At 58.2% G+C, this 115343-nt stretch carries 105 protein-coding genes, 3 tRNA genes and 1 other RNA gene (1 of these 109 running past the window's edge); 70 read left to right on the forward strand and 39 right to left on the reverse strand.

Annotated elements, in window-relative coordinates; genetic code table 11:
- The first annotated feature begins 341 nt into the window (after positions 1-341).
- The 5 genes from DI396_RS03925 to DI396_RS16385 all read left to right on the forward strand — a co-directional run bounded on the left by DI396_RS03925 (position 342) and on the right by DI396_RS16385 (position 5695).
- Positions 342-887, forward strand: coding sequence for a MarR family winged helix-turn-helix transcriptional regulator (locus tag DI396_RS03925; protein ID WP_235851738.1), 546 nt, complete (start codon positions 342-344; stop codon positions 885-887).
- 15 nt (positions 888-902) lie between these two features.
- The gene (locus DI396_RS03930) at positions 903-1535 is read left to right on the forward strand and encodes a glutathione S-transferase family protein (protein ID WP_110794903.1); all 633 of its coding nucleotides are present in this window, start codon (positions 903-905) and stop codon (positions 1533-1535) included.
- Positions 1536-1554: 19 nt separating this feature from the next.
- Complete coding sequence (locus tag DI396_RS03935; RefSeq protein ID WP_110794904.1) at positions 1555-2013, forward strand: (2Fe-2S)-binding protein; 459 nt, start codon at positions 1555-1557, stop codon at positions 2011-2013.
- A gap of 1 nt (position 2014) precedes the next feature.
- Entirely contained in the window at positions 2015-4189 is a 2175-nt protein-coding gene (locus DI396_RS03940) for a xanthine dehydrogenase family protein molybdopterin-binding subunit (RefSeq protein ID WP_110794905.1), read from the forward strand.
- Between the two features lie 1269 nt (positions 4190-5458).
- Entirely contained in the window at positions 5459-5695 is a 237-nt protein-coding gene (locus DI396_RS16385; protein WP_162617144.1) for a hypothetical protein, read from the forward strand.
- A 67-nt stretch (positions 5696-5762) separates the two neighbouring features.
- On the opposite strand, the gene DI396_RS03950 is transcribed toward DI396_RS16385, so the two are convergent.
- Both DI396_RS03950 and DI396_RS03955 read right to left on the reverse strand, forming a co-directional pair.
- On the reverse strand, positions 5763-6515 hold the full coding sequence (locus tag DI396_RS03950) for a hypothetical protein (RefSeq protein ID WP_110794907.1): 753 nt from the start codon (positions 6513-6515) through the stop codon (positions 5763-5765).
- On the reverse strand, positions 6515-6853 hold the full coding sequence (locus DI396_RS03955) for a hypothetical protein (RefSeq protein ID WP_110794908.1): 339 nt from the start codon (positions 6851-6853) through the stop codon (positions 6515-6517). The genes DI396_RS03950 and DI396_RS03955 overlap by 1 nt, the downstream gene beginning before the upstream one ends.
- Positions 6854-7169: 316 nt before the next feature.
- On the opposite strand from DI396_RS03955, the gene DI396_RS03960 reads away from it, so the two are divergent.
- Complete coding sequence (locus DI396_RS03960; protein WP_162617145.1) at positions 7170-8273, forward strand: MobA/MobL family protein; 1104 nt, start codon at positions 7170-7172, stop codon at positions 8271-8273.
- A gap of 4 nt (positions 8274-8277) precedes the next feature.
- Here DI396_RS03960 and DI396_RS03965 read toward each other — a convergent pair whose 3' ends face one another.
- Together DI396_RS03965 and DI396_RS03970 are read right to left on the reverse strand one after the other, a co-directional pair.
- Positions 8278-9897: a DNA primase family protein gene (locus tag DI396_RS03965; RefSeq protein WP_110794910.1), complete on the reverse strand. Its 1620-nt coding sequence runs from the start codon at positions 9895-9897 to the stop codon at positions 8278-8280.
- Between the two features lie 52 nt (positions 9898-9949).
- Positions 9950-10252 carry a hypothetical protein gene (locus tag DI396_RS03970; protein ID WP_162617146.1) on the reverse strand — a complete coding sequence of 101 codons (303 nt, stop codon included), beginning with the start codon at positions 10250-10252 and terminating at the stop codon, positions 9950-9952.
- 726 nt (positions 10253-10978) lie between these two features.
- Here DI396_RS03970 and DI396_RS03975 point away from each other — a divergent pair.
- The 7 genes from DI396_RS03975 (at position 10979) to DI396_RS04005 (ending at position 20529) form a co-directional block, all read left to right on the forward strand.
- Positions 10979-11869, forward strand: a complete 891-nt coding sequence (locus tag DI396_RS03975; protein WP_110794912.1) for an ArdC family protein — start codon at positions 10979-10981, stop codon at positions 11867-11869.
- Between the two features lie 88 nt (positions 11870-11957).
- A complete protein-coding gene (locus DI396_RS03980; RefSeq protein ID WP_110794913.1) occupies positions 11958-12269 on the forward strand; it encodes a hypothetical protein in 312 nt (103 codons plus the stop codon).
- Between the two features lie 516 nt (positions 12270-12785).
- Entirely contained in the window at positions 12786-14807 is a 2022-nt protein-coding gene (locus DI396_RS03985) for a type I restriction-modification system subunit M (protein WP_110794914.1), read from the forward strand.
- Positions 14808-14955: 148 nt separating this feature from the next.
- Positions 14956-15882, forward strand: coding sequence for an Abi family protein (locus DI396_RS03990; RefSeq protein ID WP_110794915.1), 927 nt, complete (start codon positions 14956-14958; stop codon positions 15880-15882).
- Positions 15879-17162, forward strand: a complete 1284-nt coding sequence (locus DI396_RS03995; protein ID WP_162617147.1) for a restriction endonuclease subunit S — start codon at positions 15879-15881, stop codon at positions 17160-17162. The genes DI396_RS03990 and DI396_RS03995 overlap by 4 nt, the downstream gene beginning before the upstream one ends.
- Positions 17159-17569: a hypothetical protein gene (locus DI396_RS04000; protein ID WP_110794917.1), complete on the forward strand. Its 411-nt coding sequence runs from the start codon at positions 17159-17161 to the stop codon at positions 17567-17569. Before DI396_RS03995 ends, DI396_RS04000 begins: the two co-directional genes overlap by 4 nt.
- Positions 17566-20529, forward strand: a complete 2964-nt coding sequence (locus tag DI396_RS04005; protein ID WP_110794918.1) for a type I restriction endonuclease subunit R — start codon at positions 17566-17568, stop codon at positions 20527-20529. Before DI396_RS04000 ends, DI396_RS04005 begins: the two co-directional genes overlap by 4 nt.
- A 175-nt stretch (positions 20530-20704) precedes the next feature.
- On the opposite strand, the gene DI396_RS04010 is transcribed toward DI396_RS04005, so the two are convergent.
- Both DI396_RS04010 and DI396_RS04015 read right to left on the reverse strand, forming a co-directional pair.
- Complete coding sequence (locus DI396_RS04010; RefSeq protein ID WP_162617148.1) at positions 20705-22432, reverse strand: DNA-methyltransferase; 1728 nt, start codon at positions 22430-22432, stop codon at positions 20705-20707.
- A gap of 386 nt (positions 22433-22818) precedes the next feature.
- Positions 22819-24942 carry a site-specific integrase gene (locus DI396_RS04015; RefSeq protein ID WP_110794920.1) on the reverse strand — a complete coding sequence of 708 codons (2124 nt, stop codon included), beginning with the start codon at positions 24940-24942 and terminating at the stop codon, positions 22819-22821.
- 332 nt (positions 24943-25274) lie between these two features.
- Here DI396_RS04015 and DI396_RS04025 point away from each other — a divergent pair, with 332 nt between their 5' ends.
- From DI396_RS04025 to DI396_RS04080, 12 genes are all read left to right on the forward strand, one after another.
- Positions 25275-26525 (forward strand): tyrosine-type recombinase/integrase, encoded by a 1251-nt coding sequence (locus DI396_RS04025; RefSeq protein ID WP_110794921.1) that lies wholly within the window; start codon positions 25275-25277, stop codon positions 26523-26525.
- A 301-nt stretch (positions 26526-26826) separates the two neighbouring features.
- Positions 26827-27006: a helix-turn-helix transcriptional regulator gene (locus DI396_RS04030; protein WP_204362791.1), complete on the forward strand. Its 180-nt coding sequence runs from the start codon at positions 26827-26829 to the stop codon at positions 27004-27006.
- A gap of 5 nt (positions 27007-27011) precedes the next feature.
- Positions 27012-27503 carry a hypothetical protein gene (locus DI396_RS16390; protein WP_162617149.1) on the forward strand — a complete coding sequence of 164 codons (492 nt, stop codon included), beginning with the start codon at positions 27012-27014 and terminating at the stop codon, positions 27501-27503.
- A complete protein-coding gene (locus DI396_RS04035; protein WP_162617150.1) occupies positions 27487-28698 on the forward strand; it encodes an AAA family ATPase in 1212 nt (403 codons plus the stop codon). The genes DI396_RS16390 and DI396_RS04035 overlap by 17 nt, the downstream gene beginning before the upstream one ends.
- 109 nt (positions 28699-28807) lie before the next feature.
- On the forward strand, positions 28808-29038 hold the full coding sequence (locus tag DI396_RS04040; RefSeq protein ID WP_110794923.1) for a hypothetical protein: 231 nt from the start codon (positions 28808-28810) through the stop codon (positions 29036-29038).
- Positions 29039-29469: 431 nt separating this feature from the next.
- Positions 29470-31002: a terminase large subunit domain-containing protein gene (locus DI396_RS04050; RefSeq protein ID WP_110794925.1), complete on the forward strand. Its 1533-nt coding sequence runs from the start codon at positions 29470-29472 to the stop codon at positions 31000-31002.
- Positions 31003-31052: 50 nt separating this feature from the next.
- Positions 31053-31295 (forward strand): HNH endonuclease, encoded by a 243-nt coding sequence (locus DI396_RS04055; RefSeq protein ID WP_235851739.1) that lies wholly within the window; start codon positions 31053-31055, stop codon positions 31293-31295.
- Between the two features lie 35 nt (positions 31296-31330).
- Entirely contained in the window at positions 31331-32569 is a 1239-nt protein-coding gene (locus DI396_RS04060) for a phage major capsid protein (RefSeq protein WP_110794927.1), read from the forward strand.
- 10 nt (positions 32570-32579) lie between these two features.
- Positions 32580-33188, forward strand: a complete 609-nt coding sequence (locus DI396_RS04065; RefSeq protein WP_110794928.1) for an HK97 family phage prohead protease — start codon at positions 32580-32582, stop codon at positions 33186-33188.
- On the forward strand, positions 33179-33709 hold the full coding sequence (locus DI396_RS04070; protein ID WP_110794929.1) for a hypothetical protein: 531 nt from the start codon (positions 33179-33181) through the stop codon (positions 33707-33709). Before DI396_RS04065 ends, DI396_RS04070 begins: the two co-directional genes overlap by 10 nt.
- Positions 33696-34748 (forward strand): phage portal protein, encoded by a 1053-nt coding sequence (locus DI396_RS04075; RefSeq protein ID WP_110794930.1) that lies wholly within the window; start codon positions 33696-33698, stop codon positions 34746-34748. The genes DI396_RS04070 and DI396_RS04075 overlap by 14 nt, the downstream gene beginning before the upstream one ends.
- Complete coding sequence (locus DI396_RS04080; protein WP_110794931.1) at positions 34741-35097, forward strand: hypothetical protein; 357 nt, start codon at positions 34741-34743, stop codon at positions 35095-35097. The genes DI396_RS04075 and DI396_RS04080 overlap by 8 nt, the downstream gene beginning before the upstream one ends.
- A 133-nt stretch (positions 35098-35230) precedes the next feature.
- Here the strand turns inward: DI396_RS04080 and DI396_RS04085 are convergent, their stop codons facing one another.
- From DI396_RS04085 to DI396_RS04095, 3 genes are all read right to left on the reverse strand, one after another.
- Positions 35231-35581 carry a hypothetical protein gene (locus tag DI396_RS04085; protein ID WP_162617151.1) on the reverse strand — a complete coding sequence of 117 codons (351 nt, stop codon included), beginning with the start codon at positions 35579-35581 and terminating at the stop codon, positions 35231-35233.
- A 107-nt stretch (positions 35582-35688) separates the two neighbouring features.
- Positions 35689-35763 (reverse strand) — tRNA-Asn (locus DI396_RS04090).
- Between the two features lie 81 nt (positions 35764-35844).
- Entirely contained in the window at positions 35845-36765 is a 921-nt protein-coding gene (locus DI396_RS04095) for an MBL fold metallo-hydrolase (RefSeq protein ID WP_110795351.1), read from the reverse strand.
- Between the two features lie 106 nt (positions 36766-36871).
- Between DI396_RS04095 and DI396_RS04100 the strand changes: the two genes are divergently transcribed.
- Positions 36872-38164, forward strand: a complete 1293-nt coding sequence (locus DI396_RS04100; RefSeq protein ID WP_110794933.1) for an ATP-binding protein — start codon at positions 36872-36874, stop codon at positions 38162-38164.
- Positions 38165-38320: 156 nt separating this feature from the next.
- Here the strand turns inward: DI396_RS04100 and DI396_RS04105 are convergent.
- Positions 38321-38397, reverse strand: a tRNA-Ile gene (locus DI396_RS04105).
- A 127-nt stretch (positions 38398-38524) separates the two neighbouring features.
- Here DI396_RS04105 and purM point away from each other — a divergent pair.
- The 3 genes from purM to rnd all read left to right on the forward strand — a co-directional run bounded on the left by purM (position 38525) and on the right by rnd (position 41478).
- Positions 38525-39592, forward strand: coding sequence for a phosphoribosylformylglycinamidine cyclo-ligase (gene purM, locus DI396_RS04110; RefSeq protein ID WP_110794934.1), 1068 nt, complete (start codon positions 38525-38527; stop codon positions 39590-39592).
- On the forward strand, positions 39589-40182 hold the full coding sequence (gene purN, locus DI396_RS04115; RefSeq protein ID WP_110794935.1) for a phosphoribosylglycinamide formyltransferase: 594 nt from the start codon (positions 39589-39591) through the stop codon (positions 40180-40182). The genes purM and purN overlap by 4 nt, the downstream gene beginning before the upstream one ends.
- A gap of 135 nt (positions 40183-40317) precedes the next feature.
- A complete protein-coding gene (gene rnd, locus DI396_RS04120) occupies positions 40318-41478 on the forward strand; it encodes a ribonuclease D (protein ID WP_110795352.1) in 1161 nt (386 codons plus the stop codon).
- A gap of 102 nt (positions 41479-41580) precedes the next feature.
- Here rnd and DI396_RS04125 read toward each other — a convergent pair whose 3' ends face one another.
- Complete coding sequence (locus DI396_RS04125; RefSeq protein WP_162617152.1) at positions 41581-42096, reverse strand: hypothetical protein; 516 nt, start codon at positions 42094-42096, stop codon at positions 41581-41583.
- Positions 42097-42357: 261 nt separating this feature from the next.
- Here DI396_RS04125 and DI396_RS04130 point away from each other — a divergent pair, with 261 nt between their 5' ends.
- Positions 42358-42768 (forward strand): SufE family protein, encoded by a 411-nt coding sequence (locus tag DI396_RS04130; protein WP_110794937.1) that lies wholly within the window; start codon positions 42358-42360, stop codon positions 42766-42768.
- A 4-nt stretch (positions 42769-42772) separates the two neighbouring features.
- On the opposite strand, the gene DI396_RS04135 is transcribed toward DI396_RS04130, so the two are convergent.
- Positions 42773-43489 carry a DUF1638 domain-containing protein gene (locus tag DI396_RS04135; RefSeq protein WP_110794938.1) on the reverse strand — a complete coding sequence of 239 codons (717 nt, stop codon included), beginning with the start codon at positions 43487-43489 and terminating at the stop codon, positions 42773-42775.
- Between the two features lie 95 nt (positions 43490-43584).
- Positions 43585-44286, reverse strand: a complete 702-nt coding sequence (locus tag DI396_RS04140; protein WP_110794939.1) for a corrinoid protein — start codon at positions 44284-44286, stop codon at positions 43585-43587.
- Positions 44287-44494: 208 nt separating this feature from the next.
- Between DI396_RS04140 and DI396_RS04145 the strand changes: the two genes are divergently transcribed.
- Positions 44495-45667: a PA0069 family radical SAM protein gene (locus DI396_RS04145; protein WP_110795353.1), complete on the forward strand. Its 1173-nt coding sequence runs from the start codon at positions 44495-44497 to the stop codon at positions 45665-45667.
- Between the two features lie 31 nt (positions 45668-45698).
- On the opposite strand, the gene bmt is transcribed toward DI396_RS04145, so the two are convergent.
- From bmt to DI396_RS04160, 3 genes are all read right to left on the reverse strand, one after another.
- Positions 45699-46718: a betaine--homocysteine S-methyltransferase gene (gene bmt / locus DI396_RS04150; RefSeq protein ID WP_110794940.1), complete on the reverse strand. Its 1020-nt coding sequence runs from the start codon at positions 46716-46718 to the stop codon at positions 45699-45701.
- Positions 46719-46806: 88 nt separating this feature from the next.
- Positions 46807-48771, reverse strand: a complete 1965-nt coding sequence (locus DI396_RS04155; protein ID WP_162617153.1) for a phosphatidylglycerol lysyltransferase domain-containing protein — start codon at positions 48769-48771, stop codon at positions 46807-46809.
- A 247-nt stretch (positions 48772-49018) separates the two neighbouring features.
- Positions 49019-49333: a DUF1476 domain-containing protein gene (locus tag DI396_RS04160; protein WP_110794942.1), complete on the reverse strand. Its 315-nt coding sequence runs from the start codon at positions 49331-49333 to the stop codon at positions 49019-49021.
- Between the two features lie 161 nt (positions 49334-49494).
- Here DI396_RS04160 and purC point away from each other — a divergent pair, with 161 nt between their 5' ends.
- The 5 genes from purC to DI396_RS04185 all read left to right on the forward strand — a co-directional run bounded on the left by purC (position 49495) and on the right by DI396_RS04185 (position 54390).
- Positions 49495-50256, forward strand: a complete 762-nt coding sequence (gene purC, locus DI396_RS04165) for a phosphoribosylaminoimidazolesuccinocarboxamide synthase (protein WP_110794943.1) — start codon at positions 49495-49497, stop codon at positions 50254-50256.
- An 87-nt stretch (positions 50257-50343) separates the two neighbouring features.
- Positions 50344-50574 carry a phosphoribosylformylglycinamidine synthase subunit PurS gene (gene purS / locus DI396_RS04170; protein WP_110794944.1) on the forward strand — a complete coding sequence of 77 codons (231 nt, stop codon included), beginning with the start codon at positions 50344-50346 and terminating at the stop codon, positions 50572-50574.
- Positions 50574-51242, forward strand: a complete 669-nt coding sequence (gene purQ / locus DI396_RS04175; protein ID WP_110794945.1) for a phosphoribosylformylglycinamidine synthase subunit PurQ — start codon at positions 50574-50576, stop codon at positions 51240-51242. Before purS ends, purQ begins: the two co-directional genes overlap by 1 nt.
- 37 nt (positions 51243-51279) lie before the next feature.
- Positions 51280-53049: a sensor histidine kinase gene (locus tag DI396_RS04180; RefSeq protein ID WP_110794946.1), complete on the forward strand. Its 1770-nt coding sequence runs from the start codon at positions 51280-51282 to the stop codon at positions 53047-53049.
- Between the two features lie 6 nt (positions 53050-53055).
- A complete protein-coding gene (locus tag DI396_RS04185; protein WP_110794947.1) occupies positions 53056-54390 on the forward strand; it encodes a sigma-54-dependent transcriptional regulator in 1335 nt (444 codons plus the stop codon).
- 77 nt (positions 54391-54467) lie between these two features.
- Here DI396_RS04185 and DI396_RS04190 read toward each other — a convergent pair whose 3' ends face one another.
- Positions 54468-55679 (reverse strand): glycerophosphodiester phosphodiesterase family protein, encoded by a 1212-nt coding sequence (locus DI396_RS04190; protein WP_110795354.1) that lies wholly within the window; start codon positions 55677-55679, stop codon positions 54468-54470.
- A gap of 568 nt (positions 55680-56247) precedes the next feature.
- Between DI396_RS04190 and DI396_RS04195 the strand changes: the two genes are divergently transcribed.
- Positions 56248-59148, forward strand: coding sequence for an Rne/Rng family ribonuclease (locus DI396_RS04195; RefSeq protein ID WP_110794948.1), 2901 nt, complete (start codon positions 56248-56250; stop codon positions 59146-59148).
- A 137-nt stretch (positions 59149-59285) separates the two neighbouring features.
- On the opposite strand, the gene DI396_RS04200 is transcribed toward DI396_RS04195, so the two are convergent.
- A complete protein-coding gene (locus DI396_RS04200) occupies positions 59286-59516 on the reverse strand; it encodes a sulfurtransferase TusA family protein (RefSeq protein ID WP_110794949.1) in 231 nt (76 codons plus the stop codon).
- 92 nt (positions 59517-59608) lie between these two features.
- Here DI396_RS04200 and DI396_RS04205 point away from each other — a divergent pair, with 92 nt between their 5' ends.
- The 3 genes from DI396_RS04205 to DI396_RS04215 are packed head-to-tail and all read left to right on the forward strand — an operon-like array spanning position 59609 to position 63080.
- Positions 59609-60361 (forward strand): cytochrome c biogenesis CcdA family protein, encoded by a 753-nt coding sequence (locus tag DI396_RS04205; RefSeq protein WP_110794950.1) that lies wholly within the window; start codon positions 59609-59611, stop codon positions 60359-60361.
- A gap of 53 nt (positions 60362-60414) precedes the next feature.
- Positions 60415-61701 (forward strand): hypothetical protein, encoded by a 1287-nt coding sequence (locus tag DI396_RS04210; RefSeq protein ID WP_110794951.1) that lies wholly within the window; start codon positions 60415-60417, stop codon positions 61699-61701.
- Positions 61698-63080, forward strand: coding sequence for a cytochrome P450 (locus DI396_RS04215; RefSeq protein WP_110794952.1), 1383 nt, complete (start codon positions 61698-61700; stop codon positions 63078-63080). The genes DI396_RS04210 and DI396_RS04215 overlap by 4 nt, the downstream gene beginning before the upstream one ends.
- Here the strand turns inward: DI396_RS04215 and DI396_RS04220 are convergent.
- From DI396_RS04220 to ssrA, 6 genes are all read right to left on the reverse strand, one after another.
- Positions 63064-63294, reverse strand: coding sequence for a ribbon-helix-helix domain-containing protein (locus DI396_RS04220; protein ID WP_110794953.1), 231 nt, complete (start codon positions 63292-63294; stop codon positions 63064-63066). The genes DI396_RS04215 and DI396_RS04220 overlap by 17 nt on opposite strands.
- The gene (locus DI396_RS04225) at positions 63291-63485 is read right to left on the reverse strand and encodes a DUF4169 family protein (protein WP_110794954.1); all 195 of its coding nucleotides are present in this window, start codon (positions 63483-63485) and stop codon (positions 63291-63293) included. The genes DI396_RS04220 and DI396_RS04225 overlap by 4 nt, the downstream gene beginning before the upstream one ends.
- A 126-nt stretch (positions 63486-63611) precedes the next feature.
- Positions 63612-65006, reverse strand: a complete 1395-nt coding sequence (gene fumC / locus DI396_RS04230; RefSeq protein ID WP_110794955.1) for a class II fumarate hydratase — start codon at positions 65004-65006, stop codon at positions 63612-63614.
- Positions 65007-65060: 54 nt separating this feature from the next.
- On the reverse strand, positions 65061-65618 hold the full coding sequence (locus DI396_RS04235) for a class I SAM-dependent methyltransferase (protein ID WP_110795355.1): 558 nt from the start codon (positions 65616-65618) through the stop codon (positions 65061-65063).
- A 237-nt stretch (positions 65619-65855) separates the two neighbouring features.
- On the reverse strand, positions 65856-66338 hold the full coding sequence (locus tag DI396_RS04240; RefSeq protein ID WP_110794956.1) for an SspB family protein: 483 nt from the start codon (positions 66336-66338) through the stop codon (positions 65856-65858).
- Positions 66339-66603: 265 nt separating this feature from the next.
- Positions 66604-66952, reverse strand: a transfer-messenger RNA (tmRNA) gene (gene ssrA / locus DI396_RS04245).
- 195 nt (positions 66953-67147) lie between these two features.
- Between ssrA and DI396_RS04250 the strand changes: the two genes are divergently transcribed.
- The 13 genes from DI396_RS04250 (at position 67148) to preA (ending at position 81996) form a co-directional block, all read left to right on the forward strand.
- Complete coding sequence (locus tag DI396_RS04250) at positions 67148-67654, forward strand: DinB family protein (protein WP_110794957.1); 507 nt, start codon at positions 67148-67150, stop codon at positions 67652-67654.
- A gap of 60 nt (positions 67655-67714) precedes the next feature.
- Positions 67715-68713 carry an acryloyl-CoA reductase gene (gene acuI / locus DI396_RS04255; RefSeq protein ID WP_110794958.1) on the forward strand — a complete coding sequence of 333 codons (999 nt, stop codon included), beginning with the start codon at positions 67715-67717 and terminating at the stop codon, positions 68711-68713.
- 194 nt (positions 68714-68907) lie between these two features.
- Positions 68908-70326: a cryptochrome/photolyase family protein gene (locus DI396_RS04260; protein ID WP_110794959.1), complete on the forward strand. Its 1419-nt coding sequence runs from the start codon at positions 68908-68910 to the stop codon at positions 70324-70326.
- Between the two features lie 114 nt (positions 70327-70440).
- On the forward strand, positions 70441-71655 hold the full coding sequence (locus DI396_RS04265; RefSeq protein ID WP_110794960.1) for an SAM-dependent methyltransferase: 1215 nt from the start codon (positions 70441-70443) through the stop codon (positions 71653-71655).
- Complete coding sequence (locus DI396_RS04270; RefSeq protein WP_110794961.1) at positions 71652-72116, forward strand: TrgA family protein; 465 nt, start codon at positions 71652-71654, stop codon at positions 72114-72116. The genes DI396_RS04265 and DI396_RS04270 overlap by 4 nt, the downstream gene beginning before the upstream one ends.
- 144 nt (positions 72117-72260) lie before the next feature.
- Positions 72261-73436: an NUDIX domain-containing protein gene (locus DI396_RS04275; protein WP_235851740.1), complete on the forward strand. Its 1176-nt coding sequence runs from the start codon at positions 72261-72263 to the stop codon at positions 73434-73436.
- A 114-nt stretch (positions 73437-73550) separates the two neighbouring features.
- Positions 73551-74582, forward strand: a complete 1032-nt coding sequence (locus DI396_RS04280) for a cysteine synthase A (RefSeq protein ID WP_110794963.1) — start codon at positions 73551-73553, stop codon at positions 74580-74582.
- Entirely contained in the window at positions 74579-77125 is a 2547-nt protein-coding gene (locus DI396_RS04285) for a DUF3772 domain-containing protein (protein WP_110794964.1), read from the forward strand. The genes DI396_RS04280 and DI396_RS04285 overlap by 4 nt, the downstream gene beginning before the upstream one ends.
- Positions 77122-77853: an alanyl-tRNA editing protein gene (locus DI396_RS04290; protein WP_110794965.1), complete on the forward strand. Its 732-nt coding sequence runs from the start codon at positions 77122-77124 to the stop codon at positions 77851-77853. The genes DI396_RS04285 and DI396_RS04290 overlap by 4 nt, the downstream gene beginning before the upstream one ends.
- Positions 77854-77979: 126 nt before the next feature.
- Positions 77980-78069, forward strand: a tRNA-Ser gene (locus tag DI396_RS04295).
- 203 nt (positions 78070-78272) lie between these two features.
- A complete protein-coding gene (locus DI396_RS04300) occupies positions 78273-79076 on the forward strand; it encodes a crotonase/enoyl-CoA hydratase family protein (RefSeq protein WP_110794966.1) in 804 nt (267 codons plus the stop codon).
- Between the two features lie 250 nt (positions 79077-79326).
- The gene (locus DI396_RS04305) at positions 79327-80691 is read left to right on the forward strand and encodes an NAD(P)-dependent oxidoreductase (RefSeq protein WP_235851741.1); all 1365 of its coding nucleotides are present in this window, start codon (positions 79327-79329) and stop codon (positions 80689-80691) included.
- A 3-nt stretch (positions 80692-80694) separates the two neighbouring features.
- A complete protein-coding gene (gene preA / locus DI396_RS04310; RefSeq protein WP_110794968.1) occupies positions 80695-81996 on the forward strand; it encodes an NAD-dependent dihydropyrimidine dehydrogenase subunit PreA in 1302 nt (433 codons plus the stop codon).
- Between the two features lie 70 nt (positions 81997-82066).
- Here preA and DI396_RS04315 read toward each other — a convergent pair whose 3' ends face one another.
- A complete protein-coding gene (locus DI396_RS04315; protein ID WP_204362792.1) occupies positions 82067-82312 on the reverse strand; it encodes a peptidase in 246 nt (81 codons plus the stop codon).
- Positions 82313-82542: 230 nt separating this feature from the next.
- Positions 82543-83157, reverse strand: a complete 615-nt coding sequence (locus tag DI396_RS04320) for a TetR family transcriptional regulator C-terminal domain-containing protein (protein WP_110794969.1) — start codon at positions 83155-83157, stop codon at positions 82543-82545.
- A gap of 281 nt (positions 83158-83438) precedes the next feature.
- Here DI396_RS04320 and DI396_RS04325 point away from each other — a divergent pair, with 281 nt between their 5' ends.
- Genes DI396_RS04325 through DI396_RS04350 form a run of 6 tightly spaced genes read left to right on the forward strand, consistent with a single transcriptional unit; the run spans position 83439 to position 89247 of the window.
- Positions 83439-84689, forward strand: coding sequence for a Zn-dependent hydrolase (locus tag DI396_RS04325; protein WP_110794970.1), 1251 nt, complete (start codon positions 83439-83441; stop codon positions 84687-84689).
- A gap of 58 nt (positions 84690-84747) precedes the next feature.
- The gene (gene hydA / locus DI396_RS04330) at positions 84748-86208 is read left to right on the forward strand and encodes a dihydropyrimidinase (protein ID WP_110794971.1); all 1461 of its coding nucleotides are present in this window, start codon (positions 84748-84750) and stop codon (positions 86206-86208) included.
- 35 nt (positions 86209-86243) lie between these two features.
- Positions 86244-86711 (forward strand): hypothetical protein, encoded by a 468-nt coding sequence (locus DI396_RS04335; protein WP_162617154.1) that lies wholly within the window; start codon positions 86244-86246, stop codon positions 86709-86711.
- Positions 86698-87489: an ABC transporter ATP-binding protein gene (locus tag DI396_RS04340; protein WP_110794973.1), complete on the forward strand. Its 792-nt coding sequence runs from the start codon at positions 86698-86700 to the stop codon at positions 87487-87489. The genes DI396_RS04335 and DI396_RS04340 overlap by 14 nt, the downstream gene beginning before the upstream one ends.
- Positions 87476-88402: an ABC transporter permease gene (locus DI396_RS04345; RefSeq protein ID WP_407936295.1), complete on the forward strand. Its 927-nt coding sequence runs from the start codon at positions 87476-87478 to the stop codon at positions 88400-88402. Before DI396_RS04340 ends, DI396_RS04345 begins: the two co-directional genes overlap by 14 nt.
- Positions 88399-89247: an ABC transporter permease gene (locus tag DI396_RS04350; protein ID WP_110794974.1), complete on the forward strand. Its 849-nt coding sequence runs from the start codon at positions 88399-88401 to the stop codon at positions 89245-89247. Before DI396_RS04345 ends, DI396_RS04350 begins: the two co-directional genes overlap by 4 nt.
- Positions 89248-89317: 70 nt before the next feature.
- On the opposite strand, the gene DI396_RS04355 is transcribed toward DI396_RS04350, so the two are convergent.
- The gene (locus tag DI396_RS04355; RefSeq protein ID WP_110794975.1) at positions 89318-89941 is read right to left on the reverse strand and encodes a VPLPA-CTERM sorting domain-containing protein; all 624 of its coding nucleotides are present in this window, start codon (positions 89939-89941) and stop codon (positions 89318-89320) included.
- Positions 89942-90134: 193 nt separating this feature from the next.
- Between DI396_RS04355 and DI396_RS04360 the strand changes: the two genes are divergently transcribed.
- Entirely contained in the window at positions 90135-91133 is a 999-nt protein-coding gene (locus DI396_RS04360) for an ABC transporter substrate-binding protein (protein ID WP_110794976.1), read from the forward strand.
- Positions 91134-91301: 168 nt separating this feature from the next.
- Here DI396_RS04360 and DI396_RS04365 read toward each other — a convergent pair whose 3' ends face one another.
- Together DI396_RS04365 and DI396_RS04370 are read right to left on the reverse strand one after the other, a co-directional pair.
- A complete protein-coding gene (locus DI396_RS04365; protein WP_110794977.1) occupies positions 91302-94157 on the reverse strand; it encodes a PAS domain-containing hybrid sensor histidine kinase/response regulator in 2856 nt (951 codons plus the stop codon).
- A 97-nt stretch (positions 94158-94254) separates the two neighbouring features.
- Complete coding sequence (locus DI396_RS04370; RefSeq protein ID WP_162617155.1) at positions 94255-94800, reverse strand: putative pterin-binding protein; 546 nt, start codon at positions 94798-94800, stop codon at positions 94255-94257.
- A gap of 287 nt (positions 94801-95087) precedes the next feature.
- On the opposite strand from DI396_RS04370, the gene DI396_RS04375 reads away from it, so the two are divergent.
- The 4 genes from DI396_RS04375 (at position 95088) to DI396_RS04390 (ending at position 100958) form a co-directional block, all read left to right on the forward strand.
- Positions 95088-95693, forward strand: a complete 606-nt coding sequence (locus DI396_RS04375) for a response regulator (RefSeq protein WP_110794979.1) — start codon at positions 95088-95090, stop codon at positions 95691-95693.
- Between the two features lie 296 nt (positions 95694-95989).
- Entirely contained in the window at positions 95990-99271 is a 3282-nt protein-coding gene (locus DI396_RS04380) for a methyl-accepting chemotaxis protein (RefSeq protein WP_110794980.1), read from the forward strand.
- Positions 99271-100341 carry a protein-glutamate methylesterase/protein-glutamine glutaminase gene (locus DI396_RS04385; RefSeq protein WP_235851742.1) on the forward strand — a complete coding sequence of 357 codons (1071 nt, stop codon included), beginning with the start codon at positions 99271-99273 and terminating at the stop codon, positions 100339-100341. Before DI396_RS04380 ends, DI396_RS04385 begins: the two co-directional genes overlap by 1 nt.
- An 86-nt stretch (positions 100342-100427) precedes the next feature.
- A complete protein-coding gene (locus DI396_RS04390; RefSeq protein ID WP_235851743.1) occupies positions 100428-100958 on the forward strand; it encodes a chemotaxis protein CheD in 531 nt (176 codons plus the stop codon).
- Positions 100959-101168: 210 nt separating this feature from the next.
- Here DI396_RS04390 and DI396_RS04395 read toward each other — a convergent pair whose 3' ends face one another.
- From DI396_RS04395 to DI396_RS04440, 10 genes are all read right to left on the reverse strand, one after another.
- The gene (locus DI396_RS04395) at positions 101169-101639 is read right to left on the reverse strand and encodes a hypothetical protein (RefSeq protein WP_110794981.1); all 471 of its coding nucleotides are present in this window, start codon (positions 101637-101639) and stop codon (positions 101169-101171) included.
- Entirely contained in the window at positions 101639-102025 is a 387-nt protein-coding gene (locus DI396_RS04400; protein WP_110794982.1) for a response regulator, read from the reverse strand. Before DI396_RS04400 ends, DI396_RS04395 begins: the two co-directional genes overlap by 1 nt.
- A gap of 26 nt (positions 102026-102051) precedes the next feature.
- On the reverse strand, positions 102052-102915 hold the full coding sequence (locus tag DI396_RS04405; protein ID WP_235851744.1) for a CheR family methyltransferase: 864 nt from the start codon (positions 102913-102915) through the stop codon (positions 102052-102054).
- A complete protein-coding gene (locus DI396_RS04410) occupies positions 102912-103370 on the reverse strand; it encodes a chemotaxis protein CheW (protein ID WP_110794984.1) in 459 nt (152 codons plus the stop codon). The genes DI396_RS04405 and DI396_RS04410 overlap by 4 nt, the downstream gene beginning before the upstream one ends.
- Positions 103371-103384: 14 nt before the next feature.
- Complete coding sequence (locus DI396_RS04415) at positions 103385-105619, reverse strand: chemotaxis protein CheA (RefSeq protein ID WP_110794985.1); 2235 nt, start codon at positions 105617-105619, stop codon at positions 103385-103387.
- Between the two features lie 10 nt (positions 105620-105629).
- Entirely contained in the window at positions 105630-105995 is a 366-nt protein-coding gene (locus tag DI396_RS04420; protein ID WP_110794986.1) for a response regulator, read from the reverse strand.
- Positions 105992-106267 (reverse strand): STAS domain-containing protein, encoded by a 276-nt coding sequence (locus DI396_RS04425; protein WP_110794987.1) that lies wholly within the window; start codon positions 106265-106267, stop codon positions 105992-105994. The genes DI396_RS04420 and DI396_RS04425 overlap by 4 nt, the downstream gene beginning before the upstream one ends.
- A 245-nt stretch (positions 106268-106512) precedes the next feature.
- On the reverse strand, positions 106513-107562 hold the full coding sequence (locus DI396_RS04430) for a methyltetrahydrofolate cobalamin methyltransferase (RefSeq protein WP_110794988.1): 1050 nt from the start codon (positions 107560-107562) through the stop codon (positions 106513-106515).
- Positions 107563-107611: 49 nt separating this feature from the next.
- A complete protein-coding gene (locus DI396_RS04435; RefSeq protein WP_110795360.1) occupies positions 107612-108553 on the reverse strand; it encodes a methylenetetrahydrofolate reductase in 942 nt (313 codons plus the stop codon).
- A gap of 26 nt (positions 108554-108579) precedes the next feature.
- The gene (locus tag DI396_RS04440) at positions 108580-108882 is read right to left on the reverse strand and encodes a virulence factor (RefSeq protein WP_110794989.1); all 303 of its coding nucleotides are present in this window, start codon (positions 108880-108882) and stop codon (positions 108580-108582) included.
- Positions 108883-109147: 265 nt separating this feature from the next.
- Between DI396_RS04440 and DI396_RS04445 the strand changes: the two genes are divergently transcribed.
- From DI396_RS04445 to DI396_RS04470, 6 genes are all read left to right on the forward strand, one after another.
- A complete protein-coding gene (locus tag DI396_RS04445) occupies positions 109148-110260 on the forward strand; it encodes a Ppx/GppA phosphatase family protein (RefSeq protein WP_110794990.1) in 1113 nt (370 codons plus the stop codon).
- Positions 110261-110262: 2 nt separating this feature from the next.
- Positions 110263-111114: an RlmE family RNA methyltransferase gene (locus DI396_RS04450; protein WP_110794991.1), complete on the forward strand. Its 852-nt coding sequence runs from the start codon at positions 110263-110265 to the stop codon at positions 111112-111114.
- A gap of 579 nt (positions 111115-111693) precedes the next feature.
- Positions 111694-113124 (forward strand): circularly permuted type 2 ATP-grasp protein, encoded by a 1431-nt coding sequence (locus DI396_RS04455; RefSeq protein ID WP_110794992.1) that lies wholly within the window; start codon positions 111694-111696, stop codon positions 113122-113124.
- Between the two features lie 18 nt (positions 113125-113142).
- Positions 113143-114084, forward strand: a complete 942-nt coding sequence (locus DI396_RS04460; RefSeq protein ID WP_110794993.1) for an alpha-E domain-containing protein — start codon at positions 113143-113145, stop codon at positions 114082-114084.
- 8 nt (positions 114085-114092) lie between these two features.
- Positions 114093-114902: a transglutaminase family protein gene (locus DI396_RS04465; protein WP_110794994.1), complete on the forward strand. Its 810-nt coding sequence runs from the start codon at positions 114093-114095 to the stop codon at positions 114900-114902.
- Positions 114903-114951: 49 nt separating this feature from the next.
- Positions 114952-115343, forward strand: partial view of a proteasome-type protease gene (locus DI396_RS04470; RefSeq protein ID WP_110794995.1) — the 5' portion only. Its footprint extends 340 nt past the window's final position; 392 of the gene's 732 nt are visible here — the first part of the coding sequence; it begins with the start codon at positions 114952-114954; its stop codon lies off the right edge, out of view.

Consider the following 115343-nt stretch of genomic DNA (forward strand, 5'->3'; position numbering starts at 1 on the left):
GCCGTCTTGTCTCCACGAAGCGCCTCAAGCGCTACCGTGGCCTTAAAATTATCTGAAAAACTGCGTCTCTTGGTCATTTGTGTATCCTGTCTTCAAGGTTGGATACATCTTAGCACGCTGTCCTGTTTTGCCGGACCACTTCAGTCAGATGTCGCGGACGGAGCCGTTATTCGCGCAGCGTTTTTAAATGGCAGCTTATGGATGAAGGCCTTCGAAAGATCCGCTTGTCTTTCGCAACTGCTGTCTTGGGACAGCACGCATCCACCGGACAAATGCCGCTATGTCAGGCACCAGAATCCAAATCATTTACTTAGTATCATAATTATTAGGTTGCCCGATAAATGAAGCGCCCTATCTGCTCTCCCATGATGACAAGACAAACGGAAAACCGCGAATCTGACGTGCTCGCTTTGGACAGCCAGTTGTGCTTTCCACTTTACGCTGCATCAAACTTGCTCGGGCGCGTGTACCGCCCCCTTCTTGATCCTTTGGGACTAACCTATTCGCAGTATTTGGTTATGTTGGTCCTGTGGAAAGAAGGACCCATTCATGTGGGGCACCTTGCGCAACGGCTGTTTATCGACAGCGCTACGATGACGCCGATTTTGAAGCGCATGCAAGAACACGGCTTGCTGACGCGACATCGCGACCCGTCAGACCAACGGTGCGTCACTGTAAAACTCACCGCTCACGGTGCCGCGCTGAAAGACCGCGCAAAACACATTCCGCAAGTCTTGTCAGACCAGATGGGAGACAATCTGGGCCCTGACGAGATGGCAGGTTTGCGCAGCGCTGTGCGCGATCTGGTGACACTGCTGGCTGACAACCTCAAAACGCCTTTGAGCGCTGCAGCACCAATCACACAAGCCACTGAAGAACTTAAATAAATCAACGAGGATACTATGACAGATACAACACTATTCGGCTTCGACGGTTCAACATACGTGCGCACTGTGCGCTGCGTACTGGCGCGTAAGGGTGTGGCTTACGATCAAGTTTCCGTCAACGTATTGGAGGGCGAGCCGCAACAGCCCGAGCATCTTGAGCGTCACCCGTTCGGTAAGGTTCCCGTGCTTGATATCGACGGGATGCGCCTGCGTGAAACCGATGCGATTGTGCGTTACCTCGAATCGCGCAACCCCAAAGCCCCGATGTTTCCTGCTGACGCAAAAGTGCGCGCGAAGGCCGACGAGAATGCGGCATTGATCAACAACTATGGCTACGGCGCAATCATCGGCTTTGTGGCCTATCATCTGTTTCCCGACTTGGTCGGCGGCAAGAATGAAGAGATGCGGCAATCCAGCATTGATCAGGCCAAAAAGCTGGTCAACCTTGTGATGGAAAACAAGGGCGACGCGCAGTTTCTTGCCGGGGATACGCCCGGGTTCGCCGATTATCTACTGGGGCCGCTTGTGGCCTATGCGACCATGACCGAGGATGGTGCCATAATCTTGTCACTCGACGGCGTGCAAAACTGGTGGGACAAATTGAGCGCGGATGCCGTTTTTGCATCCACCGCTCCCAACCTAGGCTGAAGAAAAGGAGAATTGAGCGATGATCAAACTGACTTTGAACGGTGAGCCGCGCGAGATTGAAGCAAGTGGCGATACCCCCTTGTTATGGGCCCTGCGCGACGAGCTGGGCCTGACCGGCACCAAATTCGGCTGTGGCGTGGCGTCATGCGGCGCATGTACCGTGAACGTAGATGGTGCGCCTGTGCGCTCTTGCCAGACCTACGTGGGCGATATTGACGGTGCCACTGTGACGACAATCGAGGGCGCACAAGATGCGACCACCGAGGCCATCCGTGAGGCGTGGGTCGAACTGGAAGTGCCTCAGTGCGGCTACTGCCAATCCGGTCAAATCCTGTCGGCGGCGGCTTTGTTGCGGGACACGCCCAAACCAACCGACGAAGACATCGACGCGGCCATGGACGGTAACCTTTGCCGCTGTGCCACCTACGCGCGCATTCGCAAAGCGATCCATCGCGCATCCGAAATTGTGGAGGGTTAACATGCTAAATAGACTAATCTCACAGGGCGTCCCTGCGAAAGGGACGACGCGCCGGGGCTTTCTCAAAATGACAGCAGGCGCTGCGGGTGGCCTTATTCTGGGCGGTGCGATTCAGCCGACCACAGCGGCAGCACAAGCTGGTACCGACGGTCTTGCCACCCCTTTTGTCCATATTCGTCCTGACAACACTGTTGTCGTGATCGTCAAACACCTGGACAAGGGCCAAGGGACCGCCACCGGTCTGGCCACGCTGATTGCAGATGAACTTGATGCCGATGCGGCGCAGGTCACAACGGAATTCGCGCCGGCCAACACCGGTCTTTATGCCAACACGCTCATGGGTGTGCAGGGCACAGGCGGGTCAACTGCGATGGCCAACTCATGGCAGCAGTACCGTGAGGCGGGGGCGACGGCACGGGCCATGCTGGTTTCAGCGGCCGCCCAAGCATGGGGTGTTGATCCGCAGAGTGTCAGCGTCTCCGGCGGCATGATCACCGATGGATCAAACACGGCCAGCCTGGGCGATATGGCTGAGGCCGCAGCAGGGCAAAGCATTCCCGATAGTGTATCCCTCAAGACGCCGGATCAATGGGTCTATATCGGCAAGTCTTTCCCGCGGGTGGACTTGGTGCGCAAGACCCAAGGTGCGACCAACATGTACGGCATGGACGTGGCGATGGACGGGCTGATGTACGCCGTCAGCCTGCGCAGCCCGCGCTTTGGTGGCGAGTTGGCCGGGCTGGATGACGCTGAGGCGCGGGCCATGCCCGGCGTGATCGACGTAATCCGCCTGCCGGATCGGGCCACAGTGATTGCCGAGTCCACTTGGCAGGCAATTCAGGCCCGCGACGCGCTGGCAGCCGAATGGGATTTTTCGAACGCTGAAAATCGGGGCACGGAAGAGTTGCGTGCAGAATACACCGCGCTGCTTGATGAGGACGGCACTGTTTTCGAAGACGCCGCAGCATCACAGGCCGAAGAGGCGAAAGTGATCGAAGCCGATTATTTCTTCCCTTACCTCGCGCACACTCCGATGGAGCCGATCGACGTGACCGTTCTGTTCGACGGCACCGAGGCGACGTTCTGGACCGGATCGCAGATCCAGACTTTAGATCAGAACATCAGCGCTCAGGTCCTTGGTATTGACCCTGAATCGGTGAAAGTCGAGACCCTTTGGGGTGGTGGGTCTTTCGGGCGCCGGGCGATCTATGACAGCCACTATGTGGCTGAGGCGGCGATGATTGCGCAAGCGTGGCTGCAAACGCATGGAGAAGCCCGCCCGATCAAATTGGTCTGGACCCGCGAAGACGACGTGCGCGGCGGGTATTATCGCCCGATGCACATGCACCGTGTGCGCGCCGGTCTCGATGCCGAAGGCAACATCACCTCTTGGGATCAGCGCGTCGTGGGTCAGGGCATCGCCATCGGAACCGCGTTCGAACAGTTTATGGTGAACAACGGCGTCGATGCGTCCTCGGTCGAGGGTCTTGGCGAGCACTCGGCATATACCATTCCGGGCTGGTCGGTCGATGTTCATCATCCGCGCATCGGTGTTCCTGTGCTCTGGTGGCGCTCGGTCGGAAATACGCACACCGCTTATGTCGTCGAGACGATTATGGATGAATTGGCCGAGGCGGCGGATGCCGACCCCGTGGAGTTCCGCCTGCGCTACCTTACTGATCCGCGCGCCCGCGGCGTGCTGGAACTGGCCGTTGAAAAGGCCGGGGCCGTGCAAGATGGCCTGACACGGGGCATCGCGGTGCACAAAAGCTTCGGCTCTTATGTCGCCGAAATTGCGGATGTTCGCATGCGCGAGGATGGCACAGTCAAGGTTGAGCGTGTGACCTGTGGTGTCGATTGCGGCGTGCCGATCAACCCCTCGAACATCGAGGCGCAGATTGAAGGCGGCCTCGGCTACGGTCTTTCGGCGATCCTACGTGAAGAGATCACGATGACCGACGGGGAGGTGAACCAGTCGAATTTCTACGACTATACGCCTCTTCGGATCGCCGACATGCCGCAGGTAGATGTCCACATCGTCCCCTCAACCGAGGCCCCGACTGGCATAGGCGAGCCTGGCACACCACCAATTGGTCCCGCTGTAGCAAATGCTGTCCGCCGGGCCACCGGTAAAGCAGTGCGCGAGTTGCCGTTTTCAAGTTACGGGCTCGCGTAACCCACAAATTTCATTGGCGCGCGCTACCCTCTGGCGTGCGCCAATGCGGTTTGATCGCAAGTTTTCGAAAACACGATCGTCACTGCAGATTCGAAGTGATGCTGCGTCAGCGAAATCCTAAACTCCAATGTTGGTTTCGTCCGCTCACTGTGAATTCGACCTCTGATCCTTGCAGCACTCTGCACGAATGGCTGGTTTTCACGCTGCGCGGCAGCACTGAATTTTGCGCTGACGCAGCATTTTTCACGCTGCGAGCGCACGCAGCAAAAAAACCGAACTCACAGAATGGGCTCTCACCTGCCGTTCGCCGCGACCATCGTCAAGGTCCGGTTGGGGCCGTTTTTCCAAATGTCCTACCAGTCGCTGCTGGGGCTGGAAGGCGTATATGTAGGGCAAGGCTTAGTAGGTTCTTCGGGAATTTCGGTGTTTGCCACAATCAGCAGACCAACATAGCTACGCATCCCGGCGAAAAATCTCTGGCAAAATTCAGCGGTTTTTGCTTCCTCTGGTACGGGCATCTGGTAGAGTGGAGCCAAGTACCTCTGGCAAGGCTTTGGCTAACGCATTGGTGTCGTTCATTCAGATGGAAATCGGAGGCGTTCCCTTCGTCTCCTTCGTTTTTTAGACCCGCAAGGCTCAGCACAGCGTAGCGATTTCTAGGTATCACCATCAAACCTTAGAAGAGGGCATAATAGTCCTCTGCGCGTTTTATGAGTTCATGATCGGGTAAATTGATCCTTCTATATACGCGGTGCAATCGAGCGACACATCTTTTAAGTCAGGAAGAAATTTTAACCACCTTGGACTAAGCCAGAGGAATATTGTGATCGACAACGCGGTTGCAAATCACCTTATCGGTCGGACAGGCAATCAGGCTTGAAGCCTACTATATGCCTATTAATGCCAAACACCCCTGATCCATCTTTTGCAAGGGGCCTCGTAAATCTTTGATTTACTTAAGGATTTTGGCTCCGGCGGTAGGGGCCGCAGAAATTCCGAAAAAATCCAACAAAATCAAGGGCTGACCCTCTGCGAAACAGCCCTCGGACCTGCATTGTGCGCATCGTACCGACACAGTCAAGTGCGCAATCTTGGGGATGTTTTCCAGCATTGTGGTGATGCAACTGCCAAGAACAAGTTGATCGCGCCGCCCAGACACCCGGCGGCCCAAGATGAAGAGTGCCAATCGGGTTTGGCATCAAAAAAAATTCTTTGGTCTTCTGGAACTCAACCCACCTTGGGAGTCCACCGTAAAGAAAGGAAACAACGATGGATACCAATGATGCAATTCTTCGCCTTGCCAGTTTAGTGAGAGCTGATTGCGGGGCCAGTGATGCCGCGCGTTCAGTGATCAATTATGCTTGGAACAACCACCGACCCATTCGAGAATTTTTCCGTCTGGATGGGGCTAATCGCAAAGCCGCGCTGACGCTGATTGACAGGGATGAGTGGGTGGACCCTCAACTTCTCTGCGACCTAATACCAGAATTGAACGACTGGGTTTGATTTGAGCGGCAACTTTAACGCGGACTGCTGAGGCGTCACGGCAATTCATTCGGCGTAATGTTTTGCTTTATGTTCGCTCCAACCCGTCCATTTGTCTTCGAACCCGGCGCGAGGGTCTGCCCCTTGGCATCCCTCGCGCCGAAAATCCTGCCTTATGCATAAGTTCACGACCCGCGCCCTGATCGGGACTGTGCCCCTGCGCTGCAATAAAAATGCGGGCCGCGTGATGTGTCAGTGCACCGTAGAAGGCATTTACAGAGGCGTCCCTGGGGTCGGGCGCGTCGGGGCGTTCGTCGGTCCTCCACAAAACCCGGATTTCATCTTCCCATAGTTCTTTGATAGCGACCGAACGGCGCGCGGCCTGCCACCACCACGCGACCATTCTTTTGAGCGTCGGGCGGCGTTGATATTCGGTTTGATACCATTTCAGCAGATAGGCAGAGGCCCCGATGGCCTGATCGTCGGGGGCGTGTGGTGTGGCGATGATCTCGACAGCGCGCTGAACGGATTCGGGAAGTTCGGTCGCCGCTGGTCCCTTCTTGCGCGGGTCAAGTGAGGGCAAGGGTGCGCGGCTGGGAGAAGCCATGCGGATATTTTGTGCGGCAGGCGCATCAGGTCCAAGTGTTTTGGCCCGTTTAACTCGCTGGCCGTCAACTTCCGAAAGATGCGCATCGAAGTCTTCGGGCGACATCCAGAAGGGATCATCCACGGGCAAACCAAGCGCTCCGAGTTCACAGGCCGTTAACGAGCGCGACAGTTCGCTTGTGGCGTTGTGTGCGGGCGCGGAAATTGCGTCGTCGTCCCAAGGAAACTTTTCCATCACTGTGACCCTCCCGAATTGAGACTGGCACATTGTGCCTCCAATCGGGCGGTGGCCTCCTGAAACGGGGCGGCATAGCCCTTTTCCAAGCGTTCCGCGAGGAAACGCGCATCACGCAGGGCGATGCCTTTTTGATTGGCGAGGAATTGGAAGAAGCCCACGGCTTTATCTCGTGGTAATCCTTCCCGTTCAATGTTTCGCGCGGCAAGCAGGATGAGACCGCCAAGGATAACCTTCTTGCGGCTTTCTGCCTTGCGTTCCTGTTCCTTGAAGGCCCGTTCTTTTTCTTGTGCCAGTCGCATGGCCTTTTCGACTTGGGCTTGTGTGATCCGTGCCATCGAACCCTCCTGTGTTGGTGTTTTTCTGGACATAGGGAACAAGGCGAGGTGATCCCAAATCATGGCGCGCGAAATTGTCTGTGCGGTGCGCACAGGGGAAATTCAGACCAGAGGAAATGAGGCGCGCGAGACAAAACCTGAAAGGCGCAATTACGCAAACTCTGTTTGCAGCGTCGGGCCTGACCGCCACCGCCTGCGTCGGGCCTGCCCGAAATCGCCCTCTGTTTCCATGGCAAACATCATGCTTTTTCAGATTGCTACCGCTTGGACCTATCTCGGAATTGACCCTTCGGATTCTGAAATAGGGAGGCAGGTCGTGACAACTGCAACGAACCCGACCGCAAGCAAAGCGGTGCATTACAAGACCCAACCGATTGCGCGGCGCAAGGACCAGAGCGCGGTTTATTATGCGGCCTATATCACTGGCGAGACCCTGCACGATGTGCGGCGGGACAAGACCTTCTGGCGCAAGGATGATCAGGGCGATGTTCTGCATTGGGAGATCGTCGGCCCGGACGGTGAGCAGAATTGGACACTCTCGGAACTCTGGAACGGGGCCGAACACGCGGCCAAGAAAATCAACGAGCGGCCCGGACGCCAGACTGTGATCGCACTGCCCCATGAACTGTGCGAGGGCGGACACGAGGCGGCGCGGCGTGTTGCGCGGGGCCATTGCCTTTGGCTTCGCGATCAATACGGCATCGCAAGCACATGGGCACTGCACGCGCCAAGCCCCAAAGCACATGGCGAGAGCGCAAAGAACTGGCACATCCACATTGTCGAGACAGATCGGAGGATGACTGCCAGCGGTGATGGCCGCCCGGTCTTCGGCGCGAAGGTGCGGGAGCTGACCGATGGCAAGCAGGGCAAGGTTGAAATCGAGCGGCGGCGCAAAGACTGGGAAAAGCGCGTGAACGCGGAACTGCACCGGGTAGGAGCTGCGACACGCGTCAATCTTGGCCGGAAACCGCAGGGCGATGGCCCCGACTACATCCCCGGCGTTCATCGCGGCCCCAAGGTCAATGCGATGCTGCGCAAACATCAGGCGGCCACGCGCGTGGCCATGATCGCGGGCCGCGCCTTGCCGCCACCCCCGAAACGCGTGGCATCCTATCTCGCCTATGCCGCCGCCCGGAAGTCCGCGAATGCAGCGCATCGGGCTATGTGGCAGGCGACAGGGAAGGCCGTTTCGCAAATCGTCACGGCCTCTGTCCAGTTCGGCGAACCAACGGCCCCGCCCAACACGGTCAAAAACCGTGCGGAACCGGGCCAGTCCAAGGACACAGCAACGTCCAACGCGCCGCCCAGCGATGTGACGCAAGATGAGGAAAAGGCCCGCAAACGCGACGCAAAGGATTGGGAGCGCTTTTGGGAGCAGGAAGCCCGCAAAGCGCTCTCACGGCGTCAGCGACAGCGGTGATCCGTCACACGGCGCGCAAAAGGTCGGCGCGGTCCTGATTTTCGAGTTCGATCAGGTCGCGCGTGCCGTTCAAATAGGCCTTGCCAACCTCGTTCAGGCAGGCCCCACCACGATGGATGTGCTTCTTGGATAATTCTGGAACTTTGACAATGCCCATGCGATTCATTCGGAGGCCAAAGTCTGTGCGTGAGAACCTTTGGCCTTCATTGACCTCCGCAAAGCGTTGATAGGCTTGGAAAAGATTGCCTGCCCGTTCAACCTTATCGGGGTCGATATTGAGGCAAATGGAAACGAAGTCCGACAGGGGGTTAGAGTCGTTCTTTTTGGCGTCGCGGACGGCATAAAGATGCCTCGGCACATTCAGGCCCCCTTGGGCATAGGCCACCGCGCCTTCGATGCACCAGCGGAAAATGCCTTCCAGTTCACCCAGCAACCGGGTTTTCAATTTGGGGTCTTTGACCTTCCCACCTTCGGGGCATTCGTGCGCGTCGTGAAATTTGGCAAGGAAGGGGATGATGATCGTGCGCCGGTAAACCCCGTGGTCCTGACTTTGGATGAGCGGCATGTAATTCGTCGCGTACCAGAGCGTCGCCTTCGAGTAGAAATCGAAATATTCCTGCCGTAGGAAGCGCGCCTTGATCACGTCTTCCCCAGTGAGCCGTTTGAACTCGCGTTCATCCATCACATCGTTGCGGTCGAACTCGCCGCCGATGCCAAGGCGTTTGCCCGACAACGCGGCCACATCGCTGTTGATACCGGATTTGCGCGCGGCCTGCGTGATCAGCCCCTTGTCCACGCCGGTCTGATATTGCCCGAAGACGGCGGCGATTATCGCGAGGAACAGGCTTTTGCCATTGCTCCCGTTCATCTTGTCGTTCGTTTCATCACCTGTGAGGAAAAAGGCGACCTGTTCTTCCTGATGCGCGAACATCGAATACCCGACCGCGCGTTGGAGAAACCCGGCGAGCGTGTGATCACCGCAAGTGATATCGGCGATGAACGCGTCCCAAGCTGGGCACTGCGTGTTCGGGTCATAGTGGAGTGGCCCCATCCCGGTCAGCATATCCGCTGGCGAAAACTGTGCGAGCTGGCCGGTGGTCAGATCAAGCGTGCCGTTCTGTGCGTTCCACAGTTGAGGTTGCCGGTCGAACACATCGAGCGGCACCAGTACCGCTGGCTTCGTCAGTTCCAACAATCCATTGATCGCGGAGGCACGGCCCGAACGTGCGGCCCATTGCAGTCGGTACGGGACTTGCTTCTTTTTTTTGAGGCATTTGCATTCCTCTTTAATCGCGCGGGCAATCTCTCCGGCCATTCCCTTGGCACGTTCGTTTCCTGAATACCGGTCCCAGCAGTGACCATCGAAAACGACCCATCCAGCGCCTATCGCAAAGGCCGTTCGGGTGCCGTATTTGGCCAGAAAGCGATCAGAGTTGCCCAAATCTGTAAGGTCGAAACCCGCGCCTGCACGGGCCAGTATCGCGTTGGTCGAAGGGCGGACCTTGCGTGGGGTGTCGTGCTCAATGACCACGTCTTTTTGCTTTTTGAGCTTCTTGGTTTCAATTTTTTCGGCTTTTGCCAGCGCCTTCTTGACGCGTTCATATTGCTTGCTGTGATGCTCCATAATTGTTTCCTTTCAAATGGTAGGCTTGGCTCCGTAATGTTTCGGATTGGGTTTATTTGATGGGTTCGAGGATGATGGTCCCGTTGTCGTCAACCCACCTGATGATGGCTTTGCTCTCGACATGTGATCGGGCCAACGGCGGCAAGGGCGTGTCCACCGCGATCATGCGCTTGTCGTTGCCGGGGGCACGCAGAACACAGACCTCCTGGTCTATGAACCGCCGCCCAAGAGTGGCGCGGGTCAAGGCATTCCGCTCGCGATACGAAAGGCCCGGATTCCGAGCGCGCAACACGCGTGCAATGATCTCGGGCGTTGTTCCGATGTAGTCTGGTTTGGGGATGTGAATGTGTCTCATGGCGTACTCTTCTCCTGTTGCGATCAGGAGTTGGGTACAAACGCAGAACAAACCAAAATGTTTTTGCTGTGCCCGGTCAAAAAAATTTTGGCTGGAACTAATGCGACGGTTTCGAGACTTCTTATGAGACTACAAGGTGCTGATTTTATGTGGTTTTTATCAAAATCACTTTGATCGCGCGATAGTATTCTCGCTTTGCGCCCAAGCCCCCATGGATAGAAGGATCAAAACTGTTTTGGCCCCTGATTTCCGTACAGGGAATTGAAAAACAGGCGTCAACTCTCGCGCCGGAATCTATGATTCTACTTTTTTATTGTTTTACAGAGACTTAAAGCTTTCGACAGTTGAGGAAACACAAGCTGAAACCCTATTCAGTGCGTTTCTTTCTTTGATCACTTCCACAACCACCAAAAGTCAGGGTGAGGGCGCGGCCCTCCCCCTCGGGCAAGCATTGAAAAGCGATCTCCCCAACAACGGTCACGGCTGACGCCGCGCTGCGTTGCCGGGTGATACCCCTCCGCTTTTCAAAACTTGCCTCGCCCTCTCCCGCGTTCGCCACGTGGCAGATTTGCAGGAACAGGCGCCTGCGGCGTCAGTCCTGAAATCAGCACTGATTTTCGGAATAGGACCCGACCGATCACAGCCCATCAGCCGACGGTCAGAAATCTTCTTCCGGGAACTGAAAACGAACGCACATCGTCCGTGCTTTCAACAACGGAGACGATTATGACAAAGCAGAAATTCAACATTCAACAGGAAATCACTGATCAGATCATCGCGGCCATCGAATCCGGTTGCGCACCGTGGCGCAAGCCGTGGATCGGCGGCACAGGCGGTGCAGGTCTGCCCGAGCGGCACAATGGCGAGCCGTATCGCGGGATCAATGTGCTTGTGTTGTGGTCCATCGCGGCAAGCAAGGGCTACACATCCGCACGCTGGATGACCTTCAAGCAAGCCAAAGACCTTGGCGGGGCCGTGCGCAAAGGCGAGAAGTCATCGCAGGTGGTTTACTACACTACGACCGAGATTGAGGACGACGCCAACGAGGGCGAAACCAAGGTCATTCCTTTTGCCAAGTCCTACCGTGTGTTCAACGCCGATCAGATCGACGGCTTGCCCGAAGAGTTCTACAACAAGCCAGACCCGGCGCGGGATTTGGGCACCGAGCGCGACCCCGAGCTGGACGCCTTCTTTGCCGCTACGGGCGCGGACATCCGGCACAGCAACCAGCCGCGCGCGTTCTACAATATCGGCGGCGACTTCATCCACATGCCCGAGGCGAACACCTTCCACGACAGCAATGGGTACTATGCCACCTTGGCCCACGAGCTGACGCATTGGACCGGCGCGGACAAACGGCTGGACCGGTTCAAACGGCACAGCGACCGCAAGGCCTATGCCTTCGAAGAACTGGTGGCAGAAATCGGCAATTGTCTGATCTGTGCGACCCTTGGCCTGACCCCGGATTTTGACCAGAGCGGGGCGTATATCGAAGGCTGGATGAAAGCGATGAAGGAAGACAACCGCGCCATCTTCCGCGCAGCAAGCGAAGCACAAAAGGCCTTGGACTTTGTCCAGGGCCTAACCGAGGCAAGTCAAACGGTGGCCGCTGAATAAGCGGCCCCAAACCCATCATTTTGATTTTTTTCTTCCGTGATTTTTGGCCGAACCCAAGTTCGGTTTAGAGCAATTACGGAGTTAAATTATGTTCTTAAAAACCGATAATATCACCTATGACATTGTACGCTTTCGCCAGAACGGCAAGCAGTGGATTATCCGGCGCGGGCTGACCTTGGAGGAGGCGCAGGCCCATTGCCAAGACCCCAATACAAGGGGTGAAGGCTGGTTTGACGGATACCGCTCGGTCATCGAGAAATTTGAAATTGTGCGGTATCGGTTTGAAGGCAAAAACAAGGTTGTCCGGCGCGGGCTGACTTTGGAGGAGGCACAGGCGCACTGCAATGACCCCAAGACGCAGGGTGATGGTTGGTTTGATAGCTATCGCGTACAGCACTAATGACGCCGCTGATCGCATTGCACCAACGAAAACGCCCCTGACCGAAAGGCCGGGGGCGTTTTGTTTACAGAGCCAGCGTCGGGCGGGCGTGGCGTTCGTCTTGATCCTTCACGAGGGTAAGATTTTTCGAAGCCGCCTGTGCGGCGGCAAGGGTCGGCACCGTTCCCGCCCGACACTTTGAAGATTGGTTCAAACGCTCGCAGACCCAAGAATTTTTTTCAACTTTTTTCCTGCCGCAGCACGACGAGCTGCGCTCGGTAGTTGGAGCAACCTTTCGGGCGCGACCCACACCTATGATCGCGAGAGGCAGGTCACGACACTTCGACTTTCGGGCAGACACCCTTGGCGAGCCAATAGGGTCGGGAACGACTTCTTAAAAGTGGTACGCAGCGAAAAATGAGTTTTCGGTCAAAGCGCTGCCTTGGATAGAGGTAATATCTCATGCTAGCATCCTCCTCAAACGTTGGCGGTTAAAAACCGGCAGCAATTCAATAATTTTGGGGCAGCGCATTTTCCATGAGCACAGATATTAAGTCACTCGGGTCGTTTGTCTGGTCCATCGCGGAGCTGCTGCGCGGCGACTTCAAGCAGTCCGAATATGGCAAGGTCATTCTGCCCTTCGTCGTGTTGCGTCGTCTCGACTGCATCCTTGAAGAGAGCAAATCCGCCGTTCTCGACATGGCGGGCAACCTTCCCGACGACATGGACGACGAGGCACGTGACACCCTGCTGTCCGGCGTCGTGGGGCAGGATATCCGCATCTATAACCTGTCCCGCTTCACCTTTACCTCGCTTAAAGGGCAGGACGCCAAGGACATTCACAAGAACCTGATCGACTACATCACCAAGTTCTCGGGCAACGTCCGCGATATCTTCCTTGACAAGTTCCTGTTCACGGACCAGCTCAAACGCCTGAACGATGCCGGTCTGCTGTATCAGGTCTTTGACAAGTTCACCCAAGTCGACCTGCACCCCGATGCCATCTCAAACCTCGAAATGGGGTATCTGTTCGAAGACCTGATTCGCCGTTTCTCGGAAATCTCGAACGAGACGGCGGGCGAACACTATACCCCGCGCGAGGTTATCCGCCTGATCGTGTCGCTGCTGCTTATCAACGACAAGGACGCGCTGACCGGGTCGGGTGTCATCCGGCAAGTTTATGACCCCGCAGCAGGCACGGGCGGTATGCTGTCCATTGCCGAAATGGAGATGAAGGCGCTTAATGACCGCATCCGCGTCGAACTCTTCGGGCAGGAACTCAACCCCGAGTCCTTCGCAATCTGTAAGTCCGACATGCTGGTGACAGGGCACAACCCCGAGAACATCGCCTTTGGCAACACGCTGACCCAAGACGCTCACGCCACCAAACGCTTCCACTACATGCTGTCCAATCCTCCCTACGGCGTGGACTGGAAGAAATACGCCGACCCGATCAAGGACGAGGCGGCGGAACAGGGCATGTCCGGTCGCTTCGGTGCCGGTCTGCCTCGCATCTCGGACGGGCAGCTCCTGTTCCTCCAACATATGATCTCCAAGATGCGCAATGACGAACAAGGTTCGCGCATTGGCATCGTCATGAACGGCTCGCCGCTTTTCACCGGCGGGGCCGGGTCGGGCGAAAGCGAGATCCGTCGCTGGATGCTGGAAAACGACTGGGTCGAGGCGATTATCGCGCTGCCGACTGACCTTTTCTACAACACTGGCATTCAGACCTATGTCTGGCTCCTGACCAACCGCAAGGACACCGCGCGGCGCGACAAGGTGCAACTGATCGACGCCAGCGGGGAACGCTTCTGGAAATCCATGCGGAAATCCCTTGGGTCCAAACGCCGCGAAATCCCCGATACTGCCTGCGACGAGATTGCGCGCATCTACCACGATATGCTGAACGGCAATTCGGGCTGGGAGGATGTGTCGAAAATCTTCGCCACGACCGACTTCGGCTACCGCGAAATCCGAGTTGAACGCCCGCTGAAACTCGCCTTTGCCGTGACCCCCGAGGCGTTGGAGGCGCTGCGCGAGGGGAAACCGTTCCTCAAACTGGGTGCAGACGACCAGACCCGCGTTCTGGACGCCTTGCAGGAACACTTGCCCGGCGATGAGCGCTGGACCTGTCGTGAGGACTTCGACAAAGCGCTCTCTGCCGCCCTGCGCAGCAACGGCGTCAAGATCGGTGCGCCGGTCCGCAAGGCAATCCTGTCCGCCATGTCCGAACGCGACGAAGATGCCGATGTCTGCACCGACAAAAAGGGCAATCCCGAACCCGATACCGACCTGCGCGATCACGAACTGGTGCCCTTGGGCGAGGATTGGCGCGCCTATGTGCAGCGCGAGGTTCTGCCTTTTGTTCCTGACGCTTGGGTGGATGAAACCCACACCGACGCGACGGACGGCGGCGTGGGGCGCGTGGGCTATGAAATCAACTTCAACCGATACTTCTACAAATACGTGCCACCGCGCCCGCTCGAACAGATCGACGCTGAATTGAAAGCTCTCGAATCCGAGATCGCAGGTCTGTTGCAGGAGGTGGTCGAGTGATTTTTTGCCTGTTCCGCACTGTTTCTTCTTGTTTCTTTAAGGTCCTTGGCATACGTATTGGGGCAACAAGACCCGCCACGCCTCGGGCAGAGCTTCGGCTTTGTACTGCGCACCCCGGCGGGTTACTTGTTTTTGGGGTGTGCAAAATATGAAGTTTGCCAAACCCGCGATCTCGGTAGATGACCAGCTCGAACTCCTCAAGCAACGCGGCATGACCGTGCCGGACGAGGCGCGCGCGCGTCACTACCTCAATCATATCTCGTACTACCGGCTGCGCGCCTACTGGCTTCCGTTTGAGGGCAAAAAACAAGGCGATGCGCATTGCTTCAAGGATGGCACGTCATTTGACGATGTGCTGTCGCTCTACGTCTTCGACCGGCAGCTCCGCCTTTTGGTCATGGACGCGGTTGAGCGGGTGGAGGTGGCGATCCGCGCCTCTTGGGCGCATCACATGGCGATGTCGCACGGGCCGCACGGATATTTGGACCAGCAGCACTATTCAAAGGTGCGCCACCACGCGTCGATGGTGGACAGCCTGACCAAAGAGTTCGACCGCTCTCGCGACACCTTTGCAGACCATTACCGCACGAAGTACACCACCCCCACCTTGCCGCCTGTGTGGATGGCGGCAGAGCTTATGTCCTTTGGGCTGCTTTCCAAGTTCTATGGCGGGCTGAAATCCCGTGCGGAGCGTCAGGCCATCGCCAAGCCACTGGCACTGGACGAAAAGGTGCTGACCTCTTTCGCGCACCACATGAGCCATGTCCGCAACATCTGCGCCCACCACGGGCGGCTGTGGAATCGGCGGTTTACGATTCAGATGATCGTCCCGCGCTACCCTGCGCGGCTGGCCGTCGCGATGAAGGGCGCGGACCCCCGAAATATCCACAACACCTTGGTGACCTTAGACCAGATGCTGCGGATCATCGCACCGGGGACAACGTGGTGCGACCGGGTCCGCATTTTGATGGCAGATTGTGCTTTTGCCAACCCGCAAGCGATGGGGTTCCCCGAAGGATGGGACGAGCGCCCGATTTGGCGTGTTCACGGCAATCAAGGAGGCGGGGCCGCATGATACCTACATCCGATATCGTTCCCGGTGGCATTCCAAGTGGCTGGCGAAGTGTTCCGTTTTGGTCTCTCTTCCGACGTGAAAAGAAGACAGGATATGCCGAAGAAGAGCTGCTATCCGTCTATCGTGATCACGGGGTAATCCCGAAATCATCGCGCGATGACAACCACAACAAACCCTCCGAAGACCTTTCTGGATACCAGCTTGTGACAGAGGGGGCCTTGGTCACAAACAAGATGAAAGCGTGGCAGGGTTCAATCGCAATCTCGCGCTATCGGGGCATCGTCAGTCCGGCGTATTACGTCTACACGCCTCAGAGCGACGAGTGCGACCAATTCCTGCACTATCTGCTACGCAGCGACCCTTACATCGGTCTCTATGGACGCATTTCCAAAGGCGTCCGCGTCAATCAGTGGGACTTGGAGCATGAGGCATTGCGCAACATCCCTGTGTTGCTCCCCGACCTCGCGACCCAACGCCAGATTGCCGACTTTCTGGACCGTGAGACCGCAAGAATAGACCTGCTGATCGAGAAAAAGCAGCGCTTGGTGGCGCTGCTGGGGGAGAAGTGGGTGAGCGTTGTAGAGAATGCAATCTCGACGGGCGGCAAGCGGACGAAACTCGGACACCACATCGACATTCTGTCGGGTTATGCATTCCCGAGCAGCGACTTCTCAACAGACCCAGAAGACATGCCGCTTCTCCGAGGCGCAAACGTCTCACCCGGTTCTATGAGGTGGGACGACACCGTTTATTGGTCGCGTGATCGACTGGTCGAGGTGTCGCGTTTCTTGCTGGATGCAGGCGACGTTGTGCTTGGGATGGATCGCCCGTGGATCTCATCGGGCATTCGCATTGCAGAGCTGACGGAAGAAGATGCGCCAGCATTGCTTCTCCAACGTGTCTGCCGGATCGCTCCCAGGACAACGATGGACAAGCAGTTCATGAAACTGCTGCTCACCAGTCGCCAATTCCTCGCATATTTCGAACCGATTATGACTGGCGTCAGCGTGCCGCACATCAGTCCCGATCAAGTGAGTTCATTCCGCTTCGAATACATCGAAAGGGATGAGCAAGTTCGGCGAGCAACCGCAGCAGGCAGAGAACGCGAACGGATAATCCGAGTGCACCAAAGCACCGAAAAATCCATCGACCGCCTGAAAGAATACCGCTCCGCCCTGATCACCGCCGCTGTCACGGGTCAGGTCGACGTGACGACCTACGCCAAATCCGGCACCCCCGACCGCCGCCTCGACGCCATCCAAGAGGAGATGGACGCGTGACCAACACTAACGCCGAACTCAAATCCTTCATCCGTGCCCAACTCAGCGCCAACTGCGACCCCGTCCCGCCGAAGACCGCGACCAGTCAGCAGGTGCACCTTGAAGTCTGGACGACACGCGGACGCCGCCGCGCCATCGGTGCCGAACTCGGCCAAAAAGACCGCGTGAATCTGTGGGTCATTAGCATGTATGCCCCAACCTCGCCCCCTATCACCGTGGAGGTCGCGAAGAAGGTTTGGAAGGGGGCTGGGTGGCAGGACAAGGAGCCAGATCCAGTACGCAAGGGACGCGACGGCGCAAACAGTAATCTCAAGGGATACGACGAGTTCCGAACGAAACCGATCACGCGTCTGGGCATTCAGTCCATAGATGACGCGCGAAAGATATTTGAGCATTTATTCGCATGACCACTACTCACACCACCGCCGACATTCATCAAGAGAAGGTCTTTGAGGCGCATATCGTCGCCTGCCTGACCGCCGGTCAGGGGTACATCGAACGCAACTGCCCGTCCCATTATGACGTGGCCCATGCGCTCGACACCGAGTTGCTGTTTCGCTTTCTGAAAGACACGCAACCCGAGGCGTGGCAGGTGCTGGAAGACCATTACAGCGCGCAGGCCGAAGCGGAGGTTTTGAAACGTCTCGACAAAGCGCTGAAAGACAACCCCGCCCATGTTGTGCTGCGCGAGGGGCTGAAACTGGTGCCGAACATCCGGTTCGCGCTGTGCTTTTTCAAGCCTGCGTCGAACCTGAACCCGGATCTGACGCGGCTTTTTGATGCGAACATCCTGTCCGTGATGCGGCAGGTGACCTATTCGGCGAAGAACAAGAACGCCATCGATCTGGCGACCTTCGTCAACGGCATTCCGGTCGCGACGCTGGAAGTGAAAAACCTGCTGACGGGGCAGAACGTCAAACACGCCGAGAAACAGTATCGGCAGGACCGCTCCCCCGCTGGCGAACCTCTGCTAACCTTTAAACGCGGAGCTATCGTGCATTTCGCGGTGGATCAGGACAACGTGTCGATGACCACACGCCTTATGAACGGTAAGACGCGGTTTCTGCCGTTCAATCGCGGGCGCGACGGCGGTGCCGGAAACCCCGATGTGCCGGGCGAGAACCGGGTCGCCTATCTCTACAAAGACCTGCCCGACACCAAGGCAGTATTCTCGCGCGAGGTGTTGCTCGACCTGATCGGGCGGTTCATTCACCTTGAACGCTCGGGCGGCAAAGAGGTGCTGATCTTTCCCCGGTTCCAGCAGTTCGATGCCGTGCGCAAGGTATTGGCGGACGCGCGTGCCAAGGGCGCGGGGCAGAACTATCTGATCCAGCACAGCGCCGGGTCGGGCAAGTCGAACACCATCGCGTGGACCGCGCACCAGATCATCAACCTGCATGACACAGGCGACCAACCCCTGTTCGATACGGCGATCATTGTGACCGACCGTTTGGTGCTGGACCGACAGTTGCAGAACACCATCGGCGGGTTCGCCCAGACCGAGGGCGTGGTGAAGAAGATCGACGGCACGTCCCGCGATCTGAAAGACGCAATCCTGAAAGGCGCACGGATCATCATCACGACAATCCAGAAGTTCGGGACCGAGCATCTGGCGACGATCTCCGGGCAGGGTGGCAGGAACTTTGCTGTGGTCATTGACGAAGCGCATTCATCCCAGTCCGGCAAGGCGGCGCAAGCGATGAGCGACGCGCTGACCCGCGATGCGACCAGCTCCGACGATATCGAAGACATGGTTCTGGCCTTTCAGAAGGCGCGCGGACCGCAGAAAAACATCTCGTTTCTCGCCTTCACCGCGACGCCGCGCAATGTCACGCTGGAACGGTTCGGGCGCATCGGGTCAGACGGTAAACCGCACCCATTCCACCTTTATTCGATGCGTCAGGCCATCGAGGAAGAGTTCATTGTCGATGTTCTGAAAAATTACACGACCTATGGTGCGTACTACCAGCTCGAAAAGACCATCGAAGACGACCCAGCCTTCAAAGGGCGTAAAGCGCAGTCTCGTGTCGCGCGCTATGCCTCGCTGCATCCGACCGCCATTGATCAAAAAGTCGAGGTGATTGTCGAACACTTCCGCCGCCATGTTGCGGGCAAATTGAACGGTCTGGCGAAGGCGATGATCGTGACCCAAAGTCGCGAACATGCCCTGCGTTACTGGCAACAACTCAACCTTTACATCGAAGACAAGGGATATGCCGACCTTAAAGCGTTGGTCGCGTTCTCGGGCGATCTGACCGTCGATGGCAATGTCTGGACCGAGGCGACCGCGAACGGCTTCGCTGAAACCGAACTGCCGAAAAAGTTCGACACTGACGAATATCAGATCCTCGTCGTTGCCGAGAAATACCAGACCGGCTTTGACCAACCCAAACTTGTCGCGATGTATGTGGACAAGAAACTCGCCGGGTTGCAGGCGGTGCAAACCCTTGCCCGGCTGAACCGCAGTTACGGCAAGGACAAACCCACGTTCGTTCTCGACTTCCAGAACACAATGGAAGAGGTCAAAGAAGCGTTTGCGCCCTTCTTCGAGGCAACCGCGCTGGAAGAACGCACAGATCTGAACCAAATCTATGACCTAGAACAGCGCATCTCGTCCTCGACCTATATTCACAAAGACGAGGTCGAGCGGTTTGCCGATCAGTTCTTCAAGGGTGATCTGACGACGCAGGACCGCCTCAAATTGGAAGGCACTGTCCGTCTTGCAGTCGACCGGTTTGAGCTGGATGAAGACGAGGCACAACAAGAAGAGTTCCGCCAACTTCTGAAAAGTTTCCAGCGCTTCTACGCCTTCGTGGCGCAGGTCGTGTCACTCAACGATGCTTGGTTGGAGAAGCTCTACGCCTACACAGCTTGGTTGTCGCGCCTTCTGCCATCTCGGGATGTACCTGCCGATATCACAATCACCGACGACATGCTGACCTTGTCCGCGTTCAAGTTGCAAAAGGGCGAGGAAGGCAGTGCGTCGTTGAATGCGGGCGACACGCGCACGCTCGACCCGATCACCGAGTTCGGCGCAAACCCCTACACCGAGGAAGAAGAGAGGTCGCTGTCCGAAATCATCGACTCGTTCAATGAACGGCATGGCACCCAGTTCTCGCGTGAAGACTTCCTGCGCTTTGAGCGGGTGACGCGCGACATCATGGACGAAGACATGACCGAGATGGTCAAAAACAACCCGGCAGACGTTGTCTACAACGCGTTCTCGCAGGCGTTTTTCCAAGGTATGGTCAGGGCGTTCCAGCAAGACAACGAGATGCGCAACATCGTCATGACCGACAAGGACGCGCGTGATCAGGCGACACGGCATTTCTTCAAACGCGCGCAGCGGCAGGCGCGAGAGGCGTAACTTTCTCCACGCCGCCTTGGAGCGCCGTCAAATCGGTCATCTCGGCACGCCGTGGCGGCTGGACGCGTGTGATGTGAGCGACATCAAAAACTGGTTCCGCCCGTCTGATACGAGCCGAACCGGTACGATAAATGTCAGTGAAAAAGGCAAGGTTGAAATCAACTTCATCAACCAGCTACAAGGCCAGCTTGCGGGCGTCATTCGGGAGCCGACTTGGACCTTGCCGCGCCTCGCCAACTGGCTGGAAAGCGGCATCGTTCATCCCGATATCACCAAGCCAAGCGCGGTAGTATTCATATCCAAGGCCATAGAAGAATTGATGGCCTCTGGGATTGAGCTGGATGTGCTGGGCCGCAACAAGTATGATCTTCGCGGCGAGCGAGAAACAACGCAATACCGTGCCCTTTTTGCCGCCAACGCGGAGGACTTTCAGACCAGCGCGGACCTGTCCATCATCTTCGATGAGCAAAGCCACGCGCCGAACCGGCCCTATTCCGGCGCGACCAAGTTCAACAAGCATTACTTCTCGCTTATTGGCGCGTTTGACAGTGACGAAGAGCGGGACTGTGCCCTGCACATCGACCGGCACGAAAAGGTCCGATACTGGGTGCGCAACATTGACCGGAAGAGATCGTCCTTCTGGCTGCAAATGCCCCACGGGAAATTCTACCCCGACTTTATCGCAATGCTGACCGATGGCCGCATTCTTGTTGTGGAATACAAGGGGGAGCACCTCTACGAAGGGGAGGCGGTTAAACGGCAGATTGGTGCCGTTTGGCAGGACGCCAGCAATGGACACTGTCTTTTCTGTATGCCTACGGCCCGAGACTTTACCCTTATTGACCGAACCATTGAATGAATTGACAGCATTGCCCCAAAGCGTTGAGACGCTGGCCAGTAGTTTCTGAATTGCGCGCTTAACCCGGATTGGGCGGCGCAAGGGCACGAGCGCGCCCAAGTCCGTTGTCGCCTCAATCCAAGGCGTCGTGTGCGACGCTCGGTTGGCATAAGACTTTTCAGTAATGGATATTTTTCTACGCTTTGCTGCGTGCAGTGGGAATGAAGGCATCTGATTGTTTAGAGCGTATTCGACCCGTAACTTGGCAACCTCGAAATAGGATTTGTCGCGCTCGATTCCGATGAAGTTGAAACCAGCCCAAGCCGCCGCCATACCGGTTGCGCCTGTTCCCATAAATGCGTCCATCACGGTACCTCCCTCCGGAGTGACGAGCTTCAACAAATGGTACATTAGCTGCACGGGCTTGACGCAGGGGCCGTGGTTCTTACGGCTCGTTGTGCGGTAAAGCGAACGGCCACTTTCGTCTCGTTTGTTCACCCGCTTTGTTTGCAGGTGCTCGACGCCGAGATTTCTCTCCGTGGGGGTCGGCTTTTGGTAGTCAAAGGTTGACTTTGTCATCTTGACGCCAGGTACGGTGTTCTTGACCCGAAGCCCGGAATTACCGTGTTTTTTACGGTGGACCTTATACGTCTTTTCCAGCAGCGGCTTCATAAACAAGCCGATGGGTTCTTGTCCGGGCTTCACGCGGGTGTGGTGTAGGTCGTCAATCTTTTGGCACGCTGGTGTCCCATTGTTATACGTCCAAGCCATTCCAGATATCAGCGTGAAGCCGATATCTTCCAGCTCGCAGATTGTGCGGTGGAACCTGCGGTGGTCTCCGAAGACCACAAGATATCCACCGGGCTTCAAGACCCGGAACGACTCTTCCCATATCGGAAAAAGGTTGAGGTTTTTATCCCAGTCGTGGTCCAATACGTCATCGTATGGCGGATCGTACACTTGGGCGTCGACTGAGTTCGACTTGATTGTTTTGAGTGTTTCAAGGCAATCTTCATTGATCAGCGCGGACAGTGTTTTGGTGTTCGTATCGAAAAGGTCTTTCATAGTAGGCTCCATCAGTTGGTGTTGGTGGAGTGGACATGAACGGACGCTTCGTTTCGGCAATGGTTGATTGTCTTTTTAATTGGAAGAAACCTTCCATATGGCCTCAAGTAGTTGATATGTAATAAAAGAAAATAATTGACTTTCCATATTTGCACATAAGGACCGAAAGGGTGCTGCGTCAAGGCTTTGACGTAATTTTCAAAAAATGCGCCCAAACGGTGAGTAATTTACGGCGAAACTTTGATTTGGAGCGCGTGCGAATTAGCCATTACTGCGAGTTAGTGTTTGCCAATGCAAAGAACCTCTCGCGCCTTCGCGCACTCGGGTACTGCGTGCTTCCGCGCGCGGGAAAAAGGCACCCGCGCGCGTGAGGGCGGTTCCGCGTATCAGCCGTTCGCGCTGTTTACGACTCGCAAGTGTGGGGCAGCCCTGTGGTAGGTTTTCCCGAACGGGGAGCGAACTCCATAGTGATTGATGTCATTGAGGTCCACGTACTCTTTGAGAGCTTCGATGGTTTCGCCCAGCCGGTAATAGTTCTTGTGGGTCACATCGGTCTGTTCGTGCCCCATCAGGCCTTTGCGCACGTGATCGGGAACTTTTGCGCGCGCGAGCCTGACGTGAAACTCTGTGCGAAGCGCGTGGAAGTCCAAACCCGGCTTCTTGATGCCCCGGCTTTCGGTGTAGTAGCCGAACCTTTTCGACATGATCGCGCTCAATGTGCCTTTGGACTTTGAGCGTTCGATGTGGGGGAACAGGCGGCTCAGTCCCTGTTGACGGCGAAGGGCAACAAGCTCTGGCAGGCCAATGTCAATCAGTGCCCGATGCAGTGGAACGCTGCGAAAACCGTTGTCCGACTTTACTTCCTGCGAACCAATCTCGTTCTGGACCCGCACGGCCATGATCCCGGCGTCCGAGAAGAAGTCGTTCACCCGCAATTGCAAGATTTCTTCCAGCCGCAAGCCCGCGTACACCCCGATCAGCGGGCACCAGAAAAGTGGCTCGTCTTGTTCTGTCAGCGGGTTTTGGAAGATTTCCGAGCCGAGCAGGGCGTAAATGTCTTCGCCCCATCCAATCCGTTCCACACGCCGTTCGCTTCGCTTGCGCCGTTTGATCTCGGATGTGGTCAGCGTCCGTCCTTTGAACGGGTTGCCGTCAATCGCGCCACTTTCGTGCGCATAGGCGAGGATTGCGTGTAATGCTTGCTGATGGCGCTTCATCGTGGTCGCGGACAGCCGCACGACGCGGGCTGCGGCTGAGGCTTCTTCTATCTCGCCGGGCGGCTTGCCCTCGCGTCGCAGCTTTTCAATCAGCGCATTGATCCCAATTGTGTCGTGTTCATCGGCGTCTTCGATAAACTGGCGCGCGGTGCGCTTGTCCTTGGACGATTTTCCGAAGTTCTTGGGAAGTCTCTGAATCCAATCATTGAATTCGATGACTTCCTCTTTGCCTATATCGCATAGTGGCAGATCACCGACGATCTCAACAAACAATCGAACCGAAGACTGCCAGTTACGCAGCGAGGTCCGTTCGAAGTTTCGACCCGTCGCGGCATCGGCTGTTTCATCTTCGCGTGTGAGCGTGAAGCCTTGGCAGCGAAGGGCCAGGTACTTGTCGGCAAAGTCGGCAAACTTCTGGGTGCTGTTCTTCGGGCGCGCAAGCGTGGGCGACGGCTTGGCTTCCGGCGTTGGCACCATTCCTATTTTGTGCGCCGCATCCATTGCTTCTTTCAACGCAAGCGGAAAATCGGCGTTGGCATCGGAAGGATCAAGGCTCAACCGTTCGCAAGCGGCCAAATACTCCGACAATGTCGCGCGGAATACGTGCGTGTGCAGGCCGAAATCAGACACGACATAGTCAGCATAATAGTCGTCGTTGGTTCGTGCGCTTTCACCGATATGGGCAAGACGCGGGTATTCCGGCTCGTAGTCAGGGTGGAAAAGCTCACCACATTTTTCCCAGTAGTCCTCGTCGTGATCTTCCAAATAGGCAAGTGCATCGCGCTCCGCTTGGCACATTGCTTCCGCCGGTGGGTTTTCTTCGACCTGTGGGGTTGGCTGCGCGTCCGCAACGATCACCTTACCTTCAACACCGAGCGCCTTGCGCAAGTCCTGTTCCAAGATGCGATAGGCGCGCTGCTTGACCCCATCGGGAAAGCTGGACGCTGGCCCGTGGGCAATTTTCTCGATCAGAGAACGAAAATGTTTGGCCATAGTCATCGCTATGGCGTCCATCATGTCGGTATCAAATTCGTGTTCGTTCATAACTGCCTCGATCATCGCCCACGCGCGCTCAAAATCTGCAGAGATGAAAGCGCCGAGAATGCGGGCCTCTCTCTTGGAGCGGGTGCGCAAGCTCACAGCCATATGGCCCCGCGCTTGCAGGCTGGTCCCATTGTCGCAACAAGACACTGATATTTGGTTATTTTGTGATGATTGGATGACAATAACTGGATGACGGCGGCGATACCACCATACGGCTCCGCGTTTCGTCAGGTAAGCAATGCGTCCCATCTTTGGCTCCGACTCTTTGTGCGCAGTAAAAATCGCGCTTTGGGGCACAGAGGGGTGAGAATGACCTTGCTAAGAAAAAAGCCCAGCTAAGTCACTGACTTTGCTGGGCTTTTTGGGTATTGGCTCCGGCGGTAGGGATCGAACCTACGACCAATTGATTAACAGTCAAAATTCTACCCGTAACACGGCGCTACATACCGTAACCTAAATTCAAGAAAATTCCCAATAAAACAAGATGTTTGCGAGGACGTCGGCTTCATGTCATAACATGGGATAACAGCTTGATACGGGTCAAAGTGTTACCCCTGTGTTACCCCAAGGAGAAATTGACCATGGCAAAAGCCTTCACTGTAAAGTCAATCGAAGCCATGAAGCCGGGCGAAGCTAGGCGCGAAATTCCCGACCCTTCACTGTCGGGGCTTTACCTTGTCATCCAGCCTAGCGGCGCAAAGTCTTGGGCGTTGCGCTATCGCTTCGGTGGCAAGCCTTGCAAGCTAACGCTGGGAAAGCTTCGGCCAGCCGAAATGGCAGAAGGCACGGCAGGCTTTCTAGGGTTGGCCGAGGCTAGAAAAGCGGCAGGCGATGCGCTGGAAAAGCTTGAACTCGGACGTGATCCTGCGGCGCTAAAGAAGGCCGCGAAGGCCGAGCGGGCCGAGGCTCAACTGACTGAACGGGACAAGGTAAAGACGCTAGTCAAGACATATGACAAGCGGCACCTTTCAACGCTCAAGAGCGGCAAGACGGTGAAGCGCGAACTTGAACGGCACGTAGTTAGCGAGTGGGGCGATCGCGACATTCACGAAATAACCAAGCGGGATATTCTGGAGCTGCTGGAGGGTATTGCGGACACGGGGCGGGGTGTGACTGCAAATAGGGTGCGGGCCTACCTTAAAGCGTTTCTGGCGTGGTGTGTGAACCGTGACGTGATCGACCGTAACCCTGCGGACGGTGTAAAGCCCCCCGCGAAAGAGCGAGCGCGCGCCCGTGTGCTAAGTGACGACGAAATTCGCTGGTTCTGGCAGGCTTGTGACGCTGAAGGGCAACCGTGGGGGCATATGGCCAAGCTGCTGCTGCTAACGGGGCAGCGGCTTGGTGAGGTCGCCAAAATGACCGATGGCGAAATCAGGGGCGATCTGTGGCATCTGCGCGAAGATCGAACAAAGAACGGACGCGCCCATGACGTGCCATTGTCAAAGCCTGCGCTGGACGTGCTGGCGGACGTTAAGCGAATTGTGGACAGTGAAGGGAAGGTCAACTTTGTCTTCACCACGAACGGGCGGTCGCCCGTGCAGTCCTTTGACAAGCCGCGCAATCGGTTGGCGGTGGCGATGAAGGAAATTGCCGAGAAGGAAGCGGGCGGACCTGTCGAGATAGAGCCTTGGGGCTTCCATGATCTGCGGCGCACCTGCGCCACGGGTATGGCTGCGCTTGGGGTTCCTGTGCGCGTAACTGAGGCGGTGCTAAACCATGTCAGCGGAACGGGCGGCGGGATTGTCGGGGTTTACCAAAGGCACGACTACGCGACCGAAAAACGCGACGCCCTGAGTGCTTGGGGCGGTAGGGTTATGGGTGCCGCCGCATAAGAAATTCCCTCTCAACTGGGAAATCTTCCCTAATATTAAAGCCAATATAGCTCAGCTTGGAATTATTTCCTGTCTGTGTCGCAAGTGTAGGAAAGTGTCCTTTCAAAGCGCTGATTCGCGCAGAGATTCGGCCCAAAAGCGCGTTTTGGCCTTATTTTGTTGGTCTTTGCGTAGGGGGTTTACAGTGTGTTAAACATTGTGCTAGCGGCACAAGTTTGGCCGCGTGAACCGGTGCTCGAACACCATACATCCACACGGCCTCACTTAAGAACTGTGGCCATATTATCGAAAGGCCATTCCAATGGCAAGACAATATATGACTGCGCGAGAACTGCGCGAACTTGTTGGGGTTTCCCACATGACAATCAACCGTTGGCTGAAAGACGGCAAGCTAGGTATGCCTCAACCTGTGCGCATTCGTGGCCAGCGATATTTCCCAGTAACTGAAATTCAAACATGGCTTGAAGGGCAACGGGGTTAATCAACATGGACTTTTCTAACCACGGAACGCCTTCGGGCGAACAATTCTCTGCGGCCTTGTCGGCCTTTGTTAAGAACTTCGGGGTCGTCCCACCGAGCACGGCCTATCTTTGGCACGCTGCATATAGGCCGTTCTACAACGCTGTAATTGCGCGTCGATGCGTTCTCGGTCAGCACTGGGCGGCAGGGACAGCGGTCAATCTTGTTCGATCCACCGTTCAAGCCGATGGTGTTCTGATTATCGAGGGATATTCAAGCGCCAAACAGGCCCGCGATGATGTGCAAGAGAGGGTAAAGCAAATCCGAACTGACCCAATGTCGCGCCGAACGCGCGGGATGATGTGGCGCTACTGGCAGCGTGAGAAGCTGCTAATCGCGGATATTCTAGATACCAATCAAACCACTTGCCCCTATGCCGCCAAAATTCAGCAGGCACTGGTTTCAAATTACGTTCCTGACATTAAGGACTTGGGAGGCAACATTGACTGGACCAGCTAAGATAGAAGTTGACTTTGAACGCGGATATGACGCGTTCAACGATCTGCTGCGAATTGTGCAGGAGGGCAAGACCCTGCCCGCCCCCATTAAGGGGGCTGGTCCCACTCTTTACCGAGGAAAGGCCAAAGAACCCGTTAGGGCCTTCACCTTCACGGCGGTTGGTGATCTGGAATACAGACCCCCGGCATTTCTCATTGGGGACTTGATTGAGACTGACACGCTTGGGCTTGTGTTTGGCGATCCGGGTTGCGGCAAGTCGTTCCTTGCTGTCGCTTTGGGGTTATCGGTCGCTAGTGGAACCCCGTTCTTTGGGCGCGATGTTAAACAAGGGTCGGTGTTCTACATAGCTGGCGAAGGCCACAACGGGCTTACAAGGCGCTTCCATGCTTGGGGTAAACACCACGGCGTCGATCTGTCTGGCGTGCCTCTATACAAGTCTGAGAGGGCCGCGCAATTCCTTGACGCGGCATCTGCCAAAGCGGTGGCGGATGCTGTGGACGCAACGGCGGAACAGGTGGGCGAGCCTGCGCTAATCATTGTGGACACGTTGGCGCGGAACTTTGGGGCGGGTGACGAAAATAGCACCATGGACATGAACAATTTTGTTGTGGCTATGGATCAACTGAAAGCCCGCTATCCCAATAGCGTGCTGCTAATCGTGCATCACTCCGGCCACGCTGTAAAAGACAGGGCGCGGGGGGCAATGGCGTTAAAGGGTGCGCTCGACTTCGAGTTTCGCTTGGAAAAGTCGGACGCGACCGTGACCATGACCAACACCAAGATGAAGGACGCGGAACCGCCTGCGCCCATTCACATGGTATTGCAGGACGTGCCGTTGGTCGATGCATCATCTGCCGTTCTGGTCGAGGGTGACGCGCCTGCGGGTGGAGGTAAGAAGCTATCACCTGCAAAGCAACTCGCACTTGATACCTATCATATGGCGGCAATGAAGCATGGCACTCTTAGCGACGGGGCGTTCACTGGGCTGCATGTAAATGACTGGCGGGAAGCGTTTTACCAAAAGCACACTGGCGAAACGACCGAGGCCAAAAGAAAGGCTTTTGATAGGGCGCGCAAGTTTGCTGATTTGTTCGACGTGAACAACGATCTGTATTTGCTGCGTGGGAACGGTAGTGCAACCTTGTTGGACGCATTGATTGAGAAGGACACTCGGACGGACGCGGACGAAACCTAAAGCGTCCAGTGTCCGTAGAAGACATAAGAGGCGGACGGACAGGACAAATGCCTATAGGCATGTCCATCCGTCCGCTATGATCTGACCATTAAGAGAAGGATATAAAGCGATGGTTGTAAAACTGAATGGAATTGAGATTAACGGCGAAATTGCCGATACAAGCATAATTGGTGATGGCATGGTGCGGCATGGAAAAATGCTATTGATCCATGATGACACGACCGCCAAGGTTGGTGACAGTGTGCAGGATCGTGATGGTAACGAGTGGTGGATTGTCCACACCACTGGAACGGAGACGGAGAAACGGAATATCCACCTTCTAGACCCGAAAACAGACTAGGCCCACTTTGCCCCATGCCATGCCTAGGCGGTATATTCTGGGCATGGCATATCCCCACGCGAGACAACCTGACAATCTTGGCGACTTTGGCCAGCTTGCCCCGCTAACGCGGCTGCAACGGTCTAGGCGCAACCACTGGAATCGAAGCCAAGACGAATGGGAGCGGATGCAGGCGCGGCGTATTGCGCAGGACTTGGCGGCCTTCTCGGATCAACGCTATCGTGGTGTGCGGGTGCAGGTCTTTGCCGAGGTATTCCTAACTTTGGGCGCTTTGTGTGCAGCCAAGGCGGGTTTTAGTCGCGCTGACATTCAAGAGTTTGTCGAGGGCGAGCAAGTCAAGGCCAATGGTCCCAATAGGTTAGGCGTGGGGGAGCCTGACAACGCGGAGGGGGGTTCTTCTTTCCCATTTCCCAAAAAATCGGGGAAAAGGGATGGCTAGACCAACAAAACAAGGCGCTGCGGCAATTGAATTTCTGGAAAACCTTACGATACCAGAGGGAAAACAGGCCGGAAACCGCGTAAAACTCGCAAAATATCAAAAGGCATTCATTAACGGCGCTTTGAAAAAAGACGTCATGGTGGCGTGTCTGTCAATCGGGCGTGGCAATGGCAAAACTGCATTGTCTGCCGGTTTGGCCTTGGCCGATGTCATGGGCGTTTTGTCTGAGCAACCGAAACGCGAGGTTATCCTTGCCGCTCGAAACCGTGACCAAGCCCGCATTGCGTTTCAATTCATTGTCGGTTTTGTCGAGCGGTTGCCGGATGATCTGCAAGAGCAATTCACAATCCGGCGCGGCTCAAAACTGGAAGTCGAATTTAGCGGCAAAGGCGGTGGCATTGCCCGATGTATTGCCGCCGATGGCAAGTCGATCTTGGGCGGTGCGCCAACTTTGGCCATACTGGACGAACGGGCCGCTTGGGAAAAGGACAAGGGCGACAATCTGGAAAACGCCATTCTGTCGGGGCTTGGCAAGCGTGACGGTCGGGCGCTGATTATCTCGACAAGCGCACCGGACGATAGCAACACCTTTTCACGTTGGCTGGATGAACCGCCCCCTGGCACTTACGTCCAAGAACACCGCCCCGACTTTGGCTTGCCTGCTGATGATCTGGAAAGCCTCTTGGTGGCAAACCCCGGCGCGAAAGAGGGGATCGGCTCGACGCCTGAATGGCTGATCGCCCAAGCCAAGCGGGCCATATCGCGTGGCGGGTCTGCGCTTTCGTCTTTCCGCAACCTGAACCGAAACGAGCGTGTCAGCACCGAAGACCGCTCCGTGTTGGTGACGGTCGATGAATGGCTTGCCGCCGAGGTCGCCCCCGATGAACTGCCGGAACGGTCAGGGCCTTGCATTCTGGGCGTCGATCTTGGCGGGTCGCGGTCTATGTCGGCAGCGGCGCTATACTGGCCAGAAACGGGCCGTTTAGAGGCTGTGGGAACCTTCCCCTGCAATCCGTCCCTTGCGGATCGTGGGGCCTCTGATGGCGTCTCTGGGCGCTATGTCGAGATGCAGGAAAGGGGCGAACTCACCACAATGGGCGACACCACGGTTCCGGTCGGGCGTTGGCTTGCCGATGTGGTGAACATGACGGACGGCCAAGGCGTTGCTGCTGTCGTTGGCGACCGGTTCCGCCATGCCGAATTTGTCGAGGCCATGCGGGCGGCAGGCTTGGACCGTGTGCCGTTTATTTGGCGTGGGTTTGGCTGGCGTGACGGCAGCGAGGACATAGAAAGATTCAGGCGGGCGCTGTTTGAAGGTCAGGTCAAGACGGTGCCGTCCTTGCTGCTGCGCTCTGCCTTTGCGGATGCGATCACGCTTGTAGACCCTGCGGGCAATCACAAGCTGGCCAAGGCACGGTCCCTAGGCCGGATCGACGCGGCGGCGGCGTCTGTTATCGCGGTGGCGGAGGGGCAACGCATGGCGGCACGTCCAGCGGCAAAAGCACGGGTCGCGCAATGGGTCTAAGGTGGCAACGCCACGGCACGGCAATCTATCGGACACCACAATGGAAGGCCGTGCGAACCGAAGCCAAGCGGCGGGATGGCTGGAAGTGTGTGCAATGCGGTTCACGAACGCGGCTAGAGGTCGATCATATCAAAGGGCTGCGCGATGGCGGGGCGGCTTTCGATCTGGAAAACCTGCAAACGCTTTGCGGATCGTGTCACGCCAAGAAAACCCGAATTGAAATCGGCTTGGGCGAATTGGACCCAGAAAAGCAAAAGTGGGCGACTTTGCTGCGCATGGGTCTGACAAGGTAAAATTCCCTTATTCAATTGCAATTGAGGGAAACTAAATGCTTGAATCTGTAAAGCTGCAAAAGCGGCAATCAACTATCCGACAAACGCTGGCCGCACTGGCAGCGAAAGAAAGCCCCGACGAAAACGAAATTCGCTCGATGGGTGAACTTGATGCTGAATATACCACTAATGAGGTTCGCTATCGCGCCGCGCTTATTGCCGAAGACGATGAGCGGCGCGACGCCAAGAATGATCTTGAGACCCGCTCGGATCAGGAATGGTCCGACATGGTGGCAAAGTTTGAATTGCGCCAAGTCGCTTTGAATTTGGACGAAGGCCGCGCCCTTGACGGTGAGACCGCCGAAATCGTGCAAGAGATGCGCAGCACCGGCGGCTATCGCGGTGTGCCGGTTCCTTTTGAGGCGCTCGAACAACGCGCGGGCGAAACCGTATCGACGGGAACGCCTGACCCGATGAACACGCGCCCGATTATTGAGCGGCTTTTTCCGGCCTCTGTGGCGGCGCGTCTGGGCGTTCAATCCATTAACGTGACCCAAGGGTCCGAAGCGTGGCCGGTGGCAACCTCTGGCGCTGTCGCGGGCTGGGCTGCAACTGAGGGCGGCAGCATTGGCGATGCGTCGGCCTTTGCGACTGCCGAGGCGACCCTTTCGCCGGATCAAACCCTTGGCGCTCATATGCGGATCACACGCAAGGCCATGAAGCAATCGGGCGCGGGTCTTGAAGCCGCAATCCGGCGCGACATGGCGGCAGCTATTGGGGCCGAACTGGACCGCGCTGTCTTGAATGGCAGCGGGGCATCTGGGCAACCTCTGGGCATTGTCACGGGCGCTGCAACCTATGGCATCACGTCCACCGATATGTCGGCGGCGGCGGTAAGCTGGGCGGCGTTCCGGGCTGAGGTGGTGGCCTTCATGGAAGCCAATGCGATTAGCGCGGCAAGCGCGATCCGGCTGGGCCTGACCCCTGCGCTTTGGTCTGATCTAGACGACACATTGGTTTCCGGCACGGCGGTTTCGGAATGGGACCGGATGGTCAAACACATTCCGCAAAGCAACATTGCCACCACGAACACGCTGGGCGCTGGCACGGCTATTCTGACGGCTAATGTCGGCGGCATGGCTCCGGCCTTTGTGGGCCTATGGGGCGGGGTCGATGTGATTCGCGACGTCTATTCCGACGCGCAATCCGGTGGCCTGCGCCTGACGGGGCTTGTCACGGCGGACGTGACCGTGGCGCGTGGCCTGCAAACCCGTATCCTGACCAACTTCGGCTAATCAGGTGACAGTGTTTCACGCATATGAAACCGGCGGGCTGGAGGTGCGGAAACGCGCCTCTGGTGCGCTCGAACTGGCGGGGCGGTTTCCATATAACCGGCCTGCCACCTTGTCCGATGGTGGGCGCACTGGTCGCCCCCGCAAGGAAGTCATTGCCCCAAGGGCATTTAATTACAGGGTGAACCGTGAAGACGAAGACATTCATTTACTTGTGGGCCATTCATATGACCGCCCTTTGGCATCGCGTGGGGCTGGGACTTTAAGCCTTGCCGATAGCGATGAGGCGCTAACTTTTGTGGCGCAGATCACGCCTGAAATCGCGGCCACGACGCATGGCAAGGACGCATTGGCCATGATCGGCGCAGGCTTGGCGGTTGGCATTAGTCCAGGCTTTCGCATTCCGCCGGAACGGGCGGTCAAGAAGGCCGAGGAAGTGACGGAAGAAGACCCCGCCGAGGGCATGGCACTGATCCGCACAATCTTTGCCGCCTTGCTTTACGAATTGTCGATTGTGACCCGCCCCGCATATCCCGAAGCGCAGATCGAGGCGCGATCTTGGGAAGTGACGGGCGGCGGGGTTCACGTTCCAGCCAAAAGGAACCCCTACGCATGGCGATAACGCTAAAACAGGATGAGGCCATTCCTTCGGCTTATCCGACTGCCGAACAAGATGCGATCTGGCAACGGATCGAAAGCTATGTGGCGCACCGCTGGACCCCGCGCCAAGTCGTTTGGACGGTCGAGGGCGCGGGCGACTGGAAGCCGCTTCTAAGCCCTGCCGAGGTCTCTTTGGTCGAGGAATGGCGGGGCGACGCATGGCAGGCCGTGGACGCGCCTGTGGGGCCGTATGGGCTGCGCTTTGACCGCGATAGCACTTGGCGCGTGACGGCAACCGTAGGGGCAAACACAAGCGCCCCTGTGGCCGTTCTGGAAGCCGTGGAACGCCTTGCCGGGTATTCTGCCGAAATTGGCAAAGCGGATGAATCCCACGGGCAATTGGTTAGCAATTCCATGAACCTAGGCGGCGAACTTCAACTCACGCACCGCTATGAACGGAACTGGACGGGCCGCGCGTTGCAGCTATCCGGTGCCGCTGATCTGCTGCGCCCATATCGGGGGACAAACAATGTGGCCTTTTAAGCAAAAACAAGCACCTGTCGAGCAACGTTCAAGTGGTGGTGGATATACCCACGATCTAATGATGCACCGCGCGGCCTATGTCGCGGGGCGCACTGGCACGGGCGATCTGACCGCAACCGTTCAAACATGCGTGGCGCTATGGGAAAGCGGCCTGTCGATGGCCGATGTGGACGGCGCGTCAATTCTTGATCCGGTTTCGCTTGCCATGATCGGCAGGGCGTTGGCGTTGCGGGGTGAGGCGGTTTTCCTGATCCAAGAGGACGGGCTTGTCCCTGTTTCCGACTGGTCCCTGACAACGCGCAACGGCAAGCCCCGTGCCTATCAAGTCACCATTGCCGAGGCGGGCGGCGGGCGCACTGTCACGGCCTTAGCTGCTGAGGTGCTGCATTTCAGGATCGGCAGCGATGCGGCGTCGCCTTGGACCGGCACGTCCCCCTTGCGGCGGGCGTCCCTGACCGCTGGAATGCTGCATTCTGTGGAAACCGCTTTGGCCGAAGTCTATGAGAACGCGCCTATCGGGTCGCAGATTGTGCCATTCCCTGAAACCGCCGGAACCGACCTTAACGAATTGGGCGCGGGGTTCCGTAGCAAGCGGGGCCGCGTCTTGATGCGGGAAAGTGTCCAAGTCACGGCGGCAGGTGGTCCAGCACCGGCCCAAGACTGGAAACCCCATAGCACCACGCCTGACCTGAGCGGGGTTGCCCCTGCAACGTCCCTTGACGGGGCTAGGGCGGCGGTCTGTGGCGTCTATGGTGTGTTGCCTGCGCTGCTGGACAACGCCACCACGGGGCCGCTTGTGCGAGAGGCGCAACGCCACCTTGCGCAATGGGCCTTGCAACCTGTCGCGGTGCTGATCGGGCAAGAGGCAACGGCCAAGCTGGGCCAGTCTGTGACGCTGGACGTGATGCGACCGCTGCAAGCCTTTGACGCGGGCGGACGTGCGCGGGCCATGGCGGGAATTGTCGAGGCGCTGGCAATGGCAAAAGAAGCGGGCGTCGATCCGTCCGAGGCGGCAAGGCTGGTGAACTGGAATGGCTAATATCTATGACCGTTTCCAAGGCACCGCCAAGCGGCTCTTGGCTCAATATGCCACGGGCGACGTGGCGCGGCTGGTTATCACGTCTGTGCCTGCCGCCAATGAATGGGAATTGCCGACCGTCACCACGGAATCAATCGAGGTGGACGCCTTTGTCACCGGCGTTTCGGAAAAATATGCCGATGGCGAAAGGGTGATCTTGTCCGACCGTATGGCAATCGTTGCGGGGGACGTGCCAATAAGCGCGGCGGATAACGTCACGATTGACGGGCAAGGCGTCGAGGTGGTGCAAATCATTGCCGTGCCTGCCGCTGGCACCGCTGCAATCAAGAAACTGATTGTCAGGGGGTGACTTTGCGGCGGCGTTGTCGCTTGGGGTATAGTGTAAGGGCAAACGGTGGAATGGTTAGCCTGCCGATTGCTTCTTTCTTGGTTAGAAAGTCCGGACCCCGATGCGGCTTCCTTCCCCGCGTCGGGGCTTTCCTTTATTCATCCACTAGAAGGTGAGAAATTCTGCCGCGAATTTGCTCAAGTTCCTCTGGTGTATACTCATCAGGGCAATGGAAATAACCTTGAAGCATCCCCCATGCATCTCCTACTTGCCAAGGCATACCGATGTTCTCGGGGCCGTTGCCCATGTCCATGATGCGAGGAAAAGGAAACGGTTGATCGTCCGATACAGGGTTCCCTTTATAATTTAGTCTTGCAAGGTAGTGTGTGGCTAAATCGAAAGCCAATTTTCGTTCTTCGTCGCTTGCTCCATCGAGGCAACGGGACGCTTTTAGTGTTAATGCCATTGACCTATACGATCGATCTTCAGTCTTTGGTTTGGTCACGTCCATACTCCTCAAATTCGATATGCTACCGTTACCCTAAACGTTACCCCTGAGAAAATCCAAAGAAAAAGGGCCTAGCTGATTGCCAGCTAAGCCCTTGAATTCTTTGGCTCCGGCGGTAGGGATCGAACCTACGACCAATTGATTAACAGTCAACTGCTCTACCGCTGAGCTACGCCGGAACACGAGGGGTGATATAGCGACAGTGTTTTGTGCCGTCCAGTGGGTTTTTGCGTTTATTTGGAGTTTTTGCGATTTTCTCCCTACACGCGTCTGAACTGCGTTTCGGCAGTCAGCGGGCCGTTCGGGGCGGCCATTGATTTCCCCGTCAGATCAATGAGATGTGCAAGAACATTGCGGGCGGCGGCGCCCAAGAGGGCGGGCGGCGTATCGACATAGATCGCGCGGGCGAGTTCACTTGCGGTTGCCGGGCCGGCTTCCAGCGCGGTCAAAATCTCGGCTTCCCGGCCAAGACGGTGCGCCACCAGCCAATCGAGCCGTGCCTTCGGGTCGCTCACCGGCGCGCCATGCCCCGGGTAGTAAATCCGCGCCGGAACACCGGCCAGTGCAGCGCAGGACGCCATAAAATCGGTCAGGTCGCCATCGGGCGGCGAGACCATCGAACTGGCCCAACCCATGACGTGATCGCCGGTAAACACTGCATCGCCCCAAATGAAGGAGATGTGGTTGCAAAAATGTCCGGGAGTCGGCAGCACCCGCACCGCCCATTCGGCCGTTTCTATAACATCGCCTGCGGCGATACGGATGTCGGGCGCGAATTGCGCATCGATGCCTTCGCCGCCGCGAATCTCACCCACTGCGGCCAATTGCTCCATCATTGCGCTGCGCCCGGTGCTTGAATCGCCAAGCGCATAGACCGGCGCACCGGTCTCGCGGCTCAAAGCGCGCGACAATGGCGAATGGTCCACATGCGAATGCGTAATGAGGATGTGAGTAATCTTTTGCCCGGCGCCGATACTGTTCAAAATGGCGTCCAACTGCCGGGCCCCGACGTCACCATCGGGCCCGGGGTCGATCACGGCAACTTCGTCGGTGCCGAGCAAATAGGTATTGGTGCCGCGATAGGTCATCGGCGAGGGATTCGGCGCAACGATCCGGCGTAGCCCCGGCTCCAAGTGTTCCACCGTGGCCACGGGCGGGTCGAAAGTGTCGGGGGCAAGCATGGCATTTCCTTCGGTTGGGATCGTGTCAATCGGTGTCTTTGGCGCTTTGCGGCGGCCTGCGCGCCAAAGGGCTTTCGCTCGGTCGCGCGCAGGGGTAGGTTTAACCATGTCTTTTCTCTGGCTCAAACGCTATATGCCACGCAGCCTCTATGGGCGCGCACTTCTCATCTTGATCCTGCCGGTTTTGACTTTGCAACTGGTGGCTTCTGTCCTGTTTTTGCAGCGCCATTTCGAGGGGGTCACCCAAGAGATGACACGCAATATGGCCCGCGAGGTGGAATTGTTGCTCGGCGCGGCGCAAACTCCTTTGGAGCAATCAGCATTGGCGCAGGCGTTGGATATCAAAATCCGCCCCGCCGCAGTGGTGCCGGATGAGGATTCGCGCCGCTGGTATGATTTGTCCGGCCTCGTGGTGATCCGCGAGATGACGGCATTGTTGCCGCAGGTCCGCGCCGTGGAATTGCCCGATGATCATATCGTGCGCCTTTATATAGCGGGGGCGCAAGGCCCGGTGGAAATCCAATTTCCGCGCCATCGGGTTGCCCCCAAAAACCCCCACCAACTCTTTGTGAATATGGTGTTTTTTGGTGCGTTGATGACGTTGATTGCTTTTGTCTATCTGCGCAACCAATTGCGCCCCATCACCCGCATGGCGCAGGCCGCAGAGGCCTTCGGGCGCGGGCGGCATGTGGCCTATCGCCCCGCAGGGGCCAATGAGGTGCGCGCGGCGGGCCATGCGTTTTTGGACATGCGGGCGCGGATTGAGCGGCATTTGGAGCAACGCACATTGATGCTCTCGGGGGTGAGCCATGATTTGCGCACGCCGCTGACGCGGCTCAAGTTGGGTCTGTCGATGCTGGAAGACGAAGACGCCGCTGCGATGCAGCGCGATGTCGAGGATATGCAGCGGCTGCTCGATGAATTCCTGTCCTTTGCGCGTGGTGCCAGCGAGGGCGAGCCGGAGAAAACCGATCCCATTGCCTTGGTACGTGATATCATCGACGATGCGGTGCGTGCTGGACAGAAGGTGACATTGATCCGCGCCGAAGGGACGGGAACCTTGATGTTGCGGCCTATGGCCATCCGGCGGGCGGTGGAAAACCTGATCGCAAATGGCGTGCATTACGGCCAACACGTGGAGGTTTCGGTATCTTTGACCGACAAAAGCCTGCGTATTCGCGTCGAAGATGACGGGCCGGGCATACCTGAGGCGCAGCGTGAAGAAGCGCTCAAACCCTTTGCACGTTTGGAACCCGCCCGAAATCAGAACCGCAGCACCGGCGTCGGGCTTGGCCTGTCGATCGCCAATGATACCGCGCGGGCCCATGGCGGAATTTTGCGGCTCGGCAGCAGCGAACGGTTGGGTGGTCTGCGTGCCGACATCGTCATTGCGCGTTAAGCGCGAGGGCGCGCGATTGGTCGTGCCGATACAAGGAATATTCGAGGACAAGTAGTCGGGAGACGCAGCGGCGGGGGTTTTACGCGCCGTGAATTTATTAAAACCCGTGTCTTTATTGAAACCAAAGACGGAAACCAAAAAACGATCGGCGGCATTTGGTAGGCCCGGCAGGACTTGAACCCGCAACCAAAGCGTTATGAGCGCTCTGCTCTAACCAATTGAGCTACAGGCCCGCCGTGGGTGTGATTATGCGCGCGGGCGGCGCGGGTCAAGAGGCGGAGCGTGCGATTTGCGCGGCAGGCGTGGACAGCGGCGCGCCATTGCGCTATCGCGGGCGCGATATCGGCAAAGGGGGCTCTCATGAGCAGCGACAATAGCACATCGACGACGGGTAAGAACGGCATCACCTATGCGGACGCAGGTGTGGATATTGATGCGGGCAATGCTTTGGTGGACCGGATCAAACCGGCGGCCAAGCGGACCAATCGTTCGGGTGTGATGTCCGGTCTTGGCGGGTTTGGCGCGCTCTTTGATCTCAAAGGCGCCGGTTACAACGATCCGATCCTTGTCGGGGCGACGGATGGCGTCGGCACCAAGTTGCGCATCGCCATTGATACCGGCGAAGTCGACGGTGTTGGGATTGATCTGGTGGCCATGTGCGTCAATGATCTGGTGTGCCAAGGGGCCGAACCCTTGTTCTTCCTCGACTATTTCGCCACGGGAAAGCTTGAAACCGACACGGCTGCGCGGATCATCGAGGGTATTGCAGAGGGCTGCGTGCGCTCTGGATGCGCATTGATCGGCGGCGAGACCGCAGAAATGCCCGGCATGTATCCGGAGGGCGATTTCGATCTGGCCGGTTTTGCCGTCGGCGCGATGGAACGCGGTACCGATTTGCCCGCCGGTGTGACCAAGGGCGATGTGTTGCTGGGCCTTGCTTCGGACGGCATCCATTCCAACGGTTATAGCCTCGTGCGCAAATTGGTTGAGGTGTCCGGCCTTGGTTGGGGCGACGATTGTCCTTGGACCGAGGGCACGCTTGGCGCGGCCTTGCTCACGCCGACGCGGCTTTATGTGACGCAATCTCTGGCGGCGGTGCGGGCAGGGGGCGTGCATGCGCTGGCCCATATCACCGGCGGCGGTTTGACCGAAAACCTGCCACGGGTGTTGCCCGATGGATTGGGCGCGGATATCGACCTTGGCGCGTGGGACTTGCCGCCAGTGTTCAAATGGCTTGCCGCAACCGGCAACATGGCCGAAAGCGAATTGCTCAAGACGTTCAATTGCGGTGTTGGCATGATTTTGTCGGTCGCTGCAGATGAGGCCGATGCACTGACCGCCTTGCTGCAAAGCGAAGGCGAAACTGTTTACCGCCTTGGCACGGTCACCGAGGGCGCGGGTGTGCGTTACGCGGGATCGCTCTTGTGAGCAAACGGGTTGCGATCCTGATTTCGGGGGGCGGCTCGAATATGGTCAAGCTGGCGCAAAGCATGGCCGGCGATCATCCTGCGCGGCCGGTTCTGGTCGCCTCGAACGACCCGAAGGCCGGCGGATTGGACCGTGCCGCCGAAATGGGCATTTCCACTGCGGCGGTGGATCACCGCGCGTTCAAAGGCGACCGCCCCGCTTTTGAAGCGGCTTTGAGCGCGAAAATCGCGGCGGCCAATCCCGATATTATCTGCCTTGCCGGATTTATGCGCGTGTTGACCGAAGGGTTCGTGCGCCATTGGGAGGGGCGGATGATCAATATTCATCCGTCGCTTTTGCCGCTCTACAAAGGTCTGCACACCCATCAACGCGCCTTGGACGCGGGCGATCAGGAGGCCGGTTGCACCGTGCACGAGGTCACGGCCGCATTGGATGATGGGCCGATCTTGGGCCAGGCGCGGGTGCCGATCATCGCGGGCGACACGGCGGAAACATTGGCGGCGCGGGTTCTGGTGCAGGAACATGCGCTTTACCCCGCCGTTTTACGCCGATTTGCAGCAGGTGAACGCGCGCCGGTTTATTTACCATGACCGGTTTACTTGCCATGAATGGCGACGAAAATACCGATGCGGGCCGGGCCGCTTTCCAAACCCGATAAACTGCTTTATACCTTGGGATCAGGGCGTGGGCACACCTATAACAAGACGAGTAAAGATCGACCCCTGATGCGAACACTCACAACAACTGAAGAGCTGGCGGCATTTTGCGCCGAGGCGCGCGGCCATGATTACGTGACCGTTGATACCGAATTTCTGCGCGAGCGGACTTATTATTCCAAACTCTGCCTGATCCAATTGGCGATGCCGGGCACGGATGACAGCACCGGGGTTCTGGTTGACCCCTTGGCCGATGGCATCGCGTTGGATCCGTTATATGATCTGTTTCGCGACACATCTGTGGTCAAAGTGTTTCATGCAGCGCGGCAGGATCTCGAAATATTCTATGTCGATGCGGGGGTGATCCCCGAGCCGCTGTTTGACACGCAGGTCGCGGCGATGGTTTGCGGATTTGGCGAACAGGCAGGGTATGAGACCCTCGTGCGCAAAATCGCCAAGCAACCTCTTGATAAAACATCCCGTTTTACCGATTGGTCGCGCCGCCCCCTGACCGAGGCGCAGCAGAAATATGCGCTGGCTGATGTCACGCATTTGCGGGTGATTTACGAATTTCTGGCCGCCGAATTGGAACGCACAGGCCGCGAGAAATGGGTGCGTGAGGAGCTTAAGGTCCTGACCTCGCCAGAAACCTATGTGGTCCAACCTGAAGACGCATGGAAACGGGTGAAAACCCGCACGACCTCGGGAAAATTCCTCGCTATCGTGCGCGAATTGGCGCGATTCCGCGAAATCTATGCACAATCGCGCAATGTGCCGCGCAACCGTGTTTATAAAGATGACGCCTTGGTTGAACTGGCCTCGACCAAGCCCCAAAACGCCCAAGATTTGGGGCGCTCGCGGCTTTTGTTGCGCGAGGCGCGCCGTGGCGATATCGCAGACGGGATTTTGGCCGCCATTAAAGCGGGGATCGCCTGTCCGCCGGACCAGATGCCCAAGGTGAGCAACGACCGTGACAAATTACAGGTCAACCCCGCCTTGGCCGACCTGTTGCGGGTGTTGTTAAAGGCGAAAACCGAAAGCTCTGGCGTGGCGCCGAAACTGATTGCGCCGGCGGCGGATCTGGATGCGATTGCAGCCGGGCTACGCGATGTCTCTGCCTTGCAAGGTTGGCGGCTTGAGGTGTTTGGAAATGATGCGCTGCGGCTTTGCGAGGGGAAAATCGCGCTCTCGGCGAAGGGCAGCTCGGTGCGGATCGTCGATCTCGAGTGATCTGCGAAATACCGCGTGGGGAATTGTAATCATATCAAAAAAGGCGCCTCAACCGGGCGCCTTTTGTCTGTCTGGCCACGCATGCCTTGAGGCGGCAACCTGTTATGGCCGTGCGCTCAAGGCATTGCTGGTGCCGGCGACGCGGACGGTTTTCACACCGGCCAATTCCTGATCGGTGAGGAACATCGCGGCGCTGATCTTGCGGCTGCGGTCGGGGCCATAAGCGGCGCGGTCGGGATGCGCGGCTTTGAGCGTATAGGACAATGTGCCCGCCTCCGCCGGATCCTCGATCAGCCGCACATCAAAAGCGCGTTGGGTTTGTGCCACGGCCTCGACCCGCAGGATTTTGCCGCCGGGCGCATCTTCGAGCCGCAGGGTGGTGATCTTGTCCACCGAAGTGCCAAGATAGGCCCCTTCTTGTTTTTCCAGATTGAGCGCTTGGCGTTCGGGGATCAACGGGTTTTTTGCGCCGGCTTCGGTGGTGGGTGCCGCCGCAGTGGCTGCGCGGTTCTTGCCGAACCAATTGACCGGATTCATCCGTGATGTGCCGATGGACCCGCCGCCACAGCCCGCGAGCAGGAGCGATGAAATCGAAAGAGCGATAATAGATCTGCGCATGTCCCTGCCTCTTGGTCTTTTTATTTGAGTTACCCTATTGCAGCGCGCTTGAAAAGCCACAAGGCATTGCCGCCGGATCTCTAGGGGCGCAGCACCGCGCGAAAAACGGCGCGGACCGTGGTGCGGGGGCGCTCGACGCCGCGCCGTCTTCATGCGGCGCTCATCCCTCCGCGCGGGCCGCGAGGGGCTGGACCTTTTGCCGCGCGGCGCTTACCTGTGCTGCAACGCCCACGGGCAGGGAAACAGGTAAAGGGAACCGGTATGGCAAGCGCGGCATTCGAAGACATCGTGGCGGATTTCGAGTTTCTGGAAGATTGGGAAGACCGTTACCGGTATGTCATTGAAGCGGGCAAGGCGATGGAGCCTTTGGACGCCGCGCTTTGTGTTCCGGCCACCAAAGTCGACGGCTGTGCGTCGCAAGTCTGGCTACATCCGGTGATCGAGGACGGGGTGTTCCATTTCGACGGGGCCAGCGATGCGATGATTGTCTCGGGGCTGATCGCGGTGCTGCGCATGCTCTACAATGGGCTGACAGTGAAAGAGGTGACCGAGGTCAACGCCGCAGAGGAATTGGCGCGGCTTGGGCTGAACGACCATCTGTCGGCGCAACGGTCGAACGGTCTGCGTGCGATGATCGAACGTGTGCATCAGGTTGCCGCAGCTGCGGTTTGATCATCTATGAAGTCTGATCCGGCTTGGCGGCCGGCACGGCCTGATCCGCGACGCGGGCCAGATCCGTCGCCAATTCGCCATATCCGGTAAGGCGCCTCTCATAGGATAGTCCCATGCGCGCGGCGCACTCTTGGGCGCGGGTCTCCAGAGCCGGATCCTCGACCTGTGCCAGATAGACCAAGCGTTCGTAATGGCCGAAATACATCGGCAACAATTCCGGATGGCGGTCCAACCCCAAGGGCTTCCAAACGCAGGCCTCGAATTGCCGGACCAGAAAATCGGTAAGGTAAAAGGCGCGCATATCCGTGTCGCCGCGCGCTGCGGCGGCATCGACCCCCTCATAAAAGGCATAGCAATGCGGCCCGCGCATCATCTGCGCGCCGGTTTCGTCGCACAATCGCTGCAAATCGCCGCCGGTGCCGCAATCGGCATAAACCAGAAAAATCCGGTCAAACTCTGCGCCCCGGGTCTCGATCATGGCGCGCGCGGCCGGGGCGATTTTATCGGGGGTGTTGTGGAATTTCGCCGGCAAGCAAGCGATTTCAAGATGGGTCCAGCCGTTCAGCGCCCGCAGGTCGACGATCTCCCGTGCAAGGGCCCCACAGGCAATCAAAAGCACCCGCGCCGCCGCCGCAGGCACAAACGCACCGGTTTCGGTCAACCCCGCATCATCGGGCAGAACCGCTGCAGGCGATAGGTGATCGGGGGCAGGGCGGGGCATCGCATCCTCAAAAATCGATAATTTCGCGGCACTTAAACGCAAAAGGCCCGCAGTTTTGCGGGCCTTGCGGTTATGCGCGGGGCGCGCGCGACCGCTTAGGCCTGCGCTTGGTTATGTTTGCGCGCAATAAACTCTTTGGCCGTCTCCACCGCAACGGCGGCATCGCGGCAATAGGCATCGGCGCCAATGGCCTTGCCGAATTCCTCGTTCAAGGGCGCGCCGCCGACGAAGACGAAATAGTCGTCGCGGATCCCGTGTTCGACCATCGTGTCGATCACGATCTTCATATAGGGCATCGTGGTGGTCAAAAGCGCCGACATGCCGATGATATCGGCCCCTTCGGCTTTGGCGGTGTCGATGTAATTCTCAACCGGATTGTTGATGCCAAGATCGACAACCTCGAAACCGGCGCCTTCCATCATCATCGCCACAAGGTTCTTGCCGATATCGTGGATATCGCCTTTGACCGTGCCGATCACCAGCTTGCCCATGCGCGGCGCGCCGGTCTCGATCAGCAGCGGTTTGAGAATATTCATTCCGCCCTTCATGGCATTTGCGGCCAAAAGCACCTCTGGCACAAACAAGATCCCGTCGCGGAAATCATTGCCGACAATGGTCATGCCGCCGACAAGCGATTGGGTCAGGATGTCATAGGGGGTCCATTTGCGTTCCAGCAAAATGTTCACACCTTCTTCGATTTCTTCCTTCATGCCGTCGTAGAGATCGTCATACATCTGTTGGACAAGTTCGTCGTCGTCCAGATCAGCGAGGATAATGTCGTCTTGGTCGTCAGACATGCGGGTCGTTCCTTGGCTTGGCGCCTTTCGGCGCATGCGGGTCTTTGTGCCAGAATGTGCGGCGTGCGGCCCTGAAGCTGCACAGATAGCGACATAGGCGAAGGCTTGACCGACTTATAGAGGTAAAAACGCTGATGTGGTGTGAAAAATTCTCATGCAGATCTTGGGGGTTGTTGCATTTGTTCTTGTTATGTTCGATGATCCACCTATGCCCGTTCATGAGGATCCCTTTGGTTTGCCGCCGCTGCCTGCAGATGCCGCGCCCGACTGCGGTGCGCAGGTCGCCCCTGCGCCGGGGCGCGCAGCGCAAAGCAACCCTACGGGCCGCTATGAGCCTATGATACGCGCCGCCGCGCACGACGGATGGGACATCGAAGAGACTATGCCACCGCTGCGCACGCAGGTCAGCCATGAGCGCCCGCGCAGTGTGATCACCTATAACCGCTCGCCGGATTTGCCCTTTGATCGTTCGATCAACCCCTATCGCGGGTGTGAGCACGGATGCATTTATTGCTTCGCCCGGCCGACCCATGCCTATTTGGGCCTGTCGCCCGGATTGGATTTTGAAACCCAGCTGATCGCCCGCCCCGAGGCCCCGCAGGTTTTGGCGCGTGAGCTGTCGGCGAGATCCTATCGCTGCGCACCGATTGCCATCGGCACCAATACCGATCCGTATCAACCTATTGAGCAAACCGAAGGCGTAATGCGCGCCTGCCTTGAGGTTCTGCGCGCCGCGAAACACCCCGTGGCGATTGTCACCAAAGGCACGTTGATCGAACGCGATATCGATATTTTGTCGGATATGGCCCGTGAGGGCCTGTGCCGTGTGGGAATTTCGGTGACCACGCTTGACCGCCATATTGCCCGCAAGATGGAACCGCGCGTGCCGCCGCCGGCGCGGCGCTTGCAGGTGATCAAACGGCTCAGCGAAGCGGGCATTCCTGTGCGGATCATGACATCACCCGTCGTGCCCGGATTGACCGATCACGAGATCGAGGCACTTTTGGCGGCGGGTAAAGAGGCGGGGGCCGATGCCGCCAGCTGGATCATGCTGCGCCTGCCGCTTGAGGTTGCGCCGCTGTTCGAAGAATGGCTGTCAGCCGCATTTCCAGATCGCGCCGCCCGCGTGATGTCGCATGTGCGCGCCATGCATGGTGGCGACACCTATCGCAGCGATTGGCATAAACGCATGCGCGGCGAGGGGCCTTATGCGGATGTGATCGCCGGACGGTTCAAATTGGCGGCGCGAAAACTCGGGTTGGATGCGCCGCAACCGAAGTTGCGCTGTGATCTCTTTGTGCCGCCTGCGTCCGACGCGGCCAGAAAGAAGAAACCGCCCGCACAGGAGGCGCAGGCGGATCGGCAATTGTCATTGTTTTAGGGGCAGTGTTCCAGGCGCGGTTGCCGCGTGCTTATTTGCGGCGACGGCGGCCGCGCGTGCGCATGCTTTCGGGATCTTCGCCCTCGCCGGTGCCGTCATTGGCCGAAGAAAACCCGCCCATACCTTCGGCAATGGTTTCCAGGGTTGGACGCCCGCGTTTGGGGCGGGTGCTGAGGGCCTCGTGCATTGCGGCCAGATGCTCGGCCATGGTGCCGCAGCAGCCGCCAATGATTTTCGCGCCCGCATCGCGTGCCAAACAAGCATATTCGGCCATCAGCTCGGGCGTGCCATCATAGTGAATGTGCCCATCGACGTATTTCGGGATGCCCGCGTTGCCCTTGGCGATCACGGGGCGTTCGACACCTGCCGCCGTGAAGCCCAAAACCGTGCGCAACAGATCCGCCGCCCCGACGCCGCAATTCGCGCCAAAGGCCAACGGCGGGTTCGGCAGGGCTTCGACCATCTCGACCATTTGCGCCGAGGTGACACCCATCATCGTGCGCCCTGCGGTGTCGAAACTCATCGTGCCGCACCACGGCATATCTGCCAGACGAAAGGCTTCTGCTGCGGCTTTATATTCTTCGGGGGCCGAGATCGTCTCAAGCCACAACACATCCGCGCCGCCTTCCTTGAGGCCTTCGGCTTGCTCGTGGAAAATTTCCACGGCCAATTCATGCGTCATCGGGCCCATTGGCGCAAAAATATCGCCGGTTGGCCCGACCGAACCGGCCACGACCACGGGCCGTCCCGCTGCATCGGCGACATCACGGCCCAATTCGGCAGCGATTCGCGACAATTCACGGGCGCGTTTTTCCGCATTGTGCAACTTAAGACGGCTGGCATTGCCGCCAAAGGAGTTGGTCAAAAACAAATCCGATCCCGCATCCACCGCCAATTTATAGAGCGCGCGAATGCGGTCGGGATGCTCTTCATTCCACATTTCGGGTGCATCGCCGGAGGTCAGCCCCATATTGAACAGGTTCGTCCCCGTGGCGCCGTCGGTCAGGATCCATTCGCGGGTTTCGATCATTTTCGACAGGGCATTGGTCATCGGTTCACCTTTTGCGGCATGTTGGATTTCTCGCGCTTCCCCCTCGCATGTTTAGGCAGGCAAGACAAATTATTTTCCCGCATAAGGATTATGAAATCTGCGGGTCCTGGGCCTCTGTGGGAGGGAGCGGCCTCGTGGGTGTCAGGTGCACTTCGCGGGCCAAATCCGCCGCCGCCAATGCCATCGCAGGCCAAGAGGGCGCCGCCATGTAAAGTGGTTCTAGATGCGGTTTGAAGCACATCTTGAATTGCACCAATCCCAAGCCGCCGGTTTTCTGCGCCGCCCATCGGCGCAGCCGCGCGATGAGACCGGTGCGCCGGCTGCTGGCCTCTTCGGGGTTGGGCAAAGCGGGCAGCGCCGCGAGGGACAGGCGGGTGCGGGTTTCGGATGCCGCATCGGCAATGGCCGCATGGACCAACGCGTGCATCGTGCCGTCCGGCGCCTCGGCGCGCGCGCGCATCAGATCAAGGCAAATTTCATGGTCCGAGACGTGGAAGCTCACAAAACCGGTCAATAGACCGTTGTGATAGGCCAAATACACCCTTTGCCCGCGCAGATAATGCGCACAATATCGCCCCATCGACACGCCGCGCGCCGTCCCATGCGCAGCGGACCATGCGGCGTCGACCTCGGCCATATCGCACAAGGGTAAGTGATCGGCGCGCCGCACCGTGACGCCGGCCTTGTCCGCTTGTTTGAGCTTGCGGCGCAACTGCCGGTAGGCGCTGCCTTCGGTGCGAAACTGCTGCGGATTCACCACCGCTTCATTGGCCACATGCAAAAGCCTCATGCCGCTGCGGCGAAGCCCTGCCGCATCGCGCGCCGAGCATTTATAAACGCAGGGCGTCTTGTTGGTCTCGCGCGCAAGGCGGCGCAGGTCAGACGCCAGATCCCGGCTTTGGCCACGCAACGGATCAAACAATTGCGTGATGGTTTGCGCGGTCTCGATCAAAGCGGCACTGGCCTCTCCGGCTTTGAGAAGGGTTGCTCCATTTTGACGGATCACCCCCAACTCTGATCGTTTTGCCGCCCGCAAGGAGGGATCCAACGCGGGGCAATAGCACGCCGTGACGGGCGCGGCGGGCGCCCGAACGGGGCGCGGTCGCAGCAAGACCGCCCCCGCAATCACCGCCGGAAGGGCATAGTAAACGATTCGAAAGGCAATGATCGCGGCGATCAATTCGGCCTCGGGCAGGGTGGGCAGCAATGTGAGCATCGCCAATTCAAATGGTCCGACCCCACCGGGGGTGCCGGAAATCAACGCGGCGCCGAGCGCGAGCAAGAACACCGGATAGAGGGTTTGTAACCCGATGGAGATGGTGTCCGGCAAGAGCACCTGCAACGCGGTGGCCGCCGCCAACGTGTCAAGCAAGGTAAACCCGGCAATCGCCAATAGCGCGCTGAGGCTGGGCAGGCGGATATGCCACCGCATCACGCGGATGTCGGGGCGCAAAAATGCGAGGATCACAAGCCCCGAAGCCCCGCAGATGACCGTGGCTGACAAGAGCGCGGGAAAACCCGGGCCGGGCAAAACCAATCCGGCAATGGCGGTGATCAAGGCCCAACCGGCCAAAAACGACAAGGCCACGGTGGTCGAAATCTTGGTGGCGGTCACCAATCCCATATCGGGCAATAGCCGCCAGCGCGCCAAAGCGCCGGTCAAAACCCCCATTCCGAGGGTCTGCGCCGCCGCGACGGATATTGCGCCGGTCCGGGTTGCGGTGCGGGTGGTGAATCCCGTGCGCAAATGCCGGTGCACCACCGCGTCATAGCGCCCCACCGCCCAAAAGCTTAGCCCCGTCGCACCGAGGGCGGCCATCCATTGCGGCAAGCTCACCGCGGCAAGCGCCGCAGCGATACGGGCGGTATCCATCGCCGCAATCCGGTGCCACAACAACCACAGCCCGAGGATGCCAATGGCCATGGGGGCGATCTGGCGCAATATCTGTTGCCACAGCGGCGGGCGCGGGCGCGGCGCGACTTTTTGCGCGGCGATGATGACCGGGGCGTAGCGTTGCTGTGCCCCCCTTTGGGGGCTGATATATTTTGGCACGGATACTCTCTCCCAATCACACGTCATAGGAGGTAGCGGAACCCGCGTTACGCGCATGTTAATGCGCGCGGCCGTAACAGATTGCTCTTTAGTGAAATTGCACAGGTCTACAGAATAACCCGCACCGGAAGCAGATGAATATATACGCGCAAAGCATTGATATAACTAAAAACGCGCGCCACATATCGCGGCACGCGTCTGTCATGTAGGGGGGGTGTCAGAGCGTACACCAACGGGCATCAATCGCTTAGTCGTTTTTCATCAACTCGATTTTGGCCGCGGCCAGAAACTCTGCCATTTTTGCGCGCACGGTGTCTGCATCGGCGATATCGCCCAAATCGCCAACGACTTTGCGCACCACATCTTCATGGCCGGCTTCTTCGAAATCGGCCTTCACGACCGAAGCGGCATAGGCGGTGGCCTCGTCGCCCGAACGGCCCATCAATTCCGCAGCCCATAGGCCAAGCATTTTGTTGCACCGTGCCTGCGCTTTGAACAGCATTTCTTCGTCATGGGCGTATTTTGCTTCAAACGCGTTTTCGCGGTCATCGAATGTGGTCATGGGAACTCTCCCCCGGCTGCCATTAATATCAGCTCCTAGGTATGCTACTCTGGGCGATAAGGTGCAAGAGGGGGTGTTGATCTTGCGGCAATCGGGCCCATGCACTAAGAGGGCGGCAAGACGGCGGGGACTCATCCGCGCCCGCAGGAGACGGAGCTGGCATGGCACGCGGCAAGAAAATCTACGAAGGCAAGGCGAAAACCCTTTATGAAGGCCCCGAACCGGGCACAATTATTCAATATTTCAAGGATGACGCAACCGCTTTCAACGCCGAGAAAAAAGCTGTGATTGAAGGCAAAGGCGTGTTGAACAACATGCTGTCCGAATATTTCATGACCGGATTGGCGCAGGTTGGCGTGCCGACACATTTTCTTAAGCGGCTCAATATGCGCGAGCAACTGGTGCGTGCGTGCGAAATCGTGCCGCTCGAAGTGATTGTGCGCAACTATGCCGCCGGTTCCATGGCCAAACGGCTTGGCATCGAAGAGGGCACGCAATTGCCGCGCCCGATCGTCGAATATTGCTACAAAGATGATGCATTGGGCGATCCATTGGTCACCGAAGAACATATCGCCGCCTTTGGATGGGCCAGCCAGCAGGACATGGACGATATCTTGAGCCTTGCGTTGCGGGTCAATGATTTCCTTGCCGGTGTCATGTACGGCGTGGGCATTAAATTGGTGGACTTCAAAATCGAAATCGGCCGCGTCTATGATGGTGATTTCCAACGGCTGATCGTGGCCGATGAAATCAGCCCCGACAGCTGCCGCCTTTGGGATATGAAGACCGGCGAGAAGCTCGACAAAGACGTGTTCCGCCGCGATTTGGGGTCCCTGACCCATGCTTATACCGAGGTCGCAACCCGTCTTGGTGTCATGCCCAAAAACAACCCGCAGCCCGGCAAGCCGACGCTGATCAACTGAACCCGCGCAGCCGCGCATCCCATCTGGCGGCAGGTCCCGCCGCAGGTCCATTTGGCGGGGCAACCCGCAGGTTTACGGAGAGCCGAAATGAAAGCACGCGTCCACGTCATGTTGAAAACCGGGGTTTTGGATCCGCAAGGCGAGGCCGTGCGTCACGCGCTTGGCAGCCTCGGGTTTGAAGGCGTTAATGGCGTACGCCAAGGCAAGGTGATCGAATTGGATCTGGCCGAGGGCACCACCGAAGCGCAAGTGACCGAAATGTGCGAGAAGCTGCTCGCCAATACGGTGATCGAGAGCTACTCGGTGGAGATGTCCTGATGCACGCCGCTGTCCTTGTTTTCCCCGGCTCCAATTGCGATCGCGATTTGGCCGTGGCCTTTGAGAAATCCGGCGCCAAGGTGTCGATGGTCTGGCACAAGGATGCGGCATTGCCGGCCGGTGTGGATATTGTCGGCGTGCCGGGCGGGTTTTCCTATGGGGATTACCTGCGTTGCGGCGCAATTGCCGCCAATTCGCCGATTTGCGGCGCGCTTAAAACCCATGTCGAGCGGGGCGGTTATGCGCTTGGAATTTGCAACGGGTTTCAGGTGCTGACCGAAACCCACCTGCTTCCGGGGGCGTTGCGCCGCAATGCCGGGATCAAATACATTTGCGACACTGTGGAATTGCAGGTCGCCACCGCCGATAGTGCTTTTACCAGCGGCTATACCAAAGACGCGGTGATCAACGTGCCGATCGCCCATCACGATGGCAATTACTTTGCCGATGATGAGACGTTGGCACGGCTCGAAGGCGAAGACCGCATCGCCTTTACCTACGCCAAGAACCCCAACGGTTCGGTGCGCGATATTGCCGGTATCTTGTCGGAAAATCGCCGGGTTCTGGGAATGATGCCCCACCCCGAGCGGGCGTTGGAAGCCACCCATGGCAACACGGACGGTGTGGCAATGTTCCGCGCATTGATGGACACGATGGCCACGGCCTGACCTTGCCGTGGCGTGTTGTGCGGCGTAATCTGATCCGATGAAAGCGCCGCCTGCCTCCAGTCCTGCCACACAAAGCAAACGTGCCCCGATGACCGGCTGGCGCACGCGGCTGGCGCTTGCTTTTCTGGTGATTTTGGCCGTGGTGACGGTATTTTTCACCAACCGCGCCTTGACCCATCGCTTCACCGAAAACACCCGTAACCGCGCCGAATTGCGGCTGACGCTTTATTCGGGCAATCTGTTGAGTGAACTGCGTCAGAACGCCATTGTGCCGCAACTTTTGGCGCGCGATCCGACATTGATCGCGGCGTTGAATTCCTCCAACTATGCGCTTTCAACGCAACGGCTTATTTCCTTTGTCGAAGAGATCGGCGCCGCCTCTTTAACGTTGATGGACCGCGACGGGCGCACGGTGGCGGCCACTGATCGCAACGTTTTGGGGCAAAATCACCGCTCAGCCCCGTATTTTGTCGACGCCATTCGCTCCCCCGACACGGTGTTTACCGTGCTGGAGCGCGAGGTCGGCGGTTATCGTTTTACCTATTCGCGGCGTTTGGAAAGCGGGGGGAATGTTGTCGGTGTGATCGTCGCCGAGGTCGATTTGCGCAAGTTTGAACGTGCCTGGGCCGGCATCTCCGATGCGGTTCTTGTCACCGATAGCGCCGGCACAATTATCCTTGCGACCGAGCCGCGGTGGCGCGGTCTGACCGAGGATGAGGCTTTGGTGCGCGAACCGGCCGGCAGCGCCATCTTGCGCGCCATCACCGCCACAACCGATTGGAATGCTTTGCCGGTCGATGCGTATTTGCAGGGCGAAGCGGTGATGCGGATGGAAGGGCGCGTGGCCTTTCGCGGCTGGCGCATGGCCAGTTTTACCACCTATTCCTCGGTGCGCGAAAAGGTCAACGGCGTGCTGGCGCTCGAAATTATGGGATTCGCTATTCTTCTGGCGGTGGCTTTCTATTTTCTCAGCCGAAAAACCGCCTCGCGGATGGTATTCTTCCAAGCTGAATCGGCTGAACTTCGCGCATTGAACGCAAGGCTACAGCGGGAAATCGCCGAACGTAAACGCGTGCAGGAAACCCTCGCCGTGGCCGAACAGACGTTGGCGCAGAGCTCGAAACTCGCGGCCCTCGGAGAGATGTCGGCGGCGGTCAGCCATGAGCTTAACCAACCGCTTGCGGCGATGAAAACCTATCTGGCGGGGGCGGGGCTTTTGCTGCGCCGGAACCGCCCGGACGAGGCGCTTTCTTCGTTCCAACGTATCGACGATTTGATCGAACGTATGGGCGCGATCACGCGGCAATTGAAATCCTATGCGCGCAAGGGCGGCGATACCTTGGCGCCGGTAAATATGGGCGATGCTCTGGCTTCGGCCCTGTCGATGATGGAGCCACAGTTGCGCCAACGCCATGTCAAAATCACCCGCGTGTTGCCCGACGATGCGGTGCAGGTGATGGGGGACCGATTGCGTATCGAACAGGTGTTGGTGAACCTGTTGCGCAATGCGTTGGACGCGGTGGACGGCATTGATGATCCACAGATCGATTTGATCCTTTCGGCCGGGGAAACCGCCACATTGACCGTGCGCGACAATGGTCATGGGATCGCGGACCTCGATACCCTGTTCGAGCCGTTCTACACCACCAAGCAACCGGGCGATGGTGTCGGGCTGGGGCTTGCCATTTCCTCTGGCATCGTCAACGACCTAGGCGGACGGCTCACGGCGCGCAACGCCGAAGCGGGGGGGGCTGTATTTGAAATGCAACTGCCTATCTTAACCAACGAGACACAAGCAGCGGAGTAATCAACGATGTCCAAGGCCATGAAGATTGCCATTGTCGATGACGAACAAGATATGCGTCAGTCGATTAGCCAATGGCTGGCGCTGTCAGGCTATGACACCGAAACATTCCCGAGCGCCGAAGATGCGCTCAAAGGGTTGGGGGCCGATTACCCCGGTATCGTGATTTCCGACATCAAGATGCCGGGCATGGATGGCATGCAATTCCTCAAGAAACTTATGGGCACCGACAGCGCACTTCCGGTGATTATGATCACCGGTCATGGCGATGTGCCCATCGCGGTCGAGGCCATGCGCATCGGGGCGTTTGATTTTCTGGAAAAACCGTTCAACCCCGACCGGATGACCGAATTGGCCAAAAAGGCCACCAACGCGCGGCGTCTGGTTCTGGACAACCGTGCACTGCGCCGGGAATTATCGGATGGCGGGCAGCTGATGAAGAAACTCATCGGCGCCAGCCCCGTGATGGAGCGGCTCAAGGAAGATATTCTCGATCTGGGCCAAGCCGACGGGCATGTCCTGATCGACGGGGAAACCGGCACCGGCAAAACGCTGATTGCGCATGCGCTGCATGCGGTGGGCGCACGCGCGGGCAAGAAATTCGTGTTGTTGTCCTGCGCGGCGATGGAGGATGAGGCGCTAACCAAACGTCTGTTCGGACCGATGCTTCCCGAGGATACGACATTGCCGGCCGTTGAAGAAGCGCGCGGCGGGACCTTGGTTCTTGAAGATGTCGAAGCGATGTCAGATGCGGTGCAAGCCAAATTGCTCAGCTTTATCAATGACGAGGGCACGCCGCCCGAAACCCGCATCGTGGCGATTTGCAACATGCAAGAGCAGGACCGCACTTGCGAGGATGCGCTGCGCCCTGATCTGTTTTATCGTCTGGCGGCGTTGCGCATCACCGTGCCGCCGCTGCGCCAGCGGGGCGAGGATATCTTGACCCTGTTCACCCGTCTCTCGGAGCAGTTTTCGGATGAATACGGGTGCCCCGCGCCGCAAGTTACCGCGCAAGAAGCCGCGCAATTGTTGCAAGCCCCATGGCCCGGCAACGTGCGCCAATTGATCAATGTGGCTGAACGTGCGGTGCTGCAATCGCGGCGCGGGTCGGGGACGATTGCCTCGCTGTTGATGTCGGACCACGACGAGATGCAGCAGGTGATGACCACCGAAGGCAAGCCTTTGAAGGAATATGTCGAGGCGTTCGAGCGGATGCTCATCGACAACACCATGCGCCGTCACAAAGGTTCGATCACCAATGTGATGGAGGAGCTCTGCCTGCCGCGGCGGACGCTCAACGAGAAAATGGCTAAATACGGATTGCAGCGGTCGGATTATTTGTGACTGCGGCTTTATAAGTCCAACATTGAAAAGGGCGACCCATCGGGCCGCCCTTTGTCATCTGTCCCGTCGGGGCGGGCTTAGTTGGTGCCTTTGCCCATGCAGCTGGCGTAATAGGTGACGGTCGCCGGCCAATCCGAGAACATGCCCTCGATGCCGACCTCTTGCGCGAGAACATCAAGCACGGTGAAGTAATCGCCATCGGTGTGCAAAGCGTCCTTGGCGGTTTGGAAATACCACCCGCCGCCATTCGCCAGCGGGCCAGAGCGTTCCAAGGTCCAGGAAATCAACTTGAGACCCGAGGCTTTGGCGGCTTTAGCGTATTCCGAAGCCTCGATCTTACCATGCGCATCGGTCAGCAACATGTTCATCGACGGCGCAAGATAGTTGACGCCTTGGGCCTTCAACGCGTCGAAATCCTCTTTCCATGTGGCTTTGTCCTGTTCGTTGAAATCACCGCCAAGCTCGACCAGATAGACCGCCTGTGCGCCAAATTCCGGCGCGTTGTTGATCCAATACAGCACATCCTCGAGGTTGAAGCTTTGTGCCCAAACGTCGGATGCCGGAATGCCGGCAGCCTTGTATTCGTCGATCATTTTTTGCGCGTAATCGGCTTGGGTAAAGCCGTCGAACGGCATGTCGACGGCGGGGGTTTTCAGCTCGGGGGTGAATTTTACGCCCAGCTCTTTGAAAAGCGCGATGCTTTCGGCATGGCTCATCACGGTGCCGGTGGTCGCATAAAGATCGGTGCGCCATCCGGCGGTGCCATCCATATAACCCGCGACATCGGTGGCCGCCGCATTGGCCGCATCCATTTTTCCGTTCAAGGTTTTGAACTCGGCCAATGTGATATCCGAGGTGCGGCATTCGGCGGCGGCTTTGGCATCGCCCTGCGCGGGGGTGAAGCCGGTGGTGCAATCGCCTGCCAGATCCGTGGCAAGGATATTGGTGGTGGTATGTAGATCGTTTTGCGCATGGCGGCAGACCAACTCTTTGTCCGCTGTGAACGCCACGTCACATTCCACGATCCCTGCGCCCATCAAGGCCGCTGCGCGATAGCTTTGCGCGGTATGTTCAGGGAACATCAGCGCCGCACCGCGGTGACCGATGGAAAAATCGCTGCGCACCGGCTCCATGTCCGAGCAGGACGCGAGTTTATCCTTGAGCGGGCCATCGGTCATTTGCGAGATAAGATAAGCAGGGCGGGGGCCCAATTCGATCCGGTCGGCAAAGGCCGGCGCAGCAAGGGTCAGGGCGAGTGCGCCAAAGGCGCAAGAAGATTTGAGCAGCATAACGTTGTCCTGTTGATAGGCGGTTGGGTCAACCTTGACTGCCTGCTGTGCATGACATTTCCGCGACAACCAGATGACCGCCGCACGAAGCCTTGGTGACGTCACCATGACAGTAAAGCGCGACGTCGGCGGTGATTTCCGCCCCGAAACAAACTTTCCCTGTGGATAACCCCGGCTTTTTGGGATTGTCTTTGCATCTTCGAAAGCCTTATGGTGCAAGAACGGTATTGGCTCCTATGAGGGGCCACCGCATGAGTTTCGCTATTTGGCTGGATGCGGGGGCATTCCCCGCGCCGCTGAATAGACCGATTGGACGACTTAGGTTGTCAGTAGAGATGCCCGCCACCCGCCCAATAGGCCGGTGCTCCGGGTGATGAATGGGCGCCCGCACGATCAAACGAGGCAGGCGTCGGAGAAGAACCGCGATGAAGCGCGCGACACAGCAGTATGTTGGAGCAGGGGCCCTTTCGGGCAGACCCTGCCGCGCGCCTACATCCCCTGATAGACACCGTAGGCAAGGTCTCGCTCCCCCGGGAGGGCGGCCTTCGTTTGCGTGCAAACGGAAAACATGGCTAAGAAAATGCTCATCGATGCCACCCACGTGGAAGAGACCCGCGTCGTGGTGGTGGACGGAAACAAGGTTGAGGAGTTCGACTTTGAATCCGAAAACCGGCGCCAGCTTGCTGGCAATATTTATCTCGCAAAAGTAACGCGCGTCGAACCCTCGCTTCAGGCGGCGTTCGTGGATTATGGCGGCAACCGGCACGGGTTCCTCGCCTTTTCGGAAATCCACCCGGATTACTACCAGATCCCCATCGCGGACCGTGAGGCCCTGATGGAGGAAGAGCGCGCCTATGCCGAAGCGCAAAGCGCCCGCGAAGAGGACGACGAAAAACCCAAACGTGGCCGTCGCCGTCGCAGCCGCTCTAAAGCATCAGAGGCACAAAGCGACGATGCCATCGCGACCAAAGAGGTCGATGCACAGACATCCGCAGACGGCGTGTCCGGCATGGAGACGATCAATCTCGATGAGGACACACCGCATGTCGACGTGCCCGAAGGCACATCGCCGATGGAAACGGTCGCCGAAACTCCGGTAGAAGAACCGGCAGAAGAGGCGAGCACCGACAGTGCCGATCATGGTGGTGCCGATCATGATGAGGATCACAGCAGCGAGGACGACACCGAGGCCAAGGCAGCCGATGCCGCCGACAAAGACGCCAGCATCGAATCCGTGGCCGACGAAGACGACAGCGAAGACATTCGCCCCCCGCGCAAACCCCGCGCACGCCGTTACAAAATCCAAGAAGTGATCAAAGTGCGCCAAATTCTTTTGGTGCAGGTCGTCAAGGAAGAGCGTGGCAACAAAGGTGCGGCGCTGACCACATATCTGTCGCTGGCGGGCCGCTATTGCGTGCTCATGCCCAACACCGCGCGCGGTGGCGGCATCAGCCGGAAAATCACCTCTGCCGACGACCGCAAAAAGCTCAAAGAAATCGCGCAAGAGATCGATGTGCCCAAGGGCGCGGGTTTGATCGTGCGCACGGCAGGGGCCAAACGCACCAAATCCGAGATCAAGCGTGATTACGAATATTTGCAACGGATGTGGGAACAGATCCGCGCATTGACGCTTAAATCCATCGCGCCTGCGAAGATTTACGAAGAAGGCGATTTGATCAAACGCTCGATCCGCGACCTGTATAACCGCGAGATCGACGAAGTGTTTGTCGAGGGCGAGCGCGGCTATCGCATTGCCAAGGACTTCATGAAAATGATCATGCCGTCCCACGCCAAAAACGTGAAACGCTATGAGGATAGCCTGCCGCTTTTTGCGCGCTATCAGGTGGAAAGCTACCTCAGCTCGATGTTCAACCCGACGGTGCAATTGAAATCCGGCGGATATATCGTCATCGACGTGACCGAAGCACTTGTTGCGATCGACGTGAACTCTGGCCGTGCTACCAAAGAAGGCTCGATCGAGGACACCGCGACCAAAACCAACCTCGAAGCCGCCGAAGAAGTGGCGCGGCAATTGCGCTTGCGTGACCTTGCCGGTTTGATCGTGATCGATTTCATTGACATGGACGAACGGCGCAACAATGCCGCCGTTGAAAAACGCATGAAGGACAAGTTGAAAACCGACCGTGCCCGTATTCAGGTCGGCCGGATTTCCGGTTTTGGCCTTATGGAGATGAGCCGTCAACGTTTGCGCCCCGGCATGATCGAGGCCACGACACAGCCATGCCCCTCGTGCCACGGCACCGGTTTGATCCGTTCGGATGACAACCTCGCCTTGTCGATCCTGCGCCAGATCGAAGAAGAAGGCACGCGCCGCCGCACCCGTGAGGTTTTGGTCAAATGCCCTGTTGGCATTGCCAATTTCTTGATGAACCACAAGCGCGAGCATGTGGCGCAAATCGAAGGCCGCTATGGCATGTCTGTACGGGTCGAAGGCGATCCGATGCTGATCTCGCCGGATTTCAGCATCGAGAAGTTTAAAACCGCAACCCGCGTTGTTGCCGAAGCGACTGCGCCGGTGGTCTCGGTTGATAATTCCTTGATGGACCAGATCGACGAAGACGCCGCTGCCGAAGCCGATGAGGCCGAGGCCCGCGAATTGGCCGCAGAAGCAGAGGCCGAAGCCAGCGAAGCGGCGCGCGGTGCATCTGACCCGGCGGCGGGAGACACGGACAGCGAAGAGCGTCCGAAGAAACGGCGCCGTCGGCGTCGGCGTCGGTCCAAGAACGGCAACGGTGAGAACGCCGAGAACGGCGGCGACAACAGCTCCGAAGAGCAGCGCGCAGAGGCCGCGCCTACAGAGGACACAGACGCGCCGCAAACTGCTGAAAGCGTAGAACCCGAGGCCGACGCCGCAGCGCAGACCAAAGCAGACACGCTTGACGAGACCCCCAAGCCGAAGCGCACGCGCCGTCCGCGTAAAAAGCCCGAAGCCGCAGCAGAGGTTCCGGAAGATGCCGAGGGTCAAGCGACCTCGGCCGTGGCAGAGGCACCCGCCGAGGCCACGCCCGAGGTCGAGGCCGAAAAGCCCAAACGCCGCACGCGCACCCGTAAGCCAAAGGCGGCAGCCGCAGACGCAGCGCCGGTAGAGACGCCTGAAGTTGCGGCCGAAGGCGAGCCTGCGGCAGAGGAAAAGCCTAAGCCCAAACGCCGTTCGCGTGCCAAGAAGAAACCGGAAGCGGTGGCCGATGCCACGGTGGCCGCCCCGGCGCCCGAGGCCGTGAAGGCAGAGGCTCCGAAGGCGGAGGCGACGCCGGAGGTTGCTGATCAGGCCACAGCCAAGGATGAAACGCCGGCGCCGGTGGTGCCAGAGACCGTGCCAGAGCCTGCACCTATCGCGGAACCTGCACCTGCACCTGTCGCAGAACCGGCGGCGGTGACCACAGACACCGAGGCCGAAGAGGGCACAAGCAAGCCCAAGCGTAAAGGCTGGTGGTCCTTGGGCCGCTAAGGCCGCGCAAGACCAACAAAAACCGCCGCATGGGTTTTCCACGCGGCGGTTTTTTTATGCGGTTTCATATTAAGACCGTCTTGTTGAGACAGCCTTGCGGCATCCGAATGTCACCGATTGCGTAGATGAGGTCGCGCCTATCGGCGGCGGATCACATAGACCTGTGCGCCGCCATCGATCTGGGTCATCTCGATCATGTCATGCCCCGCCTCGGCGCAAAAATGCGGCAAATCAATCACCGCGACGGGATCATCCGCCGTGATCCGCAAAACGGCCCCGACGGGCATGCCTAATAACGCTTTACGCGCTCGTAAAACCGGCAGCGGGCACATCAATCCGCGGGCATCAATGTCTGTCACGTCGTTCATGGCCCGTCGATACGCCGCATGTTTCAGCCTGTCCACAATGTTGTGACAATCAGGCGCGTGACGCCGGGCGCGCGGGCCGGTATGCCTGTGCCATGATCGGATTCGACTTTATTGATGCGGGACTATTGCCCGCCATGTTCGTGGCGCTGGCCGGAGGCTTGATCTCTTTCCTCAGCCCTTGTGTCTTGCCCATTGTGCCCCCCTATCTGGCCTATATGAGCGGGATTTCCATGGGCGAGCTGCAATCGGGTGACGCGCGCCGCCGCAGCGTCATGCTGCCAGCTTTGTTCTTCGTGCTTGGCCTGTCGACCGTGTTTTTGTTTTTGGGGTTCACGGCCTCGCTTATCGGCGCGATGTTTTTGCAATTCCAAGGTTGGTTCAACACCGTCGCGGGCATTCTTGTGATGATCTTCGGTGCGCATTTCGTTGGCGTCTACCGGATCGGGTTTCTCGACCGCGAAGCCCGGATGGACGCCGGTGACCAAGGGGGATCCGCCTTCGGGGCCTATATCCTTGGCCTTGCGTTTGCCTTTGGTTGGACCCCCTGCATCGGCCCGCAATTGGGGGCGATCCTGTCGCTGGCGGCGCAAGAAAGCTCTGTCGCGCGCGGCACGCTGTTGCTGGCGGTGTATGCGATTGGGCTTGGTGTTCCGTTCTTGGTGGTGGCGGCGTTCCTGCCGCGGCTCACCGGCACACTGACGTGGATGAAACGTCATATGGCGCAGATCGAACGGGTCATGGGATTGCTGCTCTGGACCATTGGCTTGCTGATGCTGACTGGCGGGTTCTCGGCCTTTTCCTTCTGGCTTCTCGAACATTTCCCCGCCCTCGCAACGCTTGGATAAATCCTTACTCTTGCCCCTTTTTCTGGATATGATCGCGGGCAAGGGGCACGGGTATGCGCGACAATAAATCCAGCGATCAAACACAGGACGTCCGGCGGCGGCGGGTGTTTTACATTCCGGGCTATGATCCGATTCACCCGCGCCGATACCGCGAATTATATCGCAAAGAAGGCGCAGCGCAGGCCGCGATCAACGGTTATGCCCTCGCCCTTAGTCCCAAATCCACCAAGGGCGGGCCTTATGGCTGGCACGTTCGCGGCGAGATCGGCGCGCCGGTCGAAACCGATGTCGAGGTGTTGGTCTGGTCCGATATCGTGCGCGACAGCATGTCCAATTCGATTCTTGCAACCTATTTGCAATTGATCCGCACGGCGTGGGCCTATATCGGCACCGGCGCGCTGTGGCGGTTGATGCGCCTGCGCAAGGGGCCGGTGATTGCGGCGCTTTACCCGGTTTTGTTTTTGATCGCACAGCTTTTGATGGCGCTGCTTGTGGGTGCAGCGGTGACGACAGGCACCGGATTTCTCGGCGGCCTTGCAGAACGCGCGCTTTACCCGGCGCGACCGTTCACACCGCTGTTCTATCCGATACTCTTGATGTCTCTTGGTTTGGGCGGCCTCGCGGCCTGGGCTGTACTGGATTGGTTCAAACGCAAGGATGGCAAATTTTTCGCCTATTACCTCATGCATGATTACGCTTATTCCGCGCGCTCTGGCGGGGCAAATCCGCCCGCGCTTGAAACGCGTATGGCACAGTTCGGGGATCGCATTGCCGCCGCCCTGACCGAGGATTTCGACGAGGTGCTGGTGGTTGGGCATAGCTCTGGTGCGCATCTGGCGGTGTCGATCCTCGCGGATTTGATCCGTGCGGGCAGGGTGCCGGCGCCGGGGCCGGCCTTGGCGTTCCTGTCATTGGGGCAGGTGGTGCCGATGGTGTCTTTTCTGCCGCATGCAGATCGGTTGCGCGCCGATCTTCATGACCTGTCGCTCAGCGACGCACTTACATGGGTCGATGTCACCGCACCGGGCGATGGGTGTGCCTTTGCGCTTTGTGATCCGGTTCATGTCAGCGGTGTCGCGCCGGCGAGAAAAAAATGGCCTCTGGTGGTTTCGGCCGCCTTTACCCAAACGTTGAAACCCGAAACATGGAAGGCGCTACGTTGGCGGTTTTTCCGGCTGCATTTTCAATACTTATGTGCCTTCGATGCGCCGGGCGATTACGATTATTTTCAAATCACCGCTGGGCCGATGACCTTGGCCGAACGCTACAAAGGCCGTGCGCCCTCCAAAAGCCGCATCGAAACACCGGTGAACAAATTCACTTCGCGGAGCGTGTCATGACCGGATGCCCGAGGCATGGATTGCCGCCGAAACCTCCCGCGCGGGAGGGTCGGGTATCGCTTTGGCGTTACCTGAAACTCTTTCGTCAGGACATCCTCTCGGCACAGCCCGCACGGCTTTATCACGCATGGATGGCCGAATTCAAAACCCCGTTTTTCCGGTCCTATATGTGCAACGATCCGGAGTTGGTCGAGCTGGTGCTGAAATCGCGGCCCGACGAATTTCCTAAATCCAACCGCGTGCGCGAGGGGCTCAAACCTTTGCTCGGCAATTCGGTGTTTGTCACCAACGGCGCGGTTTGGAAACGCCAACGCCGCATTATTGATCCGGCTTTCGAGGGCGGGCGCCTGCGCGATAGTTTTGAGGCGATGGTCGCGGCGGGCCATGCCGCCGTGGCGCGGATTGACAAGGCGGCGGATGGCACCGCGCATGAGATCGAGGTCGAGGCCTCACATGCGGCGGCGGATGTGATTTTCCGCACGCTGTTCTCGATCCCCATCGAGCATGAAACCGCCTCGGCGGTCTTTTCCGAATTTCGCGCCCATCAACGCAGCCAACCGGTGGTGAACATCGCCGCTCTTTTGCCACTGCCCAAATGGATGCCGCGCCTGCACCGCCGTGCGACCAAAGAGACCGCAAAACGCATTCGCGGCCTGATCACCGAATTGACCGCCGCGCGGATGTCGCAGATTGATGCTGGGACCGCACCGATGGATTTGGCGACCAAGATCATGACAACGCCCGATCCTGTCGATGGGAAATGTTTCGATACCGAAGAAATGGTCGATCAAGTGGCGATCTTTTTCCTCGCGGGACATGAAACCAGCGCCTCGGCTTTGGCTTGGGCGCTTTATCTCGTGGCGCTTTACCCCGAGTGGCAAGACCGTCTGGCGGCAGAGGCCCGCGCGGCCCTTGGCGACGAGATCACCTTTTCGGATATGAAGAAACTCCCGCTGTGCCGTGATGTGTTTCGCGAGACCTTGCGGCTTTATCCGCCCGTGCCGATGATGGTGCGCGAGGCGGCCTGCCCGCAGGAGTTTCGCGACCGCAAGGTTGCAAAAGGCGCGCAGGTCGTGCTTTCGCCATGGCATCTGCAACGGCACGAGCGGATTTGGGAGCGGCCTGATGAATTCGATCCGGCGCGTTTTGCGACCGATAATGGCCGTGAAGGTCTTCGCCGTGCCTATATGCCTTTTTCGGCCGGGCAACGCGTTTGCCCCGGCGCAGGGTTTGCCATGATTGAGGGGCCGCTGATCCTGTCGATGCTGTTGAAATCCTACCGGTTTGAACCGGTCGAAGACCGTCCCGCGATGCCGGTGGCGCATCTCACTGTGCGGGGAAAAGATGGCATTTGGTTGAAGATCACCCCGCGGGTGTGATGCCGCGATAATGGCGTAGAACATAGAGCCGGATGGCCGAGGCAAGGCCCAGATCCGGACCGCGTTCTGCATCAATTTCGGCGGCGAGGGCATTGATCGGAATGGGTTTTTCTGCAGCTATCTCGCGGAAGGCGTGCCAAAATTCATCCTCTAATGATACGGATGTGCGATGGCCGTGCAGGGTCAGGGACCGTTTGACGGGGCGCTGCGTCATCTGTCTTCGTCGCCCGTATCCACCGCCTCATGCCCGTCAAGGTCGCGCTTGGATTTATCCGCGCGCGCCTGTGCAAGATCACGCTCGGCCTTGCTGCGACCGAATTTGACCGCATTGCTATCGGCTTGGGCGCGGGCGTCGCGTTTGGCCTTGGCTTTGCGAAATTGATTGAGGTTTGTGACGTTGCTCATGAGGGTGAGGATAGCGAGGATTGGGGGGCTGTCCAGCGGAAGAATTGACTGCGCCGCGCCAAAGGCCCATGCAATGCAAAAGGGCGACCCAAACAGGCCGCCCCCACATCACATATGTTGAAAAGATCAGTCCTTTGGGCCGATCATATCCTCGGGGCGCACCACCGCGTCAAACGTCGCCTCATCCACAAAGCCAAGCGCAACCGCCTCTTCCTTGAGGGTGGTGCCGTTTTTATGCGCGGTCTTCGCCACTTTGGTCGCGTTGTCATAGCCAATGGTTGGGGCCAATGCGGTGACCAACATCAGGCTTTCTTTCATCAGCTTGTCGATGCGCGGCTCATTGGCCTCGATGCCCAAAAGCATCCGCTCGGTGAAGCTGTCGGCCACGTCGCCCAACAGTTGGATCGATTGCAGCAGGTTATAGCTCATCATCGGGTTGTAGACGTTAAGCTCGAAATGGCCTTGGCTGCCGGCGAATTTGATCGCGGCATCATTGCCCATCACATGCGCGGCGACTTGGGTCATGGCTTCGGCTTGGGTCGGGTTGACCTTGCCCGGCATGATTGACGATCCCGGCTCGTTTTCCGGCAAAATCAATTCACCAAGCCCGGAACGCGGGCCGGAGCCCAAAAGGCGGATATCGGATGCGATTTTATACATTGATCCGGCGACCGTGGCCAAAGCGCCCGACATGAACACCATCGCGTCATGGGCGGCGAGGGCTTCGAATTTATTCGGCGCGGTGACAAAGGGCAATCCGGTGATGTCGGCCATATTGGCCGCAACGGTTTCGCCCCAACCTTCTTTCGTGTTGAGGCCCGTGCCAACCGCGGTGCCGCCTTGGGCCAGCTCGTAAATATCGGGCAGGGCGGCCTCGATACGTTTGATGCCTTGGCGGATTTGATGCGCATAGCCAGAGAATTCCTGGCCAAGTGTCAAAGGCGTCGCATCCTGCGTATGGGTGCGGCCGATTTTGATGATGTCTTTGAATTCGTCTTGCTTTTGCTCCAGACCGGCGAGCAATTTTTGCAAGCCGGGCAGCAAAACGTCGCGCACCGACATGGCCGTGGCGATATGCATCGCGGTGGGGAACGTATCGTTGGACGATTGGCCCATGTTGCAATGATCATTCGGGTGAACGGGGTCTTTGGACCCGATCACACCGCCAAGGATTTCAATCGCGCGGTTGGCGATGACCTCGTTGGAGTTCATGTTCGATTGTGTGCCCGATCCGGTTTGCCACACCACCAAAGGAAAGTTGTCGTCGAATTTGCCGTCGATGACTTCGCCTGCGGCCTGCACGATCGCATTGCCCAATGTCGCGTCCAACGCGCCAGAGGCCATATTCGCCTGCGCACAGGCCTTTTTGATCACACCGAGCGCGCGCACGATGGCGATCGGTTGCTTTTCCCAACCGATAGGGAAGTTCATAATCGAACGTTGGGTTTGCGCCCCCCAATATTTGTCACTTGGAACTTCGAGGGGGCCAAAGCTGTCGGTTTCTGTGCGGGTATTGGTCATGATGCGACTCTCCTGAATAGGCTCGTTGCCTTCATAGCCGATGCGCCGGAAACTTCAATGATGTATACGATGGAATACAAACACCCGCGCCGGTGGCAAATTGGCCCAAACCGTACCACGTTTATGACAGGTCAGGCCAAGCTCGGCCTGCATTTCCGCATCAATCGGCGGTGCGGGGCTATAGGTGATTTGCACGAATTGGCCATCGGGGGCCATGACGTCAAACGCGCGGCCAACCACATCGCGTTGGATCGCGGGGCGGGCCAATACCGGAACCCCCGAGATCACCGCGCCGATCTGGCGCAAACCGGTTTTCTCGATCTCTTGCGCAGGGCGGTTCAATACGGTCACACGCGGAAATTTTGCCCGCAGCGCGTCGCAAAATCGCGGATTGGTTTCGAGCAAAGTGAGCCGTTCCGGCGCAACGCCGCGTGCCAAAATCTCGCGGGTGAAGCTGCCGGTGCCGGGGCCGATTTCCACCACGGGCCCGGTGACGGTTTCGAGCCCCTCGGTCATCTTGCGCGCCACCGCAGAAGAGGACGGCGCAATCGCAACCACCTCGGCCGGGCGGCGCATCATTTCACCAAGAAATAAAGTCAGATCACGTGCCATCTCGCGGCGCTCCTTCGACCACATTGCATTGGACGAAGTTAAGGCGGGGATCTCGCGGCGGCGCAAGCCAAGGTCCTGCGATGTTACAAAAAATTCACCGGCTGGAGGCGCGCCTGTCAAAACGGCGGGCACCTCGCGGCGGGGCCGCATGCGCCGGGTTTTGCTTGATGCTCAAAGGTATCCGCACCCGAAGACGCAACAATCGAAGAAAGGCCATCTCGTTTCAGGCGGCAGCGCCTATTTGCGGAAACTGTCGAGGCTGACCACAGCGCCATCGCCGGACTTAGCCGGCTCTTTTGCATCGTCGGGCTCAACCTCGGCCACGGCGAGGTCACCGTTATCCTCCTCGTCTTCGTCCTCTTCCTCGTCTTGGGTTTCAAACCGCAGGCCGAATTCGACCGAGGGATCAACAAAGGTCTGGATCGCATCATAAGGAATATAAAGCGGTTCTGGCGCATCACCGAAATTCAAGGTGATCGAGAACCCGTCATCGGTGACCTCAAGCCCGTCATACCAATGTTGCATGACCACAGTCATTTCCGACGGATAACGCTCACGCAGCCATTGCGCGAGCTGGGCATCCGGATGGCGGGTATCGAAAGTGATAAAAAAGTGATGTGGCCCCGGCAGCCCGTTCTTCTGAACGTCTGTCAGCACCTCTTGGATCAATCCGCGCATTGCGCGGTGCATCAGATTTCCGTAGTCAATCGACCGAGCCATATTTAGCCCCCCATAAGTCTTTGCGTTTTAGCATAAGGGATTCGCCGCGATTGGAAAGGTGGCAGTGGTTAAAACCCGGGTGCGAAAAAGAAAACGCCGCCGCCTACGGAAGAATGCGCCCTTACGGCCGCCGCAACGAGGCGCGAACACCGATCACACAAGGGGCGGATACAAACGCCCGCATCACACACGACAAGAGCACATGGGCACAGATCCGCTGATATGCGGGTGCAACATATACCGTGGCAATAATCGGGAGGAATGAAGTGCAGGTTTCTGTTGCCAGGTACCTGCGAACCCCGCCTTAGGTCGCTAAACCTAAGGGCTTAGGTTTCGATATTTCGCACAGCTTACGCTGCGAGAGCCATCGGAGCTTTGTTGTCATTTGCAACTAGCTTATTTGAACCGATAACGGTGGTATCTCACCGAGACAAAGCTAACCCCTTTGGACGTCCGTCGATCCTATTTCGACCCCATGATCCGCAAATGACGGATATTTGGTGGAGTCGCCGGGTACCGCCCCCGGGTCCGATCCGCTTATTACGAGCGCGTTTATGTCTATAGTCCCGAAGGACATTTTCTATATAGGCCTGCGCGGCGTATTTGCAAAGGGGGCGTGAATAAAATCATCGGGCGGGCGATCGGTCCCCACCGCGCCGCGAAAGACCATGCCGACGCAGGGCAAGGCAGGCCGGCGTTTTGGGTTTGCACCGCGCGGCGGATCGGGGCAGGCTGCTCCATCGAAGGGCATATGCCGCGCACGTACAGCCGGCAAAGACCAGATATGCCCAAAACGAGGGAGCGTAGCGATGCAACTCATCACAAAAGACTATTGCATGGAAATGACGCGGTATAACGCTTGGCAAAATGTTCAAATACAGGCCGCGATGCAGACACTTGGCGAAGAGGGCGCCGCCGCCGATCGCGGCGGTTTTTTCGGCTCGATCCTTGGCACCGCCAATCATCTGCTCTGGGCCGATCGGATCTGGATGCACCGATTGGCCGATTGGCCCGATCCGAAAGGCACCCCGAAAAGCAGCACGACCCTGTGTCCGACGGTCGCGGTGTGGGGGTCGGAACGCTTCCACACGGATGGGCTTTTGCGCGAATGGGCGGGTCGGCTCAACAACCTCGATTTGGCCGGCGAGCTGGAGTGGACATCGACCGATGGCACGCGAACATCGCGAATGCCGCGCGGTCGGGTGTTGACGCATATGTTCAATCACCAAACCCATCACCGCGGGCAAATTCATGCGATGCTCACCGCAGCAGGCTGCGCCGCGCCGGTTTCTGACCTGATCTTGATGCCGCGATGAATTCGGCACCAACACGGGTTTAACATGAGGCCATAAGCGCCTGAAGAATAGGAGAATAAGATGTTCAACGCATTGGTTGTAACGAAAGATGACACCGACACCACATCGGTAAAAATCACGCCGCTGTCCGAAGATGATCTGCCCCATGTCGATGGCGGCGTCACTGTGGCGGTGGAGTATTCCACGGTGAATTATAAAGACGGGCTATGCCTATCGCCCGGCGGCGGCGGTCTGGTGCGCAACTACCCGCATGTGCCCGGGATTGATTTTGCCGGCACGGTCGAGGCTTCCGAAGATCCGCGCTACAAAACCGGGGATAAGGTCGTGTTGACCGGCTGGCGCGTCGGCGAGGCCCATTGGGGCGGCTATGCGCAAAAGGCCCGCGTGCGCGGCGATTGGCTGGTGCCCTTGCCAGAGGGATTGACCACACGGCAGGCCATGGCGGTCGGCACCGCAGGTTTCACCGCGATGCTGGCGGTGATGGCGCTTGAAGATCACGGTCTGACGCCCGACAAGGGCGAGGTTTTGGTCACCGGCGCGGCGGGCGGTGTCGGATCGGTTGCCACGGCGATCCTTGCCCATCTCGGCTATCAGGTGGCGGCGGTAACCGGGCGCCCCGAAACGGCGGCCTACCTCAAAGACCTCGGCGCGGCGCGGATTGTGCCGCGGGCGGAATTGGCCGAAACCGTCAAGCGCCCGTTGGAGAGCGAAACCTGGGCGGGATGCGTCGATGCCGTCGGCGGCGATATGTTGGCGCGGGTCTTGGGCCAAATGAAATATGGGGCATCGGTTGCGGCCGTTGGCCTTGCGGGCGGCGCGAAACTGCCGACTTCGGTGGTGCCGTTCTTGCTGCGCGGGGTGAATCTTTTGGGTATCGACAGCGTGATGAAACCGTTCGATGGCCGGTTGAAGGCGTGGGAACGTGTGGCAACGGATCTGCCGATGGATAAGCTCGCCGACATGGTGCAACCGGCTGTTTTGTCGGACCTGCCGCAGCTTGGCCAAGATATTCTCGCCGGCAAAGTCAAAGGTCGCGTCGTGGTCGATGTGAACGGCTAGACCGGGCGGCATCCGCCGATGGCCTAAGCCGCCCAACGCAGCCACATCCCCGTCCGGTTTGACCGGGCGGGGATCGTTTTCTTGGGGGCTGCACCACGTGATCCAAGATCTGTTTGAGGAATTATCAAAAAGAGTGAACCGATCCGTCGCGCGGGCCGTAATGGCTGGAAAGAACACAAAAATTCGAGAGACATATGGCCAACCCCGTCACCCTTCTTTGGCTGCGCCGTGATCTGCGGCTTTGCGATCATCCGGCGCTCTGCGCGGCGGTGGCGCGTGGCGCTGTTGTTCCGGTTTATATTTATGATGCACAGGTCGATGGGCTGGGCGCGGCGTCGAAATGGCGGCTTGGCCGCGGGATTGAATGTCATGCCCACGCCTTAGAGGCCGCCGGATCACGGTTGATTTTGCGGCGGGGCCCTGCGGCATTGGTCTTGCAAGAGCTGGCGGCGGAGGTCGGCGCGACGGCGGTCTATTGGTCGCGCGCCTATGATCCTGCGTCTCAATCGCGCGATTCACATGTCAAATCCGATCTTCGCAATGCCGGGATCGCCGCAAAAAGCTTTGGCGGGCATCTGTTGTTCGAACCCTGGACCATCAACACGCAACAAGGGGGGTATTACAAAGTCTATTCCCCGTTCTGGCGCGCCGTCAAAGATCTTCCGGTCGAAACGCCCTTAGATAAACCGGATCATATCCACGCACCGTCCTCATGGCCGCAAAGCGACGCTTTGGGCGACTGGGACATGGGCGCGTCGATGCAGCGCGGCGCTGCGGTGATGGCGCAGCACGCGCGCATCGGCGAGGCGGCGGCACAGGCGCGGCTGCACACATTCATCGCGCAAAAGGTCAGCGCGTATAAAGAGCGCCGGGATTTCGCCGCAGACGATGCCACCTCAATGCTGTCCGAACCTCTGACTTATGGAGAGATCAGTCCGCACCAATGTTGGCACGCAGCGCGGCAGGCGGCGCAAAGTGGCGCGGCCGGCGCCGAACATTTCCTCAAAGAGTTGGTTTGGCGTGAATTTGCTTATCACCTGATGCATCACACCCCGCATATTTTGGAGAAGAACTGGCGTGCCGGATGGGAGAGATTTGGTTGGCGCAGCGCCGAAGAAGCCCCCGAAGAGGTTCAGCGGTGGACCCAAGGGCGCACCGGTGTCGAATTTGTCGATGCGGCCATGCGGCAAATGTATGTGACCGGCAAAATGCACAATCGCGCACGGATGATCGCGGCCTCTTATCTGACCAAACATTTGTTGGTGGATTGGCGTGTCGGGCAGGCATGGTTCGAAGACTGCTTAAGCGATTGGGACATCGCATCGAACGCAATGGGGTGGCAATGGGTGGCCGGATCAGGGCCGGACGCCGCGCCCTATTTCCGTGTTTTCAACCCCGACACGCAGGCGGCCAAATTCGACCGTGATGGCCGTTATCGCGATACATGGATTGCCGAGGGGCGCGCGCAGGCCTTGAAAACCGCGCTTTCCTATTTTGACGCGGTGCCAAAATCATGGGGGTTGTCCCCCGATGATCGCTACCCTGATCCGCTTTTGTCCTTGGCAGAAGGTCGTGCGCGTGCGCTTGAAATCTATGAAAATCGCGACTTTTGAACCGGTTAAAATAGCCCCCGAACCAAACCCGTAACAAAACCTTGCCCGATCATGCCTGTGCCGCATACCCTTCGACTCATGGGGCGCAGACCAAAGGCGCAAAGAGGAAAACCAATGATATTCACCACCACCGACGGCCAACGTGATTTGCCACGCTATTTTGCCCGTGTGTTCGAGGTGGCCGCCCGTATACCCAATGGACGGCTGGATTTTCGACTTCCCGATGGGCGGGTCTTTCGCGCGCAGGGACAAAACCCCGGTCCGGTCGCCGAGGTTCAGATCCACAACCCCGACACCTTTGCGCGATTGGTCCGAGAGGGTGATTTGGGGTTTTGCGAGGCTTACCTTGATGAATGGTGGTCGAGCCCCGATTTGCAGGCGTTTCTTGATCTTCTGCACACCGAGAATGATGAACTATATGACGGGTTTCCCGGTATGTTTTTCGTGCGCAGCTATGAGCGAATGCGCCATTGGATGAACCGCAACACAAAGGATCAGGCCAAGAAAAACATCGCCGCTCATTACGATTTGGGCAATGATTTTTACGGGATCTGGCTCGACGATACGATGACCTATTCCAGCGCCCTGTTCGAGACAGGGCAGGAAAGCCTTGAGGCCGCGCAGATCGCCAAATATGCCTCGATGGTGGATCAGATCGGCGCCAAGGCCGGCGATCATTTGCTTGAAATCGGCTGCGGTTGGGGCGGTTTCGCGGAATATGCCGCCAAGGAACGCGGCATACGGGTGACGGGTCTGACCTTGAGTGTCGAGCAATTGAATTTTGCCCGCGAACGCATTGAAAAAGCCGGCCTTTCGCATCTGGTCGACTTCAAATTGCAAGACTATCGTGACGAAAAAGCCACTTATGACGGCATCGCGTCTATCGAAATGTTCGAGGCCGTGGGCGAGCAATATTGGCCGGTCTATTTCGACACCGTAAAACGGTGTCTCGCCCCCGGATCAAAAGCCACATTACAAGTCATCACCGTGCAGGATGCGCGGTTTGAAACATACCGGAAAAACGTTGATTTCATTCAAAAATATATCTTCCCCGGTGGGATGTTGCCGAGCCCGAAGGCCCTGCGCGCCGAAATTGCCCGCGCCGGGCTCGAGTGCACCAAATCGATCGAATTTGGCCGCAGCTATAGCCTGACCCTGCGGCGCTGGTTCGAGACGTTCAACGCCCGTTGGGACGAGATTGCCGCGTTGGGATTTGATGCGCGTTTCAAGCGCATGTGGAATTTCTATCTTACCTCTTGCGCCGGGGCCTTCGAGGGGGGAAACTGTGATGTAACACAGATAACAATCACGAGGCCGAGCCAAGGATGATCCCGACCCATTCCGCCAGTATGCCGACAGGGGCGAAGCTGGTGGCTGCCCTTTGTTTGGCGGCCCTCGCGTGGATCGTATCCGATGAAGTGCGCATGTTGCTGCCGGACCGCAGCAATTTCGGGTGGTTTAATTTTATCAACGCCGGTGTCGGTTTGGTGGCTGGATGGTTGATCCTTGGCACGCGGGCAGGGCGCGGGCGTGCCGATGCGATTGGCAACGGGGTCACCGGCGTCTTCATGATGGTGCTCTGGTCGATTTTCATCCATGCGGGTTATGAAATGTTGCGCCTTGCCATGCGCCGCCGGTTCGACGGGGCGATGGAAGCAATCACCAATATGTTTCAAATCGCGATTGAATATGCGTTGATCATGGTTGATCCTTTGGTCATCGGCACCCTTGCTGCGGGGGCGATTTTGACCGGATTGCTGACGGAAGCTGTGGCGGCGCGAGCCAACTGACCCTTTCCCCCAAGTCACGCCGCCGGTGGTCTGCCCGCGTTCACGCGCGGTCGGCCGGAGAGCAGGACGCAGCACAACTGCCGCAGCCTTACCGACCCATCCCTCGGCCCTGCCGACGCATCTATGCCTATGACCGGAGTCAATATGGCCGATATCTTTGTCTATGGAACCCTCTGTCACCGCCCGCTGTTGGCCTGTGTTTTGGGCGTCGAGCCTGCGCATCTGGATGCCGTGATCCGGATCACACCGGCGCTCTTGCCCGGCCACCGCACTTATGACGCGCCGGATGACGGCAGCTATCCGGTGATTTGCGCAGAAAAGGGCGCAGAGGCGGCGGGTCTGTTGCTGCAAGGGATGGGCAGCGATCATCTGGCGCGGATGGATTTTTATGAGCGTGGCTTTGGCTATGCCCTGCGCGGCGCGATGGTTGAAACCGGACGTGCCGCAGCACAGGGCCGCGTGACCCAGCCCGCACAAGTCTATTTTCCCGATCAAAGCCTTGAAGAGCAAGAGCAGCTGCCGCATGCGCGGCCATGGTCATTGGAGACATGGCGCAAGAGCCACGCCGAACTTGCGATGCGCGCGGCGGGCGAAGCCATGAGCTATTTCGGGCAGATCACCGCCCAAACACTGGCGGCACGTTTTGGCATGATCCGCACCCGCGCCGCCGCGCGTCTGTTGGCCCAAACCCCCGCACCAACCCATTTGCGCAGCGATACCGGCGCAGAGGCAGTGATCCGCAACGCCGAAGAGACCAGCCATGCCGGATTCTTTTTGCATCAAACCCATCGCTTGCAACTGCCAAAGTTTGACGGCAGTCACAGTGAGCTGCTCGAACGGGAGGTCTTCGTGGTGGGCGATGCGGCGATCCTGTTGCCCTATGATCCGCTCCGCGACCGCGTGCTTTTGGTCGAACAATTTCGCATGGGCCCATACGGGCGCGGCGATCCCAAACCGTTCCAATTGGAACCGGTCGCGGGGCGCATTGATGGCGGCGAAACACCCGAAGCCGCCGCACGGCGCGAAGCGGTGGAAGAGGCGGGGCTGACCCTCACCGCAATCGAGAAAATCAGCGCGCATTATCCCAGCCCCGGTTGCTCGACCGAATTTTTCCATCTGTTTCTGGGCCTCTGCGATTTGCCCGATCTGGCCAAAGGGCAGGGCGGGCTTGCCGAGGAGCACGAGGACATTCGGACCCATGTTCTGTCCTTTGACGCTGCCATGGATCTTGTGTCCTCTGGCGAGGCCAATAACGGGCCGCTGATCCTGATGCTGCTCTGGCTGGCGGCGGCGCGTCCTCGATTGCGTGCAGGCTTGTGAAGTTCGCTTGAGTTCGCCCCCAAGGGGGCATACATCTTGAGGCATGAATTTATTGCGCGGCCCAAATCACGCGGCACGGCAAAAGACCCGAAGTATGACAAGGAGCATCCGCCCATGAACTATGCAAATGATCTGGCCACTGCGGTTGGCAACACCCCGTTGATCAAACTGCGCGCGGCCTCCGAAGCGACCGGTTGCACGATTTTGGGTAAGGCTGAATTTCTCAATCCGGGTCAATCGGTTAAAGATCGCGCGGCGCTCTATATCATTCAGGATGCGATCGCGCGCGGGGTTCTCAAACCGGGCGGCACAATTGTCGAAGGCACGGCGGGCAACACCGGTATCGGCCTTGCGTTGGTCGGGGCCTCGATGGGGTTCAAAACCGTGATCGTCATCCCCGAGACCCAGTCTCAGGAAAAAAAGGACATGTTGGAATTGGCCGGTGCGGAATTGGTCCAAGTGCCCGCCGCCCCCTATTCCAACCCCAACAACTATGTGCGCTATTCGCAGCGGCTGGCCGAGAAATTGGCGAAAACCGAAGCCAATGGTGCGATCTGGGCCAACCAATTCGACAATGTCGCCAACCGCCAAGCCCATATCGAAGGCACCGGCCCCGAGATTTGGGAGCAAACCGGCGGTAAGGTGGACGGTTTTGTCGCGGCGGTCGGGTCGGGTGGCACCCTGGCCGGTGTCGGCATGGCGCTGCAACCGCATGGCGTGAAAATTGCTTTGGCCGATCCGATGGGGGCGGCCCTCTATAGCTATTACACAACTGGCGAATTTGCCTCCTCCGGCAGCTCAATCACCGAAGGCATCGGGCAAGGCCGGATCACTGCCAACCTCGAAGGATTCACCCCCGATTTCACCTATCAGGTTCCCGACGAAGAAGCGCTTCCGGTGGTGTTTGACCTGTTGCAGCATGAAGGGCTTTGCCTTGGGGGGTCCTCGGGTATCAATGTCGCCGGCGCGATCCGTTTGGCGCGTGATCTGGGGCCCGGGCATACCATCGTGACCATTCTGTGCGACTATGGCACACGCTATCAATCCAAGCTGTTCAATCCTGAATTTCTCGCCGAAAAAGGCTTGCCGGTGCCGGGCTGGCTCAGCCATGCGCCGCGCTCTATCCCCGGCGTCTTTACTTCGTGAGCCTTTTGATGCACCGCCGGTTTTCCATTCTAGGCCTTGCCTGTTTTATGCTTTTGATCGGCCCGCTTCATGCGGGCCTTTCGGGTTTTATGCCGGTTGGATCGGGCATGGCACTGGCGCAGGACACCGCCAGCGAAATTGACTACGACGCCTGGGAAAAGCGCGCCGATGCTGCCGATGAGGTGATCGAAGCCGACAACGCCAATATCGAAGAATTGGACCAACTGCGGGCCGAGATCGTCGCATGGCGCACACGGTTCTCCGAGGCGCAATCCGGCGGCAGCAATGCCTTGCAAACCGTGCGTGACCAGATCGCGGCGCTTGGCCCCGCGCCTGCGGAGGGCGAAGAGGAACCCAGCGACATCGCAGCGCAGCGCAAAGCCCTCAAAGAGCGGCTGGCGAAATTGGAAGCGCCGATCACTGCGGCCAACCTCGCCTATAGCCGCGCCGACGGGATCATTCGCGGTATTGATCAATTGATCCGCGACCGGCAAACCCGCGCGCTTTTGCAACTCGAACCCAGCCCCCTGAACCCCGCGCGTTGGCCCGAGACCGCCACAGCAATATGGAGCGGCTTGACGGAACTGCGGGCGGAGACCGAAGAGAATTGGGCCAGCGCCCCTCAGCGCGCCAAGCTGCGGGCGAATGCGCCGGTGATTGTGGTGTTGGGGCTGCTGGGGCTATTGCTGATGCTGCGGGGCCGGATTTGGACGGAAGCGGCGGCGACGCGGGTGCAAGTGGGCGGGGCCACGGCGGCGCGGTGGTTGACCGGATTTGCTCTGTCCTTGGGGCAAGTGTTGCTCCCGCTTATCGGGCTTGCGGCCCTGACCGAAGCGGCCATGCTGACCGGATTGATCGGACGTAAAGGCGATCAGATCCTCGGCGCGGTTCCGGTCGCGGGATTTGCCTTTTTCGCTGCGCTTTGGCTTGGCGCGCGCATGTTTCCGCGCAATGAGAAAGTCGATCCGCCGTTGGGCGTGCCTTATGAACGCCGCCGCAGCGGCCGGCTTTATGCGGGCCTGACGGGGCTGGTCTTGGGGCTGTGGGAATTGGTGCGCCAATTCGCCGAGACCTTCGATTTGCAAGCGGGCACGCGCGGGGTTTTGACCTTGGGTCTGGTGATTGCCGGGGGTGTGCTGTTGATGCGCTTCGCGCGTATTCTGCGCCGGCCGCCAGAGGACACCGAAACAGAGGACACGGATGAAACCACCGCCGGTTACCAAAGCCGGGTGACCGTTTTGATCCGGCGCGTATTGGTCGTGATTGCAGCCTTGGGCATCGTCGCCGCGATGATCGGCTATGCCCGTGTCAGCGAAGCGATGATATTTCCGGCGCTCTTGTCGCTTCAGGTATTTGCCTTTCTGGCGATCCTGCAAAGGATGTTGTTCGAAACCTATGTTTTGCTCACCGGCAACCGCGAAAGCGGGCGCGACGGTCTGGTGCCGGTGCTTTCCGCCGCGATGCTGTTTATCCTTTCCTTGCCGGTGTTCGGGTTGATTTGGGGCGCGCGCTGGACCGATCTGACCGAGATATGGACACGGTTCACCGAAGGGTTCACCATCGGCAATAGCCGGATCTCACCGTCGGATTTCTTGACCTTTGCCGTGGTGTTCGCCGTTGGCTACGGGTTGACTCGAGGCCTGCAAAGCACGTTGAAAACGACGGTTTTGCCAAAAACCAAACTCGACGTGGGTGGCCGCAATGCCATGGTCGCAGGGGTTGGATATCTTGGGATTTTCCTTGCCGCCGTCATCGCCATCACCAGCGCCGGTATCGATTTGTCGAGCCTTGCCATCGTCGCCGGTGCGCTTTCGGTCGGGATCGGGTTCGGGTTACAAACCATGGTGTCGAATTTTGTCTCCGGCATTATTTTGTTGGCGGAACGTCCGATTTCCGAAGGCGATTGGATTGAGGTCGGAGGACAGCAGGGCATCGTGCGCGATATTTCCGTGCGGGCCACACGGATCGAGACATTTGACCGGACCGATGTGATCGTGCCGAACGCCGATCTGGTCTCGGGTACGGTAACCAACTACACGCGCGGCAATACGGTCGGGCGGGTGATTGCACCTGTTGGTGTGGCCTATGGTACGGATACGCGGCGCGTTGAAACCATATTGAAAGAGCTTGCAGGCGTGCACCCGATGGTTTTGGCCAACCCCGAACCGCAGGTTCTGTTTGTGGGATTCGGGGCTGACAGCCTCGATTTCGAAGTGCGTTGTATCTTGCGGGATGTGACGTGGAAATTGGCGGTGTTGTCGGAATTGAACCATGCGATTGCCGCGCGTTTTGCCGAAGAGGAAATCGAAATTCCTTTCGCACAGCGCGATGTCTGGTTGCGAAATCCCGATGCCCTGCAACCCTCGCAACCGCAAGCACCGACAACCAACACCACCGCAACAGATACGGTGCCCCCCTCCGCAGCCAGCTCCACCGCACCGGAGGAGACTGCGCCATCAGGCACAATCAATCCTTTGTTGCGCGGCGAGGCGGATACCGACGACAGTGCGACGGATGCCCCCGATGATGGAGATGACATATGACCGACCTGCTGTTTCGTCACGACCCCTATATGCGCGAGGCCGAAACCATCGTAACCGGCCACACCGACGAGGGCGGAATCGTGGTTGACGCCAGCCTGTTTTATCCGACAGGCGGCGGCCAACCGGGGGACAGTGGCACGCTCTATTGGCAGGGCGCCAGCGGCCCGTCTTCTATCGGGATCGCCACGGCAGTCAAAGGCGCGGACAGGTCGATCGTATTGGTGCCCTCTGAGCCCGCAGCGCTTCCGCCGGTTGGCACGTCTTTGGTGCAGGCGCTTGATTGGGACCGCCGTCACCGGCACATGCGGGTGCATACGGCCTTGCATCTTTTGTCGGTGGTGATCGCTTTGCCCATCTCCGGTGGACAAATTTCCGCCGAAAAGGGGCGGCTCGATTTTGACATGCCCGAGGCCCCCGCCAACCGAGAAGCCATCGAAGAGGCGTTGAATGTCTTGGTCGAGGAGGATCTTCCGGTCACCGAGGATTGGATCAGCGATGAGGAACTGCGTGCCAATCCCGCCTTGGTCAAAACCATGTCGGTGATGCCGCCGATGGGCGCGGGGCAGGTGCGGTTGATCCGTATCGGTTCGGGCGAGAGCCAGATCGATGTGCAACCCTGCGGCGGCACCCATGTTGCGCGCTTGGGAGAGATCGGCCGGTTGCGCCTTGGCAAGATCGAGAAGAAGGGGGCGCAAAACCGCCGGGTTTACCTGCATCTGGACAGTTAATCCCGCCTTCCGGCACGGGCAATCCCGCCGGTTGGCTCGGGCGGTTTGCGCCGCGCGCATCCCTCTAAAAAAACGCGATATTCGCCCTTGCGCAGGTCCGCAAAAAGAGGCTACACACCGCCCACCGGAGCGGTGGCCGAGTGGTCGAAGGCGCACGCCTGGAAAGTGTGTAGGCGGGAGACCGTCTCCAGGGTTCGAATCCCTGTCGCTCCGCCAGACCCCCAGAAATGTAAGACCCGGACGGCCGGCATGTCTGTGTTGCGCCGCGCATCTTTGATCGTTTCGGTTGCGCGGTCACCTGTCTTTTCTCGCCCGGCGCACGCCACCACCGTGAAAACCGCCAAAGCCATCCATGCTCTTCCCTCTGCGGTCGCTCTGTGGTTCAAACGAGATCGCGCATGAAGCATGAGGGAGAGAGCATGTTCACGATCCAGAGCCGTAGCCTAGAAAATATCAACGTCGAGATGGAAGAGGACGGCATTGCCCGTGTCACGCTCGCCCGTCCGGCAAAACGCAATGCGTTGGATGCGCAGACGATCGAAGAATTGATCGCGCTGTTTGTCGAATTGCCAAAACTTGGCACCCGCGCTGTGGTGCTTTTGGCGCAGGGCGATCATTTTTGCGCCGGTCTGGATCTGGTCGAACATTTCGAAGAGGACCGTAGCCCCGCCGATTTCATGCATGTCTGTCTGCGCTGGCACGAGGCCTTTAACAAAATCGAATACAGCGGCATTCCGGTGATTGCGGCGCTCAAGGGCGCGGTTGTCGGCGGCGGGTTGGAATTGGCCTCTTCGGTGCATATCCGAGTGGCCGACAACAGCACCTATTTCGCCTTGCCCGAGGGGCAGCGCGGATTGTTCACCGGCGGCGGTGCGACCATTCGTGTGGCCGGATTGGTCGGCAAGGCGCGTATGGTTGATATGATGCTGTCCGGCCGTGTGTATCAAGGCGACGAGGCCGTGAATGTGGGCCTGTGCCAGTATCTCGTTGAGGACAGCGAAGCCAAAGCCATGGAGTTGGCCCGCGCGGCGGTGCAAAACCCGCCTTTGTCGAATTTTGCCATCTGTTCGGCGATTTCGCACATCGGAAATATGTCCGCTTTGGATGCGTCCTATGCCGAATCCGTGGTGGCAGGGATCGTCAATACACAGCCGGCATCGCGTGGGCGGCTCGAAGCCTTTGCCAATAAAACGGCCGCACGGGTCCGTCCGAACGCCAAATAGGCCGGCGGCTTCGCGCCTGTGGCGGGTGTGATGCAAAAAATATAGGCAGACAGAGCCTCATCCTTAGAACATTGATTTCCATCACGAAATCATGATATGGCGCGCCCCGGGCGCGCCATATCGATTTTGTCACGCGTAATTAGTTGATCCTTTCAAAATTTACCATTTGATAAAAAAATGACCTGTGGCACAGTTTACCAACGCGCCGGAACGCCCGTACGCCAGATAAACGCCAGCCATAGGAGCCAGCATGACTCAAACAGGACAGACCACCGCATCCGCCCGCAATAGGGTGATGACCCCCGGACTCGCGCCCGCACGGCTTGCGCCGCAAGATCTGGCCGAAGGGTTTGAGGATCTGCACCCCGCATTTGACAAGCATGAAGCACAGGTCGCAGCGGATCGTTGCTATTTTTGCCATGACGCGCCTTGCATGACCGCATGCCCGACCTCGATTGATGTCCCGTTGTTCATCCGGCAAATTGCCACCGGCACCGAGGCATCCGCCGCGCGCACCATTCTGGAGGCCAATATTCTGGGCGGCATGTGCGCCCGCGTTTGCCCGACCGAGACGCTCTGTGAAGAGGCCTGCGTGCGAATGGAAGCCGAGGGGCAGCCGGTGGAAATCGGCCGCCTGCAACGGTTCGCCACTGACGCGGTATTGGATGCGCCGCATCCCTTCACCCGCGCCGCGCCAACCGGCAAAAGCGTCGCGGTGATCGGGGCGGGGCCGGCCGGTTTGGCCGCCGCGCACCGTTTGGCGATGCATGGCCATGCAGTGACGCTTTATGACGCACGGGGCAAAGCCGGCGGGCTAAATGAATTTGGCATCGCGGCCTATAAATCCACCGATGATTTCGCCGCCCGCGAGGTCGATTGGCTTTTGGGTATTGGCGGGATCACGTTGAAAACCGGCGCGCGATTGGGCGGCGGACTTGACCTTGAGACCCTGCGCGCCGCGCATGATGCGGTGTTTCTCGGCATCGGCCTTGGCGGGGTGAATGCGCTTGGTATTCCGGGCGAGGAATTGGCCACCAATGCGGTGGATTTCATCGCGGATCTGCGCCAGTCGGGCGATCTGTCGACGCTGCCCATCGGGCGCAATGTCGTGGTGATCGGCGGCGGCATGACCGCAGTGGATGCCGCCGTGCAGGCCAAATTGCTTGGGGCGCAAAGCGTCATTTTGGCCTACCGGCGCGGACGCGATGCGATGCCCGCCTCCGAGTTCGAGCAAAGCCTTGCCGCGGCCAAGGGCGTGCAGATCCTTGAATACGTCAAACCCACGGCGTTGATTGGCAATGGCGGACGCCTGCGCGAGGTGGAGTTTGAATATACCGCCGTGGAAGACGGCGCTTTGACCGGCACCGGCGAAAGCCTGATCCTGCCTGCGGATCAAGTGTTCAGCGCCATCGGTCAAACCTTGATCGGCGCGCCTGCGGGCCTCTCGGTCGCGCGCGGCAAGATTACCGTCACCGGCGCGGGCCGCACTGGCACCGACGGCCTATGGGCCGGGGGCGATTGCGCCTCGGGGGGGGATGATTTGACCGTCACCGCCGTTGCCGAAGGCCGCGACGCCGCCGAAGACATCCACGCATTTTTGACCAAGGAGGCATGAACCATGGCCGATCTGACAACTGAATTTCTTGGCATCAAAAGCCCCAATCCGTTCTGGCTGGCCTCTGCGCCGCCGACGGATAAAGAATACAACGTCCGCCGCGCCTTCGAGGCCGGATGGGGCGGCGTGGTGTGGAAAACCCTTGGCGCCGAAGGCCCGCCCGTGGTCAATGTCAACGGCCCGCGCTATGGCGCGATCTACGGGGCGGACCGGCGCTTGCTGGGCCTCAACAACATCGAGTTGATCACCGACAGGCCGCTGCAAACCAACCTTGATGAGATCACCCGCGTCAAAGCCGATTACCCCGACCGCGCGATCATTGTATCGATTATGGTGCCTTGCGATGAAGAAAGTTGGAAAGCCATCTTGCCCCTGGTCGAAGCCACGGGTGCGGACGGGATCGAATTGAACTTTGGCTGCCCGCACGGCATGGCCGAACGCGGCATGGGATCGGCCGTGGGGCAAGTGCCGGAATACATCGAAATGGTCACCCGTTGGTGCAAGCAATATTATTCAAAACCGGTGATTGTGAAGCTGACGCCGAATATATCGGACATTCGCAATCCGGCCCGCGCGGCGTTTGCAGGCGGGGCCGATGCGGTCAGCTTGATCAACACGATCAATTCGATCACCTCGGTCGATCTGGATGCTATGTCGCCTGAACCGATGATCGACGGCAAAGGCACCCATGGCGGATATTGCGGCCCTGCGGTCAAACCGATTGCGATGAATATGGTGGCGGAAATCGCGCGCGATCCGGAAACCTACCGCAAACCGATCAGCGGCATTGGCGGCGTGACCACATGGCGCGATGCGGCGGAATTCATGGCGCTTGGCGCGGGCAATGTGCAGGTTTGCACCGCCGCGATGACATACGGGTTCAAAGTCGTGCAGGAAATGATCTCGGGCCTGTCAGAGTGGATGGACGAGAAAGGGCACACATCGACATCTGATTTCATCGGCATGGCGGTGCCGAATGTTACGGATTGGCAGCATTTGAACCTCAATTACGTCACCAAGGCGGTGATTGACCAAGATGCCTGCATCTCTTGCGGGCGCTGCTATGCGGCCTGCGAAGACACGTCGCATCAAGCCATCGAGATGAGCGAAGATCGGGTGTTCACGGTGATGGACGACGAATGCGTCGCCTGTAACCTCTGCGTTAATGTTTGCCCGATTGAGGGATGTATCACGATGGAAGAGATGGCCAAAGGCAGCATCGATCCGCGCACCGGAGAGACGGTCAAGGATTACGCCAACTGGACCACGCATCCGAACAACCCCGGAGCGGTCGCAGCCGAATAAAGCGCATTGCAAGCGGATTGCCCGAGTGGGCCGTGCGGATGACCTCCGCACGGCCCGTTTGCGTATTCGGTCACGTCACAATGAAATACCGCGCAATGCCGTAGATATAGAGCGCGCTAAACATCACGTTGAGATATTTCAATTGCGGCTCGTTACGTAGCCATCCGCAGTAGATCCAGATCAAACAAAACGGCAGGCTAAAGATCATGGCCGCCAATTGCCAACCCTGCACCACGCAAATCGTGCTGCAAAAGCCCAAGACAAAAGCGGACCATTTCAACGGCTGCTCCAGAGGAGCGAACGTCAAAAGTGTCATGTTTTATATTGCTTTCAGGTGATCAGCGCCGTGGACCCGGCGTTCTGATGCCTTATCCTAACGGAAACCCAGATGCGGTGCAATTGCGACGGCGGCGCAACGGATGGATTTTGGGGCAGGGGCAATGAGTTTAACCGGCCATGTCCACGCTCAGGCCACAGCGATTGGCCCTGCCTGTTAGAAACCGTGGCGTTGCCCTGATGCGCGGTGTCCAACGGTCGCTCCTCGCGTTAATTTTTGCGCAAAATGCGGGTAAAAAGCGTCTCAAGATACTGCCGCGCATCGGGGTAGGGGTCATGATCCGCGCCCAAAATCGCATGCACCTGCACGTCAAAATCGGCGTAATGTTGTGTCATCGACCAGATCGAAAAAATCAAATGATGCGGGTCGAGGCATTCGATCCGGCCTTGGGCACTCCAATGCGCGATGACGGCGGCTTTCTCATCGACCAAAACCTTGAGATCGCTTTTGAGCACCGCCAATATCCGCGGCGCGCCATGAATGATCTCATTGGCAAAGAGCCGCGATTCGCGTGGAAAATCGCGCGCCAGATCCAGCTTGCGGTTCACATAGGCCAAAAGTTCCGGCAAAGGCTCGCCCTGTGCATCCAGCGCCCGAAGCGGATCAAGCCATGCGTCCAAAAGCTCTTCGAGAAGGGCGGTATACATTGCCTCTTTGGACCCGAAATAGTAAAGCAGGTTGGGTTTTGACAGCCCTGCCTTGGTCGCAATCATGTCCACCGTGGCCCCGCGATATCCATTGGCGGAAAACACCTCAAGCGCCGCTTCGAGGATGGCGCGGGTGTTCTTTTTCTGGATGCGGGTTTGGGGCTGGGCTTTGGTCATTGTCTTGTCTGTATTGGGGCATTCAGGTTCAGGTTGCAATGCTGCGACGCAGCTTGTCCAGAGTGATTAATTTTCAATCATTCTGTGCGGCATATCGACAGATGAAATCGGGAGTTGCGACTTTGTTGGGCGGGATGCTTGACTGATCCGGGGGATCGGATAGCCTCACTTTTACCAACTGGTCAAATGTTGAACTGTCAAACAGAATGGTGAACACTCAACCAGACGGGCGGAAAAGACGCCGCCGCGCAGACCGATAGCACAGCCAAAAGGACACAGCCATGCCAGCCCCGACCGCCAATATGAAAATCAATGCCGACCGTTTGTGGGACAGCTTGATGGAGATGGCCAAAATCGGCCCCGGTGTGGCGGGCGGCAACAATCGCCAGACATTGACCGATGAGGATGGTGAAGGCCGTAGCCTGTTTCAACGTTGGTGCGAAGCGGCGGGATGCGAAATGGGCCTTGATACCATGGGCAATATGTTTGCCATGCGGGCCGGAACCGATCCGGACGCCTTGCCGGTCTATGTCGGTAGCCATCTGGATACACAGCCCACGGGCGGGAAATACGATGGCGTATTGGGCGTATTGGGCGGACTAGAAGTGGTGCGCACATTGAATGATTTGAACGTGAAAACCAAACACCCCATCGTTGTGGTCAATTGGACCAATGAAGAGGGCACGCGCTTTGCGCCTGCGATGTTGTCCTCGGGGGTGTTTGCCGGCGTGCATACCGAGGATTGGGCGAAATCGCGCACCGATGCCGAGGGCAAAACATTCGGCGACGAATTGAACCGCATCGGATGGCAGGGCGAGGAACCCGTTGGCGCGCGCAAAATGCATGCCCTGTTCGAATTGCACATTGAGCAAGGCCCGATTTTGGAAGCCGAGGGCAAAGAGATCGGCATTGTCACGCATGGGCAGGGGTTAAGTTGGACCCAACTGACCGTGACCGGCAAAGACAGCCACACCGGCTCCACCCCGATGCCAATGCGCAAGAACGCCGGATTGGGCATGGCGAAAATTTTGCAACTGGTGGACGAAATTGCATGGTCCCACGCCCCCGACGCGGTTGGTGCGGCAGGGCATATTGATGTCTTTCCCAATTCGCGCAACGTGATCCCCGGCAAGGTTGTCTTCACGGTTGATTTCCGTTCGCCCAATCTGGCGGTGATCCAGGATATGGAAGCCCGATTGGCCAAAGGCGCGCAGGCGATTTGCGACGAGATGGGGCTTGGGTTGGAGATCGAGAAAACCGGCGGCTTTGATCCGGTGGAATTTGACGCGGGCTGCGTTGGTGCGCTGCGCGATGCGGCGAACCGGTTGGGATATAGCCACCGTGACATTATTTCCGGCGCCGGGCATGATGCCTGTTGGATCAACCAGGTCGCCCCTGCGGCGATGGTGATGTGCCCCTGTGTTGATGGGCTGAGCCACAATGAAGCCGAAGAGATTTCCAAAGATTGGGCCGCAGCGGGAACCGATGTTTTGCTGCATGCGGTGGTCGAAACCGCAAAGATCACAGCATGAGGATTGCCTCGCAGCCCACTGTGAATAAAATAGAACCTGATGTGACGGGAGATACAAAATGAGCAAAGTGATCAAAGGCGGTACCGTGGTAACGGCAGACCGTGAATGGAAAGCCGACGTATTGATCGAGGGCGAGACCATCACACAGGTCGGCGCCGACCTGAAGGGCGATGAATATATCGACGCCGAGGGGGCCTATGTCATCCCCGGCGGGATCGATCCGCATACCCATCTCGAAATGCCCTTCATGGGCACCACGGCGGCCGAAACCTTCGAAACCGGGACATGGGCGGCGGCGGCGGGCGGCACCACGATGTTGATCGATTTTTGCCTGCCCGGCGAAGACGGGTCGATCAAGAACGCCATCAACGAATGGCACCGCAAAAGCGCCCCGCAGATTTGCGCCGATATCGGCTATCACATGGCGATCACCGGTTGGAACGAGAACATCTTTGACGAGATGAAAGTTGCGGTCGATATGGGCGTCAATTCGTTCAAACACTTCATGGCCTATAAGGGCGCGCTGATGGTCGAGGATGACGAAATGTTCGCCTCTTTCCAACGCTGCCGCGAGCTTGGCGCTCTGCCGATGGTCCATGCTGAGAACGGCGATCTTGTTGATTTGATGCAGAAAAAGCTTCTCGCCGATGGGATGACCGGACCCGAGGCGCATGCTTATTCGCGTCCGCCGGAATTTGAGGGCGAGGCCGCCAACCGTGCCATCACCATCGCCGATGCCGCCGGAACGCCGCTTTATATTGTGCATGTGTCCTGCGAGCAGTCGCATGAGGCGATCCGCCGCGCACGTCAAAAGGGCATGCGGATTTATGGCGAACCGCTCATTCAATTCCTCACCCTCGACGAGAGCGAATATTTCAACAAAGATTGGGACCATGCCGCCCGCCGCGTCATGTCGCCGCCGTTCCGCAATAAGGACCACCAAGCCAGCCTTTGGGCCGGTCTCCAATCGGGGTCGTTGCAGGTTGTTGCCACCGATCACGCCGCGTTCAGCACCGAACAAAAGCGGTTGGGCGTCGATGATTTCACCAAGATTCCCAATGGCTCGAACGGGGTGGAAGAACGTCTTGCCGTTTTGTGGACCGAAGGTGTCGAAACCGGCCGGTTGACGCCCTCCGAATTCGTCGCTGCGACCTCCTCCAATGTGGCCAAAATCCTCAACATCTACCCCAAAAAGGGCGCGATCGTTGAAGGGGCGGATGCCGATATTGTTGTGTGGGATCCCAAAATCACCAAAACCATCAGCGCCTCGAACCACCATTCGATCCTTGATTATAACGTGTTTGACGGTTTCGAGGTTAAAGCGCAAAGCCGCTATACCCTGTCGCGCGGCGAAGTCATCTGGGCATGGGGCCAAAACAGCCAACCGCAACCGGGCCGCGGCCGTTTCGTACCGCGCCCCCCGTTTTCCTCGGCAGCCAAAGCCTTGTCGCACTGGAAAGCGCTGAACTCGCCGCGCAGCATCACACGCGATCCGATGAACATTCCAGCGGGGATTTGATGGGCAGGCAAGGCGATCCCGTGGATGGATTTTGGTTGCGCTATCTGGGGTTCATTTGGTTAACGACCGTTGCAACGGGTGTTGCCACGCTTGTTTGTTATTTGATCTGGAACGTTGCCACGATCCTGCACACCGACGCGGATCGGCTATATTTTTCTGATCGTTTGGGAAGTATGTTCTTTCTATTGGCCGCGCTGGTTTTTGTGTCGTTTTTGCTTGCTCCATTCTTCGTCGCGGTCGCCAGCCCGGTATGGTTTTTTCTCTATCGGTCGGCATCCAGATCCGGCACCGTCGCGGCCGCGACCTTAATCGGTTCGGCGGTCGTTGCGGCAGGACTTTGCGCGCTGGCGTTGATAGTTTTATTCGGGGACCGGTTGTTTTCCCACTTTCTTGTGCGCGCGGATATGGGCGGTTTGATGAACCTCTTGCTGCCCTATCTTCCCGCTGCGCTTTCGCTCTTCATCGCTCCTCTTATTGCATTGAGACTCTATGACAATGACTGACCCATCGCCCGTAATCTCCGCCAAAGGGCTGGACCTGACGTTCCAAACCAAAGACAGCCCCGTGCAGGCGTTGCGCGATGTGAACCTTGATATCGGCGCCGGCGATTTCGTCAGCTTCATCGGTCCGTCAGGCTGCGGCAAGACGACGTTTTTACGCACCATTGCGGCGCTTGAGCAACCCACTGGTGGCACCATCACCGTCAACGGCATGTCGCCGGAAGCGGCGCGCAAAGCCCGCGCTTACGGTTATGTGTTTCAGGCGGCCGGCCTCTATCCATGGCGCACAATTGCGGGCAATATCTCGCTTCCGCTTGAAATCATGGGGTTTTCGAAAGCGGAACGCGCCGAGCGTGTGGAAAAGACGCTGGCCTTGGTCGATCTTGAAGGGTTTGGCGGCAAATACCCCTGGCAGCTTTCGGGCGGGATGCAGCAACGCGCTTCGATCGCCCGTGCGCTCGCCTTTGATGCCGATATTCTTTTGATGGACGAACCTTTTGGTGCGCTCGACGAGATCGTGCGCGACCATTTGAACGAAGAGCTCCTCAAACTTTGGGCCCGCACCGGCAAGACCATCGGCTTTGTCACCCATTCGATCCCCGAGGCGGTGTATCTATCGACCCATATCGTGGTGATGAGCCCGCGTCCGGGGCGCATCACCGATGTGATCAAATCCCCACTGCCGCGTGAACGCCCGCTCGATATCCGCGACACGCCGGAGTTTTTGGAAATTGCGCATCGTGTGCGCGAAGGACTGCGCGCGGGGCATGCTTATGATTAGGAATGTTTTTCCGGTTCTGACCGTGGTGGCGGTGATCTTTGGTATTTGGTATTTGGCCTGCGTGCCGATGAATATCAAAACTGCCCTGACCGAAGCCGAACGGGCGGGGGCCACCGTGTCGACGCCGGGCGCGCGCGAACGCCGCGATATGTCGGCCATTGGCCTCGCCTTGGCCAATCCCGCTCAATGGCGCGACACCTTTGCATTGAAAAAACCGCGATTGCCTGCACCGCATCAAGTGGCGGTTGAACTGTGGCAAACCACGGTCGAGAAGAAAATCACCTCGAAACGCAGTCTGGTTTTTCATGGTTGGATCACGCTGTCGGCGACCTTGCTTGGTTTTGCCATGGGCACCGTCGGCGGCATCCTTTTGGCGGTCGGCATCGTACACAGCCGCGCCATGGATATGAGCGTGATGCCATGGGCCATCGCCAGCCAAACCATCCCTGTTCTGGCCATCGCGCCGATGATCATCGTGGTGTTCAATTCCATCGGCGTGCAAGGCTTGATCCCCAAGGCGATTATTTCGGCATATCTTTCGTTTTTCCCCGTGGTGGTCGGCATGGTCAAAGGCCTGCGCAGCCCCTCGGCCATGCAGCTTGACCAGATGCGCACTTGGGGGGCGTCGAAATCGCAAAGTTTCTGGACCCTGCGATTGCCCAGCTCGGTGCCCTATTTGTTTACCTCGCTCAAGGTCGGCATCGCCGCCAGCCTTTTGGGCGCCATCGTTGGCGAGTTGCCCACGGGCGCGATCCGCGGTCTTGGCGCGCGGTTATTGACCGGCAGCTATTATGGCCAAACGATCCAAATCTGGTCCGCGCTATTTGCTACGGCAATTCTGGCCGCCGGATTGGTGGCGGTGATCGCCGGGATCGAACGGGTGACGCTCAAACGCATGGGGTATGGCAAATGAACCTGGTGATTGCAGCCGTGATTTTATGGCTCGCCGCGATGTGGGTGAATATCCGCATCGCCAACGGCCCCGCCGATGACAGTCAGGGGGCCAAATTGGCGGTGCCTTTGATCTTTGGGCTGACGCTTTTGGCGATGTGGGAAATGATCGTGCGCGGGATGGAGGTGCCGATGGTGATCCTACCGGCTCCGTCCGTGATCGCCGCGCGGCTAACAAGCAGCATCCCGATCCTTTGGGCGGATTTTGTGCAAACCTTCGTCAAGGGCGCGCTGTCTGGATATGTCATCGGGGTGATTGCCGCATTCGTAGCAGCCATTGCCGTGGACCGATCGGATTTCCTGCGCCGTGGATTGTTGCCCGTGGGCAATTTTGTCGCCGCCTTGCCGATCGTTGGCACAGCGCCGATTTTGGTCATGTGGTACGGGTTCGATTGGCAATCCAAAGCCGCCGTTGTGGTGGTGATGGTGTTTTTCCCGATGTTGGTGAACATCACGGCAGGGTTGCAAGAGACCTCTGCCATGCAGCGCGACCAGATGAAAACATGGGCGGCGGGATATTGGCAGGGACTATGGAAACTGCGCCTACCTGCGGCGATGCCCTTTGTCTTCAACGGGCTTAAAATCGCCTCTACGCTTGCCCTCATTGGTGCCATTGTGGCGGAGTTTTTCGGCTCGCCGATCGTCGGCATGGGCTTTCGGATTTCGACGTCGGTCGGGCAACTGGCGCTTGATATGGTTTGGGCCGAGATCGTCGTCGCCGCCATTGCCGGCAGCCTGTTTTACGGCGGTATTGCGGTGATCGAACGCATCGTGACCTTTTGGCATCCGTCACAGCGGCGCGGCTGACCCGCCATTACACAAAAAAATGCCGAGCAGCGACTGCTCGGCATTGTCGTATAAAAAGTGACAATCGGGGTTATGCTGCGCGGCGCTTGCGCGACAACCCTGCAAAAGCAGCAATACCGGTCAGCAACAACGGCAGCCCCGCTGGCAAAGGCACAGCCGGCGCCAACGTATAGGAGATCTGATCGTATTCGAAACCGTAGCCGGTTGAACTGTCGTCAAAGAAAAGCGAGCTGATGACGCCAAAGCCGGTGAGGTCATAGAATCCATTGCCCGTGATTGCGACACTGCCAACAAGTAAATCGCCGATGCCGTACACCATCAAGTCCACGTAGTCGCCGACATTAAAGCCCGCCGTGCTGAAACTGACGTCGGTGACATCCGATGTGAAATCAATTTCAAGATCGGCTGCGCAGCTAAATTCCGGATAAGGCATCGAACATATGTGGCCCGATTCTGGATATTTAAAGAGCGCGCCACCTTCGGCCGTCACAACGGCATCGGGAATGACGAAAGTTGTGCCGGGATTCGTGCCCCCAGTCAGCGAGGAAAAATCCAGAACGGCCGCCTGACCGCCCTGTGCCATCATAACGCCGGTGGAAAAGACGCTTGCCGCCAATAGCGCGGTCAGTTTGTTTGTGTGAGACATTGTAATTACTCCATATAAAATATTCCCACCAAATACCGGCGGGCGCATTGACTATACGTCAGCTTGAGAGGTTTTTCTATGGAGGTTTACACTACCGTAAGCACCGTAATGCCTGCATAATTGGCCATCGCTTATGAAATGGGCGCGAATCGCGGCATTGAACCATCTGGTAAAGATTTGGTTGAGCCATTGGCCTTTGAGTGTCACGATCCCCCCATAATTATAAACTGGGAGCACTAACATGAAGACCATAGCCAGCTTGGCATTTGCCCTTGGGCTCGTCGGCGCGCCAATCGCGCAGGCCGCATCAGACGCGGATAACACGGTAAAATTGCAGTTGCAGTGGGTGACGCAGGCGCAATTCGCCGGGTATTATGTCGCGCTTGAAAAAGGCTTCTACGAGGACGAAGGCCTCGACGTGACGATTTTGCCCGGCGGTCCTGATATTGCTCCGCCACAGGTTCTTGCCGGCGGCGGCGCGGATGTGATGTTGAACTGGATGCCCTCGGCATTGGCGGCGCGCGAAAAAGGATTGCCCGTGGTCAATATCGCGCAGCCTTATAAAACATCGGGGCTGATGCTGACCTGTTGGAAGGACACCGGCATCACCAGTCCACAGGATTTCAAAGGCAAAACCATCGGCGTATGGTTCTTTGGCAATGAATATCCGTTTCTGTCATGGATGAGCCAGGAAGGCATTTCAACCGAGGGCGGAGCGGACGGTGTCACCGTTTTGAAGCAAGGCTTCAACGTCGATCCATTGATCCAGCGCCAAGCCGATTGCATTTCCACCATGACCTATAATGAATATGGTCAAGTGCTCGATGCGGGGGTCGATCCCGATGAATTGGTGACCTTCAAATATGAGGACCAAGGAGTCGCGACGCTTGAAGACGGGATTTACGCGCTCGAAGAAAATCTGGCGGATCCGGCCTTCAAAGCCAAAATGGTGAAGTTTGTGCGCGGTTCGATGAAGGGTTGGAAATACGCTGAAGCGAATCCTGACGAGGCCGCTGATATCGTTCTGGAATATGACGAAACCGGTGCGCAAACAGAAGAGCATCAAAAACGTATGATGGGCGAGGTTGCCAAGTTGACCGCAGGGTCGAATGGCGCACTTGATCCGGCTGATTATGAACGTACCGTGGCAACATTGCTGGGCGGCGGTTCTGATCCGGTGATCACCAAAACTCCCGAAGGCGCCTATACGCTTGAAATCACAGATGAGGCGCTCAAGTAAGCCCGTGCGTTCATAAACTGCGGCCAAGCCGGCACCACAGAGGCGGGTTCTTTCGAGAGCCCGCCTTATTTTTGTCGGACTCGGCGGCAGGGCGTCACAATACCATGCGGATCGCGTCAACCGAGGCTGCGGTTACCCACGTGTGAAGAGCGCAGAAACATTGGGATGCTAGGCTTGCCGCTTGGCACCGCCCGCCGTCTCGTCACCCTCGGTTTGCGCCATGTTGCTTAACCCGCTTTCCAGACCGGCCTTGAGACGCAGCCAAAGAGCGGGCAGGGGGCGCAACACCTCTGCGCTGCGGTCCTGCCAATTGGCACCGCCGCTGGCGCAGGTTTCGGCCTGACCGAGCGCATCATGCAAGGCCCGCCCGCCAAAGGTCGCGCAGGACCCGGCAAATCCGTGCAACGCGGCACGAGCTTCGGAGGGGGCAAGATGCGCCAGATCGTCCAGTGCCGCCATAAATGTATCGCCCTCGGCAAAGAATTCCTGCGTGAGCCGGATAATGGTCTCGGCGGGCAAGGCGCGCTGCATCTCTGCCATGACCTGCGCGTCCAGATCCGGCAGGTCCGACCCCTCTGTGCCTTCGGCCACTTCGGTATTGGCTTCAACCGGGTAAAGCATATCGCGCAGCACCGCCCATCGCAGGGGTTTGTTCAATACGGCCTGCATTCCGGCGGCGAGATAGCGGTCGTGATCTTCGGGTTGGGCATGGGCGGTGAGGGCGATAATCCGGCTGTCGGCCGATGCGCCGCCAGAGGCGCGAATGGTGCGCGTTGCCTCAACCCCATCCATGCGCGGCATGGAAATATCCATCAAGATCAGATCATAAGCCTGCACGGCTGCGGCCTCCACGCCCTCAACCCCGTCATGCGCTTCGGTGACCCGGTGCCCGTCACGGCGCAGCATTTCTCGGGCAATGAACCGGTTGGTTTTGTTGTCCTCGACAACCAGCACATCCAGCGCGGGCCGGTTGTTTGGGCGCGCCTCGGGTTTTGGTTTGCTTTCGCCGGCGTCATTCTTTTGTGACTGAGCGATGCCGCGATCAGATTTATCGCGCCCGATGTCCGATGTGATCGTAACTGGGTTGCGGTCTTTGGTGGGTAAATCGGAGGCATGGCCACTGTCATTCACCTGTGGCGCAGACACGGGAGGCTCAGATGCACTCTCTTTTGTCGCAGGTGGCAAGGGCAACCGGACCCAAAACACGCTGCCTTCGCCGAATTCGCTTTCTGCACCGATCTCTCCTTGCATCGCAGAGACCAAGGTGCGTGCGATGCCAAGACCAAGCCCGGTGCCCTCCGTTTCATCCGCCCCGCCATCTGTGAGGCGTACAAAATCGTCGAACACTGTGGCCAGGGCATGTTCGGGAATTCCCGGACCCGTGTCACTGACCCGAATTTCCACCACATCCCCGTCCAGCCGAGCGGCCTCAACGGTGATCTCACCATCGCGGGTGAACTTTGCGGCATTGCTTACCAAATTGACCAGCACCTGTCGCAAACGGGTCCGCACCCCAAGGACCGTACCAATTTCGTCGTCGGGCAAGATGACGCGATTGCCATTGGCCGTAGAAATCGAATGCAGGCTTTGTGCGATCTCGCGCAGCAGTGCATCCAGATCAAACGGCGCGGCATCAAGGGTGACGTGACCGCTTTCAATACGGGTGATGTCGAGCACCTCGTTGATGTGGCTTAGCAGAACTTGTCCAGAATTGCGCAGAACATCGACAAATTCTGCCTGTTGCGGGCTCAGCTCGGTACTGCCCAAAAGCTCGACAGTGCCCAAGACCCCGTTGAGCGGCGTGCGCATCTCATGGCTCATCACGGCGAGGAAACGCGCTTTGGCGCGTTCGCCGGCCAAGGCTTTGTCCCGTGACCGGACCAGCTCCTGTTCGGCGGCAAGCCGTTGGGTGATATTGCGCACAAAGCAGACAAGGATCGTGCGCCCGTCATGCTCGGCCTTGTCCACGGTCAACTCGATGGCAAAATGCCGGCCGGTGTTGTCGCGTCCCAGCAAACGTTCGCTGCGGCTACCGCCCGCCGCACAGCTCTCCAACAGGGCGGTGGGCCGCACGGGGCGGCTTTGTGAATCTGCAGCGGGAATTTCCCCGCTGATCGGAGTCAACGGATGGCGCAAGAACGATCCAAGGCGCAGATCAATGGCCTCGTCCCGCGTGCGCCCGAACAGCAGTTCAGCCGCATGGTTGAAGTCCGAAATTTCGCCCAAAGGATCGCAGACAATAATCGCATCCCGCGACGTTGAAATGATCGCTTCGATCCGGCTTAACATAGCGCGGTTGACCAAAGCACGTTTGCGATTGAGCGTGTATAGCCGCCAGAACACGAACAACAACCAAAGCACCGCAACGACCAGCAATAACCCGACCGCAGCGACCAAGCTCAGCACCCGCGCGGCATCCTCACGCGTGCGATCGGCCTGCCGGGCGACTTGGCGGTTGCCCTCGGTCGAAATCAGCCGCAGGTCATGCCGCGAGGGTTCAATCGCCGCAACAATGGCGGGCAGGGCGGCGACCAGCGCTTCATCCGTTCCATCAATCAATGGCACCAGCGCATAGGTGCGGGCCGCCAAAGCATCAAAACGCTCGCGCAAACGGGAATAATCAAGAATGGGCCGATATAGCGCGCTCGTATTGATGGTTTCCAAACGACTGTAGAAGATGTTGTAGCGCTTGCGCAGCTCGGCCAGTGCCGGAGCGATGACATCCTTTGAACCGGCGCTCTCGTCGCTATCGGTTTGTGAGGGGAGCTGCTGCGCCTCTTCCGCTGTGATAACTCGAACCTGCGCGCGTTGTAAGGCAGTTAGAAAATCAAGGTATTCCACCTCGACCTGGCTCATGGTCCATTGCACGTTGTCTGTCTGCGCGCTGCCCAGCTCGCGCAGTTTTCCCGACACTGAATTGGAAAGGAAGATCAGCAGCACCAACGAGCAAAACGCCAGTAGCCCGAGCATGCTGATCTGGATCCAGCGGGGGCGAAGCCCGGGTCGCGCGCGGCGCAGTTTCATTCTTACGGCCTTCCATACCTATCCGCAGGATAACATTCGAACGTCGGCGTTGAATGCGACCCGTGGTCTGCCCGCAGCCACGCTCTATGCGTTGACGTCAGCGCAAGATCATCAAACGGTCCAATTGCCAAACACTTTGCGCATAAATGGTTTCGCTGCGGTAAACCGCGTCACGATCATAGGGATAAACCAACCATATCGGGCCTTTATCGCGTAAAGACATGGTTTCGCCGTTGCGTTTATAGGCCAAGAGCCCATCTTGTTCCAACGCCTCTGCGATGGACAACCGGACCTGATAATCGTTCTGCGCGATCAAAACCAACTGACCACTGCTCAGATCAAGCCACTTGAGCATCGCTTTCAGCGGCACGCCCTCAAACACTTGCTGGCCTTCGGTCCAATTTGTATTGGTTGTAAAGGTCATCTGCGGCAGGGCGCGCAAACCTTCCATATCGAGTGAATGGATAAGTTGCGCGGCGTCCGGCCGCAGCGGAAGTTCAGCAGCATCCCGATAATCATAAATTCGCAGCAAAGGTGGCTCTTGCGCCTGTGCGGGCAAAGCATAAGAGGCCAAAATCGAAACAACCAGCACGGCAAGCCGCGCAAATTTACCGAAAAATGTTTTTAAAGCAGTTTGTTGCATAGGGTTTCCTATTGGTCTTTCTGTTCTGTTGAATGCCGCGCGAGCAGAGTCGATCAGAGGTATTACCATCCGGTCAAAATCCGCAACACAAGCTTAACGAGACTGGTAGCGCTTAGTTTCGCCTGTGATTCTCGGTTCGTCCATCCCCCCCTATCCAAAGGAATAGGAACTCTGCCGTGTTTAGCATTGTTTCACCCTTTACGGGCGATACTGGCTTTGCAAAGATGCTTTTCACCCCGAAGCGATTGTATCATCTGGGGCGGACAGTGTGTGTAAAGGTATATTGAATGACGCGGATCCTGCTGGCAGACGACCATGAGTTGGTGCGCGATACGATCGCGGCCTACCTTGAGGCGAGCAGTGACATCACCATCACCCGCGCCGCAGATTATGCCCATGCCATTGATATGATGAACGCCCGCGGGCCGTTTGATTTGGTGATCCTTGACTATACCATGCCCGGCATGGAGGGGCTCGACGGTTTGCGCAAACTTCTCGGGCATCCCAAAGCGAAGGCCGTGGCTTTGATGTCCGGCACGGCGTCGCCTGATGTCGCCCGACGGGCGCTTGATGCTGGTGCAGCAGGGTTTCTACCTAAAACACTGTCACCCGACACATTGCTGAGCGCCGTGAAATATATCGTGTCTGGTCGTATCTACTACCCACCGCAATTTCTGTCTCAAACCGGTGATGATCCCACTGTCAAACTAACTCCGCGTGAACGCGATGTGCTCAACGGCATTTGTGAAGGCAAGTCCAATAAGGAAATCGCGCGTGATCTCGGGGTGCAGGAAGTCACCATCAAATTGCATGTCAAGACTCTCTGCCGTAAACTGGATGCGCGCAACCGTACCCACGCCGCGATGATTGGCCGCGATCTCGATCTGGTCTGACCGGCCTGCGGGCCAGTTTGGCAGGGCGATGCGCCCTCTCGGCCATCTCGCCGGAACGGTCTGGACCGACCGAATGCCATCTTCCGGCGAGGTCCGCACCGCAAGGGGGTGCCACGGTAACATCACAGCCTATCCTATAAAATCTGGCGTATTTGAGCCATTTTTTTCGATTTATTCCTCGCCCCGCGCCGTGCCCGCCCGAAGAGGATTAAATCCATATTCACCCCTCGCGCCCATAAACAGCCATGAGGAAAGCTTTCATGAGGGGCGGCCGCTGAGCCGTTATGTGACTATTAATGCTGCGGAATATCCCGATCTCCATCACTTTGCCGGTCTTGTTTTTCATCATGAGTTTCAGTGCATTAGGCATGATGGGGGTGTCTTCCTATGTCGGGGCACGGTCCATCCTGCATGGCGAATCGCATGACACGATTACAGCGCTCAGCCAAAGGCGGGCGCAGGAGATCGAAGCATGGTATGATACGATCCTCGCCGAGGTCGCCTTTCAAGCCAGCAGCCCCAACACCGCCATTGCTCTGCGGGTGTTCAGCGCCGGTTGGAAAGCATTCGACGACACCGCGCAATCCGAGCTGACCCGCATTTTCGTCACTGAAAACCCGAACCCTGAAACCGCGCGCGCCGCATTGATCACGCCCAAGGACCGCTCGGCCTATGTGCGTGGGCACACACGGTTTCATCCGTTTTATCAAGGCCTGGCCGAACGTGCCGGATTTGCCGATATCTACCTCTTTGATACCTTCGGGAACCTCGTCTACTCGGTGGATAAACGCGCCGATTTTGCCCGCAATATCGTGCAATCCCCTGACAGCCCTCTGTCCAGAACCGTGCAGGGTTTGATCGACGCGGCCCCGTCCGATCAAGCCGGTTTTGTGGATTACCTGCCCTATGCGCCCGTTGGGGGGGCTTTGTCGGCCTTTGCGGTGCAAACCGTTCTTGCCGCCGATGGCACGCCCGCCGGATATTTTGCCGTGCGCCTCTCCACCGCCCCGATCGAAGACATCATGGCCCGTACCGCCGGAGCCGGCACCGCAGGCGATGCCTTTGTGATGGGAGGCGCGGACAAGATCCTATCAACCGATGCTGATATTCTTGCCTTGCCGCCTCTGGTCGATGATACCGCTTTGCGCCGAGCGCTCGCAGGCACAGCCAGCGTGGCGGAAACCACGCGCGGCGAGGCCCGCATATCGGGGTTTCAACCCGTCAATATTGACGGGGTCAACTGGATTGCCGTGGTGGAAACCACGCAGGATGATGCCTTTAGGCTTGCGGCGAAACTGCGCCGTGATCAGATCATGCAGGGGGCTGCGCTGCTTGCCGTTCTGGCGATGCTTGGGTTGGTGTTGGGGCGTAGAATCAGTCGGCCATTGACCCGATTGTCCACGGCGATAAAGGCGATCGGTGACGGCGATTACACCGTTGACGTGCCCTGCGCTGCCCGTGGCGACGAGATTGGCGCAATCAGCAAAGCCCTCACCCGTTTGCAAACCGATCTGATCGCCGCAGAGGAGATCAATGCCGATAGCAAGTTCCAAAGCGCTGCGGTTGGGGCAACCTCTGCCGCGTTGATGATGACCGACAAAAATTTCTGCGTCACCCATATGAACCAATCCATCATCAATTTGGTACGCAGCTACGCCGATGAAATCCGCAAGATCGCGCCGGATTTCGACCCCGACGATTGCGTGGGAAAAAATATGGACGTGTTCCACCGCGACCCGAAATCCATTCGCGCGCGGGTCGGGATGACGCCCAAAGAACGTTTTACAGCGGCGATCCCGTTGGGGGACGTGCGCTTGGCAATCGATGTACAACCGTTTTTTGACGAACAAGGAGAGGTGCTGGGTTCGGTTGTCGAATGGTCCGACGCCACCGAAGAAACCCGCCGCAATGCCATTGTCGAAGCCATCGAATGCAGTCAGGTCTTTGCCGAGTTCAACGAGGATGGTGTATTGAAAAACGCCAATGATCGCTTTGTCGCGGCCAGCGGTCTGAGCTTGGAGGCGATGCGCGGCCGGAAGATGGCGGATGTGTTTGTCAAAACCACTGACGAGGATCCCGATGGTGCGCAGGACGACACCGCAGCCCGCATCCGTAACGGCGAAACCGTCGCAGGCCGTTTCCGGCTCAATCCCGATGATAGGTCTCCTTCATTCTCGGTATTGGAGGGCAGTATCTCGCCCATCCTGACCCGCGTCGGAAGCTGTACAGGTTTTGTTTTGATTGGCAACGACGTCACCGAAGACCAAGCCTATCGGATCAAAGTCGAAACCGCCCGCGCCAAGATGCAGGCAGCACAGGCCCATATGGTCGAACAAATCGGCATCGCCATGCAGACCCTCGCACAGGGGGATTTGACCGTGCGGCTCAACAATGCCTTTGCCCACGAATACGAACAATTGCGCACAGATTTCAACGGTGCGGTGGCGGATTTGGCCAAGGCGCTAAAATTGGCCGCCGAAGAGTCGATCAATATACAATCGGAAAGCGCCGAGATTTCCAGCACCGCCGATGACATGGCCACCCGCACCGAACAACAGGCCAGCACATTGCGCGACACCGCCACTGCTCTTGATGAAATGACCTCTAATGTCGAACGCGCGGCACAGGGGGCGATCCGCACCGAAACCGTGGTGAGCGAAGCCCGCACCCGCGCCAAGCGCAGCGAAAAAGTCGTTGGCGAAGCTGTGGCTGCCATGTCTCAAATCGAAAGCTCCAGTCAGGAAATCGTTAAGGTGATCAGCGTCATCGACGAAATCGCCTTTCAAACCAATCTATTGGCGCTCAATGCTGGCGTCGAAGCCGCGCGGGCAGGAGACGCAGGGCGCGGTTTTTCCGTCGTCGCCACCGAAGTGCGGGCCTTGGCGCAACGCTGTTCCGATGCGGCGGGCGAAATCAACACCTTGCTGAAGGGCTCCGGCGAACATGTCCAAAAAGGGGTGACCCTGGTCGGGGAAACCGGTGCGGCGCTGACACATATCATGGAATCGGTTTCGGAAATTTCGAACTATATCAGCGACGTTGCCCAATCGGGGCGTGAACAATCCGCCGGATTGCAACAAATTAACGCCGCCGTGATGGAAATCGACCAGACCACCCAAGCAACCGCAGCGATGTTCGAAGAGACATCCTCCGCCAGCCACGCTCTTGCAGATCGTTCACAAACTCTGGCCCAAACTTTTGCGACCTTCAAATTGGGGCAGGAGGGGCGCGGTCGTTCCATGGTTGCGTCGAAGGCGGGCTTGAAGCCAGTCTCATCCACTGCGCGCCCACCTGCAGTGCAACCGACATCCAGATCCAACGCGGTCCTGCGGCCGGCACCGGCAGGCGCAACGGCGCTGACGAACACAACACCACAGGCAAAACCGACGTCAAATACGCCGCGCAACGCCCCGCCCGCGAAAGCCCCCCGCGCGACAACCGGCGCAGAGGCGGAGGGGGATACAACATGGACCACAGACCGCCGCATTGAAAACCGGCGTGTGGTCGTGGACCGGCGTTCGGGGGCCGTCACGGCGGCAACGGCTGAAAATATTGACCGGTCATGGGAAGAGTTCTGATGAAACACACCAACGATATGGCCGTGCCCCGTAAGGTTCTCATTGTCGACGATTCAGCCGCTATTCGTGCCGTGTTGAAACACGCGTTAAGCCGCGATCCGCGCCTTAAAGTGGTCGGTGAGGCGGCGGATGCATATGAAGCGCGGGCCTTGATCAAACATCTCAATCCCGACGTGCTGACACTCGATGTTGAGATGCCGCGTATGTCGGGGCTGGATTTTCTCGAACGGCTGATGCGCCTGCGTCCGACGCCGGTTGTGATGTTCTCGTCGGTCACCCAATCCGGCAGCGCCAATGCAGTCCGTGCCCTATCGCTCGGGGCCTTTGATGTCTTGGCCAAATCAACCAATGGCATCGGACAATCCGATCTTGTTCTGCTATGCAACGCGGTTGCCAATGCCAGGGTGAACACCGGAAAATCCCGCAGCGATGTTTGGAAACCATCGACGCGCTGCACCGATGCACCTGAGGTGCCTGACATGGCCCGCAAATGGGGCGGTGAAGCGATCTTGATTGGTGCATCCACCGGCGGTGTGGCGGCGATTGAAAAACTACTTGCGACCATGCCGTGCAATGCCCCGCCGATTGTGGTGTCGCAACATATGCCAGCCGCCTTTCTCAACAGCTTCTGCACCCGTTTGGGACATCTGTTCCCCCAGAACGTGCAATTGGCAGAAGAGGGCTTAGAACTCAAACCGGGGCATATTTTCATCTCGCCGGGTGGCTTATACCACACTGGCGTGGCTCAGCGAGCCGGCAAAATGTACTGTACGTTGATCGATAAACCCAAACGCAATGGTCATTGCCCCTCGGTGGACGAGTTGTTCTTTTCTTCCGAATCCTTCGCCAAGCGCATTCATGCGGTGATCCTTACCGGATTGGGACGTGACGGTGCCGAAGGTATGAAAGCATTGCACGACAAAGGCGCCCATTGCATCGCGCAAGACAGCGACAGCTGTGTGGTTTACGGGATGCCGCGCGCCGCCGTCGAATTGGGGGGGGTGGATGAGCAGGTGCCCCTCGAAAATATGAGTGAATTGGTCTGCGCGCCCGTGCGCGGCAAGCTGTAACATAGACGTTTGGAGATGCGGCCCCGCAGTTAAGGCAAGACCTATGGGTCCTGTATGCGACAGCCGATCTTGAGAAGGATGACACATTGAAAGATGCCAGTGCTGCGGGCAAAACCGTCAACATCACCCAAGGCGAATACGCCATTATGGCGGTGCCTGGCGGGGTCATCACAACCGTTCTCGGCTCCTGCGTGGCAACCTGTATCTGGGATCCCGTGGCGCGTGTCGGCGGAATGAACCACATTCTTGTGGCGGAATCGGGCAGCGGCCCAACCCGGTGTGACGCCGTTGGCGTGAATGCGATGGAACTTGTGATCAATGGTTTGATCCACTGCGGTGCCCGCCGTGCGAACCTGCAAGCCAAAGTTTTCGGCGGCGCGAAGATGATCGACGGCCTGTCGGACATCGGTCAGGTGAACGGTTTGTTTGTCGTGGAATATCTCGAACGCGAGGGCATCACCTGCGTCAACAAAAGTCTTGGCGGGACCTTGGCGCGGCAAATCCGGTTCTATCCCGCCGAGGGGCGGGTTTTGCAAAAATCCATCGCCGGTGCGGCCGTACCGCCGCCACGCCGTAAAGTCGGGTCCGCCGACGGAAACGATTTGGAACTGTTTTGACACAGGTGGGCACCGCATAGCTCACGGTGTTGTTGGTGCGGAAATAACGGCGACCCTATGAACAGCGCCCGAACGACATCGCCTTTGCGATGTCGCATCGGTAGGCAGAGCGCCGCATTACGAAAACTGCGCCCGGCACCGCAGGTTACAACAAGCCCGCCGCGCCACAAAGCGCGCAGGTGGAATCATATAGATTTCAAACTCAAACAGTTACATCCAGATGTCGTCGTCGTACTCGACATCAGAGGAAGACGTTTCGACGCCTTGGCCCGCACTGGCGTTGCTCTCTGTTCCACCATGGTTGGCATCCTGTGGCAGTGAATGCACGATATCCTTGAGGCTGTCGCGCATATTAACCGCGTGCAGCAGACCGTCCACAGTCACGGAACTGTCCTCATGCCAGCTCATGTGCTGGCTCACATATAGCAGGATCGATTCAATATCCTGTAACGATTGACGCAGGAAATCGACCCGTTGGAAACTTTGTGCAGATTCGCGTGTCATCGGGCTACATTCACACAGCGACACCGACAGAGCATCCTCCAGCGCGCTGGTGATGCCGTGCAGGGTGTTGACCTTCCCGGCTAGCACCTCGATCATGCTGGAAGCAGTGATATTGACGGCGGCGGCATCGCCGTCCTCCGCATCGTCCTTTTGCTGTTCCGGCCCCGCGGCTTGCATTAAAGCCGCCCCACAACCGCTTCGATACACTTGCGCAAGTCGTTGGGATCGAATGGTTTCTTCAAGAAGTTATTCATCCCGAGCTTTTTGCCATATTCGATGATTTGTCTTTCGGCACGCCCGGTGATCAAGATGAAACCGACGCCTTTGGTTTTTGGCGCGGTGCGCAGGCTTTGCAACAACTTCAACCCGTCCATTTCCGGCATGTTGTAGTCCGAAATCACCAAATGCACCGGCGCGGTTTCCATTGCTTTCAATGCCGTGGCACCATTGTCGGTGCTGGCGACATTGCGGATGCCAAAGCTGTCCAATGCCTGAGTGATCAAACCGCGGCTGGTCGACATATCGTCAACGACCATGATCCTCAATTGGTCTCGTAGGGCCATAGATCATTCCTCCTAGAGTTGTGCCTTCAGGCAGCTGGGTGATAGGCGGTCAAGCCGATCGATTTGAAAAGCGGGTGCGCACAATCGGAAATCCGTTCCGAATGGCCCAAAAACAACATCGCATCGGGTGCGAGAATTTTGCGGAACCTTGGCCAAAGCGCGGCCTGCGTCGGCGCATCAAAGTAGATGACCACGTTACGGCAGAAGACCACATCAAAGCCCCCCGTCATCGGCCAGTCGCGCAACAGGTTCAACTCACGAAAGCGAACCAGCTTTTTCAACGCCGGATCAATCTCATATTGCTGATCAAACCCACTGCCGCTTTTGTACAGGTATTTTTTCATCAACGGCTCGGGAATACCGGTGATCTGCTGTTCGGAGTAAATGCCGGTTTTGGCCTTGTCCAAAATCTGCCGATCAATATCCGAGGCAAGGATCAACACATCCTTTTGCGCCAGATCCGGCGCATGCTCCAGGATCGTCATCGCAATAGAATAGGGTTCCTGACCGCTCGAACAGCCCGCGGACCAGATGCGCACGCGTCCCCCCGCACGGGCTTTTTCGCGCAGGATCGGCAAGGCCTTGTCCCGCAGCATCTCGAAGTGGTGCGGCTCGCGAAAGAAATGCGTCACATTGGTGGTCAACGCCGAGATCATCTCGCGCCGCTCTTCCAATCCGCCGCCGGACTCGGAGTCGACAAATGTGGCGTATTGGTCGAAATCCGCATAGCCAAGGGCACGAACGCGCCCACGCAACCGTGATTGCACCATCGTCGTCTTGGCCGGAGTCAAACTGATTCCGGATTCGCTCTTGGCAAGCCGCGCGATCACCTCAAAAGCCGACGGGCTCAGCTTGGCGTTCGCACCAGGATTTCCACTCATGTCGCTCATGCGGCTTCGTCCGCCGTCGCCGGAACCACAGCCGCGAGATCCAACACGCGGATCATCCGGTCGTCGATCAGGGTCAAGGCGCGGACCACGGACATATGCGGCTCCGGCGACATTTCGGGTGGCGGTTGTAAATCGCTTTCGCTCACGGCCACGATGTCGGACACGGCGTCGACCAGAAGGCCGGTCAATGTGCCGCCAAGATTTGCGACGATAATGACATTGCGTTCGCTGATCTCTTGGCACGGCAGGCTCAACCGACGGGCCAGATCCATCACCGGCAACACCGTTCCGCGCAGGTTGATCACCCCGCGCATATAGTCGGGCGAATGCGGCATCGGCGTGGTTCGCGTCCATCCGCGGATTTCGCGCACGGACATGATATCGAGAGAATACTCCTGATCCGCCACTTTGAAGGTGAGCAATTCAAGATCTGTTGCTTGATTGGGGTCGCTCATAATGCACTCCTTGATTATGCGCTTAGGGCTTCGGTTCGGGATGCCCCCGAGGCCTCGGCGATGATGTCGGCGGGGTCGAGGATCAGGGCGATTTGCCCATCTCCAAGGATGGTGGCCGCCGCGATTCCAGGGGCGCGGAAGAAACTGTCGTCGAGCCCCTTGATCACTACTTGGCGCTGGTCCTGAATGCCGTCGATGATCAAGGCCGCACGGGCTCCATCCTCATAGGCAATCAGCAATACAATGGCGCCGACGTAGCTGTCTCGGGCCTCGCGATAGCCAAGCTCAACCCCCAAATCGAAGAGCGGAACAAATTCGCCGCGCACGCGGACGATATATTTCCCCGGACGCAGCATCTCGACATCCGCCGCGCCCAACGACAGGGTTTCGACCACCACATTGAGTGGCACCACAAGGGTTTCATCGGCCACATTGACAACCATCCCGTCCAGAACCGCGAGGGTCAACGGTAGCGAGATCGAGAATTTCGTGCCTTTGCCCGCTTCCGAAGTGATGGTGATCCGCCCGCCGAGCGACTGAATCGCGGTTTTCACCACATCCATGCCCACACCGCGCCCCGATAGGTCAGAGACTTCGCTTGCGGTTGAAAATCCGGGTGCAAACAGAAGATTGTCGATGTCGCTGTCGGTCAAGCTCGCATCCGCAGGGACAAGCCCCTTGTTCGTAGCAATCTCAAGCACGCGTTTGCGGTTGATGCCGGCGCCATCATCGGACACCTCGATGATCACACGGCCCGACCGATGTGCCGCCGACAGGGTCACAATCCCCTCGGCGGATTTGCCCGCCGCGCGCCGGTCTTCGGTGCTTTCAAGACCGTGATCGACAGCATTGCGGATCATATGGGTGAGCGGATCAGCAAGACGCTCGATCACGGTTTTATCCACTTCGGTGCCTTCGCCAACGGTCACAAGACGCACGTTCTTGCCCACGCCCGCCGAGGATTCGCGCACGATCCGGCTCATCCGTTGGAACAGGGATTTGACCGGCTGGGCGCGGATCATCATCACGGAATCCTGAATGTCGCGGGTCAGGCGTTGGAATTCTTCAAGCCCGTTCATCGCATCGGAGTGGGGCGAAAGACCCGCTTGCTCAAGGCTTTGCGACAACATGGCTTGGTTGATCACCAATTCACCGACCAGATTGACCAAACGCTCGATCCGTTCAAGATCCACACGCACCACTGATTTCGGGCCATTGGCCGCTGCGCCAGCGGCTTTGGCCGGCGCAGGTTTGCGGGCGGTTTTTTCTTCGGGGGCAGGGGCTGCGGAAGGGGCAGAAGGCGCAAGTGCAGCCGCCACCGGCGCGGGCGCGGCGGCCACAGGCACATCAGGATCGTCCGGAACGGTGGCAGGGGGCTCGGGCAAATCGGCGAACCCATCGCTTGAGGTCTCAATCGGCGCTGTAACAGCAGGCGCATCTGTATCTGAACCGGCGCGCCGCACCGAAAGCTCGCACAGCCCGTCTACGAATTCAAAAATTTCGCGGATTTCAGCCTCGTCCACATCGGCGATGAGCGTGATGTCCCATGACAGATATGAGGTCTCTGCGGCCAACGCCTCAAGCGGCGGCAAATCCCGCAAATCACATTCAATCGTCGCCTCCCCCAAGGCGGCCAGATTGCGGAGTAACATCTGCGGTTCATTGCCGGTCTCGAACATCTCTTGTTCGGGTTTGAACCGGATGTGATAGCATGGTGTTTCATCCATCGGCGCCGCGTCATCCACATCGAAATCCAGCGGTGGCAAATCACCAAGCCCATCTAGATCAAGTGATATCGATACGCCCATCGGCTCGAAATCATCAGCCGAAACTTCCTCTTCTTCTTCGGCGGCCCCGCCGAGAAGCGTGTCCAGTTGCGCCAGTAATTCGGCGCTGCGGTCATCGGGAATTGCATCGTCGTCACGGCAGACACGGATCAAATCCGACAAATGGTCCGCACAGGAAAAGAACAGCCGCATAGCGTCCGCGTCAGGAGTGAACTTATTCGAGCGCACGTCATCGAGCGCAGTTTCGTAGCGATGCGCAAACCGGACCAGCGCCTCAAGCCCGAAAGCCCCGGCGCCGCCTTTGATCGAATGCACGGCGCGGAAAACCACATTGATGGTTTCAGGATCGTCGTCGCCCTCGTCAAGCGTCGTTAACCCGTCCTGCATCGCCTCCATAAGCTCTTCACATTCAATGAAGAAAGAGGCGCGGATCTCCGCCATAGGATCATTTGCATCACTCATAACCGTTCTCCTAGCCGGCAACCATTTGCAAGGCTTTCACCAGCTTTGCCGGATCAAAGGGTTTTACGATCCATCCCGTCGCCCCGGCGTTTCGGGCACGCATTTTCAATTCAGCAGAGCTTTCGGTGGTGAGCACGAGGATCGGAGTGGCGCGGTGGTCATCCTGATCGCGCACGGCGTCAATGAACCCGAAACCGTCCATCCGTGGCATATTGATATCGGTGATGATCACATCGGGTTCGAGCCCGTCGAGCACCTCAAGACCATGGAGGCCATCATCGGCCAAATGCACCGTGAAGCCGACCGGAACAAGGGCCAACCGGATCATGTCGCGCATCGTCCGACTGTCATCCACTGCTAGAATATTGAGGCTCATGATGTGCCCTCCGCGATTGATTCCGGGGTAAAGCCCATCTGGCTCATTTGTTCGATAAGCCGGTCAGAGGCATTGATGATGGTCATCCTGTGCCCTGTCGCCTTAAGAGAGGCCGCGGCAGAAATCAGCACCTGTAGACCGAGCGCGCCGATGCTGGCCACCGCCCCTGCATCAACAGTCACATCCGTACCGAGCCGCTCCTTGAGCGCTGTTGCCAAAGGATCTGCAGCAGGCAGATCAAGTTTGGATTGAAGGACGAGCGGCTCATTCATATCCACCTGCCTTGGGCGCAACACACTGATGTGGCATCGCCACCTCCCATATTTCCATTCCGGTTCCTCACGGTTCTATGGGGCGGTCGGTTAAAACTGCGTTACGCCGTTTTATGGATTTGCCCCATTTTGAAACAGTTTGGGGCGATATCCATCCTAAGGGCATGAAATATATGTATAAAACAAGAAAAACCCCGCGCTATGGCGGGGTCAGAAAAAGGCAATTTCTACGGAACGTTAGGTTTTTAACCGCGGCGACGGCGACGCCCCCCGCGTCCACCCGCAGCCCCATCAACCGGCGGGGCCTTGTTCGCAGCAATCCATGCCGCGCCATGCGGATCCTTGTTGCTCAGCAAGTTGGCCGCCATGATCGCTTGCATTTCCGATCCGGCCTTGGCCGTCATATCGCCCAACCCGGTCAATTGGGCCAGCAACGCATCGTCCATCCCATCGGGTAAAATCACCCCCGCCGCCTGCAAGGCATCGCGTTTGGCTTGCAACTTGGCCTGACTCACCGGCATCGCCACAGGGTTCATAATCGCAGAGGTCATGCCCGCGCCCATGGCCATCGGCAAAAACGCATTGTTGATGCCATGACGATTGGGCAAGCCAAACGATACATTCGACGCGCCGCAGGTGGTGTTGACGCCCAATTCATCGCGCAAACGGCGCACCAGAGCAAAGACCTGTTGTCCCGCAGTGGCCATTGCTCCGATCGGCATGACCAAAGGATCAACCACAATGTCATGCGCCGGAATCCCGTAATCCGCCGCCCGCTCGACAATGCGTTTGGCCACAGCGAAGCGCACGTCGGGATCTTCGGAAATGCCGGTGTCGTCGTTCGAAATCGCCACAACCGGCACGTTGTATTTTTTGACCAGGGGCAGAACCATTTCGAGGCGGTCTTCTTCGCCGGTCACCGAATTAAGCAGGGGCCGCCCTTCGGCAATCTCCAATCCGGCTTCCAATGCGCCGGGCACCGAACTGTCGATACATAGCGGCACATCGACCAAAGCTTGCACCATTTCGACGACTTTGCGCATCAGGGGCGGTTCGGTCTCGTTCGGGTTGGGGTTGGAATTATACACCACGCCCGCATTGATATCGAGAACCGCAGCACCGGCCAGAACCTGTGCCAAGGCGTCTTTTTCCACGGTGGAAAAGTCGCCCGCTTCCAATTCAGCGGCGAGTTTTTTGCGTCCTGTGGGGTTGATCCGCTCGCCAATCACGCAAAAGGGTTCGTCGAACCCCATCACAACGGTCTTGGTTTTGCTTTCGAGGATAGTGCGGGTCATATGGTGTCCTTAACTCTCACGCGGATTGCGTATCTGTTGTGCCGCTAACCTATGGGGTCAAAGCAGCAGGAGGGGCGGAGACGTCCGGGCCGTGGCCTTGATCTGCCGTCCAAGTGGTTGCGGTTTTGATACCGCCGAGCGGAAAGAAATGCACCCCCTCGATCAGGCTTTGCGGATTGGCGGCCTTATAAGTGGCCAGATCAGCCAAAATCGCATCGGGGGTATAGGGCAACAAAAGCTTGCTCACATCCATCGCGCGTTTTTGCAAAACCTTCAAGGACGGGCCAACGCCGCAGGCCATGGCAAAGGTAATGAGGGTTTGCAATTTAGCCGGCGCCGCGAGACCAACATGAATCGGCATGGTGATGCCGGCCTCGGCGAGGCTTTGGGCCCATGCGATCACGGGCGCGGCCTCGAACGCAAATTGCGTGGCGATGGCCATATCCGCATCGGTGCGTTCGCTATAGGCCTGTTTGAACGCCAAAGCCGCATCGACATTGGCGCGCCCGCCCGCAGGATCGATGTCGCGGTTGCCTTCTGGGTGTCCGGCGACGTGCAGCCGTTCAAAATCGTTGGCGTCAAACACACCGGTTTCGATCAAATCCATCGCGCTTTCGAACGGGCCGCGCGGCGCGGCAATCCCGCCCGCCAGTAACAGCGCCTGTTTCACGCCTGCTTCGCCTTGATATCGGGCGATCCAGTCGTTGAGCGCAGCATGGGAGGGCACCGACCGCGCCGGAATATGCGGCATAACGGCAAAACCTTCGCGCGCGATCCGCGCGGCGGTGGCCACCATGTCATCGATCGGGGTGCCATCAATATGGGCGATATAGACCCGCGTGCCCTGCGGCAGGATCTCGGTAAAACGATCTATTCTGGCGGCCGTGCGCGGCATCACCTCGATGGAATATCCCGCCATCATGGCACGGGCACCGTCGCCCATTCTGCCCGATTTGATATCCTTGGCCTTCTTGAAATTAAACAGCGCCATTGCGGCCTCCAAAATGCGGCTGCGGCTCACGGCGTGGCCCAACCATCCCCTTCAATCAATGTCTTGATCCGGTCTTGATCGAATTCGTGCTCCAGCCGCTGCGCCTGTGCGGCGGCCACCTCGGAGGGATCTCCCTCCACCTCGCCAAGGGACACCTTGCGCCATTCCGCCAGATAGGCATCGGCATCCTTGGCGCCCACTTTCATCGCCGCGCGGTCAATGGCTTGCTCAAATCGTTCGGGCAATTGCACTTTGGAGGCGCGGCGGCCTTTGCCGACAATCACCTGCGCGGGGATGTCCCGCCAATATACGATTGTTAGCTCTGGCATGGGTGATTCCCCTTGGGTCAGTAAAGTTACGATAGGGCGCATCCTCCGCGGGCTTTGCGTCAAACTCGACACAAGGGCACGCATTGGCGACGCGGCGCGCGGCATGAACCGCCCGCCGCCGAGGTGTAACCCGGAGCCGAGGGCAAATACTACGGCGCAGCATCGGAATAATCCTAAAGATCGTTATGAATGACGTGCGGCGGTGCTTGCGCGGGGGGGCGTTAGAGACTAGCTTGGGGATAACTCGAAATGGAGGGCGTGACCTATGGCGCCCAAGCGTCCCGAAGGTGCGGGCGCATTCCCGATACCGGTTGAAAGCCCCGCGCCGAAACCGAGCGATCCATCGGAGCTTTATGCTGCGTTGGACCTCGGCACGAACAGTTGCCGGATGTTGATTGCGCAGCCCAAAGGCAGCCAATTTCATGTGGTCGATAGTTTCTCGAAATCCGTGCAACTTGGCGCGGGGCTGGAGAAGTCTGGCCGGTTGTCACGCGCCTCTATGGGCCGCACGATCCAAGCCTTGCGGATTTGCCAACAAAAGCTGAAGCGTCACAAGGTCAAACAAATGCGCCTTGTCACCACCGAAGCATGCCGCCGCGCCAAAAACGCGCGCGAGTTCGTCCGGCAGGTGCGGCGCGAGACCGGCTTGCAACTCGACATCATTCAGCCAGAGGAAGAAGCCCGCCTTGCGGTGATTTCCTGCGCACCTTTGGTGTCCACCAAAACCGAACAGCTTTTGGTCGTGGATATCGGCGGCGGATCGACAGAATTGGTGTGGATTGACCTGACCTCGGTGCCGCCACGCGAACGCCCGCGGGCGATCATGCGGCTTCATGCCGGTTTTCATCCCCCCGAAAGCCCCTTTCCCGCCGCCAAGGTCATCGATTGGATTTCGGTGCCCTTGGGCGTTGCGACATTGCGCGATCAGTTTTCCGATGTCGAAGACGATGCCGCGCGCTTTGCCCTGATGAGTTGGTTCTTCGAAGAAAACCTCTCGGAGTTTGCGCCCTATAAGGACGAACAGGAACGCGACGGGTTTCAAATCATCGGCACGTCGGGCACCGTGACCACGGTGGCGGCCTCCTATCTCGGGCTCAAACGATATGATCGCACCAAAGTTGACGGGTTGCGGATGACAACCGACCAGATCGACCGCGTTATCCGCGGCTATCTTGATCTTGGCACCGCAGGCCGCCGCGCCGATCCGCGTATCGGTATGGACCGGCAGGCTTTGATCATGTCCGGTTCTGCGATTTTGCAGGCGCTGATGCGCTGCTGGCCAACCGATCGCCTTTCCGTGGCCGACCGCGGCCTACGTGAGGGGCTTCTTTATGCACAAATGAGCGCCGATGGCGTTCTCGAAGACGGACCCTATTAGTGATGGCAAAACAACCCACAGGCGGAAACTCGGGCGGCAAGGATGGCAAAGGCGGAGACAAGGCCAGCACCAAGGCCAACAGCAAGGGCGGCCCGAAAAAAGGCCCGTCCGGCGCCCGCAAAGCCAAAACGCCCACGGGCAAGAATACCTCGGGGCGCGGGCAACGGGAATTGACCGTGAAGGTGAAAACCGCACGCGGCCGCACGCTCAGCTCGACCCGCTGGTTGCAACGGCAACTCAATGATCCATACGTCAAACGCGCGCAGGCCGAAGGCTATCGCGGCCGCGCCGCATATAAGATCATGGAGCTGGACGACAAATTCCGCTTCCTTGTTCCGGGCGCACGGATCGTCGATTTGGGCTGTGCCCCCGGCGGCTGGCTGCAAGTCGCGGTCAAACGCAGCAATATTCTGGGCGAGAAAAAGGGCAAGGCCGTCGGCACCATCCTTGGCATTGACCTTCAGGAGGTGGAGCCGTTGGCAGGCTGCGAAATCCATCAATTGGATTTCATGGAAGACGACGCCGATCTCAAGGTCAAAGAGTGGCTGGGCGGTATGGCCGATGTGGTGATGTCGGATATGGCGGCCTCTGCATCCGGTCATAAACAAACCGACCACCTGCGCATTATTGCGCTTTGTGAGGCGGCGGCCTATTTCGCCTTTGATGTGCTCGAAGAGGGCGGAACATTCGTCGCCAAAGTTCTGGCCGGCGGCGCCGAAGGTGAATTGCAAAAACTGCTCAAACAGCGGTTTGAAAAGGTGCATCACGTCAAACCGCCCGCGTCCCGCTCTGACAGCTCGGAAAAATTCGTCGTGGCGATGGGGTATAAACGCCCCGTAGAGGATACGGAATAAACATGCGCGCACTGCGGGTGTGTCATAGGGACAGTTGCGCCCGCAAACCCTGCACGTCGCTTTGAACGTAATGGGCGCGGCCTTTGCCACGAGCGCTCAGCCCAGATCGTCAAAATGCGTCACCGGAATGATGCACTGGCACCCCCGATGAACCGGCCCACACTGATCGTTGCGCCCGCCCGCCAGATGGGCGGGCCATTTCAATGCTGTTGTGGGGAGTGCCTGAACAACGCCCGCGCCAAATCCCGCAGGCCTTCTACCCGCCGTCAAGAGGCGCAGCGTGACCAAAGCGCCCCACGACCCTTGATGCCCGAGGCCTGAGCCCGAGCGCCGACCGGCGTGTGCTCTGGGCCGACAGTGGGGCAGGGGGATTTCCTGTGAGATGTCCCCCCGCAGAGGGTGCGGGCCAGCGGTTCGATGATTTTCCGACCGCTCGCGCCGCAGATCTGCCCGTTTTTTAGGCGAAAGTCTGCCACATTCGGACCGAAAACGCCATAGCGCCGTTGCTTCGGCGGCCACGGCCATCCTGTCACCAGAAAAAGGGTTGTATCTGCGCAGGTTGCGCGGCCTACTTTACCTATGACCAACACATCGCCTTTCTTTGATGAGATGTTCGCGCCCGACGGCACCGCCCGCGACGCCTACGCCCAATATCACCAGTGGTTCGGCAGAGAAGACTCCCGCCATCTGCGCCGAAAATCCGTAGAGGCCGAGGCATTTTTCCGCCGCGTCGGCATCACCTTTAACGTCTACGGACAAGAGGAAGCTGACGAGAGGCTTATCCCCTTCGACATCGTCCCACGGGTTATCTCCGCCCGCGAATGGACGCGATTGGAAAAAGGCATCGAACAGCGCGTGCGCGCCATCAACGCGTTTTTGCACGATATTTATCATCGGCAGGAGATCCTGCGTGCGGGGCGCATCCCCGCAGAAATCATCATCGGCAACGAAGCCTTCTTGCCGCAAATGATCGGGGTGACCCCGCCGGGCGGAATTTTCACCCATATCATCGGTGTTGATCTTGTGCGCACCGGTCCGGACGAGTTTTACGTGCTCGAAGACAATGCGCGCACGCCCTCCGGTGTTTCCTATATGTTGGAAAATCGCGAGACGATGCTGCAAATGTTCCCTGAATTGTTCACACGGTTGAATGTGCGACCGGTCAGCAGTTATCCGCAGCAATTGCGCCGCTCGCTTGCGGCCTCTGCACCGCATGATCGCGGCTCATCCAAACCGGTGATCGCGGTGCTGACCCCGGGCATTCATAACTCGGCCTATTTCGAACATGCGTTTTTGGCCGACCAAATGGGCGTGGAATTGGTCGAAAGTCATGATTTGACCATCCGCGACGGCCGCGTCGCGATGCGCACGACCCAAGGCTTCCAGCCGGTTGATGTGATTTATCGCCGCGTTGATGATGATTATCTTGATCCGCTGAACTTCAACCCGAATTCGATGCTGGGCGTGGCGGGGATTATGGATGTCTACCGCGCCGGCCGGATCACCATTGCCAATGCCCCGGGCACCGGCATCGCGGACGACAAGGCGCTCTATAGTTATATGCCTGATATTGTTGAGTTTTATACCGGAGAGAAGGCGATCTTGAAAAACGTGCCGACTTGGCGGTGTTCCGAAGCAGACAGCCTTGCCTATGTGCTCGACCATCTGCCTGAACTGGTGGTCAAAGAGGTGCATGGGTCGGGCGGCTACGGCATGTTGGTCGGCCCTGCGGCCTCGAAACGTGAACTGAAAGCCTTTGAGAGAAAACTACGGGCAAAGCCGCACAACTACATCGCGCAACCAACGCTGGCGCTCTCGACCGTGCCAATCCTCAGCAAAAAGGGGCTCGCGCCGCGCCATGTGGATTTGCGCCCCTTCGTGCTCTGCTCTCCGGGCAAGGTTGAGATTACGCCGGGCGGATTGACCCGTGTGGCGCTCAAAGAAGGCAGCCTTGTGGTCAATTCATCCCAAGGCGGCGGCACCAAAGACACATGGGTCTTGGGCGAATAATGCGGGGAGGATACGGCAATGCTTGGTAAAACCGCAGGCGGGCTGTTTTGGCTGTTCCGCTATCTGGAACGGGCCGAAAACACCGCGCGATTGGTGGAAACCGGATGGCGCATCGCGTTGACACGGCAAAATGCAGCCGTCGCAGAATGGGAATCCGTGCTTAACACCGCCGGTTTACGCGCGGCCTATGTCGAAAGCTACACGGAGGTCGAAGCCTCTTCGGTGATCAATTTCCTGCTGCGCGATAAGGAATGTATTTCGTCTGTGCGGGCCTCGATCAATGCGGCGCGGGCGAATGCACGTTTGGTGCGCACCGCGCTGACCTCTGAGGTTTGGGAGGCGGTGAACGAATGTTGGATGGACATCAACGCCTTGCTCAAACGCCCGGTTTCCGAACGCTCGTTGGGTGAGACCCTGTCTGCGATCCGCTTTCGCTGTGCTGTGGTTCGCGGCGCCTTGCACGGCACCATGCTGCGCAATGACACCTTCTGGTTTTCGCGCCTTGGCACCTTTGTCGAACGGGCCGACAACAGCGCGCGGATCTTGGACATGAAATACTATGTCCTGTTGCCGACGGCGGCCTATGTGGGATCTTCGATCGACAACACCCAATGGGAGACAATTTTACGCTCGGTCTCGGCGGACCGGTCCTATCGATGGATCAAGGGCGATGACACCAATCCGCGCGATATCGCCGATTTCCTGATTCTGGACGGGCGCATGCCGCGTTCGCTCGCCTTTTGCTACGACAAGATCGAAGAGAACCTCCAACGCCTGTGCCGTGAATATGGCAAGGACATGCCTTCTCTCGATGTCGCGCGGCAACAAAATGCCCGTTTCAAAGGCAAGGAGATCGATATGATCTTCGACGAGGGATTGCATGAGTTTCTCGAACGCGCGATTGCCAGCACCGGTGCATTGGCGCAGCAAATCGAAACGGACTACCGCTTTTACAGCTAGGGGGCGATATGCGGCTGAAAATCTCTCATACCACGACCTACTGCTATGATGTGCCGGTGCATTACGCCTTGCAACAATTGCGGCTTACCCCACGCAGCGACCACGGCCAAACCATCGAAACATGGAATGCGGTGATTACCGGCGGCACCAAAGAAGTCAGCTTTGACGACCACTTCGGCAATCACGTCGATTTGGTCTTGATGGACGACGGGGCCGATAAAATCGAAATCACCTGCGAAGGCGTGGTTTCGACCGTGGATAATGCGGGCATCATCGGCCAGCACCGTGGCTATGCGCCCCTATGGCTTTACCGAGAACCGACTGCGGTTACCGCCCCGGATGCGGCGCTGCGCAAATTGGCGCGCAGCTATAGCAAAGCCGGGCAGACGGGCGGTGACTGGCTGCCCGAACTGCATGCGTTGTCGGCCGAAATCCTAAACCACGTAAGCTATGAGACCGGCCAAACGATCGCCACGACCACCGCCGACGAAGCCTGGGCCGCAGGCCACGGCGTGTGTCAGGATCACGCCCATATCATGATCACCACCGCGCGGCTCATGGGATTGCCCGCGCGCTATGTCAGCGGCTATCTGCTGATGGAAGGGGTCGAACAACAAGACGCGACCCATGCATGGTGCGAGGTGCATGTCGACGGAATCGGTTGGGTGGGGTTTGACGTGTCGAACGGGATTTCTCCCGATGAACGCTATGTCCGCGTCGCCACCGGGCGCGATTATGCCGAAGCTGCGCCCATACATGGATTGCGGTTGGGGGCAGGGACCGAAGATCTGCAGGTGCGCTTGCAAGTGCAGCAATAGGGCGTAAACTGAACCGGCTGGCGCGCGGCGCGCCAAAGGACACACACCCATGACCTATTGCGTTGGATTGATGTTGGACAAGGGCCTTGTGTTCATGTCTGACACCCGCACAAATTCCGGTGTCGATAATATTTCGACCTTTCGTAAAATGTTCTCGTTCAATGTCGAGGGCGAACGCGACATCACCTTGATGACGGCGGGCAATTTGGCCACGACCCAAGCTTTGATCAGCCTGCTGGAAGAGCGCAGCAAATATCATTCGGAACGCGACCCCGATATTTTAACCGTGCCGACGATGTTCCAAGTGGCGCGGTTGGTGGGAGAGACCCTGCGCGAAGTGATCGGTGAACACGCCAACACCGGACAGCGCGCCGATGCGGCCTTTAACGCCACGGTGATCCTGGGCGGACAAATCAAAGGCGGAAAACCCTGTCTTTTCAT

Origin of the sequence: Litorivita pollutaquae (assembly GCF_003205515.1) — a bacterium.
In the GTDB taxonomy this organism is placed as follows: Bacteria; Pseudomonadota; Alphaproteobacteria; order Rhodobacterales; family Rhodobacteraceae; genus Litorivita; species Litorivita pollutaquae.

Coding starts and splice junctions, on each gene's coding strand:
- DI396_RS04340 (WP_110794973.1), top strand. CDS start 86,698: ATGACAATGACTGACCCATCGCCCGTAATCTCCGCCAAAGGGCTGGAC.
- DI396_RS03965 (WP_110794910.1), bottom strand. CDS start 9,897: ATGGAGCATCACAGCAAGCAATATGAACGCGTCAAGAAGGCGCTGGCA.
- purM (WP_110794934.1), top strand. CDS start 38,525: ATGAGCAGCGACAATAGCACATCGACGACGGGTAAGAACGGCATCACC.
- DI396_RS04355 (WP_110794975.1), bottom strand. CDS start 89,941: ATGCGCCCGCCGGTATTTGGTGGGAATATTTTATATGGAGTAATTACA.
- DI396_RS04365 (WP_110794977.1), bottom strand. CDS start 94,157: ATGAAACTGCGCCGCGCGCGACCCGGGCTTCGCCCCCGCTGGATCCAG.
- DI396_RS04195 (WP_110794948.1), top strand. CDS start 56,248: ATGGCTAAGAAAATGCTCATCGATGCCACCCACGTGGAAGAGACCCGC.
- DI396_RS16390 (WP_162617149.1), top strand. CDS start 27,012: ATGGACTTTTCTAACCACGGAACGCCTTCGGGCGAACAATTCTCTGCG.
- acuI (WP_110794958.1), top strand. CDS start 67,715: ATGTTCAACGCATTGGTTGTAACGAAAGATGACACCGACACCACATCG.
- DI396_RS04370 (WP_162617155.1), bottom strand. CDS start 94,800: ATGCAACAAACTGCTTTAAAAACATTTTTCGGTAAATTTGCGCGGCTT.
- DI396_RS04240 (WP_110794956.1), bottom strand. CDS start 66,338: ATGGCTCGGTCGATTGACTACGGAAATCTGATGCACCGCGCAATGCGC.
- DI396_RS04135 (WP_110794938.1), bottom strand. CDS start 43,489: ATGCCCCGCCCTGCCCCCGATCACCTATCGCCTGCAGCGGTTCTGCCC.
- DI396_RS04405 (WP_235851744.1), bottom strand. CDS start 102,915: ATGAGCGACATGAGTGGAAATCCTGGTGCGAACGCCAAGCTGAGCCCG.
- DI396_RS03970 (WP_162617146.1), bottom strand. CDS start 10,252: ATGAGACACATTCACATCCCCAAACCAGACTACATCGGAACAACGCCC.
- DI396_RS04205 (WP_110794950.1), top strand. CDS start 59,609: ATGATCGGATTCGACTTTATTGATGCGGGACTATTGCCCGCCATGTTC.
- DI396_RS03990 (WP_110794915.1), top strand. CDS start 14,956: ATGAAGTTTGCCAAACCCGCGATCTCGGTAGATGACCAGCTCGAACTC.
- DI396_RS04130 (WP_110794937.1), top strand. CDS start 42,358: ATGGCAAGCGCGGCATTCGAAGACATCGTGGCGGATTTCGAGTTTCTG.
- purS (WP_110794944.1), top strand. CDS start 50,344: ATGAAAGCACGCGTCCACGTCATGTTGAAAACCGGGGTTTTGGATCCG.
- DI396_RS04425 (WP_110794987.1), bottom strand. CDS start 106,267: ATGAATGAGCCGCTCGTCCTTCAATCCAAACTTGATCTGCCTGCTGCA.
- DI396_RS04400 (WP_110794982.1), bottom strand. CDS start 102,025: ATGGCCCTACGAGACCAATTGAGGATCATGGTCGTTGACGATATGTCG.
- rnd (WP_110795352.1), top strand. CDS start 40,318: ATGCGAACACTCACAACAACTGAAGAGCTGGCGGCATTTTGCGCCGAG.
- DI396_RS03930 (WP_110794903.1), top strand. CDS start 903: ATGACAGATACAACACTATTCGGCTTCGACGGTTCAACATACGTGCGC.
- DI396_RS04375 (WP_110794979.1), top strand. CDS start 95,088: ATGACGCGGATCCTGCTGGCAGACGACCATGAGTTGGTGCGCGATACG.
- DI396_RS04095 (WP_110795351.1), bottom strand. CDS start 36,765: ATGCTTGCCCCCGACACTTTCGACCCGCCCGTGGCCACGGTGGAACAC.
- DI396_RS04435 (WP_110795360.1), bottom strand. CDS start 108,553: ATGGCGCTGTTTAATTTCAAGAAGGCCAAGGATATCAAATCGGGCAGA.
- DI396_RS04345 (WP_407936295.1), top strand. CDS start 87,476: ATGCTTATGATTAGGAATGTTTTTCCGGTTCTGACCGTGGTGGCGGTG.
- DI396_RS04275 (WP_235851740.1), top strand. CDS start 72,261: ATGGCCGATATCTTTGTCTATGGAACCCTCTGTCACCGCCCGCTGTTG.
- DI396_RS04030 (WP_204362791.1), top strand. CDS start 26,827: ATGGCAAGACAATATATGACTGCGCGAGAACTGCGCGAACTTGTTGGG.
- DI396_RS04145 (WP_110795353.1), top strand. CDS start 44,495: ATGCCCGTTCATGAGGATCCCTTTGGTTTGCCGCCGCTGCCTGCAGAT.
- fumC (WP_110794955.1), bottom strand. CDS start 65,006: ATGACCAATACCCGCACAGAAACCGACAGCTTTGGCCCCCTCGAAGTT.
- DI396_RS04060 (WP_110794927.1), top strand. CDS start 31,331: ATGCTTGAATCTGTAAAGCTGCAAAAGCGGCAATCAACTATCCGACAA.
- DI396_RS03985 (WP_110794914.1), top strand. CDS start 12,786: ATGAGCACAGATATTAAGTCACTCGGGTCGTTTGTCTGGTCCATCGCG.
- DI396_RS04190 (WP_110795354.1), bottom strand. CDS start 55,679: ATGCTGCTCAAATCTTCTTGCGCCTTTGGCGCACTCGCCCTGACCCTT.
- DI396_RS04005 (WP_110794918.1), top strand. CDS start 17,566: ATGACCACTACTCACACCACCGCCGACATTCATCAAGAGAAGGTCTTT.
- DI396_RS04040 (WP_110794923.1), top strand. CDS start 28,808: ATGGTTGTAAAACTGAATGGAATTGAGATTAACGGCGAAATTGCCGAT.
- DI396_RS04125 (WP_162617152.1), bottom strand. CDS start 42,096: ATGCGCAGATCTATTATCGCTCTTTCGATTTCATCGCTCCTGCTCGCG.
- DI396_RS04455 (WP_110794992.1), top strand. CDS start 111,694: ATGACCAACACATCGCCTTTCTTTGATGAGATGTTCGCGCCCGACGGC.
- DI396_RS04445 (WP_110794990.1), top strand. CDS start 109,148: ATGGCGCCCAAGCGTCCCGAAGGTGCGGGCGCATTCCCGATACCGGTT.
- DI396_RS04360 (WP_110794976.1), top strand. CDS start 90,135: ATGAAGACCATAGCCAGCTTGGCATTTGCCCTTGGGCTCGTCGGCGCG.
- DI396_RS04325 (WP_110794970.1), top strand. CDS start 83,439: ATGCCAGCCCCGACCGCCAATATGAAAATCAATGCCGACCGTTTGTGG.
- purQ (WP_110794945.1), top strand. CDS start 50,574: ATGCACGCCGCTGTCCTTGTTTTCCCCGGCTCCAATTGCGATCGCGAT.
- DI396_RS04465 (WP_110794994.1), top strand. CDS start 114,093: ATGCGGCTGAAAATCTCTCATACCACGACCTACTGCTATGATGTGCCG.
- DI396_RS04010 (WP_162617148.1), bottom strand. CDS start 22,432: ATGAAAGACCTTTTCGATACGAACACCAAAACACTGTCCGCGCTGATC.
- DI396_RS04015 (WP_110794920.1), bottom strand. CDS start 24,942: ATGGGACGCATTGCTTACCTGACGAAACGCGGAGCCGTATGGTGGTAT.
- DI396_RS04100 (WP_110794933.1), top strand. CDS start 36,872: ATGTCTTTTCTCTGGCTCAAACGCTATATGCCACGCAGCCTCTATGGG.
- bmt (WP_110794940.1), bottom strand. CDS start 46,718: ATGACCAATGCCCTGTCGAAAATGATCGAAACCCGCGAATGGATCCTG.
- DI396_RS04160 (WP_110794942.1), bottom strand. CDS start 49,333: ATGACCACATTCGATGACCGCGAAAACGCGTTTGAAGCAAAATACGCC.
- DI396_RS04420 (WP_110794986.1), bottom strand. CDS start 105,995: ATGAGCCTCAATATTCTAGCAGTGGATGACAGTCGGACGATGCGCGAC.
- DI396_RS04430 (WP_110794988.1), bottom strand. CDS start 107,562: ATGACCCGCACTATCCTCGAAAGCAAAACCAAGACCGTTGTGATGGGG.
- DI396_RS04070 (WP_110794929.1), top strand. CDS start 33,179: ATGGCGATAACGCTAAAACAGGATGAGGCCATTCCTTCGGCTTATCCG.
- DI396_RS03980 (WP_110794913.1), top strand. CDS start 11,958: ATGTTCTTAAAAACCGATAATATCACCTATGACATTGTACGCTTTCGC.
- DI396_RS03975 (WP_110794912.1), top strand. CDS start 10,979: ATGACAAAGCAGAAATTCAACATTCAACAGGAAATCACTGATCAGATC.
- DI396_RS03995 (WP_162617147.1), top strand. CDS start 15,879: ATGATACCTACATCCGATATCGTTCCCGGTGGCATTCCAAGTGGCTGG.
- DI396_RS04220 (WP_110794953.1), bottom strand. CDS start 63,294: ATGACGCAGCGCCCCGTCAAACGGTCCCTGACCCTGCACGGCCATCGC.
- DI396_RS04385 (WP_235851742.1), top strand. CDS start 99,271: ATGAAACACACCAACGATATGGCCGTGCCCCGTAAGGTTCTCATTGTC.
- DI396_RS04080 (WP_110794931.1), top strand. CDS start 34,741: ATGGCTAATATCTATGACCGTTTCCAAGGCACCGCCAAGCGGCTCTTG.
- DI396_RS04350 (WP_110794974.1), top strand. CDS start 88,399: ATGAACCTGGTGATTGCAGCCGTGATTTTATGGCTCGCCGCGATGTGG.
- DI396_RS04075 (WP_110794930.1), top strand. CDS start 33,696: ATGTGGCCTTTTAAGCAAAAACAAGCACCTGTCGAGCAACGTTCAAGT.
- DI396_RS04290 (WP_110794965.1), top strand. CDS start 77,122: ATGACCGACCTGCTGTTTCGTCACGACCCCTATATGCGCGAGGCCGAA.
- purC (WP_110794943.1), top strand. CDS start 49,495: ATGGCACGCGGCAAGAAAATCTACGAAGGCAAGGCGAAAACCCTTTAT.
- DI396_RS04460 (WP_110794993.1), top strand. CDS start 113,143: ATGCTTGGTAAAACCGCAGGCGGGCTGTTTTGGCTGTTCCGCTATCTG.
- DI396_RS03950 (WP_110794907.1), bottom strand. CDS start 6,515: ATGGAAAAGTTTCCTTGGGACGACGACGCAATTTCCGCGCCCGCACAC.
- DI396_RS04180 (WP_110794946.1), top strand. CDS start 51,280: ATGAAAGCGCCGCCTGCCTCCAGTCCTGCCACACAAAGCAAACGTGCC.
- DI396_RS04270 (WP_110794961.1), top strand. CDS start 71,652: ATGATCCCGACCCATTCCGCCAGTATGCCGACAGGGGCGAAGCTGGTG.
- DI396_RS04265 (WP_110794960.1), top strand. CDS start 70,441: ATGATATTCACCACCACCGACGGCCAACGTGATTTGCCACGCTATTTT.
- DI396_RS04280 (WP_110794963.1), top strand. CDS start 73,551: ATGAACTATGCAAATGATCTGGCCACTGCGGTTGGCAACACCCCGTTG.
- DI396_RS04440 (WP_110794989.1), bottom strand. CDS start 108,882: ATGCCAGAGCTAACAATCGTATATTGGCGGGACATCCCCGCGCAGGTG.
- DI396_RS16385 (WP_162617144.1), top strand. CDS start 5,459: ATGGATACCAATGATGCAATTCTTCGCCTTGCCAGTTTAGTGAGAGCT.
- DI396_RS04315 (WP_204362792.1), bottom strand. CDS start 82,312: ATGACACTTTTGACGTTCGCTCCTCTGGAGCAGCCGTTGAAATGGTCC.
- DI396_RS03955 (WP_110794908.1), bottom strand. CDS start 6,853: ATGGCACGGATCACACAAGCCCAAGTCGAAAAGGCCATGCGACTGGCA.
- hydA (WP_110794971.1), top strand. CDS start 84,748: ATGAGCAAAGTGATCAAAGGCGGTACCGTGGTAACGGCAGACCGTGAA.
- DI396_RS04320 (WP_110794969.1), bottom strand. CDS start 83,157: ATGACCAAAGCCCAGCCCCAAACCCGCATCCAGAAAAAGAACACCCGC.
- DI396_RS04025 (WP_110794921.1), top strand. CDS start 25,275: ATGGCAAAAGCCTTCACTGTAAAGTCAATCGAAGCCATGAAGCCGGGC.
- DI396_RS04260 (WP_110794959.1), top strand. CDS start 68,908: ATGGCCAACCCCGTCACCCTTCTTTGGCTGCGCCGTGATCTGCGGCTT.
- DI396_RS03925 (WP_235851738.1), top strand. CDS start 342: ATGAAGCGCCCTATCTGCTCTCCCATGATGACAAGACAAACGGAAAAC.
- DI396_RS03940 (WP_110794905.1), top strand. CDS start 2,015: ATGCTAAATAGACTAATCTCACAGGGCGTCCCTGCGAAAGGGACGACG.
- DI396_RS04225 (WP_110794954.1), bottom strand. CDS start 63,485: ATGAGCAACGTCACAAACCTCAATCAATTTCGCAAAGCCAAGGCCAAA.
- DI396_RS04410 (WP_110794984.1), bottom strand. CDS start 103,370: ATGAGCGACCCCAATCAAGCAACAGATCTTGAATTGCTCACCTTCAAA.
- DI396_RS04050 (WP_110794925.1), top strand. CDS start 29,470: ATGGCTAGACCAACAAAACAAGGCGCTGCGGCAATTGAATTTCTGGAA.
- DI396_RS04215 (WP_110794952.1), top strand. CDS start 61,698: ATGACCGGATGCCCGAGGCATGGATTGCCGCCGAAACCTCCCGCGCGG.
- DI396_RS04415 (WP_110794985.1), bottom strand. CDS start 105,619: ATGAGTGATGCAAATGATCCTATGGCGGAGATCCGCGCCTCTTTCTTC.
- DI396_RS04250 (WP_110794957.1), top strand. CDS start 67,148: ATGCAACTCATCACAAAAGACTATTGCATGGAAATGACGCGGTATAAC.
- DI396_RS04380 (WP_110794980.1), top strand. CDS start 95,990: ATGCTGCGGAATATCCCGATCTCCATCACTTTGCCGGTCTTGTTTTTC.
- DI396_RS04200 (WP_110794949.1), bottom strand. CDS start 59,516: ATGAACGACGTGACAGACATTGATGCCCGCGGATTGATGTGCCCGCTG.
- DI396_RS04305 (WP_235851741.1), top strand. CDS start 79,327: ATGACTCAAACAGGACAGACCACCGCATCCGCCCGCAATAGGGTGATG.
- DI396_RS04185 (WP_110794947.1), top strand. CDS start 53,056: ATGTCCAAGGCCATGAAGATTGCCATTGTCGATGACGAACAAGATATG.
- preA (WP_110794968.1), top strand. CDS start 80,695: ATGGCCGATCTGACAACTGAATTTCTTGGCATCAAAAGCCCCAATCCG.
- DI396_RS03935 (WP_110794904.1), top strand. CDS start 1,555: ATGATCAAACTGACTTTGAACGGTGAGCCGCGCGAGATTGAAGCAAGT.
- DI396_RS04210 (WP_110794951.1), top strand. CDS start 60,415: ATGCGCGACAATAAATCCAGCGATCAAACACAGGACGTCCGGCGGCGG.
- DI396_RS04235 (WP_110795355.1), bottom strand. CDS start 65,618: ATGGCACGTGATCTGACTTTATTTCTTGGTGAAATGATGCGCCGCCCG.
- DI396_RS04140 (WP_110794939.1), bottom strand. CDS start 44,286: ATGTCTGACGACCAAGACGACATTATCCTCGCTGATCTGGACGACGAC.
- DI396_RS04300 (WP_110794966.1), top strand. CDS start 78,273: ATGTTCACGATCCAGAGCCGTAGCCTAGAAAATATCAACGTCGAGATG.
- DI396_RS04395 (WP_110794981.1), bottom strand. CDS start 101,639: ATGCAAGCCGCGGGGCCGGAACAGCAAAAGGACGATGCGGAGGACGGC.
- DI396_RS04450 (WP_110794991.1), top strand. CDS start 110,263: ATGGCAAAACAACCCACAGGCGGAAACTCGGGCGGCAAGGATGGCAAA.